Annotated in this window: 111 protein-coding genes and 1 pseudogene (2 of these 112 cut by a window edge); 75 read left to right on the top strand and 37 right to left on the bottom strand. The window is 58.1% G+C overall.

Going from position 1 to position 112,531, the window contains the following annotated elements:
* The 29 genes and pseudogenes from ACSBQS_RS05670 to ACSBQS_RS05810 all read left to right on the top strand — a co-directional run.
* Window positions 1–227 carry the final stretch of a phage capsid protein gene (locus ACSBQS_RS05670; protein ID WP_434989912.1) on the top strand. 706 nt of this gene lie to the left of the window's left edge, so the window shows 227 of its 933 coding nt (coding positions 707–933); its start codon lies off the left edge, out of view; it ends in the stop codon at window positions 225–227.
* A gap of 78 nt (window positions 228–305) precedes the next feature.
* Window positions 306–830: a gp436 family protein gene (locus ACSBQS_RS05675; RefSeq protein ID WP_060424472.1), complete on the top strand. Its 525-nt coding sequence runs from the start codon at window positions 306–308 to the stop codon at window positions 828–830.
* Window positions 827–1,273: a phage tail terminator protein gene (locus ACSBQS_RS05680; RefSeq protein WP_060424470.1), complete on the top strand. Its 447-nt coding sequence runs from the start codon at window positions 827–829 to the stop codon at window positions 1,271–1,273. Before ACSBQS_RS05675 ends, ACSBQS_RS05680 begins: the two co-directional genes overlap by 4 nt.
* Window positions 1,261–1,464: a DUF7210 family protein gene (locus tag ACSBQS_RS05685; RefSeq protein ID WP_060424468.1), complete on the top strand. Its 204-nt coding sequence runs from the start codon at window positions 1,261–1,263 to the stop codon at window positions 1,462–1,464. The genes ACSBQS_RS05680 and ACSBQS_RS05685 overlap by 13 nt, the downstream gene beginning before the upstream one ends.
* Window positions 1,448–2,203 (top strand): hypothetical protein, encoded by a 756-nt coding sequence (locus tag ACSBQS_RS05690; RefSeq protein WP_060424466.1) that lies wholly within the window; start codon window positions 1,448–1,450, stop codon window positions 2,201–2,203. Before ACSBQS_RS05685 ends, ACSBQS_RS05690 begins: the two co-directional genes overlap by 17 nt.
* On the top strand, window positions 2,200–2,694 hold the full coding sequence (locus ACSBQS_RS05695) for a DUF6631 family protein (RefSeq protein ID WP_434989914.1): 495 nt from the start codon (window positions 2,200–2,202) through the stop codon (window positions 2,692–2,694). The genes ACSBQS_RS05690 and ACSBQS_RS05695 overlap by 4 nt, the downstream gene beginning before the upstream one ends.
* Before the next feature lie 157 nt (window positions 2,695–2,851).
* Window positions 2,852–6,352 carry a phage tail length tape measure family protein gene (locus ACSBQS_RS05700; protein WP_434989916.1) on the top strand — a complete coding sequence of 1,167 codons (3,501 nt, stop codon included), beginning with the start codon at window positions 2,852–2,854 and terminating at the stop codon, window positions 6,350–6,352.
* A complete protein-coding gene (locus ACSBQS_RS05705) occupies window positions 6,349–7,533 on the top strand; it encodes a hypothetical protein (protein WP_434989918.1) in 1,185 nt (394 codons plus the stop codon). Before ACSBQS_RS05700 ends, ACSBQS_RS05705 begins: the two co-directional genes overlap by 4 nt.
* Window positions 7,520–8,335 carry a phage BR0599 family protein gene (locus ACSBQS_RS05710; RefSeq protein WP_434989920.1) on the top strand — a complete coding sequence of 272 codons (816 nt, stop codon included), beginning with the start codon at window positions 7,520–7,522 and terminating at the stop codon, window positions 8,333–8,335. Before ACSBQS_RS05705 ends, ACSBQS_RS05710 begins: the two co-directional genes overlap by 14 nt.
* A 9-nt stretch (window positions 8,336–8,344) precedes the next feature.
* Window positions 8,345–8,578, top strand: coding sequence for a hypothetical protein (locus ACSBQS_RS05715; RefSeq protein ID WP_041033394.1), 234 nt, complete (start codon window positions 8,345–8,347; stop codon window positions 8,576–8,578).
* Between the two features lie 9 nt (window positions 8,579–8,587).
* Window positions 8,588–8,785 carry a hypothetical protein gene (locus ACSBQS_RS05720; protein ID WP_434989922.1) on the top strand — a complete coding sequence of 66 codons (198 nt, stop codon included), beginning with the start codon at window positions 8,588–8,590 and terminating at the stop codon, window positions 8,783–8,785.
* Complete coding sequence (locus ACSBQS_RS05725; RefSeq protein ID WP_434989924.1) at window positions 8,786–11,509, top strand: hypothetical protein; 2,724 nt, start codon at window positions 8,786–8,788, stop codon at window positions 11,507–11,509.
* Window positions 11,506–12,309, top strand: a complete 804-nt coding sequence (locus ACSBQS_RS05730; protein WP_434989926.1) for a hypothetical protein — start codon at window positions 11,506–11,508, stop codon at window positions 12,307–12,309. Before ACSBQS_RS05725 ends, ACSBQS_RS05730 begins: the two co-directional genes overlap by 4 nt.
* Window position 12,310: 1 nt before the next feature.
* Window positions 12,311–14,461, top strand: coding sequence for a hypothetical protein (locus tag ACSBQS_RS05735; protein WP_434989927.1), 2,151 nt, complete (start codon window positions 12,311–12,313; stop codon window positions 14,459–14,461).
* 4 nt (window positions 14,462–14,465) lie between these two features.
* Window positions 14,466–15,215 carry a hypothetical protein gene (locus ACSBQS_RS05740; RefSeq protein ID WP_434989929.1) on the top strand — a complete coding sequence of 250 codons (750 nt, stop codon included), beginning with the start codon at window positions 14,466–14,468 and terminating at the stop codon, window positions 15,213–15,215.
* 121 nt (window positions 15,216–15,336) lie between these two features.
* Window positions 15,337–16,323, top strand: a pseudogene (locus tag ACSBQS_RS05745) (lytic transglycosylase domain-containing protein); the annotation flags it as partial.
* The gene (locus tag ACSBQS_RS05750) at window positions 16,323–16,928 is read left to right on the top strand and encodes a phage baseplate protein (protein ID WP_434989931.1); all 606 of its coding nucleotides are present in this window, start codon (window positions 16,323–16,325) and stop codon (window positions 16,926–16,928) included. The pseudogene ACSBQS_RS05745 and the gene ACSBQS_RS05750, both read left to right, overlap by 1 nt.
* On the top strand, window positions 16,925–17,230 hold the full coding sequence (locus tag ACSBQS_RS05755; protein WP_434989933.1) for a phage baseplate plug family protein: 306 nt from the start codon (window positions 16,925–16,927) through the stop codon (window positions 17,228–17,230). Before ACSBQS_RS05750 ends, ACSBQS_RS05755 begins: the two co-directional genes overlap by 4 nt.
* A gap of 3 nt (window positions 17,231–17,233) precedes the next feature.
* Window positions 17,234–18,301 carry a hypothetical protein gene (locus tag ACSBQS_RS05760; RefSeq protein ID WP_434989935.1) on the top strand — a complete coding sequence of 356 codons (1,068 nt, stop codon included), beginning with the start codon at window positions 17,234–17,236 and terminating at the stop codon, window positions 18,299–18,301.
* A gap of 102 nt (window positions 18,302–18,403) precedes the next feature.
* Window positions 18,404–19,180 carry a hypothetical protein gene (locus ACSBQS_RS05765; RefSeq protein ID WP_434989937.1) on the top strand — a complete coding sequence of 259 codons (777 nt, stop codon included), beginning with the start codon at window positions 18,404–18,406 and terminating at the stop codon, window positions 19,178–19,180.
* Between the two features lie 10 nt (window positions 19,181–19,190).
* Entirely contained in the window at window positions 19,191–19,526 is a 336-nt protein-coding gene (locus ACSBQS_RS05770; protein WP_434989938.1) for a hypothetical protein, read from the top strand.
* A 53-nt stretch (window positions 19,527–19,579) separates the two neighbouring features.
* Window positions 19,580–20,338 (top strand): phage baseplate assembly protein V, encoded by a 759-nt coding sequence (locus ACSBQS_RS05775; RefSeq protein WP_434989940.1) that lies wholly within the window; start codon window positions 19,580–19,582, stop codon window positions 20,336–20,338.
* A complete protein-coding gene (locus tag ACSBQS_RS05780; protein ID WP_434989942.1) occupies window positions 20,335–20,685 on the top strand; it encodes a hypothetical protein in 351 nt (116 codons plus the stop codon). The genes ACSBQS_RS05775 and ACSBQS_RS05780 overlap by 4 nt, the downstream gene beginning before the upstream one ends.
* Complete coding sequence (locus tag ACSBQS_RS05785) at window positions 20,678–21,868, top strand: baseplate J/gp47 family protein (RefSeq protein ID WP_434989943.1); 1,191 nt, start codon at window positions 20,678–20,680, stop codon at window positions 21,866–21,868. The genes ACSBQS_RS05780 and ACSBQS_RS05785 overlap by 8 nt, the downstream gene beginning before the upstream one ends.
* Window positions 21,865–22,443 (top strand): DUF2612 domain-containing protein, encoded by a 579-nt coding sequence (locus ACSBQS_RS05790; RefSeq protein ID WP_434989945.1) that lies wholly within the window; start codon window positions 21,865–21,867, stop codon window positions 22,441–22,443. The genes ACSBQS_RS05785 and ACSBQS_RS05790 overlap by 4 nt, the downstream gene beginning before the upstream one ends.
* On the top strand, window positions 22,444–23,355 hold the full coding sequence (locus ACSBQS_RS05795) for a gp53-like domain-containing protein (protein WP_434989947.1): 912 nt from the start codon (window positions 22,444–22,446) through the stop codon (window positions 23,353–23,355).
* Window positions 23,356–23,386: 31 nt separating this feature from the next.
* Window positions 23,387–25,420: an SGNH/GDSL hydrolase family protein gene (locus ACSBQS_RS05800; RefSeq protein WP_434989949.1), complete on the top strand. Its 2,034-nt coding sequence runs from the start codon at window positions 23,387–23,389 to the stop codon at window positions 25,418–25,420.
* 158 nt (window positions 25,421–25,578) lie between these two features.
* Window positions 25,579–25,977 (top strand): S24 family peptidase, encoded by a 399-nt coding sequence (locus ACSBQS_RS05805; RefSeq protein WP_084969811.1) that lies wholly within the window; start codon window positions 25,579–25,581, stop codon window positions 25,975–25,977.
* 449 nt (window positions 25,978–26,426) lie between these two features.
* Complete coding sequence (locus tag ACSBQS_RS05810) at window positions 26,427–26,831, top strand: hypothetical protein (RefSeq protein ID WP_342173903.1); 405 nt, start codon at window positions 26,427–26,429, stop codon at window positions 26,829–26,831.
* On the opposite strand, the gene ACSBQS_RS05815 is transcribed toward ACSBQS_RS05810, so the two are convergent.
* Window positions 26,828–27,046, bottom strand: coding sequence for a hypothetical protein (locus ACSBQS_RS05815; RefSeq protein ID WP_004940942.1), 219 nt, complete (start codon window positions 27,044–27,046; stop codon window positions 26,828–26,830). The two genes, ACSBQS_RS05810 and ACSBQS_RS05815, sit on opposite strands and share 4 nt — an antisense overlap.
* A gap of 74 nt (window positions 27,047–27,120) precedes the next feature.
* Window positions 27,121–27,465 carry a hypothetical protein gene (locus ACSBQS_RS05820; RefSeq protein ID WP_033642719.1) on the bottom strand — a complete coding sequence of 115 codons (345 nt, stop codon included), beginning with the start codon at window positions 27,463–27,465 and terminating at the stop codon, window positions 27,121–27,123.
* Between the two features lie 248 nt (window positions 27,466–27,713).
* Between ACSBQS_RS05820 and ACSBQS_RS05825 the strand changes: the two genes are divergently transcribed.
* Window positions 27,714–28,064, top strand: a complete 351-nt coding sequence (locus ACSBQS_RS05825; protein ID WP_043141612.1) for a DUF4377 domain-containing protein — start codon at window positions 27,714–27,716, stop codon at window positions 28,062–28,064.
* Between the two features lie 50 nt (window positions 28,065–28,114).
* Here ACSBQS_RS05825 and ACSBQS_RS05830 read toward each other — a convergent pair whose 3' ends face one another.
* Window positions 28,115–28,417, bottom strand: coding sequence for a hypothetical protein (locus tag ACSBQS_RS05830; protein WP_042784229.1), 303 nt, complete (start codon window positions 28,415–28,417; stop codon window positions 28,115–28,117).
* Entirely contained in the window at window positions 28,417–29,193 is a 777-nt protein-coding gene (locus ACSBQS_RS05835; protein ID WP_197666365.1) for a DUF4225 domain-containing protein, read from the bottom strand. The genes ACSBQS_RS05830 and ACSBQS_RS05835 overlap by 1 nt, the downstream gene beginning before the upstream one ends.
* A gap of 276 nt (window positions 29,194–29,469) precedes the next feature.
* Here ACSBQS_RS05835 and fabV point away from each other — a divergent pair, with 276 nt between their 5' ends.
* The 6 genes from fabV to ACSBQS_RS05865 all read left to right on the top strand — a co-directional run bounded on the left by fabV (window position 29,470) and on the right by ACSBQS_RS05865 (window position 33,406).
* Window positions 29,470–30,669, top strand: coding sequence for an enoyl-ACP reductase FabV (fabV, locus tag ACSBQS_RS05840; protein WP_033642722.1), 1,200 nt, complete (start codon window positions 29,470–29,472; stop codon window positions 30,667–30,669).
* 157 nt (window positions 30,670–30,826) lie between these two features.
* Window positions 30,827–31,390, top strand: a complete 564-nt coding sequence (locus tag ACSBQS_RS05845; protein ID WP_197749751.1) for a DUF2975 domain-containing protein — start codon at window positions 30,827–30,829, stop codon at window positions 31,388–31,390.
* 7 nt (window positions 31,391–31,397) lie between these two features.
* A complete protein-coding gene (locus ACSBQS_RS05850) occupies window positions 31,398–31,613 on the top strand; it encodes a helix-turn-helix domain-containing protein (protein WP_025302459.1) in 216 nt (71 codons plus the stop codon).
* 637 nt (window positions 31,614–32,250) lie between these two features.
* On the top strand, window positions 32,251–32,550 hold the full coding sequence (locus tag ACSBQS_RS05855) for a hypothetical protein (protein ID WP_033642724.1): 300 nt from the start codon (window positions 32,251–32,253) through the stop codon (window positions 32,548–32,550).
* A gap of 61 nt (window positions 32,551–32,611) precedes the next feature.
* The gene (locus ACSBQS_RS05860) at window positions 32,612–33,037 is read left to right on the top strand and encodes a hypothetical protein (RefSeq protein ID WP_089191557.1); all 426 of its coding nucleotides are present in this window, start codon (window positions 32,612–32,614) and stop codon (window positions 33,035–33,037) included.
* A gap of 33 nt (window positions 33,038–33,070) precedes the next feature.
* Window positions 33,071–33,406 carry a hypothetical protein gene (locus ACSBQS_RS05865; RefSeq protein ID WP_047026275.1) on the top strand — a complete coding sequence of 112 codons (336 nt, stop codon included), beginning with the start codon at window positions 33,071–33,073 and terminating at the stop codon, window positions 33,404–33,406.
* A gap of 37 nt (window positions 33,407–33,443) precedes the next feature.
* On the opposite strand, the gene dcuR is transcribed toward ACSBQS_RS05865, so the two are convergent.
* From dcuR to ACSBQS_RS05880, 3 genes are all read right to left on the bottom strand, one after another.
* Window positions 33,444–34,163 carry a two-component system response regulator DcuR gene (gene dcuR, locus ACSBQS_RS05870; RefSeq protein ID WP_033642727.1) on the bottom strand — a complete coding sequence of 240 codons (720 nt, stop codon included), beginning with the start codon at window positions 34,161–34,163 and terminating at the stop codon, window positions 33,444–33,446.
* Entirely contained in the window at window positions 34,156–35,769 is a 1,614-nt protein-coding gene (locus tag ACSBQS_RS05875; protein ID WP_342164952.1) for a sensor histidine kinase, read from the bottom strand. Before ACSBQS_RS05875 ends, dcuR begins: the two co-directional genes overlap by 8 nt.
* A 125-nt stretch (window positions 35,770–35,894) precedes the next feature.
* Window positions 35,895–36,737 carry a class I fructose-bisphosphate aldolase gene (locus ACSBQS_RS05880; RefSeq protein ID WP_197666363.1) on the bottom strand — a complete coding sequence of 281 codons (843 nt, stop codon included), beginning with the start codon at window positions 36,735–36,737 and terminating at the stop codon, window positions 35,895–35,897.
* A gap of 496 nt (window positions 36,738–37,233) precedes the next feature.
* Here ACSBQS_RS05880 and ACSBQS_RS05885 point away from each other — a divergent pair, with 496 nt between their 5' ends.
* The 5 genes from ACSBQS_RS05885 to ACSBQS_RS05905 all read left to right on the top strand — a co-directional run bounded on the left by ACSBQS_RS05885 (window position 37,234) and on the right by ACSBQS_RS05905 (window position 42,667).
* Entirely contained in the window at window positions 37,234–38,163 is a 930-nt protein-coding gene (locus ACSBQS_RS05885) for a sugar ABC transporter substrate-binding protein (RefSeq protein WP_033652022.1), read from the top strand.
* Window positions 38,164–38,238: 75 nt separating this feature from the next.
* Window positions 38,239–39,723: a sugar ABC transporter ATP-binding protein gene (locus ACSBQS_RS05890; RefSeq protein ID WP_033642731.1), complete on the top strand. Its 1,485-nt coding sequence runs from the start codon at window positions 38,239–38,241 to the stop codon at window positions 39,721–39,723.
* A 15-nt stretch (window positions 39,724–39,738) separates the two neighbouring features.
* The gene (locus ACSBQS_RS05895; RefSeq protein ID WP_033652114.1) at window positions 39,739–40,779 is read left to right on the top strand and encodes an ABC transporter permease; all 1,041 of its coding nucleotides are present in this window, start codon (window positions 39,739–39,741) and stop codon (window positions 40,777–40,779) included.
* Between the two features lie 65 nt (window positions 40,780–40,844).
* Window positions 40,845–41,765 (top strand): sugar ABC transporter substrate-binding protein, encoded by a 921-nt coding sequence (locus tag ACSBQS_RS05900; protein ID WP_434989957.1) that lies wholly within the window; start codon window positions 40,845–40,847, stop codon window positions 41,763–41,765.
* Window positions 41,766–41,902: 137 nt separating this feature from the next.
* Window positions 41,903–42,667, top strand: coding sequence for an SDR family oxidoreductase (locus tag ACSBQS_RS05905; protein WP_197666361.1), 765 nt, complete (start codon window positions 41,903–41,905; stop codon window positions 42,665–42,667).
* A 46-nt stretch (window positions 42,668–42,713) separates the two neighbouring features.
* Here the strand turns inward: ACSBQS_RS05905 and metQ are convergent, their stop codons facing one another.
* Window positions 42,714–43,529, bottom strand: coding sequence for a methionine ABC transporter substrate-binding lipoprotein MetQ (gene metQ, locus ACSBQS_RS05910; protein ID WP_015377546.1), 816 nt, complete (start codon window positions 43,527–43,529; stop codon window positions 42,714–42,716).
* Between the two features lie 236 nt (window positions 43,530–43,765).
* On the opposite strand from metQ, the gene ACSBQS_RS05915 reads away from it, so the two are divergent.
* The 5 genes from ACSBQS_RS05915 (at window position 43,766) to ACSBQS_RS05935 (ending at window position 46,247) form a co-directional block, all read left to right on the top strand.
* Window positions 43,766–44,284 (top strand): hypothetical protein, encoded by a 519-nt coding sequence (locus ACSBQS_RS05915; RefSeq protein ID WP_033652024.1) that lies wholly within the window; start codon window positions 43,766–43,768, stop codon window positions 44,282–44,284.
* A gap of 147 nt (window positions 44,285–44,431) precedes the next feature.
* Entirely contained in the window at window positions 44,432–44,857 is a 426-nt protein-coding gene (locus ACSBQS_RS05920; RefSeq protein WP_434989960.1) for a universal stress protein, read from the top strand.
* 110 nt (window positions 44,858–44,967) lie between these two features.
* Window positions 44,968–45,282, top strand: a complete 315-nt coding sequence (locus tag ACSBQS_RS05925) for an ArsR/SmtB family transcription factor (protein WP_033642736.1) — start codon at window positions 44,968–44,970, stop codon at window positions 45,280–45,282.
* The gene (locus ACSBQS_RS05930) at window positions 45,279–45,608 is read left to right on the top strand and encodes an SRPBCC family protein (RefSeq protein WP_240290409.1); all 330 of its coding nucleotides are present in this window, start codon (window positions 45,279–45,281) and stop codon (window positions 45,606–45,608) included. The genes ACSBQS_RS05925 and ACSBQS_RS05930 overlap by 4 nt, the downstream gene beginning before the upstream one ends.
* A gap of 45 nt (window positions 45,609–45,653) precedes the next feature.
* Window positions 45,654–46,247 carry an ATP-dependent Clp protease proteolytic subunit gene (locus ACSBQS_RS05935; RefSeq protein WP_033642740.1) on the top strand — a complete coding sequence of 198 codons (594 nt, stop codon included), beginning with the start codon at window positions 45,654–45,656 and terminating at the stop codon, window positions 46,245–46,247.
* Between the two features lie 43 nt (window positions 46,248–46,290).
* Here the strand turns inward: ACSBQS_RS05935 and ACSBQS_RS05940 are convergent, their stop codons facing one another.
* Window positions 46,291–46,707, bottom strand: a complete 417-nt coding sequence (locus ACSBQS_RS05940; RefSeq protein ID WP_046686881.1) for a hypothetical protein — start codon at window positions 46,705–46,707, stop codon at window positions 46,291–46,293.
* Window positions 46,708–47,328: 621 nt separating this feature from the next.
* Between ACSBQS_RS05940 and ACSBQS_RS05945 the strand changes: the two genes are divergently transcribed.
* The 7 genes from ACSBQS_RS05945 (at window position 47,329) to hutU (ending at window position 55,779) form a co-directional block, all read left to right on the top strand.
* A complete protein-coding gene (locus ACSBQS_RS05945) occupies window positions 47,329–48,405 on the top strand; it encodes an LLM class flavin-dependent oxidoreductase (RefSeq protein ID WP_353440337.1) in 1,077 nt (358 codons plus the stop codon).
* Window positions 48,406–48,450: 45 nt separating this feature from the next.
* On the top strand, window positions 48,451–49,065 hold the full coding sequence (locus ACSBQS_RS05950; RefSeq protein ID WP_046686883.1) for a cysteine hydrolase family protein: 615 nt from the start codon (window positions 48,451–48,453) through the stop codon (window positions 49,063–49,065).
* Window positions 49,062–50,150: an anthranilate phosphoribosyltransferase gene (gene trpD / locus ACSBQS_RS05955; protein WP_052752684.1), complete on the top strand. Its 1,089-nt coding sequence runs from the start codon at window positions 49,062–49,064 to the stop codon at window positions 50,148–50,150. The genes ACSBQS_RS05950 and trpD overlap by 4 nt, the downstream gene beginning before the upstream one ends.
* Complete coding sequence (locus ACSBQS_RS05960) at window positions 50,110–51,330, top strand: hypothetical protein (RefSeq protein WP_052764906.1); 1,221 nt, start codon at window positions 50,110–50,112, stop codon at window positions 51,328–51,330. Before trpD ends, ACSBQS_RS05960 begins: the two co-directional genes overlap by 41 nt.
* 17 nt (window positions 51,331–51,347) lie before the next feature.
* Window positions 51,348–52,580 (top strand): MFS transporter, encoded by a 1,233-nt coding sequence (locus ACSBQS_RS05965; RefSeq protein WP_353440338.1) that lies wholly within the window; start codon window positions 51,348–51,350, stop codon window positions 52,578–52,580.
* 12 nt (window positions 52,581–52,592) lie between these two features.
* A complete protein-coding gene (locus ACSBQS_RS05970; protein WP_052764905.1) occupies window positions 52,593–54,005 on the top strand; it encodes a UbiD family decarboxylase in 1,413 nt (470 codons plus the stop codon).
* 79 nt (window positions 54,006–54,084) lie between these two features.
* On the top strand, window positions 54,085–55,779 hold the full coding sequence (gene hutU / locus ACSBQS_RS05975; protein ID WP_047026273.1) for a urocanate hydratase: 1,695 nt from the start codon (window positions 54,085–54,087) through the stop codon (window positions 55,777–55,779).
* 140 nt (window positions 55,780–55,919) lie between these two features.
* On the opposite strand, the gene ACSBQS_RS05980 is transcribed toward hutU, so the two are convergent.
* The 6 genes from ACSBQS_RS05980 to ACSBQS_RS06005 all read right to left on the bottom strand — a co-directional run bounded on the left by ACSBQS_RS05980 (window position 55,920) and on the right by ACSBQS_RS06005 (window position 62,851).
* Window positions 55,920–56,792: a hypothetical protein gene (locus ACSBQS_RS05980; protein ID WP_047026272.1), complete on the bottom strand. Its 873-nt coding sequence runs from the start codon at window positions 56,790–56,792 to the stop codon at window positions 55,920–55,922.
* Window positions 56,793–56,836: 44 nt separating this feature from the next.
* Entirely contained in the window at window positions 56,837–57,589 is a 753-nt protein-coding gene (locus ACSBQS_RS05985) for a fimbrial biogenesis chaperone (RefSeq protein ID WP_232092575.1), read from the bottom strand.
* Window positions 57,586–58,926, bottom strand: a complete 1,341-nt coding sequence (locus ACSBQS_RS05990) for a fimbrial protein (protein WP_197666359.1) — start codon at window positions 58,924–58,926, stop codon at window positions 57,586–57,588. The genes ACSBQS_RS05985 and ACSBQS_RS05990 overlap by 4 nt, the downstream gene beginning before the upstream one ends.
* Before the next feature lie 27 nt (window positions 58,927–58,953).
* Window positions 58,954–61,485 (bottom strand): fimbria/pilus outer membrane usher protein, encoded by a 2,532-nt coding sequence (locus ACSBQS_RS05995; protein WP_072627781.1) that lies wholly within the window; start codon window positions 61,483–61,485, stop codon window positions 58,954–58,956.
* A 20-nt stretch (window positions 61,486–61,505) separates the two neighbouring features.
* The gene (locus ACSBQS_RS06000) at window positions 61,506–62,228 is read right to left on the bottom strand and encodes a fimbrial biogenesis chaperone (RefSeq protein ID WP_033642746.1); all 723 of its coding nucleotides are present in this window, start codon (window positions 62,226–62,228) and stop codon (window positions 61,506–61,508) included.
* Window positions 62,229–62,317: 89 nt separating this feature from the next.
* The gene (locus ACSBQS_RS06005) at window positions 62,318–62,851 is read right to left on the bottom strand and encodes a fimbrial protein (protein ID WP_042784243.1); all 534 of its coding nucleotides are present in this window, start codon (window positions 62,849–62,851) and stop codon (window positions 62,318–62,320) included.
* A 375-nt stretch (window positions 62,852–63,226) separates the two neighbouring features.
* Between ACSBQS_RS06005 and ACSBQS_RS06010 the strand changes: the two genes are divergently transcribed.
* Window positions 63,227–63,910, top strand: coding sequence for a helix-turn-helix transcriptional regulator (locus ACSBQS_RS06010; protein ID WP_232093919.1), 684 nt, complete (start codon window positions 63,227–63,229; stop codon window positions 63,908–63,910).
* Between the two features lies 1 nt (window position 63,911).
* On the opposite strand, the gene ACSBQS_RS06015 is transcribed toward ACSBQS_RS06010, so the two are convergent.
* Window positions 63,912–64,412 (bottom strand): winged helix-turn-helix transcriptional regulator, encoded by a 501-nt coding sequence (locus ACSBQS_RS06015; protein ID WP_033642749.1) that lies wholly within the window; start codon window positions 64,410–64,412, stop codon window positions 63,912–63,914.
* A 166-nt stretch (window positions 64,413–64,578) separates the two neighbouring features.
* Between ACSBQS_RS06015 and ACSBQS_RS06020 the strand changes: the two genes are divergently transcribed.
* The gene (locus ACSBQS_RS06020; RefSeq protein ID WP_342164934.1) at window positions 64,579–65,007 is read left to right on the top strand and encodes a tautomerase family protein; all 429 of its coding nucleotides are present in this window, start codon (window positions 64,579–64,581) and stop codon (window positions 65,005–65,007) included.
* Between the two features lie 54 nt (window positions 65,008–65,061).
* Here the strand turns inward: ACSBQS_RS06020 and ACSBQS_RS06025 are convergent, their stop codons facing one another.
* The 4 genes from ACSBQS_RS06025 to ychF all read right to left on the bottom strand — a co-directional run bounded on the left by ACSBQS_RS06025 (window position 65,062) and on the right by ychF (window position 72,457).
* Entirely contained in the window at window positions 65,062–68,388 is a 3,327-nt protein-coding gene (locus ACSBQS_RS06025) for an efflux RND transporter permease subunit (protein WP_103682115.1), read from the bottom strand.
* A 10-nt stretch (window positions 68,389–68,398) separates the two neighbouring features.
* Window positions 68,399–69,565, bottom strand: a complete 1,167-nt coding sequence (locus tag ACSBQS_RS06030; RefSeq protein WP_232094503.1) for an efflux RND transporter periplasmic adaptor subunit — start codon at window positions 69,563–69,565, stop codon at window positions 68,399–68,401.
* A 917-nt stretch (window positions 69,566–70,482) separates the two neighbouring features.
* On the bottom strand, window positions 70,483–71,067 hold the full coding sequence (locus ACSBQS_RS06035) for a TetR/AcrR family transcriptional regulator (protein ID WP_033642752.1): 585 nt from the start codon (window positions 71,065–71,067) through the stop codon (window positions 70,483–70,485).
* Window positions 71,068–71,365: 298 nt separating this feature from the next.
* On the bottom strand, window positions 71,366–72,457 hold the full coding sequence (gene ychF / locus ACSBQS_RS06040) for a redox-regulated ATPase YchF (RefSeq protein ID WP_025302489.1): 1,092 nt from the start codon (window positions 72,455–72,457) through the stop codon (window positions 71,366–71,368).
* A gap of 334 nt (window positions 72,458–72,791) precedes the next feature.
* Between ychF and ACSBQS_RS06045 the strand changes: the two genes are divergently transcribed.
* A complete protein-coding gene (locus ACSBQS_RS06045) occupies window positions 72,792–74,321 on the top strand; it encodes a SulP family inorganic anion transporter (RefSeq protein ID WP_434989969.1) in 1,530 nt (509 codons plus the stop codon).
* A gap of 37 nt (window positions 74,322–74,358) precedes the next feature.
* Here the strand turns inward: ACSBQS_RS06045 and pth are convergent, their stop codons facing one another.
* Window positions 74,359–74,949 (bottom strand): aminoacyl-tRNA hydrolase, encoded by a 591-nt coding sequence (gene pth, locus ACSBQS_RS06050; RefSeq protein WP_028128042.1) that lies wholly within the window; start codon window positions 74,947–74,949, stop codon window positions 74,359–74,361.
* 301 nt (window positions 74,950–75,250) lie between these two features.
* Between pth and ychH the strand changes: the two genes are divergently transcribed.
* Complete coding sequence (gene ychH / locus ACSBQS_RS06055; protein WP_033642754.1) at window positions 75,251–75,529, top strand: stress-induced protein YchH; 279 nt, start codon at window positions 75,251–75,253, stop codon at window positions 75,527–75,529.
* Between the two features lie 185 nt (window positions 75,530–75,714).
* Here ychH and prs read toward each other — a convergent pair whose 3' ends face one another.
* The 3 genes from prs to lolB all read right to left on the bottom strand — a co-directional run bounded on the left by prs (window position 75,715) and on the right by lolB (window position 78,323).
* Window positions 75,715–76,662 carry a ribose-phosphate diphosphokinase gene (gene prs / locus ACSBQS_RS06060; RefSeq protein WP_004941061.1) on the bottom strand — a complete coding sequence of 316 codons (948 nt, stop codon included), beginning with the start codon at window positions 76,660–76,662 and terminating at the stop codon, window positions 75,715–75,717.
* A gap of 174 nt (window positions 76,663–76,836) precedes the next feature.
* The gene (gene ispE, locus ACSBQS_RS06065; RefSeq protein WP_342164925.1) at window positions 76,837–77,703 is read right to left on the bottom strand and encodes a 4-(cytidine 5'-diphospho)-2-C-methyl-D-erythritol kinase; all 867 of its coding nucleotides are present in this window, start codon (window positions 77,701–77,703) and stop codon (window positions 76,837–76,839) included.
* Window positions 77,700–78,323 (bottom strand): lipoprotein insertase outer membrane protein LolB, encoded by a 624-nt coding sequence (lolB, locus tag ACSBQS_RS06070; protein WP_025302493.1) that lies wholly within the window; start codon window positions 78,321–78,323, stop codon window positions 77,700–77,702. The genes ispE and lolB overlap by 4 nt, the downstream gene beginning before the upstream one ends.
* A gap of 486 nt (window positions 78,324–78,809) precedes the next feature.
* On the opposite strand from lolB, the gene ACSBQS_RS06075 reads away from it, so the two are divergent.
* The 7 genes from ACSBQS_RS06075 to kdsA all read left to right on the top strand — a co-directional run bounded on the left by ACSBQS_RS06075 (window position 78,810) and on the right by kdsA (window position 85,684).
* Complete coding sequence (locus ACSBQS_RS06075) at window positions 78,810–79,982, top strand: acyltransferase family protein (protein WP_047026264.1); 1,173 nt, start codon at window positions 78,810–78,812, stop codon at window positions 79,980–79,982.
* Between the two features lie 327 nt (window positions 79,983–80,309).
* The gene (hemA, locus tag ACSBQS_RS06080; RefSeq protein ID WP_019454778.1) at window positions 80,310–81,572 is read left to right on the top strand and encodes a glutamyl-tRNA reductase; all 1,263 of its coding nucleotides are present in this window, start codon (window positions 80,310–80,312) and stop codon (window positions 81,570–81,572) included.
* A gap of 31 nt (window positions 81,573–81,603) precedes the next feature.
* Window positions 81,604–82,689 carry a peptide chain release factor 1 gene (gene prfA, locus ACSBQS_RS06085; protein WP_042784257.1) on the top strand — a complete coding sequence of 362 codons (1,086 nt, stop codon included), beginning with the start codon at window positions 81,604–81,606 and terminating at the stop codon, window positions 82,687–82,689.
* Window positions 82,689–83,522, top strand: coding sequence for a peptide chain release factor N(5)-glutamine methyltransferase (prmC, locus tag ACSBQS_RS06090; protein WP_147839161.1), 834 nt, complete (start codon window positions 82,689–82,691; stop codon window positions 83,520–83,522). Before prfA ends, prmC begins: the two co-directional genes overlap by 1 nt.
* Before the next feature lie 44 nt (window positions 83,523–83,566).
* The gene (locus ACSBQS_RS06095) at window positions 83,567–83,965 is read left to right on the top strand and encodes a SirB2 family protein (RefSeq protein ID WP_033642758.1); all 399 of its coding nucleotides are present in this window, start codon (window positions 83,567–83,569) and stop codon (window positions 83,963–83,965) included.
* The gene (gene sirB1, locus ACSBQS_RS06100) at window positions 83,962–84,771 is read left to right on the top strand and encodes an invasion regulator SirB1 (protein WP_033642759.1); all 810 of its coding nucleotides are present in this window, start codon (window positions 83,962–83,964) and stop codon (window positions 84,769–84,771) included. The genes ACSBQS_RS06095 and sirB1 overlap by 4 nt, the downstream gene beginning before the upstream one ends.
* 58 nt (window positions 84,772–84,829) lie before the next feature.
* Window positions 84,830–85,684 carry a 3-deoxy-8-phosphooctulonate synthase gene (gene kdsA, locus ACSBQS_RS06105; RefSeq protein WP_004941087.1) on the top strand — a complete coding sequence of 285 codons (855 nt, stop codon included), beginning with the start codon at window positions 84,830–84,832 and terminating at the stop codon, window positions 85,682–85,684.
* A gap of 46 nt (window positions 85,685–85,730) precedes the next feature.
* Here kdsA and dauA read toward each other — a convergent pair whose 3' ends face one another.
* Entirely contained in the window at window positions 85,731–87,419 is a 1,689-nt protein-coding gene (gene dauA / locus ACSBQS_RS06110) for a C4-dicarboxylic acid transporter DauA (protein ID WP_342164922.1), read from the bottom strand.
* Window positions 87,420–87,651: 232 nt separating this feature from the next.
* Window positions 87,652–88,137 (bottom strand): heme-degrading domain-containing protein, encoded by a 486-nt coding sequence (locus ACSBQS_RS06115; protein WP_042784262.1) that lies wholly within the window; start codon window positions 88,135–88,137, stop codon window positions 87,652–87,654.
* 200 nt (window positions 88,138–88,337) lie between these two features.
* Here ACSBQS_RS06115 and ACSBQS_RS06120 point away from each other — a divergent pair, with 200 nt between their 5' ends.
* Window positions 88,338–89,438 carry a GGDEF domain-containing protein gene (locus ACSBQS_RS06120; RefSeq protein ID WP_108680535.1) on the top strand — a complete coding sequence of 367 codons (1,101 nt, stop codon included), beginning with the start codon at window positions 88,338–88,340 and terminating at the stop codon, window positions 89,436–89,438.
* Between the two features lie 34 nt (window positions 89,439–89,472).
* On the opposite strand, the gene mfd is transcribed toward ACSBQS_RS06120, so the two are convergent.
* Window positions 89,473–92,946 (bottom strand): transcription-repair coupling factor, encoded by a 3,474-nt coding sequence (mfd, locus tag ACSBQS_RS06125; protein WP_094143686.1) that lies wholly within the window; start codon window positions 92,944–92,946, stop codon window positions 89,473–89,475.
* 10 nt (window positions 92,947–92,956) lie between these two features.
* A complete protein-coding gene (locus ACSBQS_RS06130; protein WP_197666353.1) occupies window positions 92,957–93,217 on the bottom strand; it encodes a hypothetical protein in 261 nt (86 codons plus the stop codon).
* Window positions 93,218–93,255: 38 nt separating this feature from the next.
* On the opposite strand from ACSBQS_RS06130, the gene lolC reads away from it, so the two are divergent.
* The 5 genes from lolC to cobB all read left to right on the top strand — a co-directional run bounded on the left by lolC (window position 93,256) and on the right by cobB (window position 98,301).
* Window positions 93,256–94,458, top strand: a complete 1,203-nt coding sequence (gene lolC, locus ACSBQS_RS06135) for a lipoprotein-releasing ABC transporter permease subunit LolC (protein ID WP_004941116.1) — start codon at window positions 93,256–93,258, stop codon at window positions 94,456–94,458.
* Window positions 94,451–95,155 (top strand): lipoprotein-releasing ABC transporter ATP-binding protein LolD, encoded by a 705-nt coding sequence (gene lolD / locus ACSBQS_RS06140; protein WP_197749759.1) that lies wholly within the window; start codon window positions 94,451–94,453, stop codon window positions 95,153–95,155. The genes lolC and lolD overlap by 8 nt, the downstream gene beginning before the upstream one ends.
* On the top strand, window positions 95,155–96,402 hold the full coding sequence (lolE, locus tag ACSBQS_RS06145; RefSeq protein ID WP_004941124.1) for a lipoprotein-releasing ABC transporter permease subunit LolE: 1,248 nt from the start codon (window positions 95,155–95,157) through the stop codon (window positions 96,400–96,402). The genes lolD and lolE overlap by 1 nt, the downstream gene beginning before the upstream one ends.
* A gap of 53 nt (window positions 96,403–96,455) precedes the next feature.
* Window positions 96,456–97,373 (top strand): N-acetylglucosamine kinase, encoded by a 918-nt coding sequence (gene nagK / locus ACSBQS_RS06150; RefSeq protein WP_434989976.1) that lies wholly within the window; start codon window positions 96,456–96,458, stop codon window positions 97,371–97,373.
* Window positions 97,374–97,464: 91 nt separating this feature from the next.
* A complete protein-coding gene (gene cobB / locus ACSBQS_RS06155) occupies window positions 97,465–98,301 on the top strand; it encodes a Sir2 family NAD+-dependent deacetylase (protein WP_047026258.1) in 837 nt (278 codons plus the stop codon).
* 44 nt (window positions 98,302–98,345) lie between these two features.
* Here cobB and potD read toward each other — a convergent pair whose 3' ends face one another.
* From potD to ACSBQS_RS06180, 5 genes are all read right to left on the bottom strand, one after another.
* Window positions 98,346–99,389 carry a spermidine/putrescine ABC transporter substrate-binding protein PotD gene (potD, locus tag ACSBQS_RS06160; RefSeq protein WP_089191573.1) on the bottom strand — a complete coding sequence of 348 codons (1,044 nt, stop codon included), beginning with the start codon at window positions 99,387–99,389 and terminating at the stop codon, window positions 98,346–98,348.
* 226 nt (window positions 99,390–99,615) lie between these two features.
* Window positions 99,616–100,398 carry a spermidine/putrescine ABC transporter permease PotC gene (gene potC, locus ACSBQS_RS06165; protein WP_033642769.1) on the bottom strand — a complete coding sequence of 261 codons (783 nt, stop codon included), beginning with the start codon at window positions 100,396–100,398 and terminating at the stop codon, window positions 99,616–99,618.
* On the bottom strand, window positions 100,395–101,255 hold the full coding sequence (gene potB / locus ACSBQS_RS06170) for a spermidine/putrescine ABC transporter permease PotB (RefSeq protein ID WP_033642771.1): 861 nt from the start codon (window positions 101,253–101,255) through the stop codon (window positions 100,395–100,397). Before potB ends, potC begins: the two co-directional genes overlap by 4 nt.
* Entirely contained in the window at window positions 101,239–102,354 is a 1,116-nt protein-coding gene (gene potA, locus ACSBQS_RS06175; RefSeq protein WP_033652054.1) for a spermidine/putrescine ABC transporter ATP-binding protein PotA, read from the bottom strand. Before potA ends, potB begins: the two co-directional genes overlap by 17 nt.
* Window positions 102,355–102,362: 8 nt before the next feature.
* On the bottom strand, window positions 102,363–102,653 hold the full coding sequence (locus ACSBQS_RS06180) for a hypothetical protein (RefSeq protein ID WP_197666349.1): 291 nt from the start codon (window positions 102,651–102,653) through the stop codon (window positions 102,363–102,365).
* Window positions 102,654–102,710: 57 nt separating this feature from the next.
* On the opposite strand from ACSBQS_RS06180, the gene pepT reads away from it, so the two are divergent.
* Together pepT and ACSBQS_RS06190 are read left to right on the top strand one after the other, a co-directional pair.
* Window positions 102,711–103,940, top strand: a complete 1,230-nt coding sequence (pepT, locus tag ACSBQS_RS06185) for a peptidase T (RefSeq protein ID WP_033642773.1) — start codon at window positions 102,711–102,713, stop codon at window positions 103,938–103,940.
* 91 nt (window positions 103,941–104,031) lie between these two features.
* A complete protein-coding gene (locus ACSBQS_RS06190; RefSeq protein WP_197666418.1) occupies window positions 104,032–105,120 on the top strand; it encodes a malate/lactate/ureidoglycolate dehydrogenase in 1,089 nt (362 codons plus the stop codon).
* A gap of 41 nt (window positions 105,121–105,161) precedes the next feature.
* On the opposite strand, the gene ACSBQS_RS06195 is transcribed toward ACSBQS_RS06190, so the two are convergent.
* The 3 genes from ACSBQS_RS06195 to phoP all read right to left on the bottom strand — a co-directional run bounded on the left by ACSBQS_RS06195 (window position 105,162) and on the right by phoP (window position 108,502).
* Complete coding sequence (locus ACSBQS_RS06195; RefSeq protein WP_434989981.1) at window positions 105,162–106,283, bottom strand: JmjC domain-containing protein; 1,122 nt, start codon at window positions 106,281–106,283, stop codon at window positions 105,162–105,164.
* Between the two features lie 84 nt (window positions 106,284–106,367).
* On the bottom strand, window positions 106,368–107,825 hold the full coding sequence (gene phoQ, locus ACSBQS_RS06200; RefSeq protein ID WP_033644257.1) for a two-component system sensor histidine kinase PhoQ: 1,458 nt from the start codon (window positions 107,823–107,825) through the stop codon (window positions 106,368–106,370).
* Window positions 107,826–107,830: 5 nt separating this feature from the next.
* On the bottom strand, window positions 107,831–108,502 hold the full coding sequence (phoP, locus tag ACSBQS_RS06205) for a two-component system response regulator PhoP (protein WP_004941169.1): 672 nt from the start codon (window positions 108,500–108,502) through the stop codon (window positions 107,831–107,833).
* 378 nt (window positions 108,503–108,880) lie between these two features.
* On the opposite strand from phoP, the gene ACSBQS_RS06210 reads away from it, so the two are divergent.
* Window positions 108,881–109,900, top strand: coding sequence for an ADP-ribosylglycohydrolase family protein (locus ACSBQS_RS06210; protein WP_046686902.1), 1,020 nt, complete (start codon window positions 108,881–108,883; stop codon window positions 109,898–109,900).
* 4 nt (window positions 109,901–109,904) lie between these two features.
* Here the strand turns inward: ACSBQS_RS06210 and ACSBQS_RS06215 are convergent, their stop codons facing one another.
* The gene (locus ACSBQS_RS06215; protein ID WP_047026255.1) at window positions 109,905–110,669 is read right to left on the bottom strand and encodes a GntR family transcriptional regulator; all 765 of its coding nucleotides are present in this window, start codon (window positions 110,667–110,669) and stop codon (window positions 109,905–109,907) included.
* Between the two features lie 139 nt (window positions 110,670–110,808).
* On the opposite strand from ACSBQS_RS06215, the gene ACSBQS_RS06220 reads away from it, so the two are divergent.
* Together ACSBQS_RS06220 and ACSBQS_RS06225 are read left to right on the top strand one after the other, a co-directional pair.
* Window positions 110,809–112,323 carry a PLP-dependent aminotransferase family protein gene (locus ACSBQS_RS06220; RefSeq protein WP_434989984.1) on the top strand — a complete coding sequence of 505 codons (1,515 nt, stop codon included), beginning with the start codon at window positions 110,809–110,811 and terminating at the stop codon, window positions 112,321–112,323.
* A 116-nt stretch (window positions 112,324–112,439) separates the two neighbouring features.
* Window positions 112,440–112,531, top strand: the start of a protein-coding gene (locus ACSBQS_RS06225; protein WP_342164909.1) for a GNAT family N-acetyltransferase. 361 nt of this gene lie beyond the right edge of the window; only the first 92 of its 453 coding nucleotides appear in the window; it begins with the start codon at window positions 112,440–112,442; its stop codon lies beyond the right edge, outside the window.

Here is a 112,531-nt window from a genome sequence, read left to right on the forward strand (position 1 = left end):
GGGCGAACCATGCCGCGTTCATCTACCGCAACAAGCTGGCGGATACCCAGGGTGGCGTCACCTTTGGCTTTACCGCGCAATTCGGCAACCGCGTATCTGGCTCTATTCCCGATCCGGATATGGGGTTGACCGGCGGACAGCGCGTGCGGGTGGGCGAACGTGTTCGCGAGCTGATTGTGGCGCCTGACTGCGGCTATTTCTTCCAGAACGCCGTCGCAGCTGCGTAAGCCCATTCGGTTTGCATCGATACGCATGGCCAGTTTGAACGCTGGCCATGCGGGAGAGTGGTTTTGAGGAAGAGAGTTATGGCTCTGACCTGGTACATCTCGCTGGCTGAATTAGCGGAGCGCCCCGGCGCGGTTGAGTTGTCTCAAACGTTCGCCGGGATGGGGAAACCCATGCCGCGCCCGGAAATATTGGATGCGCTGCTGCGCGGCGAGGAGACGTCGTCCTGGCCACCGGCCGAGGTGGAAGTCGCACTGGCTGCAGTAGCGAAGATCGGCGATGCCGTTGAGGAGACCCAGGGGCTGGTTGATGGCTACCTGCTAAAACGCGGTTATAAGCTGCCGCTCGCGAAGGTGCCGTCGATCCTGACCGGTTGGGCGCGCGCCATCACCCGGTACAAGCTGCATTCGCACCGCGTGTCCGAAGAGAAAACCGATCCGATTGTCCGTGACTACCGCGATGCGCTGAAGTTCCTGGAACAAGTGGCCGCCGGTAAGTTCAGCCTCGGGCTGGGGGATTCGCTGCCCGCTGCAGGTGGTACCCCGCAAATCACCGGACCGGGCCGCACCTTCAGCATGGATACATTACGGGACTACGGCAAATGAGCAGCGGACCGTTCGATATCAACCTGGTTGTCGCGCGACTGCAGGAGCTCGACCCACAGCCATTCAGCCAAATCGGCACCATCGTCGAGTACAGCAAAGTCACCGACCTGTCGGGGTTTGCGATGCCGGGTGCGTATGTGTTGATGGGGCCAGAGCGCGGCATTCCGGGTAACGGTGCCCGCGCTCAGATGGCCGAGGCAGTGATCGGGATTGCGATATCCGTGCGCAATTATGGAATGGGTGCGGAGGGACTGACCCATGAGGTTAATCCACTCATCGGGCAAGTTCGCGACCACCTGATTGGCTGGCGTCCGACGCCCGCCAGTGCCACGGGTATGCAGTGGTTGCGCGGTGATGTCCTGGATTTTGATGGCGGAATGCTGCTCTGGATGGACACGTTCCAGGTTCAACATGTGATCGGGGGGCGACGATGCCTGAAGTGAAACTCCTGCAGCCGCATACCCACGCGGGTAAAGCCGTTGCAGCCGGTGAAACCATCACCGTAACCGACGCCGAGGCCGACTGGCTCCGGGGTCAAAAAATTATCGAGGTGGCATTACCTGTCGTGAACAACGACAACCAGGGTGGTCGCCGTAACAACAAACTGGAGGCGGATAATGGCGCAGCAAGTTGAAACCTATTACTACGGCCAGGGCAAGGTATTCCTCGCTCGCCGTTTACCGAACGGCCGCCCGGGTGCCTGGCGCTGGATTGGCGACGTCTCCGCACTGGCGCTCGCGCTGACCGTGGAAAAATTGTCCCACAAGGAGTCCTACTCCGGTCAACGCACCACGGTGCGCAGCTTCCCAACCAGCAAAGACGGCACCGTGACCAGTACCTGGCATGAGCTGTCAGCGGAGAACCTGTCCATCGTGCTGTACGGCGATCGGGTAACTATTCCCGGCGGCACTGTCACGGCGGAACTGCTGCCCGCCGGTATCACTGCAGGTGAGCGTTATTCCCTGGCCCATCAGCGCATCAGTGATGTCGTGATCGGCACGTTGGTTGAAGGCACGGATTATGAGGTGGATTACACCTACGGTGCCATTTTGTTCCTGACCGACCAAACCACCGCGCCGTCGGTCAACTACAAGTACGCCAGCAGCGTTAACACCACGCTGTTTACCTCACAGCCGGAGAATCTCGCGTTGCGCTTTGAGGGTATCAACCTGGCTGAAGGCGGCGCGGCAAAAATCCTGGAGCTGTACAAGCTGTCGTTCGACCCGGTTTCAACGCTGGCATTGATCCAGGGCGACACTTCATTGGCCGGTCTGGAGACCACTGCCGGGGTGCTGTTCGATAACGCGCAACCGGCAGATCCAACGCTGGGTCGGTTTGGCCGTGTCATCGATGTCGGGGAGCCGGTTGCATGAAAAAGGTAGCACCCAAACCGGCTGCAGAGCCGGAAAACGACCTGGACGTGTTGCTGTCTACCCGCGATATCACTATCGCGGGCAAACCCATCACCGTCCGCGAGGTAACCCTGGTCGATTCGCTGGTGCTGCACGACTCACTGGCACCGATGGTAGCCAGCCTGGCCGACGTCATGCAGACCGAATACCCACGGTTTGAGCATGTACAGCAGGTGCTGGCGAAACATGCCACCGTGCTGCCGGTGCTGATCGCCCACTGTACTGACCAGCCGGTTGAGTGGGTTCAGACATTGCCGGGGAGTGAGGGGCTGGCGCTGATGGACTGGTGGTGGGCTGTGAATCGGCGTTTTTTTATGGGCGCTGCCACCCGCATCCTGCAGCTGCAGCTGGCCAGGGCGAAGACACTGTCGGATTCGGCTGCATCTTCGCAACCCTCATCCGGGCAGGCCACAACCCAGACCGCCTCGGACACTACACCGCCCGCCAGTTGACACTCTACTACCGGGAGGCGCTGCAGCTGCAAAAGCAAGACAGTATCCACCGGATATTGGATGTGATTGCCGGGCACGCCGGTGGCCAAGCGGCGACAACACGAATCAATGCCCTGAAATAATCGGGGCATCTCTCTTCTTTATATAGGGTGCTGTTATGGCTGCAGGAAACTCTACCCTCAATCTGGCGCTACGCATTACCGCCGATCTGAACGATGCCAAACAGGCGCTAGGAACTCTCACCAGCGATATCACCGCGACCGGTACCGCCGCTGACAACAGCAGCCGTAAATGGGCTGACCATGCCAATGCCGTGGAAGGCGCTGCAGCTGCAGCGCGTGAGCATGCCCAGGCAGAAAAAGGCGCAGCGGACTCCACGCGAGCGACCGGCGATGTCGCACAGCAAACTGCGGAAAGTTATCACGGCTATCAGCGCGCGCTGAACCAGACGCGCGAGGCGGCCAACGCCGCGCAAAACACCATCGAAGACCTGACGACTGACCTGGCAACCCAACAGGCGGCATTGGCCGCATTGGTCGGCCGCATTGATCCAGTGGTCGGTGCCTATGAGCGCCTGGATGCGATGGAGGAGCAGCTCAAGGGCTTTAATGCAGCTGGGTTGCTTCCGGGTGAAGAGCTCGACTTGTATGCCGCCAAAGTCGACGGCATGCGTCTGCAGGTGGAAAAAGCCGCCTATGCCGCAACGGAGGCTGGACGCCGTGAGATCCAGACCGCCCGCGAAACTGCCCAGGCCGAGGCACAGGCGGCGACGGCGAAAGAAGCCTTCATCACGCGGCTGCGTGAGCAGGCCGAAACGCTGAACATGACGACCACCGAGCTGCTGCAGTATAAGGCCGCTCAGCTCGGTATTACGGCTGAAGCCGCGCCATTTATTCAGCGCATCAATGAGCAAGCCACGGCAATGGGCCACGGCGGTATCAGTGCCGGGCAATATTCCCAGGCCATGCGCATCCTGCCAATGCAGATCACCGACGTCGTGACGTCGTTGGCCAGTGGTATGCCGGTTTGGCTTGTGGCCATTCAGCAAGGTGGCCAGATCAAGGACTCGTTCGGTGGTGTCGGCAACACGTTCCGTGCGCTGACCAGTCTGATCACTCCGGCCCGTTTGGCCATCGGCGGCATCGCGGGCGGTGTTGCTGCCGTGGGTATTGCGGCATTCAGCGCGGCTAATGATCAGGATGAATTCAACAATAGCATTCAGCAAACCGGCAACTTCGCCGGTGTCAGCGTTGGCCAGCTGCAGCGGCTGACGCAGGCCGGTGGCCAGATGAGCAGCAACTACAGCCAGGTGCGGGATATTCTCAACGGTCTTGTCAGCAGCGGCAAGTTTACCGGTGAGACGCTGGACAGCGTTTCCCAGGCAGCTTCTGCGATGGCCGAACTGACTGGCGACTCTGCTGATCAGGTTGTGGCTGAGTTCGTCAAGATGACCAACAGCGTATCGGATTGGGCAGTCAACAGCAGCGAGCAGTATCACTGGCTGGACTCCGAGACCTATCAACGCATTCGTGCGCTGGAAGACCAGGGGTTGAAAGAGGACGCCATTGAGGTGGCGTCTCAGGCATACAAAAAAGCCGCCGTCGAACGTCTGGGGGAAATCAAGACCCAACTGAACTGGGTAGCGCGTGGGTGGGATGATGTCAAAAATGCGGCTGCTGATGCCTGGCAAGAACTTAAAAACCGCACCAGCACTGCCCTCAACCTCGACACCCCAGATGAGGCGCGGGCTAAGGAAATTCAGGATATCAGAGCCCAATTAGCTAATGCTGGCGATGATATTGATATTGCCTCTCGCGGACAGGGATATTCCGAGTGGGCGCGAGATAAGAAAGCCCGTCTCGCGGTATTGGAGGCTGAAACTGCAGCTAAAGAAAAGGCTTTAGCTGCGGAATCTAAACGACAGCAAATTGAGCGGGACGGTGTAAAAGCCGCTGATACGCTAGGTGCAACTTGGAAAGCCAATGCGTCCGATGTGGACAAGGAGGCTTTAGCGGTTGAACAGCTCCGCAAAAATTATCAGCAAATGTGGGCCACCAAAGGCGGTCAGGATGCCTTGCGTGATCGGGGCGTAACTTCCACCGACGGTCAGAATTTCTCCGGTGGTCAATGGGACGTCGATACCAAAAAGCTAGATACTGCGTGGCAAAAAGCCGAGCAGTACAACAAACAGCTGCAACAGACGCTGAACCAGAAAAAGGCGATCACTCAGCTGGCACGCGTAGAAGCGGATATCACGAACGGGTCGCTGAAGGATGCCAGCAAAGTCGAACAGGATAAGGCCCGCGCTACGGCCAGGCAGATTGATGCTCAGGAAGCGGCCAACAAATCCGCCAAGGCTGGCGCATCGGCGGCCAAACAGTCTGCAGCGGAAAACCAACGCTTTGTCGACCAGCTCGAGAAGCAAGCCTCCAAGCGCGTCGAGGGGGCTGCCGCTACGCGCGCCCAGGAAATTGCGACACGCAACCTCACAGCCGAGCAGCGCCGCCAGGCCGAGGCAGCAAACGCGGCCATTACCGCCCAGGAATTCAAAGGTCAGAACCTGCAGTTGCAACTGCAGCTCATGCGCGATACCGGCAACACGGCCGGAGCCAGTCTGCTGGAGACCCAATCCAAATTTGCCGATATGCGCCGCGAGTTTGAAGCAAGCGGCAATACCGAGGGGCTCAGCCTGATTGACAAGCTGCTGCCGGTCGCTGAAACAAAAATTCGTGTCGATGACATGAAGAAACAGATTGAGGATCTGTTCACCTACCAGGTGCAGCAGGAAACCAGCATTCAGGCGCAGGTCCAGGGAGGGCTGCTGTCCGAAATTCAGGGGCGGCAGCGCCTGGTGGAACTGCATCAGGAAGTCGGTGACAAGGTCAAAGGCTACCTGCCGCAGCTCAAAGAGCTGGCCAACGCGCCTGGCGAAGCAGGAGACAAAATCAGGGACATGATCCGGCAGCTCGAAGAGCAGCTCGGCAAGCTGAATCAGGCTGGCAATGAACTGACAATCGCATTTCGTGATGGCCTGCAGGGCGGGATAGAAAGCTCACTCGTCGGCCTGGCAAAAGGCACGATGAACCTGAGCGATGCGGTGAAGAATCTGGCGCTCAGTATCGTCAACAGCATGGCGCAAATCGCCGCGCAGCAGCTGGCACAAATGGCGACTTCCAGCCTGGTCGGCAGCGGTGGCGGCATGGGCGGCCTGTTCGCCAGCGTATTCGCCGCCGACGGTGGCCACGTTCGTGGGCCTGGCACCACGACCAGCGATTCCATCCCCTCCATGCTTTCTGACTATGAATTCGTTACCCGTGCTGCCGTGGTTCAACAGCCTGGCGCGCTGGACTTCCTGCACAGCTTCAACCGGCATGGCATGGCCGCATTGAATGCCTGGCTGCCGCGCGCTCATCATGCGACAGGCGGCCTGGCTGGCATTCCTGCACCTGCCGCGCCGATGCCGCATACCGTGCCGGAAGCTACACCAGGCAGTTCAGAACCCGGTGCCGCTATGTTGCAGCCTCTGCAGCAGACGCTGGTATTTGATGCAGCAGACGCGTTCACCAAGGGGATCGGAACAGTCCAGGGCGAGCGTGGCGTCATGACAGTCCTGCGCGCTAATGTCCCAACCCTCAAGCAAATGCTGGGGGTGAAATGATGGCGCTCTTCCCTTGGCTAATGGAGCCCGACTGGACCGGCGGCATCACCGAGACGCTCGAGTGGAAAACCGACGTATTGCAGTCGCCGAGCGGTGCCGAGCAGCGCATTTCTCGCCGGTTGTCGCCACGCCGCCTGTTTGAATTCGGCATCCTCGCGGGTGACGTTGACCGGCAGTGGCTGGAGAACGCGGTGTGGCAGGCAGGCGGCAGCGCCTGGGCGATGCCAGTATTCCCGGATGTGACCGAGTTGCGGGCCTCGGTCACGGCCGGAGCCTCTCAACTGTTGGTCGATACGCGCGGCCGCGATTTTTCAGTGGGTGGAACGGTGTTGCTGAAAAATGCCGAGGCTATCGCGTCGCCTGCTGCGCTGGTGACCGTCAGCGCGATCGGAGCTGATTCGCTGACCCTGTCCCAACCACTGGCAGCGGGCTGGCGGGCGGGTACAGCGGTGTACCCTGTGCGCCCTGCAGTGCTGACTGACCCTCCGTCGTTCACCCGCATCACTGGCGGCTTAGCCAGCGCCCAGGTGCGTTTTCGTATCGCCGAACATAACCCATTCTCGGCAGCAACCCGTCTTGCGCTTTACCGTGGCCATCCGGTGCTTGAGCCGGAGGCAGACTGGTCTGAAAACCTGACCGGCGCATATCAGCGCCTGATGATCGAGCTGGATAACGGCAGCGGTATCCCGGCCTGGCTTGACACTGCGCGTCGCCCATTCTATCTGCAGCGCCACACCTGGTCGCTGATGGGCCGCAGCGAGCAACTCGCGCTGCGCCAGCTGATGTACTACCTGCGCGGCCGCCAGCGCGCGTTGTGGGTGCCGAGCCAGAATGACGATCTGACCCCGGCGAGTGCGTTGGCCGGGAACACACTGCCGGTGATCCGCTGCGGGCTCAGCGAGATGGGCGTCGTACCTGGGCGGCGTGATCTGCGCATCTTGCTGGCCGACGGCCGCACGCTGTACCGGCGACTGACTGGCGTGGCCATCAGCGGCCAGGCAGAACTGCTGGCGCTGGATGGCGAGTCGGTCACCGTCCCGCAGCGCCAAATCGCCAGCGTGTCGTTTATGACGTTCGCCAGGCAAAACAACGATTCGGTTGCCTGGCAGCACACCACCGACGCTGACGGTTTCGCCAGCGTCACCACCTCATTTATAGGAGTCCGGGATGAGCTGGAGTGAGTTCGAATATTCGGTAGCCAATGGCCAGCCGCTGACCCTGTACGAGTTTATTCGTGGCGGCGCGGTGCATTACCGCTACACCAACGCCGATCGCGACATTCATTTCGCCAATGTCGACTGGCAGGCAGTGGCCATCAGCGACAACGGACTCAGCGCCGGGAACGGCGACGGCATGGATATCACCGTTCCTGCCAATAACGCCGTCGCCATGCTGTTCCGTGGTGTTCCGCCCTCAAGCCCGGTGCGCATCCGCGTTTATCGGCTACATGCGGAAGATGCTGCAGCTGAGTTTCGCACGGTCTGGGTGGGTACGGTGACCGAGGCCAAGCGTGAGGCGATCGAACGCACCAAACTGATGACCTCCAGCCTGGCCAGCACGTTTTCCCGCGTCGGCCTACGCCTGACTTACGGCCGCGCCTGCCCATACGCGCTGTATGACCACAACTGCAAAGTTGATCCGCTGGCGTTCGGTGTTGGCGGTCTGGTCGTGACTGCGATGGATGGCGTCAGCATCACGGTCAATCTGCCCGAGGGCACGGCGGCGGACTGGTTCTCCGGCGGTTATGTCGAGTGGGCTGTGGATGGCATCACTGAGCTGCGCGGCCTGCGGGCGCAAAACGGCAATCAGATGAACCTGTTTGGCGGCTCGGCCGGTTTTGCCGTTGGCCAGGTGGTGACGCTGTATCCAGGCTGCAACCGCACGATTGCCCAGTGCGACAGCAAATTCCGCAATCACTTGAACTACGGGGGGATGCCGCACATGCCGGGTAAATCCCCGTATCAAATCATCAAGTTGTTCTAGGAGGTCATCGTGTGGTTCGCCATCGCTAAATATGTCGCGGTTATCGTCGCGTCATACCTGGTTAACCAGGCATTGGCCCCTCGGCCGAAAAACAACACGCCGGAAGCGGCGACGGAAGAAAGTTGGCAGTTACCCCAGCCGACCGAAGGCACGCCACAGTGTGTATTTTTCGGCGACTGCTGGACCGATGACTGGTTCGTGCTCGGTTACGGCAACTACCGCTATGACGCCATCAAAAAATAGGAGCGCATCATGAAAATCACGATGGAACATATCCGCGCCGGTGGCGGCTGTGCCTGGGGCCTGCGAACCTTCTTCGCACGCTACCAGCTGGACTTAGAGGCATTCCTCCTCGAGGGCGGCATCGACTCTGAAAAATTCCTGGCCACCGGGGATGCGCTCGCGATCAACATCGTCCGCCTGGCGGAAAAAAACGAGGAGCACCAATAAATGGGTGGCGGCGGTAAAGGGTCAAAAAAAGTCACGGTTGGCTATCGCTACTCCTGGGACATCCACTCTGGCCTCGGGCGTGGTCCGGTTAACGAGATCGTCGCAATCAGCGCCGATAAAAAGACCGTGTTCGCGGGCACTGAGGGGCAGCTCTCTGGAAATACCTCCATCTATATCGACCAGCCGAATTTGTTCGGCGGCGAGGATACCGGCGGCGAAGGTGGCATCCAGGGCACGCTCGACGTAATGATGGGCGGCCCGGACCAGGTACCGCCCCCGTCATTGCTCAAACTTCTGACCGGTCTGGTACCGGGCTTTCGCGGCGTGGTAACGACGTTTTTCTCTGGCCTGGTCAGTTGCTACAGCGCCAGCCCGAAGCCGTGGTCGTTTCGCGTGCGGCGCACGACTGCTGGTTGGGATAACAACGCGGTCTGGTATCCCGAGAAAATGCTGATTCTGCTGGAGAACACCGTCGGCCAGCTCGATGACGAGTCGAAGCTCTCCCCGGAGCAGGTCGCGAACCTGCGCCGTATTCACGCGATGAACCCGGCGCATATTTTGGTGGAATGCGCAACGAATCGCGATTGGGGACGCGGTTTGTCGCTGGCCGATGATCTGGACCTCGACAGTTATCGCATTGCTGCCGACCGTCTCTACGACGAGAAATTTGGTTTGTGCTTCCGTTATAACCGCCAGGACAGCCTGGATACGTTTGTACAGCAGGTGCTCGATCACATTGGCGCGGTGCAATATGGCGACCTCGAGACCGGCAAGATGGCGCTGAAGCTGTTGCGCTACGATTATGTGGTCGATGATCTGCCGCTGTTTACGTATGACAACGGCATCATCAGCGTCCAAGACGATGACAGCAGCAGCGCAGACACAGCACCGAATGAAGTGGTCGTAACCTATCACGATCCGGTCACCAACAGCGATGGCGAGGTCAAGGCCCAAAACCTGGGGTCGATCCAGGCCGTGGGGCTTATCAGCAGCACGGTCGAGTATCGCGCCATTCCGACTCATGACCTGGGTGCTCGCGTGGCACAGCGCGATCTGGAAATGGGGACATCCGGGCTGACGCGGCTCGTGATCAACTTCGACCGGCGCGGCGGCATTCTGAAGCCAGGCGGCGTATTCCGTGTGAGCCTGCCCGACCGAAACATCGCGAACATGGTGCTGCGTGTTGGCCAGATCAGCGAAGGCGACGATGGTTCCCTGAAAATCACTGTGGTGCAGGACGTTTTCGGGCTACCGTCGACGTCCTACAGCACCGGCGAACAGCCCGGCGGCTGGACGCCCCCCGACCAGACTGCGCGGCCGGTGACGGATATGCAGCTGATTGAGCTGCACTACGCGGTGCTGGCGGGCACGCTCTCAGAGTCTGAACTGGCCTACGTGAAACCGGAATCCGGTTATATCGGCATTATGGCCAGCGCGCCGACGTCGCTCTCCATCAACTATCAAATTCAAAGCCGCGCCGCCGGTGCCGGTTTTGTTGATCGTACCCAGGGTGACTGGACGCCGTCCGGTAGTTTACTGGCGGCCGTCGGGCCGCTGAATCGCACATTGCGCGTGGTGATGCCGTTCCCGCCTGCCGTAGGCGACGGCGCGATCGTGGGCAACGAGATAGTCCGAATTGACCAGGTGAATGTGTCTGCTGGCACCCTATCAGTGGGGCGCGCCTGTGCTGACACGCTGCCCGCTGAACATGCTGCAGGGACACCGATCCGATTCTACCGTGATGCCATCGAATCCGATGGCCAGGAGTACCTGGGCGGCGAGAACGTGGATGTGCGTCTGCTGACGCGGACCGGCACCGAGACGCTGGCCGCAAATTTAGCTCCTGTCGGCAACATCACTATGGCCCAGCGCCAATATCGCCCGTACCTGCCAGGCAACATCCGGGTAAACGGTGTTCCGTATCCTGCCGAAGTGGCTCCGGCAACAGGCTACACGCTGACGTTTGCCCATCGAGACCGCGTGCTGCAGGCGGACCGGCTGATTGATTGCACAGAGGCCAGTATCGGCCCAGAACCGGGGGCAAAGTACAGCGTGGCGCTGGTGCGCCAGGACACGTCCGAAACGGTCTGGACGCAGGTATCAGATGGCAACACGGTCAAGCTGCCGTACCACACCGATGGCGTGGATGCGGCTGTGCATATTCTGACGCTCAGTACCACACGCAACGGTACAGAATCGCTGTACCGCTACCAGGCCACGCTCCCGGCCGGGCGCTATATTCCGGTACCGCCGCCAGTTTCGGTGACTATCCCGGCGCTGGAGGTCATTACCGGAGCTGACTGGCAGGCCGCGACGCCAGCGGATACCACGACCGGCGCGGTACCGGAGTTTATTGCGTTGGGAGAGGCTGCGGGAGCTACCGACGGCGCAACTCCGGCGTTCGTGGCGCGCGGGCTGTCCATCCCGGCTGATGATATCGACTACCCGGCGGGGACCTGGCCCAATTCAGCATACAGCTTTGGCCAGCATCAGGTGCTGATGTTGGCCAGTTATCTCAAAAGCCCGTCGCTAACTGTGCTGGTGCTGGCCGGAGATGCCACTGCGTTTGCGATTGAGTCAGTCACGGGAACGGCTGCGCCGGTAGTTTGGTCAGCCGGAGTTTATCGTCCTGTTGATCGCATGACATTATTTACATCGTCCGGCGTTGTTTTGAACGAGGGCAAAATATCACTGACGCTGCGTGAACGGAGTACCGCCTCATGAATGAAACGTACTATTATGGCCAGGGTAAAGTTTATTTGGCACGGCGGGATGAAAATGGCCGACCCGGTGCATTTCGCTGGGTCGGCGACGTCTCGGAATTAGCTGTAACGCTGGCATTTGAGCAAAGGACGGCTAAGTCGTCGCGAGGCGGGAAACTGGTTAATATCCGACGTTACATAACGTCACAATCAGGTGCTGTGACTTCAATATGGCATAACTTCTCGGCTGAAAACCTGTCTCTTTTGTTGAATTCCGATGTGGTCCGTAATTACCCGAGAATTATAGAAAATGAATTTTTGCCGCCAAACATATCAGCGGGCGACCGAGTTGCCTTGTCTCATCAAAATGTGTGGGGCGTAGAGGTTAGCGGGTTGGCTGAGGGGCATGATTATAGAGTTGATGCCCCTTGGGGGATGATTGATTTTATAACGACGCCAGTTAACCAGCCGGTTCGTGTTGATTATGCAAGAGCAAACAGCACTACATCACCCATTTTTATCGGCAAAACTGACGAATTTGCGTTTCGTTATGAAAGTATCAATTTGGCTGAGTCAAACCAGCGAATGTTGGTTGAACTGTATCGACTGTCATTCGAGCCGCTGACAACGCTGCAGCTCATTAATAACGACGCGAAATTGGCCGCGATAGATACTGCAGCAGAAATTATGTATGACCTGACCCGCGTGGATGACCCGATTTTTGGCAAGTTTGGGCGAGTCACGATGATCGACACACTGAGCGGAATTACACACAACGGGGCCATTAATCACGATGGTCGCTATTTGCATGGTGGAAATTAATATGGCCAAGACATTACCTGAATCTCCGACCTGGGTTGATAAGATTTTTCAGTTGGAAACTGACACGCCGGTTTTGGGTGGGCCTAATGGTCCGGATAACTGGCAGGCGCAGCAGTTGGCCAATCGAACAACCTATTTAAAATCACTGGTAGACGGTATTACTACAGGTGAAACTCCATATTCCTCTATCGCCATCGCACAGCAGAGAATAGATGCAGGTGTTATCCCAAACGGTTCTAAGTTTTCTGTTCGTATTGAAGACAGTGATGTGTGGGTTGCTGAATACCAAAACGTAAACGGCGTTGCTACACCAACAGGAAAATCATTACCTGATGGTAAATTATTAAAAAAGGTCGTTGAGTATATTCACTTGACAGAAGAAATTAATGGTGTCCTCGTCGATATGGTTGATGATGACTATTTTTCAGTCTGGCGACTCTTTGGGAATGGTGCATTTGGCGCAATTAATTGCCTTTTATCACCTCAGGGAATGTTTTTGGATGATATGACAATCACCCATGCAGGTAATACTCCAGGTTTGCTCTATCAAGATGTTGATGATTTTACCGTTGATATTATCGGCAAAAATGGAGAATTGGCCCCCGGTGCATTAAAAGGCTACGGGATTTTTTCCACACTCCCTACAGACGGAGCCTGGTTACGTCTCGAAGATGCTGATGGTTTCTACCGAAACTATATCGATCTTTATGGTGAGCCGATTGGCGGGGGAACAGTTACCACCAAATTTGATCTTGTGGCTTACGATGCTCAGAACAAGGCGTATTCTCAATCCGTACGCGATCGTTATAACGCCGATATTCAGCGCCTCGTTTCGGCGCTAAATCACTTGGTTATGTACAGCCAAAGTCTTGGAACCCAGCAAGAAGGTTGGCCCGCACTTACCAGGGAACCGACTGAAGACTATGACAACCTGATGCTCGGCGATAGTGTTCGTCCGAAAAGCCGTACTGCAGCCGAGTTTATCCCGGTGGGAGGGGCTGAGCTGAAACCATTGAAAGCCGTGGTTCAGTCGGGTGATGGTGCAACCGTCCTTAACGATGCACAAGTCGCGTCGCTTCAACCTGGTGCGCCAAATGAAGGGGAAGGCGGTGCCGCACTGGTCAATTTTTTACGCAAGTTATGGCTGCAAAAGAACTGTATTGAGCGTGATCCTTCACGCCGCTTTGTGATGTCAAGTACAGGCGTAAACGGTCGCACAATTGAGGAACTTTCCAAAGGAGCTAGCCCCGAACTGTATCAACGTCCTGTCCAGGCAGTGAAGCAAGTCAAAGTCATCGCCGACCAGATAAATGTCAGCTATGCCATTGCCGCATTCATCTTCATCCAGGGCGAATGGAACTACAATGGCACGCGCGGTGGTGTACAAACCAAAGACGAATATAAAGAAAAGATGACTGCATTATTCGCGGATATGTTCAGCGATATGGCTAATGGGATTGCTGGGCAAAAATCACCTCCCGCGATATTTATGTATCAGACCGGCGCCACCTATACCGTTGATAAATATGAGCTGGGAATTGGTATGGCACAGTGGGAATTTTGTAAGGAAAATGCCAATGCTTATCTGGTTACGCCCGCTTATCCCTTCCCGGACAAAGGCGGCCATCTGACTAGCAACGGCTACCGTTGGATGGATATGCAATTTGCAAAAGTCATGCATAGGGTACTGAATGAGGGGCAAGGGTGGGAGCCTCTCGGCCCGATTCGCACAGTGCGCATAGGGCGCGAAATATTCGTGCTGTATCACGTTCCAAGCCCGCCATTACAATTCCGGCCAGCATATGTGGGTCGCACTCCGACAATGTATGCCGATAAAGGTTTCCGCGTGACTGATATTACTGGCACTACTATGCCGATTGAGTCGGTTGAGATTGTAGCCGATACAATCATTAAAATTACACTCGCAAGCGAACCGGTTGGTGATGCAAAGCTCTGGTATGGGGATAAAACCCTACACAACGGTAATGGCAACGTATTTGACAGCGATACATTCGCATCACTGGCTAATTACGAATATCAGGCAGGATCTGGCCAATACGCCGACGAAAATATTGCTGACCTGGTTGGCAAGCCCTACCCGCTAAACAACGCATCTGTGCAATTCTGCATGCAGATTGAAATTGGAGAATGATATTATGGTTATGGTGATTAAATCGAATGTCCCAGGCGCAACAATTGCAAATCCCGACGGCTGGAATCCTCCATTCAGTACACAGGGATTGAGGTACGCCAACATATTCGGGCGAGGTAACTTGTCTGCTAACCTTGCCCCCGGTGGCGTGGCAGCGGTGGTTCACGGAAACCCTTCTAAAGTTGGAGAAGCGTTCGAATTTTCAACAAACAATTACATCGATACACGCGTACCAACAAGTGAAACAGCAACGCTGATTTCAATCGCAGACATTAGCCACAAGCTGGGCGGCCGGAACTTTTTGATTACAAGTTTTAACGGTGGAAACGATGCAGGGAAGTCGCTGTTGATTGAAGGTGGATCTCCAGCAAAAATCGCAGTGTATGCGCACTATAAAGGAACGGATTCGAACGGTAACAAATTTGATGGTGCTTATACGTCATGGTTTAGCGAAAAAGACAACAGCAAATTGACGGCGTTTTTAGTCGCCCGAGACTTTGGGAACAAGTTGAAAGTTCAGGACTTGACTAACTCGATGCAGCAGGAGGTTAACTCGAGCGGAGACATTCGTTCATTTGCAAACCCTGCTCTCACGTATCTTATCGGCCAGAGTAGAAAGGAAGGGTCAACGAAGCACTTAAACTATGCATCGTTGATTTATGATCGGACTCTAGATGACGCTGAACTGAGAAGTATTTTCGAATACTTTATTGGATACTATATCCGCAGGGGCATTAACATCCAACCATCGTAAGTAGTACAGGATGACATGGACGTCACCTGACACTGTTTTTTGAAATTCCTTTTCGTATAATTAAACAACATCTGTCTCCATTTATCTCGCAAAACTATCCGCATTTATCGCGCGGCGCATCATCATCGATTGGGCGAAGTGGGAGCCGGCTATCACCCAGGCCAAGAACGCGATGATCTGGCTGCGTGACAAGCTACTCGAACTGAAAGACGCTGTCGGCGGTTGGAAAACTGCGCTGGAAATTTTGGCCGGTTTCGTGGCTGTTACCTGGGCGGCGAAAATGGTCAGTGCGATCGGCTCCGTGACTAAAAGCGTCGGTGGCCTGTCAAAAGCGATGGGCGGCTTGGGCAAAGTCGGTGTGATCGGCGGCTTGCTTGCGGTCGAAGAGGCTGTCGTTAAACCGCTCGAGGGGAAATACTCCTGGCTGACCAACAACCCCGTCGCTAATTTCCTGAATCAGCTCCCGGGCAGTGACACGGTCGACGAATGGGGGCGCAAACTGCTGCCGTGGCGCCGTGGTGAATCTACGCAATACGGCCAGTCGGTACGCAGGCCGCAGGCGACAAAAGCAGGGGCGGCGTTGCTGGGCTGGCTGCAGCCCAAGCTGACGCAACTCGAGGCAATGTATAACCTGCCGGCGGGCCTGCTTCGCAGCGTTGCACTAACCGAATCAGGCGGCAATCAGTTTGCTGTTTCCGGCGCCGGCGCGAAAGGCTTGTTCCAGTTCATGCCTGGCACCGCCCGGGACATGGGGCTGCGCGATGATGACGTCTTCGACCCGTCCAAGTCGGCGGCGGCCGCTGCTCGTTATCTGGGTATGCTGCTGCGCATGAACGGTGGCGATTTGGAAAAAACGCTGGCCTCCTATAACTGGGGGATCGGCAACGTTCAGAAGCATGGCATGGGGCTGATGCCGGCGGAGACGCGCAACTACATACCGAGAGTGCTCAGCAACATGCCAGGCGCCGGCGGGAACAGCCTGAATCAGCAGACGGTGATCAACATCCACGGCGTTAACGATCCCGCGCGCGCAGGGATGGAAGTCGCCGATCGTCAAACTGGCGTGAACTCTCGCCTGACCCAGCAACTCTATGCGAGGCCGCAATAATGGATATTCTCTCCGTCCTGTTTTCGCAGCAGACCCGGAAGATCGGCGGCATCATCCCGAGCGTGGCAATCTCGGAAAAACACAGCGACACGCTGGAGATCACCGAGCACCCGATCGAGGATGGCGCGCCTGTCAGCGACCACGCCTACAAGCGGCCGCCGGAGGTGACGATGGAGCTGGGTTTCTCCGGCGGCGGCTCGCTGCTGGATGGCGTCGACACAACCCAATTTATCGACATCAACAGTGGGCAGACGCTCAGCAGCGGCCCGCGGGAAGTCTATAAGCAGTTGCTCGCGCTGCAGGAAAGCCGCTTGCCGTTCGACGTCACCACCGGCAAGCGGCAGTACCAGAACATGCTGATCCGTTCGCTGGATGTCACGACCGATCGCACCAGTGAAAACGTGCTGATGTGTGTCCTGACGCTGCACAACGTCATCATTTCCCGCACGCAGAGCGTTTCGGTTGCGGACAAAGCCAACATGGCCGACGGCGTCAGCACGTCGGCGGTGCAGAACTCCGGCACGAAATCGGCCAAGCCGGTCAACGAAAGTTTGCTCTCCCAGGCGCAGCGCGGCGCGCTGGGAGTGCTGGGAGGTTTCGGGTGAACATTCAGGAAATCCCGCTGACGCCGGACAATCAGCAATTCGGGATCGCGCTGGGTGGCCAGCAGATGACTATTCGGCTGACCTGGCGCGATGAGGCCGGCTGGTTGCTCGACCTTATGGACAGCGCCGGCGGCGCGCTGGTGAATAGTGTGCCGCTGGTGCCTGGCGCCAACCTGCTGGCGCAGCATGCGCACATGGGGTTTACCGGTGCGCTGATCGTCATGATCGACAACAACGAACCAGAGCTACCGACGAAGACCAACCTCGGGATCGGCAGTCATCTTTATTTTGTACAGAGGTAGGGCATGAGTCAGAACTGGATGCGGCATTTTGAGCTGCAACTGCTGGACCAGCAGGGCAGCGGCATCAGCCTGTCAGATTTTAAAGTCACTTTCCGCATTGAGTGGGCCGATACGCGGTGGCCGCGCGTCGCCAACGTCAAAATTTACAACTTATCTCCGGATACCCAAAACCGGATTCTGGGCAGCGAGTTTTCCAAAATCCGCATGATTGCCGGCTATGATGGGATCGCCCCAGATGCAGACGCCAGTCAGGTTGGCGTAGCGCGGCCGGTGGACCCGGCGAAATCCGGTCAGCGGGATGGCCAGAACTTCGGGCTAATTTTTGAGGGGGATCTGCGCTTCACGATCACCGGCAAAGACAACCCGACCGATTCCTGGGTGCTGATTCAGGCCGTGGGTGATCATGAGGCGTTTCTCTATGCGACGGTGAACACCACGCTCGCCGCCGGCTATACCGTGGCTGACGTGTACAATACCGCTCTGAAAAGCTTCAACGCCTACGGCATCACCCAGGGGATCACCGGAACTTTTCCCGATACGGTTTTTCCTCGCGGGCTGGCGCTGTTCCAATCCTCGCGCGATGTCATGGACTCCGTTGCCGGCATGTGTAAGGCCACCTGGCAGCTGATCGACGGCAAGCTGCAGATGGTCAACGAGAACAAATACATTCACGAGGCTATCGTGCTGAACAGCGAAACAGGGCTGATCGGCATGCCTCAGCAGACGATGGGCGCCGGCGTTAACGTGCGCTGCCTCATCAACCCGAACATTCGCATTAATGGCCTGATCCAGCTCGACCAGGCATCAGTTTACCGCACAGCGCTATCCGACAGTGAGATTGCCCAATCCGGCGGCCGCATCAGCGAAACCGACCAAAACGGAAACCGAGTTGTTGCCGGTTCCCTGCAGCAGCCCGCCAGCATTGCGACGGACGGCGTGTATATCGTGAAAGCGATCGACTATACTGGCGACACACGAGGTCAGGCGTGGTACATGGATCTGATGTGCTTCGCGCGCGGCTCGGCAGACTTGATAAGTCAATCAACCCTATCTCGCTCTGGAGGGAGTTAAGTGAGAAAAAATAATTGGTGCTCCCGAGCCATTGTTTCACTGTCATGTTACGTTGTTCTCTCTGGCTGTACCTCCCTTGGCGCCAGTTCCGACACAGATGCCATGTATAAAAAACGCCCAGGATGGGCTCAGCTGAAAATTTTAGCCTCTGATGATTGCAACACATGGAAGAATGGAGGCAACTCATTGATAAATTGGAGTGGAGAGGATTGCTCTCCAAATGGGTTGATAAAATCCATCAATAAAAGCCCGGGAATCATTCCGGTGTTTTATGCGGCCTATCACGAATATGGACATGATGGCGTCAGAGCAATAGATGTGAGGGATACTTCAAAACTGAATTATTTAAATTTTGCTCATGACCTTTCAAAGCAAGTTTCATCGTCATCTGTTGTTTCCAGGATTTATGGCGATTACGTTATAGATAGAAAGGCGATGGGGTTGAGTGAAGTTTCTCAAGCGCATTTTGTTGAAAAACTAAACGAATTTTCTTTGAAGAAAGATGCCATATACCAAGAGATGAACAGGGTAGCCAAAGTTGATTTTGATAGGGGCAATGCATCCACCCGCGCAGAAAAACTCGGTGTAGACTATAAAACCGTTTGCGGTCCGTTCACGATAGATCTCTCTCCAGCTGATGGCTGGTCTCGCATCAATGGCGCAAAACCAGAGTCGCAAAAAATTAGGCGAATAGGCCCAGGTAAAGGTGTCGAAAATGTTAAAATGGAGTGGCGAGTGGCTACCAACCAGCCTGGAAAATGGCTTGGACTGGAGTACATCAAGCGTGATGGTAAAGCATTTTTAAATGCCCAATTACTTCAGGCCAGCATCGCCGCGCCGCGCCAGTATGCGACTTATGATTGTGTGAAAGTAAAATAGGAGAGGTTTAGTGTCTGATATTCAATATATAACATTTCACGATGTCCCCGAAGGGAATGTCCCATCTATACGACTAACTATTACTCGTGACAATGAATTGTATGGAGCAACAGCATCATCCATACAAAAAGGGGTTTTAGTGAGTATCGCTGGGTGCTCCTCCGTAGGGAAAGCGACTGCGATTGATGCGGTGGTTGATGTCCTTACCATACTGAAAAATAGTCAAACTCACATCCCAAATAATATAGCGTTACTGATCGTTCCAGATATGGTTACAGATGTTAGCTTGAAAGACCAATTAGTAAATTTAGACATCCCTTACAATCACGAATTCACAAATTTGTGATTAAGTTAGTTTTTATAAACCCGCTTCGGCGGGTTTTTTTATGGGAAAAATTCATGCCCGTATCCCTTACATCTCAAATCGGCGATAAGCAGCAGGCCGACCAGGCGCTGATCGACGCCATCAACGCAGGAATGCGCGTATCGATCCCCGGCATCATTCAATCCTTTGACGCGGACGCGGTGACCTGTGTTGTCCTGCCGGCCGTGAAAGGTTCCGAGCCGGAAAGCGCCGGCGGCGGAAATTCTGCCAGCTTGCCACTGTTGGTAGATGTGCCGGTCATTTTCCCTCGCGGCGGGGGCGTTACGCTCACGTTTCCGGTCAAGTCGGGTGACGAGTGCCTTCTTGTGTTTGCCGACCGTAGCATCGATTTCTGGTGGCAAAACGGCGGCGTGCAGGAGTCGGCCGCCGAACGCATGCACCACCTGTCTGATGCTTTCGCTATTGTCGGTCCGCAGTCTCAGGCCCAGAAAATCAGCGGTATCAGCACCAGCGCCGCGCAGCTGCGCACCGACGACGGCGCCGCATTTATAGAACTCGACCCCAGCAGCCACGCGGTGACTGTTACCACGCCGGGCAAGCTGACCGCCAGCGCGCAGGGCGGCACGGAGATCAGCTCCCCCGAGATTGTGCTCAACGGCAACGTGACCATCAACGGCAACCTGTCACAAGGCATGGGCGACGGAGGCGGCACGGCTACGATGCATGGGCCGGTGACCGTGAATAACGATGTCACTGCCGGCGGCATCAGCCTGCAGACGCACAAGCACGGTGGTGTAGAAACTGGCGGCGGCCAGACGGGAGGCCCGCAGTGAGATACCGTAAAGAAGACAAGAATGGCGATTACAGCTTCGGGCGCGGCGAGGGTGATTTCTTCATTAACACGCCCGAGGCTGTGGGCATGGCGGTGATCAGCCGCCTGCAGCTGCGAAAGGGCGAGTGGTTCCTCGATACCACCGCCGGCACCGACTGGACGCAGATACTCGGCAAATACACGTCGGGCCTCTATGACATCGTGATCCGCGAGCGCATCCTCGGCACGCCGAACGTGACCGAGATCGTCGAGTACCAGAGCCAGCGCGATGTTGATACGCGCGACCTCCTGATCACGGCCACGTTAAACACCGCCTTCGGTCAAACCTCGATAACAACCTATGTATGAAGACATTATCGATTCGATGCTGCCAAAAATAACGGCGGCAGGGATGAGCGCGCCTGAATTCCAGACCATCCTCACCGGGTGGCAGACGATTTTTCGCGGCATCTATGGCGATGACATCTACATCGAGCCAGACAGCAAAGACGGCGTGCTGTTGTCGCTGATCGCATACGCGATGCACGGCGGCAACAATGCGGCGATCGCCACCTGGAATGCGTTTAGCCCGGCGACCGGCACCGGTGCGGGGTTGGCGAGTAACGTCAAAATCAACGGTATCAGCCGAAAGGCGCCGTCAAATTCCACGGTTGACGTGAAGCTGATCGGTCAGGTTGGCATAGTCATCAGAAATGCCTCGGTACGCGACAGCGCCGGGAACCTCTGGGATTTGCCGGCAGAGGTGGAACTCGATATTCACGGCCAGGCGGTAGTAACTGCGACGGCGCAGAAGGCAGGCGCTATCACCGCGCTGTCCGGCGATGTTTCGCAAATCGCCACACCTACGCGCGGCTGGCAATCCGTCACGAACCCTGAAGCGGCCACCGCCGGCAAACCGGTGGAAACTGACGCCGAGCTGCGCCAGCGGCAGGCGCTCAGCGTCGCGCTACCGTCCCGAACTGTCATGGAAGGGCTGATAGGCGCCATTGCCAATATAACAGGCGTGACGCGCTACAAGGGCTACGACAACGACACATCCGAAACCGACATCAACGGCGTGCCAGCGCATTCGGTTTCGATGGTGGTAGACGGCGGCGATGCAGAAGAGATCGCCCGGATCATCGCGATAAAAAAATCACCTGGCGCGCCGACGTTCGGCACCACGATGGTGATCGTCAAGGACACCTACGGCACAGACAAGCCAATCCATTTCTTCCGGCCGACCAAAGTTCCGATTTGCGCCGCTATCAAAATTAAGGTGCTTCCTGGCTACACCAGCGACATCGGCGAAGACATAAAAAAAGCCGTGTCTGACTACATCAACACGCTTTACATCGGCGACACAGTCTATTTTTCGCGGCTCTACGTTCCCGCCGCGCTGGGCAACGCTGACAGCGGTAAAACCTATGACCTGATGACGGTAAGCATCGGCAAAGATGCGGTCGCGATGAATGAAGCCAATATCCCGATTCTGTTTAACGAGTCTGCGACCTGTTCGCCGGAGAATATCGCAATTATCACGGTGGCATGATGACCAACAAATACACCGCATTAATACCTGCCTATCATTGCCAATTCCCCAAATACTTCGCCACCGTCAATGCGGTTACTGAAGCGTTCGCGCGCCAACAGGACAGCACGCGCGGTATCGTGCCGGCCTTTGACCTCGACAACGCTATCGGCGCTCAGCTCGATGTTATCGGCCTGTGGGTGGGGCGCGGGCGCCGCATACGCGCGCCGGCAGTGAACCATTATTTTTCGTTCGATGATCCGAACCTAGGTTTCGACCTGGGAACGTGGAAGGGGCGTTATGACTCCGGTGATGAGTATATCGATCTGGATGACGACACCTATCGAACGGTGCTCCGCGCCAAAATCGGCGCCAACAATTGGGACGGCACAGTAGATACGCTGCCCGCCGTTCTGGCGGCCATTTATCCGGAAGGCGGTATCGCGATCACTTTTTCGGACAACTTGGATATGAGCATGACGATCACTGCTCGCGGTGCAGTAATACCCGCAATCACTAAAGAAATTATTCGGCAAGGTTATCTCTCGATTAAACCGATGGGGATCACCGTCAATTATGAAGTTGCGGAGGGATAAATGGCGAAGAATGAATTTAAACCGTTTGCCATCGGTGAATATGCAAACGTTTTGACCCAAACAGAATATGAAGCGCTTCCAGCCGTCGGAGCTGGGTATACGGCAGGTATAGCGAAAAGCGAGCAACTTAATAAAACATGGCGCCAGGCATCGGTAATGTCTGCCGTTTTAGGTGACTTTATTGCAGAGCAATCTGGTGATGATGTTCTCGATGATGGTGATTTAAATAAACTGAAACTATCACTTGAGAAAGCAATTCATCAATATTTGGCAGATAGCTCAGTCGATGGACGATATGTTTTAAAGACGCAGAAAGTTAACGGTAAATCGCTCTCCGGTGACATTGCACTATCCTCTGGTGACGTGGGCGCCCTGCCAATTACCGGGGGGACAATCACCGGGCCTATAAATACCCTTGGTGACGTTGGCACGCAAGGTGGAGTAGTGGTTTTTCGTCATGCAGATGGGCATCAAACTGGCGTAGTGGCAGCTTACGATGATGGTTCACTGGCTGTAAGCCGAAGTGATAGTGGTCGCGGTTTTGGCGTGGATGCCGCAGGGAATTTTTACACAACTAATGGAGTTCCAATTTTCGAGTCGGGCCAACGGGTTTACAGCCCAAACAATCGACCGGATGAACTGCATGTCGATGGCGATAATTGGTGGTCGCGTGATTCTGCAGGGAAAATCGTGCAGGGAGGAATAGTAAATCGTTCGGCCAACTCAAATCCCGTATCCTTTCCAATTCCATTCCCCAATAAATTACTATGCATCAAGTTGACATTAAGACAGGTTAGTGAAAGCGGTGGTTCCACTGACAATATAATTGCACAAGGGGCTAGTAATTCTGGGTTCAATGTGTGGATGAACGCTAACGAATTATCAGCATATTGGGAAGCAACAGGGTATTAACTGTTTCAACAATTAAACTGAGAATAAATTTATGTCGAATAACGATTTGCCAGTCACTGACGTGGTAGGGGTTTCTGTTACCCTTGGTCAGCGCCGCACTGCCGGCGCATCAGCAGGTGATGCATACGCCCAGGCGGCACAAGGTAGCGCAATTTCGGCGGCCAATTCTGCAGCGAAGGCTTCGCAGGCTGAACTTGGCGCAGTAGAAGCCGCCCACGGCGTGGCTGAGAATGCAGTCATCTCGACAGACGCCGCTACTAAGGCAGAGGCGGCCGCAGAAAACGCCCAGAACATCGCAGATGCCAATACCCACTACACATCACCAACAGACCCTGACGGTACGATTGCGGGTATTGCTAGCACGCCAGACGGGAAAATGTTCCGTGTTGCAATTCAAGATGGTGCAGGCGTTACCATTTCATTTAACTATTACAAGAACGAATCAGGGGTGGCTAAATTTATAAATTCCGACCCAAGCAAGAGGTTTGTTGAGCACGTAAATGATTCTGTTGTTAACTTAAATCAAAGAGTAGGGATTAAGTTGTACGACCAAACAATGAATGTGCGTAACTATTATGTAGTGGCGGGCGGTGTAGATGCTGGAAAAATTAAACCGACTGCTACTACCCCAACAATAGTAACTTACTACCCGGTTGAGCCTGGGCAAACATATAGGATAGAGTCGCCAGATTTTAGGACGGATTTTTTTGCTATGGCTCTTAAAGTCGATAGCAACGTAACAGGCGACACGCTTGGACTCTTAAAACTAAGTGGAACAGGTTCAGTTAGGGAGTTTACCGTTCCCGCCGACAGCCCCGCTAAATTCGCGTTCATGAATGTGATGATAACAAACGGTGGGTTTGATATTACGCAGAGCGTGGCTGTTCAGGTTGATGTAATAAAACAAGTTGATGGTATAGACATATATGATCAGTATGCGCGCGAGGATATGCTTGTAGACAGCATGTCTCTTATTGAAGACATGGGAGGTGAGTTATATAACTCATTAAACAATAAATCAAACTACTTTGTTCGTGCGCTTGGTGAAAATGCCGGAAATATCGAGTCATCAACAGGGACTGTTTTGAATGTCTTTCCTGTAACTGCTGGAAAAGAGTATACAGTTAGTGCCTCATCGTTCAATGCAAGTTACTTTGCCATTACTCTGAAGACGGATAATCTTGTCACAGGAGCTACGCTCGGACTTGTTACCCTGAGTGGATCTGGCACTACACGCTCGTTTACCGTTCCTGCCGACAGCTCCGCTAAATTTGCGTTCATGAACGTGTATCTACCGGGCCCAGCATGGGACATTCGGCCGACATTATCGATCATCGGGCCTGTGCAAAAAATGTCTGCACTAAAAGCCTACGGAATTGTGGATACCAGAGCACGACAATTAATCGCTGAAATTGAGGGGCAAAAAAACTCACCAATAAAGGGGAAATCGTGGGCCGCAATTGGGGATAGTATCACCGCAGAAAACTTTAGAACAAAGAAAAACTACCACGCTTATGTTAAAGAAAATGTAGGAGGAATGGATGTTTACAACTATGGTATCAGCGGAACAGGATATTATGGCCGCTCTGGGGTTGCAGATACAATTACCGAAAACCCAGATTATTTAACTGTATTTTTCGGCACAAACGATTGGGGACAGATCAGCAATTCGAAGCCGCTCGGTTCATTTCTTGACACAGGCACTGCGACGATTTCTGGTTGCATCAATACGTGTCTGCTCGGCCTGATCACAAAGTTCTACTCGAAGAAAATAGCCGTGTTCACTCCGCTGCCGCGGCTGGACAACTGGGGAAGCAACGCGGCACCTAATGCCGTCGGCTATACGCTTGAACAGCTTTCTGAGCTGATTAAGCGATATGCTGCGCACTACTCAATCCCGTGCCTTGATCTATACCATGTAGCGAATTTACCCGTGTATGTGCCTGCAGCCAACTCATACTATTTCACGTACCCGGGTGGTTCTGCGCCCGATGGTTTACACCCGAACGATGCCGGACACATCGTGATGGCCGCAAAAATACAGGCGTTTCTCGAGTCGATTTAACAGTACGTCACGCCGGGAGGGAACCCGGTCATTCATAGAAACTATCTTTCTTTATCGATCAGGCATCTGTCATTTTCGAGCTGAATCTATCTTCACATCGGTTTTTTCTTACGCTTATACTGTATTTGTATACAGTATTTGTTGTGAGGTAAAACACTATGGGAATGATGCCAAAATTTGCTAGCCCGGCAGCAGACTACGTTGAGCGCCGCTTGAGCCTTGACGAGATCTGCATTTCAAAGCCGAGCGCTACTTATCTGCTCCGCGCCGCCGGCCAGGCGATGGCGGTCGGTATCCACGCTGACGCGTTGCTTGTTGTCGATTCGTCGGCGACGCCGGTACACGGCAGCATTATCGTAGCTGCGGAGGAAGGCGCCCACGTGCTGCGCCGGCTTCGCCTTTACCCGAATCGAGCGCTCGAATTTCTGGACGGCTCGGGCCGGGAAACTGAACTCGGTAATGAAGATTCGGAAGAAGGGATCGAGGTGTTCGGCGTGGTGATGTACTGCGTGAACGACATGCGGAGTTGTGAATGGGATGACCTGCCGGTTATTTGATGACCGGTCATTAACGCAGCGATCACGGCCGAATTTATCCCGAACTGATCCGAGAACTTTGGTAAATGACTGAAATTAAAGAAAGGAAATGCAAGGTATAGCAAGGGACTGTGAAAGGGTTTTATGTTTTAACTATTTGTTTTTTATTGCTATTTTAATTACTTTGCGCATAAAGGAATCGTATTCGGTCTTTTTTTGTGTGTTTGATTTATAAGTAAATTTCACCTAAGACGCCAGCAACAATCCCCGTTTCTCTTTTCGCGTCACAGCCATCAGTCCGAGCTCCCGTCTCACCCCCCAACCGCACCTATCGCTAATTTGGCCGCACCAAAAGTCATTACGTCATCTATGGCGCTGATAAGCTTCGGCCATTGCTCCCATCAACGGTTTAACGAGAGTGTCATTATGGGAAATATCCCGGCATCAGGCGCTATAAAAGGTAACCCGCAGTGAACGAGCAACTGAGTCAATTAAAGATGATGTTGCCCGGCTATCTCAATGCGTGGCGTGAGGGGGCCTTACCCTCTGACTGGGAGCAGGTGGCTAATCCTGAAGTAGTCGCCGCCCTGCTGGCGGAGTGGGAGGCGCTCAGCGAGTTGGCCTCTCGGTTCGACACCGCCACTGAAACACGCGCCGATGCCACCGCGTTTTGGCGGGCGCGCGCCGAGCTGATGGCGCAGCGCAATCGTGATCTGATGGCCCAACTGGCGACGCCAATCCGTTTGCCCGGCGCGCGGGTGGCCTTTTTTGGCTATGTGAAAACGGCCGTGATGGACGCCAGGCAGGTTAAGGCGGCGATTCGCGATGCCGGTTTTATCGTTGCGGGCGGCGCTCCCAATAAGAACACGGCTTAACGCGGTTTCTTCTCAAATTTCTCGGCAAAAAAGAACCGCAGCAATTTATGGGTCCACAGCAGGATGGCGCCGACCACCACCAGCGAGACGACGAAATGCGACAGATTTTTAGGCGCGGCGTAGCCGTGGGTAAAGGAGACCCCCGCGCCGCTGAGCAGCAGAGTGGCGATCCAGAAGCCGAGCAGCAGGCATAAGGTACGAAACAGTTTAAACATGGTTATCACCAAAAATACGGAAAGCACCGACCGAACGGAGAGGTTCAGCCGGGGCTTTGATTAATTAAAACCGCTTAGCGCGAACAGGTATTGCCGCCTTTATTGCTATTGCAGTTGCTGCCGCTGTTTTTGTTGCCGCCTTTCCCCATACCGACGTTGCCGCCGCCTTTGCTGCCTTCCTTGAAGCAGCCGCCGTTGAGCGCGCCTACCGCCAGGCCGCCAAGGCCACCCAGAGAACCGGTGATCACGCCGTTAACGCAATCCGGCGAGGTGTGCTTGCCGTAGAATCCCTGATTGGATGACCCGCCCCCGTTCTTGTTGCCGCCGTTGTTGTTGACGCGGCCATTGCTGCCGCGGTTGTCGGCAAAGTTACCGGCGCCGGCGATCAGGTGAAAGTGTTTGGCATCGATCTCTTGCATAAAATTCCCTCTTTATCGATTCAGTTAAATTCAGTAAAGCTTGCGCAAGCCAGCTGTTTTTAACAGAAAAAATAGCGGGGGTAATTACCGGTTCGGATAAGAACAGGGGGTTTATTTTGCGATATTTTCTAGACTGATAGAGCACCGAGGAATGATATTTTGGGCGTGTGGATCCGTATCGCTATCCGTTCTCTTGAGCCGGTTAATTTGTTAGCATGGCGCCCCTGGATGACTATTGGTGCAGTACATTGAAAATTAAAGCGTTGTTATTTGTTGCGTTGGCCGCGCTGGCCGGCTGCAGCCAGGAAGGAACCTCGATGAATCAACCCGTAAACGCGAAAGAAGGCCAAACGGAAGTGTTGTTGGTCAACAGCGCGCTGGTGGACTGCGTGGGCGTCGGCCCGATGAAGTGCATGCAGGTGCGCCGCTCCGCGCAGCAGCCGTGGGAGTTGTTCTATACCGGCATCGAGGGTTTCACCTTCGAACCAGGCTATCAGTATCGGCTGAAAGTGCGCGTCACCCCGGTGGAGAACGTACCGGCCGACGCCTCATCGCTGCGTTACACGCTGATCGAGCAGTTGGAAAAGCACAAGGCGTAATGGATCTATCTCGTCACCACCAAATGGCGTTTCATTTGGTGGTGACGTTTTCAGGAAAGTTTGTCTTTTTTCTTTCTTTTGGAGGATTCGAAAGTGGCGAAGGCATGTGCAAGAGCAAACCCCAGCGCACAGTAGCGTAGAGGCCAATTTTCTTTGGCCCATGTTTCAGAGTCAGCAATAAACATCGTGTTGCCGTTGGCAAAAAGGGTAAATTGCCAGCAAAGGATTAAAAAGCATATCGTAACCAGAACGACATAACCCTTGGAACCCAGAGACGGTCTGAAGACGTATTTCACGGCCAGACAGGCCGCGGCAGCGAGAGTAGAAAAAATATAATATAAAGTCGGTTCCATCACTGTTCCTGGCTGCTTTTATAAATGGAATTAATGGTTGAGACATCTGCGCCACCTTCAAGCATCAAGCTGGCTCTTCCCATGTTCCTCCAACCGCGAATATAGTCTGTATTGATGTAACGAAATAATCGCCAGGCTTCGGGTTTCAGCGACAGTTTTAGTAAACCATAGCCTGATAACAGTAAGTCTACGCCACCTAACGCCATGTCTGCTGCTGAATGGGAATAGCCTAGCGTTGAAGCCGCAGAACGGTACATCATTCGGCCTGGACCAATAGTATTCTTGCCAAATAACAGCGTATAACCGTTTTCGTAGACATTATTGATGCCATTGATTAAAAGTAACGTTCCTGGAATGGCTCCGACGCCAGTCCAATCCAAGCCCACGCCGAGTAAAATTTGTGCTATTCCCGAGAGGAAGCCAACGCCGGCTAACACGTAGGTCACTACGGCGTCATGACTGACTTTCTTTCTCATTACGGCATAAGGTGTCACGGCGTCAGTTCGCAATAAGCGATCTTGCTCAGAAAGCGATTGATATTCTTGCTTCATTTCTCTCATTGCAACATTCGCCGCTTCACCTACTTGTTGGCATTTTTGCAATTTATCATTCACAAAGCAGTGCATCTCATGTCTGAAGGCATTACCGACTGTCCGATCTTTTAAAAAGTCCCTATTAACGCGCTCTGAGAGTTCTAAAAGCATACGTCCTTGTTGACGAGCCATCGTTTGCGAGTAGGTATTTAAACGTTCCTTTAGTAACAGTGGATTATCCATTTTTCTTTGTTCCTCCCTGGATTTCGACCGAAAAACAGCCACACCATAACGCAACGCCAGAAGCATGATCAACTTTTGCTGATTTTAAGAGGGAAGGCTTGAACGCGCTGAGGGTGCGAAGCGTGGCGCGTGGAGGCATCACGATGCGGAGTTGGGCAACCCTGATCCCTCGACTAAACTGGTCTGTTCACTGCGCTTGTTTTCGCACTTTCTTAAGTATATCGAGAAAATCAGGTATATTGTCCTTCGGTTTTTAGCTACCAAGAAAAAATTACTATGATTATCAAACCTAAAATTCGTGGTTTTATCTGCACCACCGCTCACCCGGCAGGCTGTGAAGCCAACGTCCGTGAGCAAATCGCCTACGTTAAGTCGCGCGGCGAACTGAAAAACGGGCCTAAAAAGGTGCTGGTCATTGGTGCATCCACCGGTTACGGTCTGGCCTCGCGCATCAATGCCGCTTTCGGCAGCGGTGCGGCCACCATCGGCGTATTTTTCGAGAAGCCTGGCAGCGAAGGCAAAACCGGTTCCGCCGGTTGGTACAACTCCGCCGGTTTCGACAAGGCAGCTAAAGAAGAAGGCCTGTACGCGAAAAGCATCAACGGCGACGCATTTTCCAACGAGTGCCGTCAGACCGTTATCGATCTGATCAAGAAAGACCTGGGTCAGGTTGACCTGGTGGTTTACTCGCTGGCTTCGCCGGTGCGTAAGATGCCGGAAACCGGCGAAGTGGTGCGTTCCGCACTGAAGCCGATCGGCGAGCCGTACAAATCCGTCGCGCTGGACACCAACAAAGACGTGCTGGTTGAGGCCGTGGTCGAGCCGGCCAACGAGCAAGAAATCGCCGACACCGTGAAGGTGATGGGCGGCCAGGACTGGCAGCTGTGGATGGACGCGCTGGACGAAGCGGGCGTGCTGGCGGATAACGCGCAGTCTGTCGCTTACTCCTACATCGGTACCGATCTGACCTGGCCAATCTATTGGCACGGTACGCTGGGCAAGGCGAAAGAAGATCTGGATCGCGCGGCGCACGCCATCAACCAGAAGCTGCAGGCCAAAGGCGGCGCGGCTTACGTTGCGGTGCTCAAGTCGGTGGTGACGCAGGCTTCTTCCGCCATTCCGGTGATGCCGCTGTATATCTCCATCGTGTTCAAGATCATGAAGGAGCAGGGCATTCACGAAGGCTGCATCGAGCAGATCCAGCGTCTGTTCGCCACCAAGCTTTACAGCGGTGCGGCGCCGGATACCGACGAGAAACACCGTCTGCGCCTGGATGACTGGGAACTGCGTGACGAAGTGCAGGAAACCTGCCGTGAAATCTGGAAGCAGCTGAACGACAGCAACATCAACGAACTGACGGATTACCAGGGCTACAAGGCGGAATTCCTGCGCCTGTTCGGCTTCGGTCTGCAGGGCGTTGATTACGATGCCGATCTGAGCGGCGAAGCCAACTTCGACGTGATCGAACTGGTCTAAGCGCGTCGAGCGGTCAAACAAGGTCGGGTTAGCCCGGCCTTTTTTATTGTGCGCGCGTTGGCGACCACCGCCTGACTCATCAGTCCACTTGATCATTGACAGCAATAAATTATCGTTTTACGATAATTTATTGCTGTTGATTAAGGGATAGAAAATTATGGGCGCTGCGCCAAGGATCCATCTGCCGCTGTATGTGCGTTGTCTGTGTTTGCTCATTATGGCGATGCTGATCGTCAGCACCTGCGTTGAGATGTTCATCATCGTGCGGGACTGGCTGCAGGGCGTAGCCTATCGCGATATCGTCGCCTCTTACCGGGAATATTACCCGGAGCTACTCGCCTACGCGATCCCGCAGCAACGCTGGGCGCTGTTCGCCACGCTGGTTATCGACATGCTCGGTTATTTGCCCTATTACAGCGCGCTGCTGTGCGGCGCCGGGCTGTTTTATCAATTCTTCCGCGGCAACGTGTGGCATCGCAACAATATGGTGCTGTTGCAGATCATTGGCATCTTGCTGATCGTCGATGTGTTGTTCCCGTCGTTAGCCGGTCTGCTGCAGGTGATGGTATTGACCGCCGATGAAAAAATGCTGTTTATCCTTTATTATGGCGTCAATAGCGAGTCGGTGCGCTCGCTGATCGTAGGCTGCGCAATCCTGGTATTTAGCCGGGTATTTCTGGAAGCGTTGCGGCTGAATGAAGAACAGCTTTCTTTCGTGTGAGAATAGAGTGGCAATAATCGTAAGTCTTGATGTCATGTTGGCCAAAAGGAAGATGCGTTCAAAGGAGCTGGCGGAGCAGGTGGGGATCACCGAGCAAAACCTGTCTCTGTTGAAAAACGGCAAGGTCAAGGGAGTCAGGCTGGAAACGCTGGACAAGATCTGCCGCATTCTCGACTGCCAGCCTGGCGATCTGCTGGCCTGGCAGCCGGACGGCGAAGAGTAAGATCCCAGCGCACTCGGAAGTGCGCTGAGCCTGCTGGCCCATTTCTGCGATTAGCGTTGTCTTATTGAACGATATTTGTTTGATTCAGGTTAATTAAAATAACGGGTGATTAACACTTGCGTATTCTTTTTGTCGCAGGCGATTGCATGCGGCGAAAGTTATTAAACTAAATAAACTCGTTTTTCATTTACCGTCACTACCAATAGCGTTATTTTAAGGGAAATAGTATGACATGGCGTAATTCTCTTCTGGCATTGTGTCTTGTATTAAACGGATGCAGTGCCATTCACCCCACTGTTTCATCCTCATCCTCCTCCACTCACTGGGGGAATTGGGGAACACCGCAGCCCGCAACGCGAGAACAGAAACAGCGCATTATCGCCGGCGAATCCGCCGCTGCCGTGCTGAATGAAGGCCGGGTCGGTATCGGCGGTACGCTGGACTGGTCGAAAATAGGGGGGCGCTAACCGCCGCTCTTTATTCGGCGGGGCGGCAGACGTTATCTCAAAGATATTGTGGAACGGTTTATTATTAATTCGCTACTCTGTTTTTCCGATGCATTATTTATCTTTAAACGATGAATCTCTGCTTGTTGAATATATATCAACATACCCAGACATCCTTACAGGAGTTTTCAATGGCAAAGCGTATTGTCGCCATGTTGATAATGTCGTTGTTGAGTCTGCAAGCAAATGCGGCCCGTTACGATCGGCAATGCGAGGGAATTTCTCCCGTGCTGTTTCAGAAGAAATTGAAAGAGCTGGCGCATGGCCTGCGACAAGAGATGGCTGAGCCGACCCCGCCCACGGAGAATGAGGCCGAAACCCTGGCGCGTCTGGCGGAATGCGATGCCGAAAACGCGAAAGCGCCGGCGACGGGAGGGCAACATGCGCCCGATCCCGCGGAGCCTCAGGTGTCTTCACTCAACGGCTGTTGAACGGTTCTCTGCGTCGTTTTTCGCGGCGCGCCCCAGTCGGCTTATTCATGGAGCTTGTGTATTGAAACTACCTTCGTTAATCGCTGCGGCGCTGGCGCTGCTGGCCTCATTTTGCAGTCAGGCGTTCATCGATCGCCATTCCTCGCCCGGCGCCTCGACGGAAAGTCCCTCTGCGGCGGGGTGTCCGGCGCGGCTGGATGGCTTGTTGCAGCATATTTGGTTGGCTGAACAGATTCAGGCGGAGCGCATGCAGCTGGCGCTGCTGCGTGCGGAGCGGGAAGCGTTGGAAATCCGGTTGCAAACGCAGGAAGCGGCGAGACCTTCCGCGCAGGGGCATCAGAGCGCCCGAACGGCCTGTGAGCAGGGTGCCGATATCGTCCGTTGCCTGTCGCTGCGTCTGCGGCGGACGTCTCTGACGGGGCCGCATCGGCCGTTTGTCGGCGTTTATTGCCGCGCCTGGCTGAATGGCCGGCCGCTGAATTGCTAAAGATGAGAACAGGGATTTGTCAGGAGTTTATCGATGAAGAGGCTAGTGTTGGCCGGCGTGGCCCTGTGTTGCGCCTGCTTTGCGCAGGCGCGGGTGGATTTGGAATACCACGCGGCGCCGCCGAAGGACAATAAAGTCCCCGAGGAGTACCAGAAAAAACGCAGCGCGCTGCGCCACAAGGTGTGGAATGTCGACAGCCTGACGCAGGCCAATGAGCAAGCGATCGCGCGTGAGCAGCAGCGCGAGGCCGCAGAAGCCGCCAAGCGGCAGCAGCGTCAGCTGGAGCAGCAGCAGAAAAAGCGGCGCTGCCTGCGGATACACTCGAAAGATCCTCACCGCGAGGCGAGGTGTTACATGTACAACTTCTAGCTTTCAACGTCCGGGCGCTTTCTGCGCCCGGCGTCGTTTATGCCGGGCGGCAATGCTCTTTCAGCATGGCGATCGCGTCCGGCTTCAGTTGATACAGATAGACCGGGCGGCCCGTCGCGCCGTACAGAATGCGGGTGCCGAGAATGCCGCTTTCCGCCAGGTAGATGAGGTACTTGCGGCAGGACACCCGCGAAATGCCGATGGCGTTGGCCAGGTTGTCGGTGGAGAATTCGCTGTCGTGCTGCTGTTCTATCCACTCGCAGACCGTGCTCAGGGTGATGCTGGTCAGGCCCTTCGGCAGCTTTTTGCTCTCCTGGCCGCCGGGCTGGCGGCGCAGCAGGCTGTCGACGTCGGCCTGCGAGAACTCGCGCTGCGCCAGCAGCTGCGACTGTTGCCGATAGTGGCTGAGCGCCTCCTTGAAGCGGCTGAACTGGAACGGTTTGATCAGGTAATCCACCACGCCGTAGTGCAGCGCCTTTTGCACTGTGTTCACATCGCTGGCGGAAGAGATGATGATCACATCGGTCTTCTCGCCGAGCTCGCGCAGGCCGGGCAGCAGATCCAGCCCGTTCTCCTGCTGCATGTAGATATCCAGCAGCACCAGATCGATGCTGACGCTGGCGTCGGCCAGCAGGGCGCGCGCCTGGCCCAGGGTGGCGACCGTCGCCTGGCAGTGAAAACCGCCGATCTGGCTCAGGTAATATTTGTTCAGCTCCGCCACCATCGGGTCGTCGTCGACAATCAGTACGTTAATCATGGGTTCCGCTCTTGGCCTGATAGGGAAGGTGCACGAAAAATTGGGTCAGCTCGCCCGGTTCGGACTCGAAATCGATGCCGCCGCCCAGTTTCTCCAGATGGCTGCGGATCAGCGCCAGGCCGATGCCGCGTCCCGTTCCCTTGGTGGAAAATCCGTGTTCAAAGATGTGCGCGGCGATCTCCGGATCGATGCCGGGGCCGTCGTCGCTGACGATACAGTGTAATTGATCGTCGTGGTGATGGAAGCTCAGGCCGATCTCGTGGCCTTCAACGCCATCGATGGCGTCGATGGCGTTTTCGATCAGGTTGCCGAGCACGCTGATCAGCACGTGCGTGGTTTCCGCGTCGTCGGTTTCCGGCAGCAGGCTGGTTTCCTCGATGGTCAGTTCGATGCCGGCTTCGTGGGCGCGGCTGATCTTGCCGATGAAGAAGCCCGCCACTTCCGGCGAGTGGATCTTGCGCAGCAGCGCGCCGATCTCTTCCTGGTAGTTGCTGGCGGTATTGATGATGTAGTTTTCCAACTGCTGATAAGCCTTCATGTGCAGCATGCCGAGTATCACGTGCAGCTTGTTCATAAATTCGTGCGACTGCACCCGCAGGGCATCGGCGTAGTGCGCCATGCCGCTCAGGCGCTGCAGCAGCCGGCTGACCTCGGTCTTGTCGCGGAAGGTGGCGATGGCGCCGGTCACCTGGCCGTTGACGATCACCGGCACGGTATTGGTCAGCAGTTCGCTGCCGTTGAAGCTGATCTGTCGATCGCGCAGCGGCTTGCCGCTGGCCAGCACTTCCGCCAGATGCAGCTGCGCCGGCCAATGCTTGCTGGCGGCGTCCAGCAGCAGGTTTTCCACCGGGCCGCTCTGGCGCAGCAGGCGCTTGGCCTCGTCGTTGACGATGGTGATGCGGGAATCATTATCGACCGCGATCACGCCTTCTTTAATCGACTGCAGCATGGCGTTGCGCTGCTCGAACAGGGTGGAGATTTCGTAAGGCTCGAAACCCAGCATGATGCGTTTGAGCGCGGAGACCAGGAAAAAAGTGCCCAAGCTGCCGACCAGCGCGGCGAAGGCGATGGTCCAATAGATGATCCAGCGGCTTTCCGCCACCACCCGCTGCACGGTGTCCAGCGCGATGCCGAGCGCCACCACGCCGATTTGCCGCCGCTGCTCGTCATACACCGGCACGAACACCCGCAGCGCCGGGGCCAGCGTGCCGCGGTTGATGGCGCTGTTGACGTTGCCCTGCAGCGCCGGCGCCAGATCTTCGCCGATGAAATGTTTGCCGATCAGCCAGGGTTTGGGATGCGAATAGCGGATGCCCTGCATATCCACCACCACCACGAACAGCAGCTCGTTTTGATGGCGCACCTGCTCGGCGAAGCGCTGCACGGCGCCGCTTTGATCGCGTCGCTGCAGGCCGTCTATCACGGTGCTCGAGAGCGCCAGCGTGTTGGCGATAGCGATGGCTTTTTGCTGCAGCTGCTCTTGCCCTTCGCGGCTCATCTGCACGAAAAACAGCGCGAACACCACCAGCAGCACCGAAGCGATGATGGCGGACACCATCAGCGTGATGGAGGTGCTCAGCTTGAGCGGCACCCGTTGTTTTGGCATGGCGGTTCTCCGAATGGCGATATCACGGCGTATTCTAGCGAGGAATGAGGCAAGCTGCAGTTACCGGCAGCAGGTTATAGCATGCTGCCGGGTCGCGAAGGGGTTATTTTAGTTACAAAAGCGGGTCACTGCTGGTGGTAGATCTCCAGCGCCTGTTGGCCGCTGGCGCCTTGATGGATGATCGCCATCAGGGCGCGCACCATCTGCGACGGATTGCTGTGTTGATACACGTTGCGGCCATAGACCATGCCGGACGCGCCCTGGGCCATCAGCGCCGCGGATTTCTCCAGCACCGGGCCCAGCTCCCCCTTGCCGCCGCCGCGCACCAGCGTCGGGCAGCGCGCCGCTTCCACCACGCGGTGGAAATCTTCCACCCGTTCGGTCGGGTCGGCCTTGATGATGTCGGCGCCCAGTTCGCGCGCCAGCCGCACCAGCGGCACGATCTTTTCCACGTCGCCGAGCGACCCGTAGGCGGCGCCCTGGCCGGCCGGGGCCATCACCAGCGGTTCGATCATCAGCGGCATGGCGTAGCGATCGCAGGCGTGGCGCAGGCGGCCGATGTTCTCTACGCACTGGCGGAAAATGCCGGGTTCATCCGGGATCATATACAGATTGACCACCACCGCGGCGGCGTCCATTTGCAGCGCGGCGAGGATCGGCGCTTCCGGGTTGTGCAACACCGCCCACATCTCACGGTGGCGTGCTGCGTTATAGGCGTTGCCGACGTCGGTGCGCATCACCAGCGCCGGCTTTTCGCGCTGCGGCGCGCGCTGCAGCAGCTCCGCCTGGCCGTAGTTGACCTGAATGGCGTCGGGGCGCGCGGCGATCAGGTTGCCCATCACCCGTTCGATATCTTCCAGACCGATTAAGAAATCCGGTTCGTTGGCGATGCCGTGATCGATCGCCACATCCAGGCACTTGCCGTTATTGAACAGGCGGTTCATCCGCACCTTACTGCTGAGCTGCATGTCAGGTCCTCCTGAGATAGGGATATGTCCATTATTGCCGAGTAAGGATGGTCGGGAAACGCGGAAACCGCAAACTGCGCGCCCGCTCGCAGTTTTTGCCGACGCCCGGCGTGGCGCACGCGCGGGGCGCGTTACCCGATGGCTTTCACTGCATTTGTTAGATCCGTGTCATGTTTTTGTTAATAAGCCATTCCAAAACGCATGTTTCGCTTGTTTGGGTTAAAAAGTTTCAATAACCTCAATTATGAAATAAACATTTAAAAAAGCGGCGAAGACGCGGCTTGCTCTGCCAGGGGTTTATTTCAATTGATTGTTTTTAATCTGTTTTGAGATATCGATCACCATTTTGTTCACGGCCTTAATACGGGGATAACGCGGTAATTTCGCCGTATCAAAGGGATAACACCGACCGTAATGTTGTTTGAATGTAAAAAATATCTTTCATTAGCTGTCAATCAACAGACCACTTCATTCTAACGATTAAAGGGTAACGAACATGAAGCTGAAGAAACTGATCGCCGCCTCCGTACTGATGTGCATGCTGCCGGCCAGCGTGTTGGCGAAAGACATCAAGATCGGCGTTTCCATGGCTTACTTCGATGACAACTTCCTCACCATTCTGCGCCAGTCGATGCAAAACAAAATGAAAGCCGACGGCAACGTCAGCGGCCAGTTCGAAGACGCCAAGGGCGACATCGCGCAGCAAATTCAACAAATCGAAAACTTCGTCAGCCAGGGCGTCGACGCCATCATCCTCAACCCGGTGGATACTCAGGGCGTCAAGCCGATGATCAAATTGGCCGAGAACGCCAAAATCCCGCTGGTGTTCGTCAACCGCAAGCCGGAAGTGACGCTCCCGGCCGGCATGGCCTACGTCGGCTCCGATTCCAAGCTGGCCGGCAAACTGCAGATGGAAGCGTTGGCCAAGCTGATGAACGGCAAGGGCAACGTGATGATCCTGATGGGGGAACTGTCGAATGAATCGACCCGCGACCGCACCCGCGGCGTGGAAGAGGTGGCGGCCAACTATCCCGGCATCAAGATTGTCGATAAGCAAACCGCCAAGTGGACGCGTAAAGATGCGGTGGATATCACCACTGACTGGGTGTTGACCGGCCAGCAGATCGACGCCATCGCCTCCAACAACGATGAAATGGCCATCGGCGCCATCCTGGCGCTCAAGCAGGCTAAAAAGTCCGGCGTGCGGGTGGCCGGCGTGGATGGCACGCCCGATGCGCTGGAATTCATCAGAAAAGGCGATCTGGCGCTGAGCGTGTTCCAGGACGCCAAAGGCCAGGGCGAAGGCGCGGTGCAAACCGCCGTTCAACTGGTGAAAGGCGAGAAGGTGGAGAGCAACGTGCTGATCCCTTATCAGTTGATCACCCAGGCCAATTACCAGCAATTCGCCGATAAAAACAAAAAATAAGCCTTGAAGCCTGCCGCGGGCGCTCCACCTGAGCGCCCGCGGCAGAAAACGTGGGTCAGTGCGGAGGTAAGCGGTATGTACCCTTATGTTCTTGAGGCCGAAGGCATCAGCAAGCAGTTCCCCGGCGTCAAAGCGCTGGATAAGGTCTCGATTAAAATCAAACCCGGCAGCGTGCATGCGCTGATGGGCGAAAACGGCGCGGGCAAGTCGACGCTGATGAAATGCCTGATCGGCATCTATCACCCGGATGAGGGCTCGATCAAAATCAAAGGCCGGCCGGTGACCTTCAGCGACACGCTGCAGGCGCTGCATTCGGGCATTTCCATGATTCACCAGGAGCTGAACCTGGTGCCCTACATGACGGTGGCGGAAAACATCTGGCTGGGGCGTGAGCCGGCGCGGCTGGGGTTCGTCAACCACGAACAGCTGAATGAACAAACCCGCGAGCTGCTGGCGCGGCTGAACATCAAACTGCGGCCGGAAACGCTGGTGGGCGAACTGAGCATAGCCAGCCAGCAGATGGTGGAGATCGCCAAGGCCGTATCCTACAACGCCGACGTGCTGATCATGGATGAGCCGACCTCGGCGCTGACCGAAGGTGAAGTGGTGCACCTGTTCGCCATCATTCGCGAGCTGCGCGAGCAGGGCAAGGGCATCATTTACATCAGCCACAAGATGGACGAAATCTTCGCCATCACCGACGAAGTGAGCATTTTCCGCGACGGCACCTTCATCGCCTGCGACAAAACCGAAAATCTGACCAAACAGTCGCTGATCACCATGATGGTGGGGCGCGAGCTGACGCAGATGTTCCCCAAATTCAACAACAACATCGGCGAGGAAGTGCTGCGGGTGGCCGGGTTGCGCCGCAGCGGCTGGTTCCACGACGTCTCGTTCAGCGTCAAACGCGGCGAGATCCTCGGCGTCGCCGGGTTGGTGGGCGCCGGACGCAGCGAAGTGATGGAAAGCCTGTTCGGCATGCACCCGGCGGACGGCGGCGAGATCTTTATCGAAGGCCAGGCGGTGAAGGTGGATTCCCCGGCGAAGGCGATCGAGAGCGGGCTGGCGTTTCTCACCGAAGATCGCAAGAAGTCCGGCCTGTTTCTGGTGCTGTCGGTGGTCGAAAACATGAGCATCGTCAACCTGTCGGAATACATCGGCAAGAACGGCTTCGTCAGCCATGTGCAGATGGCCAAAGACTGCATGGCGCAGATCAAGAAGCTCAACATCAAAACGCCGACCATGGATCAGATCATCAATAACCTCAGCGGCGGCAACCAGCAGAAGGTGCTGATCGCGCGTTGGCTGCTGGCGCAGCCGAAAATCCTGATACTCGACGAACCGACGCGCGGCATCGACGTGGGAGCCAAAGCGGAAATCTACCGCCTGATCAGCGAGCTGGCCAACCGCGGCGTCGCCATCATTCTGGTGTCTTCCGAGCTGCCGGAGATCCTCGGCATGAGCGATCGGGTGATGGTGATGCACGGCGGCCGCATCACCGGCATTTTGGACAAAGACGACGCGGACCAGGAAAAGATCCTGGCGCTGGCCTCAGAATAACGAAGGGTGAACATCATGAGTAACGTAAAGATTGAGAAGCCGCTCTCCGCCGATTCAACGGGCAAGGGATCGCTGTTCTCCGGGCTGAGCGGCAAAATGCCGAAAGACACCGGTATTTTCATCGTGATGCTCGGCATTGCGCTGATCTTCGAAATCCTCGGCTGGTACATGCGCGATCAGTCGTTCCTGCTTAACCCGAACCGCCTGCTGCTGATCGTGCTGCAGGTGGCGATCATCGGCATCATCGCGGTGGGCGTCACCCAGGTCATCATCACCACCGGCATCGATCTCTCATCCGGTTCGCTGATTGCGTTGACCGCGGTGGTGGCGGCCAGCCTGGCGCAGACCTCGGACAGCATTTCGCCGATGTATCCGGGGCTGCTCGATCTGCCGGCGGCGATCCCGATCGGCGCGGGGATCGGGGTGGGCATTGTCTGCGGCTTTATCAACGGCTTTCTGATCACCCGCACCGGCATTCCGCCGTTCATCGCCACGCTGGGGATGATGGTATCGGCGCGCGGTCTGGCGCAGTACTACACCAAGGGCAACCCGGTCAGCTTCCTGTCGGATGGCTTCACGGCGATCGGCCAGGGCGCGATGCCGGTGATCATCTTCCTGGTGATCGCGGTGATCTTCCACATCGCGCTGAAGCATACCCGCTACGGCAAATACATCTACGCCATCGGCGGCAACATGACCTCGGCGCGGGTTTCCGGCATCAACGTCAATAAGTACCTGGTGACGGTTTACACCATCGCCGGCGGGTTGGCGGGGCTGGCGGGCGTGGTGCTGGCGGCGCGCGTCAGCAGCGGCCAGTCGAGCATGGGCATGTCCTATGAGTTGGACGCCATCGCCGCGGCGGTGATCGGCGGCAGTAGCCTGATGGGCGGCGTCGGGCGCATTACCGGCACGCTGATCGGCGCGGTGATCCTCGGCCTTATCAAAAGCGGCTTCACCTTTATCGGCGTCGATTCTTACATTCAGGACATCATCAAAGGCGTGATTATCGTCGCCGCCGTGTCGATCGACATGCGTCGCAACCGCAAAAAACACTGATTGCCGTGAATTGCCGCCGGCGCCAAGGTTGGCCGGCGGCGTTTTTTTACCCGGGGGGACACATCATGAACTTTCTGAAAGGGCTGTGGCTGGCGGCGGCGCTGTGCGCTTCTGCGCCGGCATGGGCGCAAACCATCGGCGTATCGATGGCCTATTTCGACCAGAACTTCCTCACCATTATCCGCCAGGCGATCGACAAGGAGGCCAAAGCGCGCGGCATTACCGTGCAGTTCGAGGACGCGCGCGGCGACGTCGGCCGCCAGACCGATCAGGTGCAGAGCTTTATCAGCGCCGGGGTGGACGCGATTATCGTCGATCCGGTCAACTCGGCCAGCACGCCGGTGATGACCAAAATGGTGCAGGCCGCCGGCGTGCCGCTGGTGTACGTGAACCGCACGCCGGGCGACGCCAGGCTGCCGCAGGGAGTGGTGTTCGTCGGTTCCGACGAGCGGGAGTCCGGCACGTTGCAGATGGAAGAACTGGCGCGGCTGGCCAACTATCAGGGCAATGTGGCGGTGATGATCGGCAACCTGACCGACGCCGGCGCGCTGCAGCGCACCAAAGACGTGGAGCAGGTGGTGGCCAAATACCCGAAGATGAAGGTGGTGCAGAAACAGAGCGCCAACTATTCACGCAGTGAAGGTATGGACCTGATGATGAACTGGCTGACCAACGGCGAAACGATCGACATCGTCGCCGCCAACAATGACGAGATGGCGATCGGCGCGATCATGGCGCTGCAGCAGGCCGCCAAAGCGGACAAGAACGTGCTGATCGGCGGCATCGACGCCACGCCCGACGGCCTCAAGGCGCTGGCCTCCGGCAAGATGCAGATCACGGTGTTCCAGGATGCGGTCGGCCAGGGCAAGGCGTCGGTCGATGTGGCGCAGCGCATGATCAACGGCGAAAAGCTTGAGCCGTATTACTGGATCCCGTTCGAGTTGGTGACGCCGGCCAATCAGGAGAAATACGCGGCCAAACCGTGAGTTCGCCGTCGGATCCGCGTTGCCGGGGCGCTGCTTGCAGCGCCTTTTTCATGGCGCCAATTGCATGTCCGCTTGCGGCCAGCGCTGCGCCGGATGTTGCGTCACACTGAGGCTCTTTTACGGTGTGAGGATAAGAGATGAACGCATTGAACGGTAAGGTGGCGGTGATTGGCGGCGCCAGTTCGGGGATCGGGCGGGCGGCGGCGCTGTTGTTCGCCCGGCAGGGGGCGACGCTGGTGTTGGGCGCCCGGCGCGAGCGGCTGCTGGCTGAACTGGTGGAGGACATTCGGCGCGAGGGCGGCCGGGCGTTGGCGGTAGCCGGTGACGTGTGCGACGAAGCCTTCGCCGAACGGTTGACGGCGACGGCCGTCGATGAATTCGGCGGGCTGGATATCGCCTTCAACAACGCCGGCACGTTGGGGCCGCTGGGGCCGTCGCTGGCGCTCAGCGCGTCAGAATGGCGCGATGTGCTGGAAACCAACCTGTCCAGCGCTTACTACAGCGCCAAATATCAAATCCCCGCCATGCAGGCGCGCGGCGCGGGTTCGGTGATCTTCACCTCCACGTTCGTCGGCCACACCGCGGCGTTTCCCGGTACGGCGGCCTATGCGGCCAGCAAATCGGGGCTGATCGGCCTGACGCAGGCGCTGGCGGTGGAATTTGGCGGACACGGCATTCGGGTGAATGCGCTGCTGCCGGGGGGCACCGACACGGCGATGGGGCGGCAGATGAGCAATACCCCGGAAGCATTGGCGCAGGTGGCCCAGCTGCACGCGCTGAAGCGGTTGGCGATGCCGGAGGAGATCGCGCAGGCGGCGCTGTATTTGGCGTCTGACGCTTCCTCGTTCGTCACCGGCACCGCAATGCTGGTGGACGGCGGCGTTTCCATCCAGCGCGGCTGAGGCTGTCTTCGCCCGTGGCCAGGCGCCACGGGCCCTACGCGCGGCGTTACCAGCCTTTGACGGCGTCGCCCTTGTAGATTTCGGCGGCGCTGGCCGCCACTTCATCGGTCTGATAGGCCTTGACCAGATCCTTCACTTTCTCGCTGTCTTTGTTGTCGATGCGGCTGGCGAAGATGTTGACGTAAGGCGAGTTTTTGTCCTCGACAAACAGCCCGTCCTTCGCCGGCGACAGACCGATCTGGCTGGAATAGTTGGTGTTGATGATCGCCAGCGTCACCTGCTGGTCGTCCAGCGCGCGCGGCAGCTGCGGCGCTTCAATCTCGACGATTTTCAGCTTTTTCGGGTTGCTGACGATGTCCAGCGCGGTCGGCAGCAGGCCGACGCCGTCTTTCAGCGTAATCAGCCCCTGTTTTTGCAACAGCAGCAGCGAGCGGCCCAGGTTGGTCGGATCGTTCGGCACCGCCACCTGCGCGCCGTCCGGCAGTTGGCTGAGCGCGGTGATTTTCTTCGAATAGCCGGCGATCGGGTAGACGAAGGTGTTGCCTACCGCCGCCAGCTTGTAGCCGCGCTCCTGCATCTGTTTGTCCAGATACGGCTTGTGTTGGAAGGCGTTGACGTCCAGATCGCCGTTGTTCAGCGCTTCGTTCGGCAGCACGTAATCGTTGAAGGTCACCACCTCCACGTCCAGATCGTATTTCTGCTTGGCCACTTTCTGCACCACCGCCCACAGCGACTGATCGATGCCGGCGCTGATGCCGACCTTGATGTGGTGATCGTCCTGTGCGGTCGGGCCGCAGGCGGTCAGCAACAGCGTGCCGGCGGCGGCCAGCGCCAGCGTGAGGTTTTTCAGCGTAAATGTCATTTCCCCAGGGTCCTTGTCAACATTGCCTGCTAATTTAGGCGGGAAGAATAGTGGCAGTGACTGTAGGTAATCGCTGAGCTAAAACAAAATACTGATTCACTATGACTAATAGCGATTGGCTATGAGTAGCCGCCGCCCGGCGCGATGCGGATTGCTTTGACGGCGAATCGGCGGGCTTATTATGATAGCCGCTGGCCCGCGAGGGCAGACTGGGTACTGAAACGAAGGAAAAGACAATGCGATTGAACACTTGGAGCAAGGCGCTGCTGCCGCTGGTGGTGTTGGCCTGCGTCTCGGCGACTCAGGTTCGGGCGGCGGAGAGCGATACCGGGCCGATCCCTAAACAGCTGCTGGGCAACTGGCGCGTCAGCAAAATCGTGCCGACCCAAACCACCGGCTGCTGGGATCAGCAGCAGGCGCAGAGCCTGATCGGCGGCAAGATCAGCTATAAAGCGGATGCGTTCAGCTGGAACGGCACGGCGCTGAAAAGCGAGGGGGCTACCGTCAGCACCGTAGAGGCGCAGGAGTTTGTCGAGGACAACGCCGGCAGCAGTTCCTACATCGATTTCCCGATGCTGGGCATCAGCACGCCGTCGGTCGAGCGCGTGGCCATTCAGCATGCCGATACCGCCATCAAAGGCATCACCGATCAAGGCACCGAAGGGGTGCCCGGCGACAACGTGCTGGTGAAAGACGCCAACACGCTGATCCTGTCGTTGTGCAACGTCTGGTTTGAGGCGCAGCGCGAGAAGTAATTTCTGCTTTCAGCCCCGGCAACGGGGCTTTCCCACCGCATCACCTCCCGCCACGAGCGCCATTTCTGAACTAAAATTAACCATAACGATATGACCCCGGCGTGATATCGGAGCCTCGGCTCTACCGAGTCCATGACAGGAGGCGCTATGTGTTACCACCATATTGTCATCGCCACCGATCTGAGCGATGACGGCAAACGGCTGGTCGAAAAGGGGGTGCTGCTGGCGGAAGCGCTGAAGGCCAAACTCTCGCTGATCTATGTGGACGTTCACTACGACACCTACCACGCGGCGATCGGCTTTTCTGAGCGCAGCGACGACGGCGTGCCGTTCGAAGAGAAGATCCGCAAAGAGCTGGAACCCACCACGCAAAACGTCAATTACCCGATCGCGGAAGTGATTATCGGGCGCGGCGGCTTCGTTGACGAACTGCGCACGGCGATCGTGGATAAAGACATCGATCTGCTGGTGTTCGGCCATCACCACGATCTGTGGAGCAATCTGTTTTCTTCCACCCGCAACGCCATCAACCAGTTGAATATCGACGTGCTGGTGATCCCGATCCGTTCATAAGCGCGATCATGCCTCGTCCATTCACTCCGCGCTGCGGCGCGGAGTTTCTTTTGCAGCAAAAAATGCCTTGCTCGGTTGCATAATACATAAGTGAATACTAATGTGTTTGTATGAACGAAAATGACATCTTCAAGGCGTTGGCCGATCCGACCCGCCGCTGCATCTTCGACAAACTCGCCGCCGGCAGCATGAACGCCAGCGCGCTGCGCGAAGGGCTGACCATCAGCCAGTCGGCGATGTCGCAACACCTGGCGGTGCTGCGCAATGCCGGACTGGTGCGCGAGGCGAAACAGGGGCGCTTCGTCAATTACCAGGTCGACCCGGAGGGGCTGGCGCAGATCGCGCAGTGGCTGGCGAAGTACCGTGCTTACTGGCCGGCGCGCATCGACGCGCTGCAAACCTTGCTGAAGGACATGGATCAATGAACAAACAGGCCGAGCCGCCGCCGCAGGAACGGCTGGTGTTGGAATATTCGCTTGATGCGCCGCCGGAAAAAGTGTGGCGAGCGCTCAGCGTGCCCGAATTGCGCGAGCAGTGGCTGCCGACGGGAGATCTGGCGCAGGCAGAACCGTTGGCCGCCACGCCGGGCGAAGCGGTGAGCTATCGCCTGCGCGACGGCCAACCGCCGTTTCTCGAAAGCGTCGTCACCCTGCAGATAGTGCCGGACGCCGGCGGCGGCAGCCTGCTGCGGATTATCCACCAGCTCGACGCCGCCAACGATGGCCCGACGACGGTAATGCGCGCCGCCTGACGCGTTAAACACCTTTCTCTTTGTTGCCAACCCAGGAGTTCACCGATGCGTGAGAAGATGATGCTCGTCCCGATGGTGGTGGAGCAGACCAGCCGGGGAGAACGTTCCTTTGACATTTACTCGCGCCTGCTGCGCGATCGGATCGTGTTCCTCAACGGCGAAGTCAACGACGACGTGGCCGAAATGCTGTGCGCCCAGCTGCTGTTTCTGGAAGCGGAAAACCCGGAAAAACCGGTTCACCTGTACATCAACTCGCCGGGTGGGGCGATCACCAGCGGGCTGGCGATTTACGACACCATGCAGTATATCCGCGCCCCGGTGCATACGCTGTGCATGGGCACCGCGCGCTCGATGGGGTCGTTCCTGCTGATGGCCGGTGAACCGGGGCACCGCATGGCGCTGCCCAACGCCAGCCTGCATGTGCACCAACCGCTGGGCGGCTTTCAGGGGCAGGCGTCCGACATTCTGATCCAGGCAGAGGAAATGAAACGCACCAAAGACCGGGTGATCCGGCTGTATGCCCAACATTGCGGCCTGAACGAAGAGGAAGTGGAGCGGGTGTTGGATCGCGATCGCTTTATGACCGCCGACGAAGCGGCGGCCTGGGGATTGATCGATCGGGTATTGCGGGCCCGGTGAGTGTCGGCTCCGATAGCGGAATGAAGGGGGCAATATCACTCGATTATTGGTAGGTGAGCGCCGTTGAGGTGATCCAGCCACGCTGACCGGCACATTCGCCGGTAATGATGGAGATTTCTTTCCATTCCGCATTGCCGATGTCCATTGCAGCGCTTTTACCTGTCAATGCGACCTGTGTGCCGGCGATGAGCTGGCAAATATGTTTGGTGGGTTCCAACAAGTTACCCATATTGGGTTGAGCAATTAAAGGCATCGGCCGCTTCAGCACTAGCTGAGGCGCCTTTTCACCCGGTGTGTTAGTGATGGTGATATTTCCGCTATTACTACCAATCGTCGTATTCGCGCTGCCATTAACGAACTGACTGCGTGTTTCCGTTGAAGATGAAAAGGCAGAATAACCAGCGAAGAGGGTGCCGATAATGGTGGCTATGCCCGCGAGGATGGTGAGTTTATTTTGCAAGATATTTCTCCAGAGATATTTATTATATTGATGTTTGGTAAATATACCTTTCTCAATAAAATGGGTAAAGCGTAAATGAAACTATAATCCATCATATTTAAAAATGCATTTATGTTTAATTATTCACTTGGAATATAACTACAAATGCGTGTCATTCTAATTATTGTATTTGGTTGTTTCCTTATGTTAATAAACCAAGTTGGGAGAAATGTTTCATCTTTCTCACAATCATTCACGCGGGGATGTTTATTTTTTCTTTATTTAACAGTAAGGTTGGCCATTTTTTGTCTCACTTTTGCACACTTCACGTTGCCTCTTTTTTTGAACCAGTAATGTCTTTTTTTCTTCATGGCTAATTGTTATGAATTTGTTATTGATCACAAATTAAGCAATTTCGTGTTGCCATTGCCTTGTCTATACAACTATATACTTAAGGGGAAAGTAATGTTCAATAATCATCTTAACTTTTCGTGGTTAACTTTTTCAGGTGTTTAATTTTACGACTTAATAATGTCTAAGCATTAATTCATTTTTAATTTGAATGAAATTGATGGGTTGAATGTCAATTTGCCGTATATCACGTGCTAATCGGGATTTTACGCTTCAAGGAGATAATCGAACATGAAACTTGGCGCATTTTTAATGCCGGCACATCCGCGTTATCGCTCGTTGCACGATGGGCATTACCACGATCTTGATACCTTTAGGTTTTTGGACAAAATCGGTTTTGATGAGGCTTGGATTGGCGAGCATTATACGATGCCGGCTGAACCGTGCCCTTCTCCAGATTTGCTCATCGCTCAAGCCATTTTGCAGACTGAGCGCATAAAATTGGCGCCGGGCGCCTTTATGCTGCCGTTTCATCATCCAGCCGAGTTGGCTCATCGCATTTGTTGGCTGGATCATATATCGAAGGGGCGATTAATGGTGGGAATTGGCGCCAGCGGTACCACGTTGGATCTCGACATGTTCGACATAGATCATAAGTCGGGTGTGCATCGGGAGATGACGGCAGAATCGATAGCGATCATGATGCGATTTTGGAATAGCGATGGGCCATTCGAATTTAAAGGTAAGTATTGGACAGCGCGTCGGCCGGCGGATCAGTGGGATAAAACCTCCGGTTATCACCTCAAGCCCTATCAATCACCCCATCCGCCAGTAGGCGTGACCGGCCTTTCACCTTCATCCTCGACGTTAAAGATTGCCGGTCGTAATGGCTGGATCCCTATCAGCTTTTGTTTTACGCCGCAGTATCTCCATACCCATTGGCAAGTTGTTGAAGAGGGCGCCGCATTGAATGGAAGGGTTCCTCCGGCCAGGGATACATGGCGTGTCAGTCGTCCTATTCTGATCGCCGACACAGATGCGCAAGCATGGCGGCTTGCTGTCGAAGGCGAAATGGGACGTTACTTTCGTGAGGATTACTTGCCGATGATCGCCGGCAACAAGGCGCTTGGTTTGTTCAAACATCACCCGGATGTACCCGACAGTGAAGTCACCGTCGAGTATTGCGCCAAGCATTGCTGGCTCCTTGGATCGCCGGAGACGGTACGTGAACGCATAGAAGAAATGCAATCGCTGTCTGGCGGATTCGGTGTGTTGCATGTCATGGGGTTCGATCATTTGGATGAATTGAAACCCGTACGTGAAAGCCATCGCGCATTGCAAGAGCTCGTCACGACGTATTTCGCCTGACCCAGACCGAATATCGGCACCGTGCGGTCATTCATGGAGAGAAAGATGCAACGTCAAAAAGCAACTCAGCCCCCCAATCGGACACGTCGATTTGCCGTTTTGGTGATCGACATGCAATACGACTTTCTGGATGAAGATGGTCCTGTTCCTTGCGAAGGAGGGCGGGAGATTATCGCGTCGCTTCAAGTTTTGTTGAGCTTTGCGCGCGGTGCGGGCATCCCGGTGATCTATACCCAGGAAAGCCACCGCGTCAACCGTGTGGACTTCGGCCGGGAGCTTGACTACGGCGAGACACTTCATTGCCTCGAAGGGAGCCGTGGCGTTGAGATCATCGCAGACTTATCTCCACAGGTTGGCGATCAGGTATTAATCAAACGCCGTTACAGTGCGTTCTTCGCCACCGACCTGGATCTTCTGCTGCGTGGGATGGGAGTAGATACCGTCGTTCTGACCGGTGTTGCCACGGATGTTTGTGTTCGTGCGACTGCTCAGGACGCCATGCAATTAGATTATCGCGTCATAGTGCCGCGCGAGTGCGTCGCGGGGACGCGTCAAGTGCGACATGAGGCGGCGCTTGAGAACATCGGTTATGTATTTGGCAGTATTCAGAGTTTGACTGAGGTTATGAATCTCTTGCGGGTGGGATTGGAGGAAACATGAACGCAACGCTGTCGATAAAACCGCTGGAAGAGCGATTCAGAAACGTCTTGCAAATCTTGGTTGAAAAACGGCTTAGCTTGAGCCGGGAACAGACCCGAGATCTGGTCCAGGCCATGCTGGGACAGCAATTGGATGATATGCAGATCGGCGCGTTGCTCGTCGCTATGGCACAAAAGGGCGAGTCCGCTGATGAGATCGCCGGTGCGGTTGACGCAATAGCGGCACGTTGCCGGCCATTGGTAAGCGGTTTGCCGCTTACGTTGAATATCGGTGGTACTGGAGGAGACCGGAGCGGGACCTTCAATATTTCCACCACGGCAGCCTTGGTTGTGGCCGCAACTGGCGTGCCAGTGATCAAGCATGGCAATAGTCGCGTGACCAGCGTCAGCGGCAGCAGCGACATGATGTCGGCGTTGGGCATTGATGTTTCGCGCAAGGGTGATGAAGCGTGGCTGCGGCGATCGTTGGCAACGAGCAACTTCGCGTTTCTCTCTACTTCGTCTTGGTATGCGTTTCCTGAACGGCTGACTGCTGTACGGCGCGCTTTGGGTGTTCGTAGCCTGTTTAATCTGAGTGGGTCGTTGGTTCATCCTGCTAACGTGACGCACCAACTGATAGGCGTTGCGCATGCTTCGCTTTTGTATCCCATGGCTGAGGCGCTGGTGAGGTTGGGCAAGGTGACGGCTTTTATCGTACATGGTGCCGGAGATTTGGATGAAGTCAGTTGCCTGGGAGAAACCCAGGTCCTGTGTGTAAGTGATGGCTGTATAGGTCGGTTTTCCGTGCAGCCGGATGATTTTGAGGTCCCTGCCTGTGAATTACGGGCGCTGCGAGGGGGGTCTGCGGAGCGTAACGCGAAAATCTGCCTGGCAGTGCTTAACGGCGAGCGGGGGACCTATCGCAACGCGACTATAGTGAGCGCCGCGACGGCGCTGGTGTTGGCCGGCAAGACGCGCTCCTTTGGCGAGGCGGCGAAACTCGTGCGGCAAGTATTGGATAACGGGCGGGCGTATCAGGTTCTTAAACGATTCAAGGAGACGATGAATGAGAACGAGAGTGAAAGTCTGCGGCATCACGCACCTTGAGGATGCTCTGGCGGCATTAAACGCGGGGGCCAATGCATTGGGGTTCATTTTTTCACAAAGTCCACGTCAGGTTTCGCCCGACGAAGCCCGTTCGATCATTGAACGATTGCCGCCTTTTACTCAGGTGGTCGGCGTGTTTGTCAATGAACCCAGGGAATGGGTGCAAAACATTATATGTTATTGCGGCCTGACAGCGATTCAGCTTCAGGGTGACGAAACGAATGAGTATTGCCAGGCATTTGATGTCCCGGTCATTAAAAGTTTCCATCTCGAAAGCACTTTGGCTCTGGACAGGATAAACGACTATCAGGTTAGTGCATACCTATTGGACACACAGGTCGAGGGGCTGAGCGGCGGTTCTGGAAAGCCATTCGATTGGAGTTTGTTGAAAAACAAAACATTTGCGCGGCCGGTAATTGTTGCGGGTGGACTGCATGCCGGCAATGTCAGCCATCTGATTCAGCATTGTTTCCCCACGGCCATTGATGTCTGTTCTGGCGTCTCTCGGTCCGCGCGCCGTAAGGACCCTGTGCGACTCCAAACCTTTTTTGACGCTGTCGCCTATGCCGATCGCCTTCGCGTGCAGGCGCCGGCTGAGAGTGGGCAAGAGGACATCCTCAAGGCGTCTTTTGATCGGCAGCCTTTGGTGGAGATTCAGGGGCGGCGGTTTTTGTTGAATGCTCTGACGGAACAGATCCCGGCAACCCCGGCTGAACTCTTGCGTGAAGCAGCCAGGCGAGTCTGCGATGCGGCGCAATTTCCGCCGGGAACCAAGCTGGTGGGGGAGGAAGACAAAGGAGGCGGTTTATTGGCTGCCGTTTCGCTGCTTTCAGGCCTGTCATACGGCATTGCCCGCTGGTACCCATCCGGTCTTGAAGGACAGGTTAAGGTTGATTTCGATTGCGAATATACCGGCGGCAGCCTCTTTTTGAACGGCGTGGAGCCCGGCGATAACGTTTATATCGTGGACGATCTCATCAGCACTGGCGGAACATTGGTGGGGTTGGTTTGTGCAGTGCGGAAAGCAGGGGCTGATGTATCAGGCATCTTATGTGTGGTGGAAAAACGCAATTATGGTGGAGCCAGGCGCGTGTTCGAGGCGACGGGGATCTCGGTGCAATCGCTTATTGAAGTGGATGTGAGCGGCGAGCATTCGGTCGTTGTCGGCGTTAATTATTAAATAAAAAGGAGGCTGTGATGGTCAAGGAAAGAAAATTCCGCGGTTGGTACATGGTCGGTGCCGTTCATCTTTTACTGGCGGTTATTTTTGGCGCTGCTTACTCATTCGGGGCATTTTTTACTGCATTACAGACGAACTTTGACGCAGGGCGTTTTTCTACCGCCTCAATCTTCTCGCTGACGGCGTTAATTTACTATGCCGTTGGGGTATTTTCCGGTGCCTGGAGCGATCGTACTTCGGTAAGGACGGTAACCGGCATTGGTATTTTACTGCTTTCGCTGGGATTCTTCGGCAGTAGCCTGCTGGCGTCGTCACTGACGGCGTTTTTGCTCACGTTTTGCCTGTTGGTAGGGGTTGGCGTCGGATTGGTTTACGTGCCGGCTGTTTCAACCATTCAACGCTGGTTCGTCGTTCATCGCAGCTCGGCTTCCGGCCTGGCGCTGGCTGGCACCGGCTTGGGAACGCTGGTGGGGCCGATGGTGGCCGGTGGGCTGATGCGACATTTGTCCTGGCAAAGCACTCTGCAAGTGTATGCCGTCGCTATCGCCGTGTTGGGGTTGGCTGCCGCCTTCATTTTACGAGGCCGGCCAGAGGACGTGGGCGAATATCCCGATGGGCTTCGTTCCGTTGAGGTGACCTCAATGCAGCGTCCAGGCTTCAGCGGTAGCGTCACGCTGCGAGAGGCCGCTGGCCGAGCTCAATTTTGGTGGTTTTTTATCGCGATATTTTTCGGCTCTATCGGACTGTTCCTGGCGTTGGTTCATATCAATCCTTATGCGCAGCAACAGGGGCTGCATGTAACACAAGCCAATCTGCTCATCGGTTTGATCGGCGTGGGCAATATCGGCGGCCGTCTGGTTTTGGGACGAATAGGCGACCGTCTGGGCGCGCGGCGTTTTTTGGTTATCGTCACGTTGAGTTTGGCCCTGTTATGCGGTTTTTGGAGTGTGGCGCACAGCTTTACCGCGCTGGCGATTTTCGCGCTGTTGTTCGGCGCGGCCAACGGCGGCTGTATTGCGCTGTACCCGGCAGTGGCCAGTACATGGTTCGGCACCGCCAATCTGGGCGCCATTCTGGGGGCATTGTATATCGCCGTGGGGATCGCCGCCGTTGGCGGGGGCAGCGCCGCCGGTTGGCTGTATGATTTGTATCAGAGTTACACGTTGTCTATTGCGTTGGCCGGCATGGCGGCGCTGCTGTCTGCGTTGGGGATCGTCTTGGCTTCTCGCTGTACTTCCCGGATGGGATGAGGGAGGAGTCAAATGCTATTGCCTAATGACTTGCGCTCTGCCTTGGCGTTGTTGCGGCAAGCAGGGGATGAGATTACCCCGGTGGAGAGATCGATTTCTCCCGAGGTGGAGATGATTGAAGATTTTCTCGATGCCTATCGCCAGCCTGGCGGTTCCTGGTTTGCCGATGAGCAACCGTTACGGCTTTATCGACGACCAACGCGGGGCGAGTTTCCCGTTTTGATGGGGATGTTTGGTAATCGCCGTCGTTGCAGGCTGTTTTTGGATCCCTTCGGACGTTACTCCGCAGACATATCAAATGCTCAGTTGTTGTTGCAGGCGGCGAATAGGCCGATAGCGCCCAGATTACTGGGCGGGGAGGAACGCAACTTTCACAACGTGCGTAAGCCTGCTGAAATCCTGGCTTTGCTGCCGATCCTACGTTATCTGCAAGATGATCCTGGGCCGACGGTGACGTTGGGGTTGATCTATGCGCACGATAATCGAACCGGAGCCGCGAATTGTTCTTACCACCGAGTTACCTTCAAAGAGGATTCGGCGGTGGTGGCGATTGACTCTCGTGGTCACTTACAACACATGCTTTCGACACATCTGGCGCGCGGAGAGCTACTGCCGATTTCCGTCAATATCGGGCTTGATCCGGCCATTTATCTGGCTTCGACATTGACTCGGCCTTGTCTTTCTTACGGTAGCGACGAGTTAGGCGTTGCGGGGGCCCTGCGCGGCAATGCGGTGGAGATTGCGCCATGTCACGCCAATACGGGGCGATATATCGCCCATGCCGAGATCGTTATAGAAGGGATGTTGGGGGCGGAAAAAGAACCGGAGACAGCGGAGGTGGCCGGTTTTTCCTTACCTGAGTATCTCGGTTATCGCTCGCCATGTGGTATGGCCACAACACTGCAGGTTCAGGCGGTAAGCCACCGCGCCGGGGCGATATATCAGACGCTGTCGGGTCCTGGTGTGGAGCAATCCATTCTGCTTGGTTTAGGCCAAGAGTGTTCGCTGCTCGCCCGACTAAAAACAGAGGGGCTTGAGAGGCTGTTTTGTCGCGTCGCGGCTCTGCCTTCCGGCGGCGGTCACTTGCTTACCGTATTGCAAGTCGTTAAACGCGCTTGCAGTGATGACCTGCGCGTTATCGACGCAGCCAAGAGATTGCTCGGTGAGGTGCCGTCACTCAAAAATGTGTTACTGGTGGATGAGGATGTTGACCCTTATTCGGAGCGTGATGTCCTCTGGGCTATGAGTACGCGCGCCCGACTTGAACGCGATATTCATGTCAGCGCTTTGCTGCCCGGCACTTCCCTTGATCCCTCGCAATTGCCGCTCTATGGCGGGAGTGATGCGAATGGGCTCGTCAATAAATGCGTCGTTGATTGTACGGTTCCTTTTAGCTCTCGGCGGCGTTTTCAACGGGCGTTTTAATGTGAGCGGTACGCCTTTCTGTAGCCTGCCTGACCAGGCTGGCGAACCATGATGTCTGTCATGTTGAAGGAGACAAACCATGACGAATACTCTCGATCCTCGTTTCGATTCCACCCGGACTATTTGTGCTCCCAGGGGCAACGAATTGACCTGCAAAAATTGGCTGACCGAGGCGGCCTATCGCATGATTCAAAATAATCTGGATCCCGACGTCGCCGAAAACCCGCAAGGGTTGGTTGTGTATGGCGGTATCGGTCGCGCTGCGCGCAATTGGCAATGTTACGATCAGATTTTGGCCTCACTTAAAGCGCTCAATGAAGACGAAACTCTGTTGGTTCAATCCGGAAAACCGGTTGGTGTATTCCGCACCCATACCGATGCTCCCCGAGTGTTAATCGCCAATTCTAATTTGGTTCCACAGTGGGCCAATTGGGAACACTTCAGCGAGCTTGATCGCAAGGGATTGTTCATGTACGGGCAGATGACTGCCGGTAGTTGGATCTACATCGGCAGTCAGGGCATTGTGCAGGGTACGTTTGAAACATTTGCCGAAGCAGGCCGCCAGCACTATGGCGGGGATCTGACCGGACGCTGGATCCTCACCGCCGGGCTGGGGGGGATGGGCGGGGCGCAGCCGTTAGCGGCGACATTGGCCGGCGCGGTTTCGTTGAATATAGAGTGTCAGCAGAGTAGCCTGGATTTTCGTTTGCGTACGCGCTATCTCGATAAACAGGCAAAAGATCTGGATGAAGCTATCGCCTTGATCAAGGAGCACACGGCGGCCGGACAGGCGGTTTCTATAGGCCTGCTGGGCAATGCCGCAGAGGTGTTGCCTGAACTGGTTAAACGCGCGCATGCAGGCGGTATCCGACCCGATCTGGTTACCGATCAGACGTCTGCGCACGACCTGATCCACGGTTATTTGCCGGTGGGATGGAGCGTGGCGCAGTGGAAAGCAGCGCAACGCGATCCGGGGCAGCATGCCAGGTTGGCTGACGCCGCAGCCGCTAGCTGCGCCATTCATGTGCAGGCAATGCTTGATTTCGTTGACATGGGTGTGCCGGCTGTTGATTACGGTAACAATATTCGCCAGGTCGCACGCGATATGGGCGTGGAAAATGCTTTCGATTTTCCTGGCTTCGTGCCGGCTTATATTCGCCCCCTGTTTTGCGAGGGCAAAGGGCCGTTTCGCTGGGTGGCGTTATCAGGCGATCCGGAAGATATCTACAAAACGGACGCCAAGGTTAAAGCGCTGTTTCCTGAAAACCAGCATATCCATCGTTGGCTGGATATGGCGCGTGAGCGCATTGCTTTCCAGGGATTGCCGGCGCGTATCTGTTGGTTGGGGTTGGGCGAGCGTCATCTGGCAGGCCTGGCTTTCAACGAGATGGTGCGTAGAGGGGAGCTTAGCGCGCCGGTTGTTATCGGCCGAGATCATCTGGATACTGGCTCCGTCGCCAGCCCCAATCGTGAAACCGAAAGCATGAAGGATGGAACCGATGCCGTTTCCGATTGGCCGTTGCTGAATGCATTGCTCAATACTGCGGGCGGCGCTACCTGGGTGAGTTTGCATCATGGTGGCGGTGTGGGGATGGGATATTCGCAGCATTCGGGAATGGTGATCGTGTGCGATGGCAGTGATGAGGCTGACCGGCGGCTTGCTCGGGTGTTGGTCAACGACTGCGGTTCCGGCGTGATGCGCCATGCCGATGCTGGCTATGAGCAAGCCGTTGCTGCCGCGAAAAGGTTTGGATTGAAACTGCCGATGCTTTGAGAATAAGAGCATATTGAGGCTTTATAGCGGTTCTTATCGGGTAGAACCGCTATTTCTCTATAGGATGATTTTTACACCGTATTGCCTGTCTTGTGAGTATTTCACCTCTGGGCATGTGACGATTTAGTCTTGGCGTCAACTTACGGTTTTGCTGTCTGGCCTTCTTGCCAGTTTTGCCAAACGTGTTCAAGCCCGAATTCGACCATCGCGAAATAGAGACTGAAATAACGCTCCGCCATGATGAAAAACGAACTGTTGAGTTCGATCACCACATTATTGGTGGTGGTCAGCAGGCCGGATTTTTCCGCCGCCTGCAGAATGCGGTTCACGTGAGCGCGAGAGACGGAACACGACTTGGCGATTTTCGCCGAGGAGAGCAGCAGAAAGGGGGAGTCCTGTCGGATGCTTTCGATAAACAGCATCAACAACACCATGTGGCCGGCGTCTTTGCTGATAAACAGCCCGGACTGTTGCACCAGGTCGATCAGGTAGATCTCCTTGAGCATCAGTTGCCCGTAGGCGGCGAAAAAGGTGGGCAGAAAGTCGGGCGCCGCCAGCAGCGCCGCGATGGGCATCTGTGGCGCCAGCGCCTGATAAGGCCGCGCCATTGAGGCGATCAGCGCCTGGGTTTCCGCCAGCGCGTGCGGCGTAGGCTTATAGCGCAACTGGCGTTTGTCATGCTCGCAGGGTTTGACCTCCAGCCGGCGCCCGACCCGTAAAAAGAACAGAAAGGAATCCAGGGAGTTCTCGCTGATCATATTCTTCCCTTTGAAAAAGGCTTTGATGTCTTTCAGCGCGGCGGCGGGCTGGTGGTAATAAATGGACAGGATGGTGGAGCAGATGATGAACCGGCTGTTCCTGAAAATGATTTTGTAAAACAGCGGATGCTTCTTGTAGGTCTCCCTCAATAATTCCCCGTGTTTGACGATGGCGGTGTGAAACGCCGCTGATTGCCTGATGTTGTTGGCCTGTTTCTCCAGATGAAACTGTAGCTGGAATCTGCTTAGACTCATTTTCCCTATTTCCTGTACTTAAAAAAATGCGCTGCTTTTTATCGTTATGGGTTTGCTGTGTATGGCTTGACGATCTGCTGGCCCTGGTCGTTGATGAGGGTGGCCTGAACGGTGACCCGAGAGGGGAGCGCGGATGCCGAAACGCCGTCGAGGTGATAATCCCGCGAGCTGAATGGCGCGGTCATCATGTCGCTTTCTTGCCGCACCGGGTAATCGCGCCTGTCGGCGTGCACGGCGATGCGCGCGAACGAGAGATAAAACGCCGATCGGTTTTGACAGCGCAGCAGATAACCGTCCGGCGATTTTTGCAGCGTGAATGAGACGGCCTCGGCCGCGTTTTCGGCTTTTCCCTTCAGCGCCCTGGGCCGGTAGAAGATTTTCATCTGGGTGTTCATCGCCAGCGTCACGCGCGACGCCAGCGGCGGCGTGGTCGGCCGGGTGGGCGGGATCTCATACAGGTTAAGCCAGAACACCGACTCTTTGTCGGCGGGCAGGTTCGCGCCGGCAAACAGGATCCGCAGCCCTTTCAGCGCCGAAGGCTGCAGCGCGAATACGCTGGGCAGGGCGACAAACGGCGCGCGAGACAGTTCGGGGGCGGCGTTGACGTCACCGTTATCGACCCAGGTTTGCGCCACGATCGGGTAGCCGTTGGTGTTGAGCAGCATCAGGGTTTTTTCCGTCTCGCCCTCGTGAAAGATCACCCGCGTGGCGGAGGCGATGATGCCCGCCTGCGCGCCGATGGAGGTCAGCGCCAGCAGCAGGGCGCATCCCATAATCAGGTATTTCTTTCTCATCATTGCACCTTAACCCAGACGTAGGCCCTGGCATCCACCTTGCCGGCGGTGACGGTCTGGCCAGGCAGCCGGGCGAGCGTGGCGGTGAGCTGGGTGGTGTAGTGGGTAAACCCCGCTGCGGTGCTGCCGCCGCCGCTGGCGCCGTTGAGCACCGGATACCAGCCGGCGTCGCTACCCTGCGGGCATTGCCCGGCGCTGCAGCGCGCCCAGCCGACGAAGTTCATCGGCGCGCCGTTGCCGGCGTTGGCGAGCGCGATGCCCACCCCGGTGGCGACGCTGCTGTCGGTGCCGTAGCCGCTGGAGAGCAGGTAACTTACGCCGCCGTTGGCGCTGACCAACCCGAGCCGCTGCGCCGCGACATAGCTTTCATACGGCACCTGCAGGCCGAGGGCGGTATTGTTGCTGCTGACGCCGGACACGGCGGCGTTGTCGCATTCGATATTGAGGGTGAACTGCGCCTGCGAGGTTTGCCCGGCGGTCAGTTGGCTGACGGAGAGGGTCGGCAGGATCACCAGCGGCGTGACGTTGCGCGCCACGCAGGTGGCGGTATAGGTCAGCGAAGAGATCGGTGCGGTGCCCATGCCCATCGCGTTCCAGCGCCCGGTGCCCCAGGTGGCGTAGTTGGTGGCGGAGTCGCTGCCGATAGGATCCGAGGCGATGCCGGGCCCCTGAAAGGTGACATAGCCGTTCGGCTGCGTGCAGGTATAGTTCGAATTGCCGGTGGTCGACGCCATGCCCACCAGCGGGTTGCCGGCGCTGTAGCCGCAGTAGTTGCTGGCGCCCGCGCCCGGCAGCGAGCTGATGCGGATCAGATCGGCGCGGATGGCGCTGAAGTCTTTCACCCGGATCTGGATTTTGTTGCCGACGGTGGCGTAGCGGGTAATCGGCGCCGACTGCCAGTAACGGGTAAAAACCTTGCCGGAATCCAGATGGGTCAAACGAATGCCGACGTAAGGGAAGTAGGTGGCGTAGTAGTTGGGGTTGCCGTCCTGGGCCCCAAGATCGTAATAGCCGCCGACGCGATCGTCGCCGTTGGTGGCGAAGACTTCATAAATTTGCCCAACATCGCCGGCATCGCATTCATACAGCACCTTGTTTGGGTCGGGATAGCGGGTGCCGGAGGTCAGATCGAACACGCTGGTGCCCAGCGGCGTGCCGACGGGCTGCAGATAGGTGCTGGTCAGGTTGACCCGACCCAGCGCCGTGCCCACCCCGCAAGGATCGCAGCCAGAGTCGATCCAGGGGGCGACGCGCGTGCATTGCGCCAGCGCCGCGGGCGCGCCGAACAGCGACAGGGCGAACAGCGCCGGGGCGGCGACCAGATAAGAAATGCGTTTCATCGTCTCTCCTGAGATAAGTTAAACGGGTTAGCGGCACGGGGCGCTGAGCCGCTGAATCGGGCTGTCTTCCGCGGCGGGCAGGCGATAGTGCAGCGTGCACTGTTGGCCGGGCGCGTCGCCCCAGTTCAGCGTCAGCGTGCCGGCATTCCGGTCGCTGCGCAGATACACCTGATTGGCCTGGCCAACCATGCCTACGCTGTTGCCCGCGTTGTCCAACACGTTGGCGCCCATCGGGATCGGCGCGTTGTCGGGACGCTGTGCGGTAATCAGCAGCGCCTGGCCGCGCACGGTGTTGAAGCGCAGGCGCACCGTGGCGCCGGCGTACGGGGCGACGCGTTGCTGGCCGTCCTCCAGTTCCGCTTTATCATTCATGCCCTCGGGGTTCAGCGCGACGGTGTTGTAGTGATAGGGCACCAGCGCCGGCGCCAGCGCATAGCCGAAGCGATCGACGCGCGCGCCTTGGCCGCCCATCACCTGCGCGCCGTTGGCGCCGGGCGCCTCTATCAGGGCGAAGGTATCACCGACATACGGCCCTAATGTCACGCCGCCGCGGTGCGCCACCACCGCGCCCTGCAGCGACAGTGAGCCTTGTCGATACTGGCGCGCGGTGGAGAACGAGCCGGTGACGTTGGCGTAAGGCAGGCGGGTTTGCAGGTTGCCGCCCCAGATGCTTTGTTGGCGATCGTCGTCGGTGGTGAAGTTCAGGCCGTAGCTGACCGGCTGTTCGTCGCCGACGCTGCCCGACAGCGCAGCCTGATAGTTGCCGCCCTGACCCTGGCTGTGGTTGGCCAGCAGCGAGACGCTGGGGGCGGATGACGAACGCCCGAGCGGGAAGCTGAGCGACAGGGCAGTGACGGTTTGCGTGTTCTGCGCCAGCGGCGCGCTGTAGACGTTATCCAACGGCCCGTAGCCGCGATAGTCGCCGTTGCTGTAGCCCAGACTGCGGGTGCGGGTGACGGAGAGGTTAAGCGCCACGCCGTTGCCGAAGGTTTTCCCCCAGCCCAGCTGGAGCTGATTGTCGCGGCCGCGCTGATCGCGGTAGTCCTGGGTCGAGCCGGACATCGTCAAGCTGCCGAACGCGCCCATGCCCTGATTGACGGCCACCTCGAAACGCGAACGCTGGCGGTAGGAATCGGACTGCCAGCGTTGGCCGGTGACGGCGGCGCGCCGCACGCCGAGCACGTCGCTGAGATCGCGGAAGCCTTCGGTGGAGTAACGGTAGCCGGCGATGGATAAGGTGGTGTCCGTCGGGCTGAAGGTTCGGCTGTAAGAGAGATGCAGCATCCAGCCTGAGGCGCCGCCGTCCGGCAGGCTGGCGTGGGAATAGGTGGTGTCCATGCCGAAGGCGCCCAGTTCGCTGCTGTACACGCCGCCCAGCATCATCGCCTGATAGCCGTCCGCCAGCTGGTTGCCGACGTTGAAGGTCAGGGCGTTGGTCAGGCCGTGTTGCCAGGTCAGTTCGCTGAACAGATCGTTATCGCCGACGTAGCGGGAACGGCCGACGATGGCGGAGTAGCGCGACTGGCCGGGGCGGATGGATTCCGGCACCGCGGCGAACGGCACGGTGAAGGTGCTGACGCTGCCGTCGGCCTCGGTCACCACCACGGTCAGATCGCCGGCGTAGTTGGTGGCGTACAGATCGTTGATGGCGAACGGCCCCGGCGCCACGGTGGTTTCGTACAGCGTGCTTTTACCCTGCAGCACCGTCACGCGCGCGTTGCTTTTCGCCACGCCGCGCACCACCGGCGCATAGCCGCGCTGTGAATCCGGCAGCATGCGATCGTCCGAGCTGAGCTGAATGCCGCGAAAGCCCAGGCCGGAAAAGAAGTGCCCGTCGGTAAAGCCTTCGCCCAGCAGCATTTCACTGCGCCAGGGCAAGATCGCGCGCTGCACGTAGCGGCGGCTGGTGTCCAGGTGGCCGCCGAACTCCCGATCGTAGCGGTAGCTGGATTGCTGGCGGTAGCGCCAGAGCCCGAGGTTGAACCCGCCGTTCAGGTTGGCGTAGGTCGAGTCGAGGTCGCGGGTTTGCCCCTGTCGGTAGCTGACGTGGTACTGGTTGAGGTTGTAATTGACGAAGACCATCGATTCGCCGCCGTCCAGGCTGGCGGGATTGACGCTGCCGCGCGGCTGGCCGTTCAACAGCGCCTGCGGAATGCTCAGATCCAGGCGCAGCCGCGAGATATCGGCGTTCACCGTGATGTCCTTCAGATCCCGGCCGGGCAGCAGGCATGCCGTTTCGGCCGACGGCGGATTTTTCAGCCCGAAGCGCGTCAGCTGCGCGCGATCGAAACAGGGCAGTACCTGCTTGCCATCGCGCACGAAACGAATTTGATCGCGCTCGAGAAACTGGCCGTTGAGGTACAGATCGATCTGATAGCTGCCGGGGGCGACGGCGTCCTGTTGGTTGAATTGACTCAGGGCGCTGTTGCTCAGCACGCTGCCGCGCAGCAGCGCGGGATCGAAGGTGTAGCCATCGGCGGCGGCGCAGCCCAGCGGCAGCGCCAGCAGCGCGCAACACCAGCGTGCGGGAAGCGGCGTCGCCTTGCGAGCATCGAACATGAAAACCTCCCTGTCTGGTTTCAGCGCGCGACGTTCAGGGTGCGTGTGATTTCCACCCCATAGTCATTGATGACGCGCAGCGCGATCTGCCGCACCTCACCGTTCACCGGCCAGCTGGCCTGCGAAAACGGCGGGATCAGGTCCGCCTGCGGGATCGCGGTGCGTTTTGCGCCGCTGAGTATCGCGGCCTGGCTGACGTTGGCGTAGTAGCCGGTCGGGTTGTCGACGCGCAGCGCGTTGCCGACCTGGCGCAGGCTGAGCTTATCGATGACGTGATTGGCGTCGCCGGCCAGCCCGGCCGGGCGATAGAACACTTTCAGGCGATTGGTGACCACCAGCAGCAGTTTGTTCTTGTCGCTGTCCGTCTGACGCACGGCGGGCACCTGCAGGAAGTTGAGGTAGAACAGCGATTCGCGATCGCGCGGCAGCGGCTGGCCGACGAACGACAGCCGCACCATCTGCCCGCTGTGCGGATTCATGCGGAAGATTTGTGGCGAGGCGACAAAAGGCGCGTCGGCGTTTTCCGGCGTGGACTTGGGGTTATTGATATCGAGCCAGATCTGCATCAGCGCCGGGGCGCCGTCGTCATTGGTGAATTGCAGCGTTTTTTCCCGCGCCTCGGCGGGGTAGATCACGCGATTGCCGAGCAGCGTGACGCTGGCCGACGCGTAGCTGGCGGCAAAACTCATCAGGCAAAACGATAGGGCGGCCCAACGGCGGGCGTAACGGGTTATCTGCTGCATAAACGTGAACCGATAAAGGGAGCGAGTCATTCAGCGCCGTCCGCTAAGGAACGGCGCTGTCATCAACAGGTATGGCGCCTGACGCCGGCTTATCTGTAGGTAATGGCGAACTGGGCGGTGGCGATCACCGAACCGGCCGCTACGCCGGTATCTTCCGCGTAGTAGCGAGCCACCAGGTTCTGCGAGGTGGACGTGGCGTCTTTCGCCAGCGTCATCGCCGACGTGGTGACGGTAGAGCCGCTGGCGAATGACAACGGCGTAGTGGCGTCGCTGTCCAGCAGTTGAATGGAAACCTTGGCCGCATCGCCCGCGTTGCCCAGGTTGCCGTTAACTGTCGGGTTGTTGCCCGCCAGCACGGTTTTGATCGCCGTATCGCTGGTTGCCGCCGCACAGCCCGTGACGTTAACGGTAAAGGTGGTGTCGCCGGCGGTGGCGCCTTTGGTGGCGAGCTGGCTGGCGGCGACGGTCGGCAGCAGAACAACCGGGTTGGATTGGTTGCCGTTAATATTCACCGAACAGGTTTGCGTGCTGACTTCGCCTTTAAATTGCACCGTATTGGACGAGGCGGCCGCACAGGCGCCGGAGAGAGCCAGCATGGATAATGCGACTAATTTAACATTCATGTGAAATGCCCTTTAATTTACTTTAGAGAAAAGCTTTCCTGACAGTAATAATTTACTGACGTGCGGTTGTTGATTAATCATGTTGCGCAATTGTTTTTTAAACGCGTCGGCAAACATGGATTTTCATCCTAACAAACTAAGAATTTTCCCTATAGATATTTTGAATAAGGCAATAAGGCGATGGCTCCTGTTGTTACATTTGCTTTCATTTTCGCTTATATCATACAAAATAGAAAATAGATCTATATCATTGCGTTGCATTTTTATTGAATTGTCAGTTTTTGCGAATGAAATAATTTGAAACATTCATGCCTTTTTTGCGTATTAATCAAAGCGCTGGCTGTTGCGTGATTATTTGAAAAACATGTTATCAAGATGTTTTATATCGGTGTGCTTTGCAGGCGAATTACCCCAAAAAAGAGCAGCGACAAGCCGCCTGAGGTGTGGAAGCATACTTTTACGCTGATAAGGAGAATTAAAGTGAGAGTGATTTATATCGACGGTTCACCGCTGTGCCGTTTGGGGATGAAAACATTATTGGGAGAAGGAGTGATAACCTTATCCTCGCCTAATATTAATATTATTAAAAATATAAGCCCTGCGCCTGATTTAATTATCATGGATTTTCCCCATGAAATTTATCGGTTCGAAGCGTATTTGCGATTTATTCACGCCTCACGTGCTGAATATGAAGGCGTCCGGATACTGTTCTTCGTCGATAAGACTTCGCCGCTGATCCTGGCGTTTATCGCGGCGGCGCAGCCGGATGCGATTTTGCACAAACGGGAAGCGTTGCAGGTGGTGCGGGAGACCTGCGCGGCGCTGAGCCGCCGGGAAAAGGCGGGCGAACGGCGCGCGCTGAACAGGCATCAGGCGGCGGCGATCACGCCCGGTGAGGCGGCGGTGCTGTGTGAAACGGCCCGTACGGAAGATATCCGCCTGACCGCGCGGCGGCTGAATTTGCACCCGAAAACCGTTTATTCGCACCTCAACAATGCCGGCAAGAAGTTCGGCATCCGCAATCGGGTGGAATTGCTGAAGATGATTGCGCTGCTGTAGATCACAACGAACGGGCTTGGCCGACGGCCAGCCGCCATTGCGTCATTTCGTCGGCGCCCGGCCCGGCCGCCAGCGCCAGGTTTTGCGCCGGCAGCGATTCGCCGGTCACGGCATCCACCGCGCGCAGGGTGGCAGGGTGGCCGGTTACGCGGTCAACCACGCGCAGCGGCGGCCCGGGCAGCTCGGACAGATTCCATTTGTCGCCAATCTGAATCATCGCCATCACCAGCAGCCCGAGATCTTTTCCTTTCTCCGTCGGCAGATACTCATAACGAGCGGGGCGCGTTTGGTATTGCCGCTTTTCGATAAGGCCGTGGCTTTCCAGGGCCTTGAGCCGGTCGGCCAGCGTATTGTTGGTGATGCCGGTCGAGTGGCGCAGATCGTCATAGCGCGAGAGCCCCAGCAGCAGATCGCGCATGAGAATAGCGCCCCAGCGATCGCCCAATGCCGACAGCACGTGCGCCACCGAGCATGTCATGCCTTCAAACCCTTTTGCTTTCACGTTGCTTTACCTCCGCTTGCCGCCTGGTTGCCGAGAATGTTATCGCCTCGGCTTGATAACTTCAATAATTGGAGTTATTACTCTTATTATTGGAGTTTGTATTTAACAGCGGATGATGGCCTGAACGCCGGCCAGAAACCCGCGCCTTCACCGAGGAGAAAACGTTATGCCACTGTGGCAGATTTACCACCCTGAGCCGGCCTTCAGCGCCGCCGATAAACGCGCGATTGCGCAGAAGGTCACTGCCCTGTATCAGGACTTTTTGCCGCGCTTTTACGTCAACGTGTTCTTCCACGCGCTGCCGCCAGGTTCGGCCTATCTCGGCGGCGAACCGGCCGATGATTTCGTGCGGGTGACCATAGACCATATCGCGCGCGCCATGGACAACGACGCAGAGCAGCAGCAATTCCTGGCGGCCTGCACCCGCATCCTGCACCCCTACATCGCCGCCCGCGGGCTGCGCTGGGAATTGCACGTCGACGAAACGCCGTTCTCGCTGTGGACGATAGACGGATTGAAACCGCCGGCGCCCGGGACGGCGGCGGGGGAGAGGTGGCGCAAGAAGAACCGGCCTTCGGCGTGGGAGGGAAGTTGATGGGGGAGCGGCGGCGGCAAAACGCTATTCGCCACCGCGAACCGTTATCAGCGCTTAGCCTTTTCGCTTAAAGACCTTCTGCCGCAGCCAGTGTTTGATCTGGCCCCAATACTCTTTGCCCAGCAGGGCGATGGCAATGACAAACAAGGTTTCACCGACCACAACAAGCGTAGAGACAACGACAATCTTGTAGGGGATGTCGAGGAACGGAATGACAGGAAATGCCAGCCAATACAGCAGAACTACGATAAGCATGGCAAACCCGGCTTTCTTCCTCCCGCTCAGGTTCTTGCTGCGTGCCAGCAGGCTGGGCAACTTGCGCAGCCAGTTTTCAAGATCGTCAATCAGGGTATAAACGACAGGGATAACCAGCAGGCTCAGCACGGTGGAGGTGATCAATCCTCCGATGACGGCCACCGCCATCGGGCTGCGGAAGCTGGGGTCGGCACTGCCGAAACCCAGAGCCACGGGCAACATGCCCGCCCCCATCGCTAACGTCGTCATGATGACGGGGCGGGAACGTTTGTGGCAGGCATCAATCAGCGCCTCTGTCCGGCTCATGGGTTTATTCAGCACTTCGCCATTCGGGCCGTAATGGCCGCGCCGTGACTCGATCGCATAATCGACCAGCAGTATCGAGTTTTTGGTCGCAATCCCCATCAACATGATTAACCCGATCAGGGATGACATCGTGAACGACTGGCCCGCCAGCAGTAACCCAACGAATGCGCCGCCCAATGACAGCGGGAGCGCAGCCAGGATGGTGATCGGTTGGAAGAAGTCTTTGAACAGCAGAACCAGCACGACATAGATGGCCAGGATGCCGGCGACCATAGCCGTGCCGAAACCGGCAAACAGTTCCTTCATCATTTCGTCATCACCCTGCACAACCTGGTGCACGCCGACCGGCAGATTCTGGATTGACGGCAGCTTCGCCACCTGAGCGGCCAGATCCCCGAGTTGGGTGCCCGACAGTTCCACGTCAAGGGTCACGCTGCGTGTGCGATTGATGCGATTAATCTGCGCCGGCCCACTGCCTTGCTCAATATTGACGATCTGATTGAGCAGCACCGGGCCTCTGGCGCCGGGTACGGTCAAACGTTCAAGTAGCCCCATATCTTCACGGATGTCCTTTGACAGCTTGACGACGATCGGGATCTGGCGCTGCTCCACGTTGAATTTAGACAGAAACTGATCGTAGTCACCTACAGTTGCAATACGCAAAGTATCGGCAATCGCGACGCCCGAGACCCCCAGATCGGCCGCTTTGGCGAAATTGGGTTGCATGAGGATTTCGCTGCGCGCCAGCCCGGCACTGGAGGTAATGTTACCGAGGCCGGGGAGCTGCCGCAGGTCACTTAATACTGAATCGGCCGCCTTAGCCAGCAGCTGAGGATCATCACCGGCCAACACCAATTGGTATTTTTCACCTGAGCCGCCAAACCCCACTTTGCTGCGAACCCCCGGAAGTGCTGCCATTGCCGTGCGTATCTCGCCTTCGATGACCTGCTTCTTCGGGCGCGCTTGACGCGCATCCAACAACACCGTCAGCGTTGCCATGCGAACGTCGGTTTTCCCATCGGAAGCCATGACATCGCCGCCCGTTGCACCGCCACCGAGGGTGGTATAGATGTTACGGATATGCGGTATGGGCGCCAGGCGATGCCGAGCGAGTTCTGCCATGGCCTGGGTTTGTTCCAGCGTGCTCCCTGGCGGCAGCTCCAACGTCACCTGCGTCTGGGAGTTGTCATCTGCAGGGAAAAAGCCCTGGGGCAGCAGAGGGATAAGCATCAGAGAGCCAATAAAGAACCCGCCGGCCAGCGCCAGGGTGAGCCCGCGGTGCCGCAGCGTCCACCGGCAGGCGCGCAGGTAGATCGCCATCCAGAAAGGATCGCGCTGAGGGCGCGTATGCGGTTTCATCAGGTAGGCGGCCATCATCGGCGTCAGCAAGCGTGCCACAACCAGCGAGGCAAACACCGCCAGCGCCGCCGTCCATCCAAACTGCGTGAAGAATCTTCCGGCAACGCCGGACATGAAGGCCGTCGGCAGGAAAACGGCGATCAAGGCAAACGTCGTGGCGACGACGGCCAGGCCGATTTCCGATGCGGCATCCATCGCGGCCTGGTACGGCGGTTTACCCATGCCGATGTGGCGTTCGATGTTCTCCACTTCGACGATGGCGTCATCCACCAACAGGCCAATCACCAGCGACAGCGCCAGCAGCGTGACGATACTGAGCGAAAAGCCCATCATGTCCATACCGATGAAGGCCGGTAAAATCGACAGAGGCAACGCCGCCGCCGAGATCAACGTCGCCCGGATATCGCGCAGAAACATGAAGACCACCAGGATGGCGAGAATGGCGCCTTCATAGATCATGTGCATGGAAGCGTCGAACTCCTCCTGCACAGGCCGGACAAAGTCGAAGACCTGCGTGATGTGCAAATCAGGCCGCTCCGTGCGCAACTGCGCCAGAACTTTTTCAACCTTGTTGCCGACCTCGACTTCACCGGCGCCTTTGGCGCGCGTGATCTCAAAGCCAACTACCTTCTTGCCGTTGAGGAGCGCAAGTGCACTGCGTTCCGCAATGGTGTCTTTCAGCGTCGCCACGTCGTCCAGGCGAAAACGTTGCCCGCCGGGCAACGACAGTTCCACCGCGGCTAGTTCATCCACGTTCTTGACGCGGGCGACCAAACGCAGCGGCTGTTTTCCCCGCCCCAGATCGACTCGCCCGCCCGTCGCGTCCATCTGTACATCGCGCAACTGGCGGGAAACTTCGGCGGCGGTGGCGCCAATCGCCTCCAGTTTGACCGGATCGAGTTCGACTTGAACCTCGCGGTTCACGCCGCCCACACGGGTGACCGACCCTACGCCGGCGACGCCTCTCAGACGCCGCGACAGGGTATTGTCCACGAACCAGGACAGTTCATTCTCATCCATCTTGCTGGCGCTGATGGAAAAGGCCAGGATAGGTTTGCCCGTGATGTTGAGCTTGCGAACGATAGGATCACGTAAATCCGTCGGCAACTCGGTGCGAATGCTTTGCACGGCTGACCGGACTTCATCCACCGCTTCCTGAACGGGTTTTTCCAGACGAAACTCCGCTGAGATATCGACCAGCCCATCCTGGATCGTGGTGCGCAGGTTCTTCAACCCCTGTACCGAAGAGACGGTGTCCTCCAGCTTGCGCGCCACCTCCGTTTCGAGCTGGGGCGGCGCCGCGCCCGGAAGCGAAGCGGACACGGTGACCGTAGGCACATCCATGTCCGGGAAGCTCTGGATCTTCATCAATTTGAAAGAATAAAAGCCGGCAACGCTCAAGATGACAAAGAGCAAGATAGACGGAATGGGGTTGCGAATGGACCAGGTAGAGATATTCATGATGGGCCTCTTAGCGCGCTTCCGATGAGTGGGAAGCATCGGTGGTGTTGGCCAACTGGACTTTATCGCCCTCATTGAGGAATACGCCGCCGCTGGCGACGATGCGTTCCGCGCCTTGAAGACCGGACAGGATCTCCTGCTGGTCATTCACCAGACGGCCTATCGCGACTTTAAGCGGATGTGCACGCAGCTCGTCATCTACGGTGAACACCAGGTGAAAACCGTCGCGCGCCACGACGGCGGATTGCGGCACGGTCAGCCCTTGCCGATCGCCGACCGTAATCAGGCCGCTGGCATACGTGCCGGGCCGAATGGGAGAGGCGTTCTTCGCTGTCGATGGGAGGATGTCCACATAGGCAATCCCGCGGCGCGAGGTCGAATTGACCGTCGGTGCGGCCAGGCGCACGACGCCTTCCCAGGTGTTACCGCCAGGTGAGGCGATCTGCGCTTTTTGCCCCGGTTGGATTTGTTCCAGCTGCTGCGCTGACAATTCCGCTCGCCATTCAAATTTTCCCTGGCGGATCAGACGGAACATCTCGGTGCTTTGCATAGGAACTGAACCGATCGTGGCCGATCGCGCGGAGATGATGCCGTCATCGGGGGCGCGCAATATCGTCTGGTCCAGTCGCAACTGCTGGGCCGACATGCGTGCTTTCGCCGATTCCAGACGCGCCTGCGCCGTCTTTTCCTGGGTTAACAGTTTTTGGATATCCTGTTCACTCAGGCTGCCGACACCGCGCAGCAATCGCGCGCGTTTTCCATCCGCTTGCGCATTCAGAGTGACCGCTTTCGCTTCGTTGAGATCGGCTTTCGCCAGCAGCCAGTCATTCATCACGGAGTCGCGTGTAAATTCCGCCAGCGGTTGGCCCTGGCGCACCACATCCCCTTCCTGCACCAACAGTTTTTGCACGCGCAGCCCATTGGCTTCCGGGCTGATGATCGCCTCTTGCCAGGCCGCAACAGAGCCATTGGCCGTGACGGTGCGGGAAAGGGACTGTCTTGCCGGCGTTGTCAGGGTCACTGTCAGCGTCGGTTTATCTGCCGGTGGGGCAACCTTGTCCGCCGGCGTATCGCAGGCCGATAAGGCGGCGGCAATCGGCATCGCCAGCACGGCTGCATGCAGGCTCCGCAAAGACCAAAAGCGGGGACGCGTGTTTTTAGCTATCAGTTGTGTCATCGGGAGAACCCATAAGGTGAATGATTTGTCGAACCTGTCGCCAGCGGCGCGGCGATGTATTGCTCTGTATTGAATTTCAAACGAATACGGCGCTGTCCTGCAGCGGTTCAGCCTGGCGTTGAATCCTTGTTCGCTCTGACGCAGTGAACAGACGCCGTATCCACTTCCGCACTGTCGATCGCACGCGGCTATGATGCTCAGGCGGTTCAGCCTGCCAATCCGCCGCGCTTTCGCCGGGGTCGGTATCCACGCTCGATAGATCCAACGTCCAGGGAACAGAATGCTTGGTTGTGTGGCGGTTGATCCCGCTTCCATCGGCAGCGGTCTTGCCACGCTCGGCGACTTCCTTCTGAGCAGATTGAGACGCCCGGCGAGGGGGCGTTTGTATCGCCCGTTCGAAGGATTCAGGCAATGGCGCGCTTTGGGTAGAGAACGCGTGTTGTCGCCGGCAGGTACGCGATGCGTAATAGAGGGCCGCAGCCTCTGTCGCAACCAGTTTGCGGGCGTCATTCCATAACGCTTGAACGCACTCCAAATTTGCGCGCGCAACCGACGTTTGTGCTCCGCGCTCATTCTCCAAGTGACTGGGCTTGCCGGCCGGAGCGCGCAAGCGCCGGGCTCCGGATTCATTTCGGGCGGGGGGCCATGCATTCCACACAGACACGTGCGCCGAGCCAGGCAGGGAGGCCCGCCATTTTGTTGGAACATGCTGGGTCCCTGACAAACGGTCTGATGCAGGTGCGGTTGCGCAAGCGCAGAGGATCAAAGACACGCTGAGAATAAGAGAAACGAATATGAGTCGGCGGAGCCTTGGATAGGGCCGTGTTCGCAGCATTTTTAGTTTTGAAACGGGTGGCATGATTGTCGTGTCTTTTTAATGCGTGAGTACGCACTCATTATATAATTAAAAAAAGAAGCTAGATGGCTGTATGAGCGTCAGGAAGCTCAATGGCTCGCATCATGGCTTCATAACCTGCGCGTTTGTAAATATCCAGCAGGTGAGGTTTTTGAACGGCCATATCGATAACGCCATTGGCCATTACCGTGCAAATCATGCCCTGAAACTCGCTCGACTGCGGTAAATCCAGCCCCTGGACCAACGGAATACCCAGTTGGGAAATATCACCGAACCGTACGCTTCTTTCCCTCTGTGCGCTGGATAACTTGCCGGAGACCATCAATTTGTTTCCTGTCGCATACGCGGCGGGATTGGCGAGCGCCCAGTCAATGTAGGCATCCCAGGCGGCCTGCATGTTATCTTTACCAGGCGAAACGTCCTGCAAGCTTTGCGTCAGCAGGCACTCCATTTCATCAAGCAGGTAATCGCAGACTGCGCTCAGCAGTACGTCCTTATTTTCAAAGTAGCGGAACAGCGTACCCTCCGAGACGCCAGCCTTCCTGGCGATGGCCGATGTGGGCGCCGCTAATCCTTGTTCGGCAAAAATGTCGGTGGCGGCCTGCAAGAGCGCCTGCTGCTTTTCTTCACTGCGGGGACGGGCCACTTTGAGGCTCCTTTAATAAGTGAGTAAACACTCATTATAAGACTGCAACGGAAGATGACAAGCTTTTTCCTGTAGGACAAAGTATCAACACGAGAGCCATTTTTCGTGCAGCGATGCGGATAATGCCGTCATGAAGGGCGCAATAAAACGTACGGCGAAGATCGTTCAGTGGGAAAGAACCGGGAGGGTGAGACGGCGTCCTGGTTGCCAAAACGCAGGCCCTGGAGACAAAAAAATCCACGCCGAAGCGTGGATTTTTCCGTTTCCGGCAGCGGAGAAAAGCGCTGCGGAGAGAGGCTTAGACGTTGAACAAGAAGTTCATTACGTCGCCGTCTTTGACGATGTAGTCTTTACCTTCGGAGCGCATTTTGCCGGCTTCTTTGGCGCCTTGCTCACCTTTGTAGGTGATGAAGTCGTCATAGGAGATGGTTTGGGCGCGGATAAAGCCTTTCTCGAAGTCGGTGTGGATCTTGCCGGCCGCCTGCGGGGCGGTGGCGCCCACCGGGATGGTCCAGGCGCGCACTTCTTTCACGCCGGCGGTGAAGTAGGTTTGCAGGTTCAGCAGTTCATAACCGGCGCGGATCACGCGGTTCAGGCCCGGCTCTTCCAGGCCCAGTTCGGCCATGAACTCGTCACGCTCTTCGTCTTCCAGCTCGGCGATGTCGGATTCCACGGCGGCGCACACGGCGACCACCACGGAGCCTTCGGCGTCGGCGATTTTACGCACGGTGTCCAGGTACGGGTTGTTCTCGAAGCCGTCTTCGTTGACGTTGGCGATGTACATGGTCGGCTTCAGCGTCAGGAAGCTCAGGTATTTGATCGCCGCCTTGTCTTCATCGGTCAGATCCAGCGCGCGCAGCATGCCGGCGTTTTCCAGGTGCGGCAGGCATTTCTCCAGCGCCGCCAGCTCGGCTTTAGCGTCTTTGTCGCCGCCTTTGGCTTTCTTCTGCACGCGGTGGATGGCGCGCTCGCAGGTGTCCAGGTCGGACAGCGCCAGCTCGGTGTTGATCACGTCGATGTCTTCGGCCGGATCGACCTTGTTGTTGACGTGGATGATGTTGTCGTTTTCGAAGCAGCGCACTACGTGGCCGATGGCTTCGGTTTCGCGGATGTTGGTCAGGAACTGGTTGCCCAGGCCTTCACCTTTGGACGCGCCTTTCACCAGGCCGGCGATGTCGACGAATTCCATGGTGGTCGGCAGAATGCGCTGCGGCTTGACGATCTCGGCCAGCTTATCCAGACGCGGATCGGGCATCGGCACCACACCGGTGTTCGGTTCAATGGTGCAGAACGGGAAGTTGGCTGCTTCAATGCCCGCTTTGGTCAACGCGTTGAACAGGGTGGATTTGCCTACGTTAGGCAGGCCGACGATACCGCATTTGAATCCCATGTTGTAATCACCTTAAATATCTTAACTATCAGCTGGTTAGGTTTAACCGACTGCATAAATGGCAAAATAATGCCGCCATTATACACGTAATGGGCGTTTATCTCGATCAGACTTGCTTGGCGGGGGCGAGTGCCGTACGGGCGACCGGTTTTTGATTGAGATTTGGATCACATTTACCCATACTGGCCGTTCCGATTAACCGACAGGAAACGCGCCGGATGTATTTCTTGCCTACGCCACCCTGAGCTATGCCCGCCTGCAGTCTGCCGCGCCTTGCGGTACCCCATACCCGCTACGCGGGGAGATGATGTCATCTGTCATAAGTGAATAATGCATGTTTAACCTGAGTAACGTCAGGATCGCGGACGTTAAAAATGAAGTCCTGGCGGGCTTTGTGGTGGCGGTTTCGATGATCCCCGAGGCGGTCGGCTTTTCGCTGGTCGCCGGTCTTTCGCCGATCGTCGGTTTGCATACCGCGTTTATTATCGGCCTGGTCACGGCGCTGTTCGGCGGCAAGCCGGGCATGGTTTCCGGCGCCGCCGGCTCCATTGTGGTGGTGCTGATGAGCCTGGCGGCGCAGTACGGTATGGGTTACGTGCTGTGGGCCACGCTGTTTGCCGGGGGGATCCAAATCCTGATCGGCGCCTTCCGGCTGGGCAAGTTCATTCGTCTGGTGCCGCTGCCGGCGATCCACGGCTTCGTCAACGGCCTGGCGATCGTCATCATGCTGGCGCAGCTGAAGATGATCGCCGGGCAGGGGCCGCTGATGTACGGCCTGGTAGCGCTGGCGATTGCGGTGGTGGTGCTGTTCCCGCGCCTGACCAAAGCCATTCCGTCTTCGCTGGCGGCGCTGCTGGTGGTCTCGGCATTGGCGATCGGCCTCAACCTGCACACGCTGCGGGTGGGCAATCTGGCGGACATTTCCGGCGCGCTGCCGCACTTCAGTTTGCCGACGGCGCCGTTTACCCTGGAGATGGTGCGGGTGGTGTTGCCCTATGCGGTGGTGATTGCATTGGTCGGTTTGATCGAATCGCTGTTGACCATGACGGTGCTGGATGAAATGGGCGGCAAGAAGGGGAACGGTAACCGCGAAAGCATCGCGCAGGGCGCCGGTAACGCGGTGTGCGGCCTGTTCGGCTGTTTCGCCGGCTGCGCGATGATCGGCCAGTCGATCATCAACTTTACCTCGGGTGGGCGCGGGCGCATCTCCGGCACGGTGGGCGCCATCCTGCTGATTTTGTTCGTGGTCAGCCTGTCGCGCTATATCGGCCTGCTGCCGGTGGCGGCGCTGGCCGGGGTCATGCTGGTGGTGTGTTACAACACCTTCGAATGGAGTTCGCTGCGCCGTTTGCGCCGTATGCCGAAGGCAGACGCGCTGGTGATGGTCGCCGTCACGTTGATCACCATCTTTACCGATCTGGCGGTGGCGGTGATCAGCGGGGTGATTATCTCGGCGCTGGTGTTCGCCTGGCAGCAGGCGCGCATCCGCGTGCGCCAGCGTCAGGTGACGGGCGACGTGGCGGTGTATCAGCTCGATGGCCCGCTGTTCTTCGGCTCTGCCGCGGCTTTCGCCGAGCTGTTCGAGCCGCAAAGCGATCCGCAGAACGTGGTGCTGGATTTTGCCGGCACCCGGGTGATGGATTCCAGCGGCGTAGAGGCGATCGATAAGCTGACGGCGCGTTACCTGGCGGCGGGGAAAAGCATTCGGCTGCGCCACCTGAGCGGTGACTGCGTGCGCCTGCTCAAGCGCGCCGGGCCGTTTTGCAGCCATGAGCTGGACGATCCGCAGTATTACGTGGCGGAAGAGGGGGTCGCCGCCGATGACCGCCGCGTGAGCGAGGAGACCTTCCACCCGCGTGGCTAAAAGCCGGCAGCGGGCAGGGCGCCCGCTGCGGCAAGGTTCAGGCTTGCGCCTTGAAGCTGTGCAGGCGCTGAACGGTTTTTTCCAGCCCGTCCTTCATCAGCATCTCGGTGCAGCGCAGCGATTCGTCGATCGCTTCGTCGATCATCTTCTGCTCGCCGGCCGGCGGCTTGCCGAGCACGAAGCCCACCACCTTGTTCTTGTCGCCCGGATGGCCGATGCCGATGCGCAGGCGATAGAAGTTCGGGTTGTTGCCGAACTTGTTTTGGATGTCTTTCAGGCCGTTGTGGCCGCCGTTGCCGCCGCCGAGCTTGATTTTGGCTACGCCGGGCGGCAGATCCAGCTCGTCGTGCGCCACCAGGATCTCGTTGGGTTCGATGCGATAGAAGTTGGCCATCGCCAGCACCGCTTTGCCGCTCAGGTTCATGAAGGTGGTCGGCACCAGCAGGCGCACGTCGTTGCCCGCCAGGTTCAAACGGGCGGTATAACCGAAGAACTTGCTCTCTTCTTTCAGCTGCTGATTGTGGCGCTGGGCCAGCAGATCGACGTACCAGGCACCGGCGTTGTGGCGCGTCTGGGCGTATTCCGCGCCCGGGTTAGCCAGGCCGACTATCAATTTAATACTGCTCACTGAGTGATTCGCTATGATCAGGGTAATGGAAAGGGACTTAGTCTACCTGTCGGGGCGGCGAATGACAAAATCCGATCTCCGCCGTCGTCGCAGGTAACAAAGACGAATGATTCATTAGCTGAATAATTCAATTTGTCCGCTAATTTTCAGCCGTGTGTTAAGAAGTGTCAATAATTCTTTACCATTTGTGATCGCCTCCGCAATCCCCTTGCCGCAGCAAGGGCTATACTTAACTTATCAAAGTGGGTTAACAAGTTGCAGCGTTATCCCGGTTGGCACATGGCAATCATGGAGGTGGCATATGAAACGTAGAAACGCGGACAGAATGGGCAACTTTTTTATGGGGCTGGGCCTGGTCGTGATGATCGGCGGCGTCGGATACTCCATTCTTGCTGAAGTATCGCAGTTCAATTTACCGCAATTTTTCGCCCACGGCGCCATCATGAGCATCTTCGTCGGCGCGTTGTTGTGGCTGGTGGGCGCGCGTATCGGCGGCCGCGAGCAGGTGGCGGATCGCTACTGGTGGGTAAAACACTTTGATAAACGGTGCCGCAACGATCAACATCGTTCGTCGCATTGATTAAAAAAGCAGAAGGGAAGCAAGAGCAGGGCAAGGGAACATCTGCCGTGCATTAAGGTTTGAGGTCATGTCGGACTACAAGTAGAAAACCCGTTGTTGCTCGCGCACCAACGGGTTTTTCTTTTTCTGCTGTCGGGCTCGCTATCTTTCCGGCGCAGTGGGCGCCGCACCGGAAAGACGACGAATCAATGCTCGAACATCGCAGAGATCGACTCTTCGTTGCTGATGCGGCGGATGGCTTCAGCCAGCATGCCGGACAGGGTCAGAGTGCGAACGTTTTTCAGTGCCTTGATTTCCGGCGACAGCGGAATGGTGTCGCAGACGATCACTTCATCAATCACCGAGTTCTTGATGTTGTCCACGGCGTTGCCGGAGAAGATCGGGTGCGTCGCGTAGGCGAATACGCGCTTGGCACCGCGTTCTTTCAACGCTTCAGCCGCTTTACACAAGGTGCCGCCGGTGTCGATCATGTCGTCGACCAGCACGCAATCGCGGCCTGCCACGTCACCGATGATGTGCATCACCTGAGAAACGTTCGCGCGCGGGCGACGTTTGTCGATGATGGCCATATCGGTGTCGTTCAGCAGTTTGGCGATAGCGCGGGCACGCACCACGCCGCCGATATCCGGAGAAACCACGATCGGGTTTTCCAGATTTTGCTGCAGCATGTCTTCCAGCAGGATCGGGCTGCCGAACACGTTGTCTACCGGTACGTCGAAGAAGCCTTGAATCTGCTCAGCATGCAGATCCACCGTCAGAACGCGGTCAACCCCTACGCTGGAGAGGAAATCGGCGACAACCTTGGCGGTGATTGGCACACGCGCGGAACGCACGCGGCGATCCTGGCGGGCATAGCCGAAGTAAGGGATAACGGCGGTAATACGACCTGCGGAGGCGCGACGCAGGGCGTCGACCATCACAACCAGTTCCATCAGGTTGTCGTTGGTCGGGGCACAGGTGGACTGGATGATGAAAATATCACCGCCGCGTACATTTTCGTTGATTTGCACGCTCACTTCGCCGTCGCTAAAACGACCTACAGCGGCGTCACCAAGGCTGGTGTACAAACGGTTGGCAATACGTTGTGCTAGTTCCGGGGTGGCGTTACCAGCAAAAAGCTTCATATCAGGCACGAGAAGAACCTCAGGCTTGCGTCCAGAGAAGATATTGTCATGCGACATCGCCAAGGGGCAGTCGGCGACGCCGGCGCAATATACATACGGGTATGTAAAACTAAAATTGAGACCGCAGGCAGCGCAGGGATAACAGGGCCAGGTGTGCATGACCCTGCGCAGCGAAACGTTGAGCTACGACTCAAACCGCCCGGAACGGATGCGATGTAGTGGGGAGACGTTAACGCCGCGCGCTACAAAACCACACAACCACTCCGGGGCTTGATTTAACACCTGACGGGCGGCGATTTCTGTGTCGAATTCAGCAAACACACAAGCACCTGTGCCAGTCAGGCGTGACGGGGCGTATTCTAACAGCCATGAAAGAAGCTGTTCAACCTCGCGAAAACGTTTTCTTGCGATCGGTTCGCAATCATTTGCGTACGGCGCCTGCAACAGCTCACTTAAGGAGCGAACCGGGGTATCTCTTTTCAATTCGGCGTCGCCGAAGATAACCGGCGTCGGGATGCCGACGCCGGGATGCGCCACCAGATACCATTTTTCCTGCGGATCGGCCGGCTGCAGGCGCTCGCCGATGCCTTCGGCGAAGGCGGCGTGGCCGCGCACGAACACCGGCACGTCGGCGCCGAGGCTGAGCCCCAGCTCTGCCAGTTGGTCGTCGCCAAGACCGCAGCGCCACAATTCGTTCAGCGCCACCAGCACGGTGGCGGCGTTGGAGGAGCCGCCGCCCAAACCGCCGCCCATCGGCAGGCGTTTGTCGATGCTGATATCGGCGCCGCGCGGCGCGGTTTGCAGGCCGCGTTCATCGCAATAGCGTTGCAGCAGGCGGGCGGCGCGCACGATCAGGTTCTGCTCGTCCGGCACGCCCTCAACCGGCGTCAGCAGGTGAATGCGGTCGTCCTGGCGTGGGTCGATGGTCAGGGTGTCGCCGTAGTCCAAAAACTGGAACAGCGTCTGCAGCAGGTGATAGCCGTCTTCACGACGGCCGGTGATGTACAGAAACAGGTTGAGTTTCGCGGGGGAGGGCCACTGGCGGATCATTTGAGTGTCCAGTTATCCATCTTCAGCTTGATGCGCTGGTCGCCCTGCTGCAGCTCCAGACGGTTCGGCAGCGTCGGCTGCACCTCGTTGCTGTAGCCCTGGTAATCCACTTTCCAGGTCTGGCCGCCTTGCTGGTAGGTCAGTTTGCTCAGACGATATTGGTCATCCAGCGCAAAATCGCTGGCTTCGCCCGGCAGGCCGAGCATCCACTGGCGCAGGTTGTTCAGCGGGATCGCCATGCCGGTCAGCTTGCGGATCATCTCTTCCGGGTTGTCGCTGACATAGCGTTTGCCCTGGTTGTCGGTCAGCTGCACCACGTTTTTCTGCACGTTGAGATCCATTTCCGTGCTGCCCAGCGGGTTGGTCAGCAGCAGGCGGTAGCGCTCCGGCGAGAACTGCTGCCAGAAGAAGCGGGCGTAGACTTTTTTCTGATCAGACAAGTAGGCGAAGGAGCCGCGGGTCTGATAGGTGCTGAGCTGTTGCACCGCCTGCTCATGGGCGCGCCACTGCGGTGAGGTTGGGCTGGTGGCCGGGCCGGTCGGCTTGGTGGTGGTACAGGCGGCCAGCACCAGGCTGGCCAGCGGGATCAGACGGAGCAAACTAACTTTGCGTATTGGCATAACTTTCTCTTGTCCTTTTGTCCTTGCGGGCATGCGCGACGAAACCCGGATTCAGCGCTCACGCTAACGGGGCGGCGGCGACGCGTCAATGATAGCGTGTTATGAATATTGGCACAGCAATTGTCGTTCTCGCTAATTTTCGCCTTAAACATTCAGTATGCTGGACCATTTTTTGGTCGATTTAACCTACCGATGTACCATCGTGCAAACATGTGGGGGCCGTTCATCTCCTGAACTTAAAACCTGAGTTAATTCTGAAATGATAGGAATACTATTAGGAAATACCTCAGGCGCTCGAGTGCTGACTTGCGATTTTTTAAAATAAAAAATCAATGTTAGTTGATTGTTTTATTTTTGTTTTTTGTTTTTGCAAAATGTCAAGGTGACATTTTAATTAAATTTCATGCCAATTGTTCTTCATTTGATTGGATTGTCTTTTATGTAATTAGTACTAATATTCCTATATTTATTTATTGGGAATTGACTGTGGAAAATTCGGTTTCAAAAAAAGAGTCAAAGCTTAGGTGCCTTGACTCTATTCGGGGCGTTGCAAGTTTGGCGGTTGTGCTTTCCCATTTGTCCTTGATTTATTTTGTGCATCTGCATAATTTTTCTGGGGGAACGATTTCTGAGCGCTTTCCTGTTCAACAGTTTCTTCATCAATCCTTTTTCGGTTTTCTATACTCTGGAACATCCGCCGTTTTTGTTTTCTTTGTTATGAGCGGGATTGTTTTATCCCGGGGGATTGAGAAAAAAAGCGACGAATATTATTTTCTGACATCATTTACACGATATTTCAGGTTGGCCATTCCAGCTACCTTTTCTTGCTTGTTGATGCTTCTGGTCTTATTCTTTATTTCTGGTGGCGCGCGAGAGTTTCCTGGTGTTTCGGCATGGCTCGATCCTTTCCTTATCAGCGACCCCTCTTTGATTGGCGCATTTACCTATGGTGCCCTGGGATCTTTCGTAGGTGGTTCCGTTTGGGATGGATATATATATAACCCCGTACTTTGGACGATGAAAATTGAGTTAATCGGCTCATTGTTTATCTATATGGCCTGCATCGTTTATAAAAGAAGCAAGTGGCAATCATTGTCTCTGTTCCTGCTGGCGTCATTGGCTATCGTACCTTTTAGTATCCCCATTGCGTTAGGGATGATCTGTTTCTTCTTTGGATTTGTTTACTCGGCCTTTAATATTACCTATAAGAATAATTACGTTGGCCTTGTGCTCCTTATCATTGGATTGTATTTTGCCGGCGTTCACAATGATAGCGCAAGCTATACATGGGTAACCAAACTCCTCGGCTATCGTTCGTATATGTTCCTCAATTTCCTCTCCGGCATATTTATTGTCTACGGCGTGTTAACCAGCCATTCCCTCAGTCGGATGTTGGAAAATAAAGGGTTGGTTTATTTGGGCAAGCTCTCGTTCCCAGTTTATATCATCCACATTCCCGTGATCATTTTGACGATCTACTTGACCCAAGGTTTTGCGACGGCGTCCGTCGCCAGTATGCTGAGCGTTTCGGCTATCGCGATCGCCGCCACTTTGCTGCTCGCGAGGTTTGTCGTACCGGTCGATGATTTTTCCATCAGCTTCTCGAAGCGCGTGTATAACAAAATCACCGGGCTACGGATGATCAGGAGAACGGAGTAATTCATTGTGCACGTCGAGCCGCTGTGTCGGGGGCTCGACTTCCGTGCCCGGTCGACCGTATTTTTAATCCCGCACGGCGGAGTTTTTAGTTCATAATTTTGCTATGGCATGCCGTTCTGTCTGCGATTCGCGTGGCGTCACCAGCGAGCAGCGAAGGTAAAGCGTTCACTATTTTGACAACATTATGAATTTATTGATTTTCATCGATTGATGTCATCTATGACAGCGATTGAACGGAAGATGCGGTTGTTACTTTTATTGATCCCGCGCATCAAGTAGAATGCCGTTCAACGAGAACCCGTACCAAGATAAGTATTACTCGAAGCAATGACCCTGCTGGCGTTAGGTATAAATCACAAAACCGCTCCGGTTTCTCTGCGTGAAAGGGTGACCTTCTCGCCAGAGTCCATCGATGAGGCGCTAACCAGCTTGCTCCAACAACCGTTGGTGCAGGGCGGCGTCGTGTTGTCCACCTGCAACCGCACCGAGCTGTACCTCAGCGTAGAGCAACAGGAACACATGCACGAGCAGCTGGTCGCCTGGCTGTGCGCGTACCACAACCTGCGCCCGGAAGAGGTGAAGAAAAGCCTGTACTGGCATCAGGGCAACGACGCGGTCAGCCATCTGATGCGGGTGGCCAGCGGGTTGGACTCTCTGGTGCTGGGCGAACCGCAGATCCTCGGCCAGGTGAAAAAGGCCTTCGCCGAGTCGCAACGCGGCCAGTCGCTGTCCGGCGAGCTGGAGCGGCTGTTCCAGAAATCCTTCTCCGTTGCCAAGCGCGTGCGCACCGAAACCGAAATCGGCGCCAGCGCGGTCTCCGTGGCTTTCGCCGCCTGTACCCTGGCGCGGCAGATCTTCGAATCGCTGGCCGATCTCAACGTATTGCTGGTGGGCGCCGGTGAAACCATCGAGCTGGTGGCGCGCCACCTGCGCGAACACAAAGTGCGGCACATGATCATCGCCAACCGCACCCGCGAGCGCGCGCAGCTGCTGGCGGACGAGGTCGGCGCTGAGGTGATCACCCTGCCGGAGATCGACGAACGCCTGGCGGACGCCGACATCATCATCAGTTCCACCGCCAGCCCGCTGCCGATCATCGGCAAGGGGATGGTGGAGCGCGCGCTGAAGGCGCGCCGCAACCAGCCGATGCTGCTGGTGGATATCGCCGTACCGCGCGATATCGAGCCGGAGGTCGGCAAACTGGCCAACGCCTATCTGTACAGCGTGGACGATCTGCACGCCATCATTCAAAGCAACCTGGCGCAGCGCAAAGCGGCGGCGGTGCAGGCGGAGTCGATCGTGCAGCAGGAAAGCACCAACTTCATGGCCTGGCTGCGTTCGCAGGGCGCGGTGGAAACCATCCGCGACTACCGTTCGCAGGCCGACCAGATCCGCGCAGAAATGGAGGCCAAAGCGCTGGCCGCCATCGCGCAGGGCGCCAACGTGGAGCAGGTTATTCACGAGCTGGCCCATAAACTGACCAACCGTCTTATTCATGCCCCCACCAAATCCCTCCAGCAGGCCGCCGGCGACGGCGACGTGGAGCGGTTGCAGTTATTACGCGACAGCCTCGGGCTGGATCAGCATTAGTTTTCTCTATTAACAGGGTTTATTACCACGCATGAAGCCTTCTATTGTTGCCAAACTGGAAGCGTTACAAGAGCGCCATGAAGAAGTGCAGGCGCTGCTCGGCGATGCCGGCGTCATCGCCGACCAAGACCGGTTCCGCGCGCTGTCGCGAGAATACGCGCAGCTGACCGACGTCAGCCGCTGCTTCCTGGAATGGCGTCAGGTGCAGGAGGATCTGGAGACGGCGGAAACGATGCTGGACGATCCGGAGATGCGCGAGATGGCGCAGGAAGAGCTGAAACAGGCGCGGGCGAGCAGCGAAGAGCTGGAACAGCAGCTGCAGGTGTTGCTGCTGCCGAAAGATCCGGATGATGAGCGCAGCTGCTTCCTCGAAGTGCGCGCCGGCACCGGCGGCGATGAGGCGGCGATCTTCGCCGGCGATCTGTTCCGCATGTACAGCCGTTACGCCGAAGGCCGCCGCTGGCGCGTCGAGGTGATGAGCGCCAACGAAGGCGAGCACGGCGGCTTCAAAGAAGTGATCGCCAAAGTTTCCGGCGACGGCGTGTACGGCCAGCTGAAGTTTGAATCCGGCGGCCATCGCGTGCAGCGCGTGCCGGAAACCGAATCCCAGGGGCGCATCCACACCTCCGCCTGCACCGTGGCGGTGATGCCGGAAGTGCCGGAAGCCGAGCTGCCGGACATCAACCCGGGCGATCTGAAAATCGACACCTTCCGCTCTTCCGGCGCCGGCGGCCAGCACGTTAACACCACCGACTCGGCGATCCGCATTACCCACCTGCCGACCGGCATCGTGGTGGAGTGTCAGGACGAACGTTCACAGCACAAAAACAAAGCCAAGGCGATGTCGGTGCTGGGCGCGCGCATTCGCGCCGCCGAGATGGCCAAGCGCCAGCAGGCCGAGGCGTCCACTCGCCGCAACCTGCTGGGCAGCGGCGATCGTTCCGATCGCAACCGCACCTACAACTTCCCGCAGGGGCGGGTGACCGACCACCGCATCAACCTGACGCTTTACCGCCTGGACGAAGTGATGGAAGGCAAACTGGACATGCTGATCCAGCCGATCGTGCAGGAGTATCAGGCCGATCAGCTGGCTGCGCTGTCCGCCGAGCAAGAGTGATGGATTATCAACACTGGCTGAAAGCCGCCGCCGCGCGTTTGACCCACAGCGACAGCGCCCGGCGCGACGCGGAAATCCTGTTGGGTTTCGTGACCGGCAAGGCCAGAACCTTCCTGATGGCGTTCGGGGAAACCCTGCTGACGCCGCCGCAACAACAGCAGTTGGAGACGCTGCTGGCGCGCCGCGAACGCGGTGAGCCGGTGGCCTATCTGGTGGGCGAGCGCGAGTTTTGGTCGCTGCCGCTGTCGGTCTCGCCCGCGACGCTGATCCCGCGCCCGGATACCGAATGCCTGGTGGAACTGGCGCTGGCGCGCCTGCCGCCGCACCCCTGCCACTTCCTCGATCTCGGCACCGGCACCGGCGCCATCGCGCTGGCGCTGGCCAGCGAGCGCCCGGATTGTTCGGCAATCGGCGTCGATGTGCAGCCGGACGCGGTCGCGCTGGCGCAGCACAATGCGCACAAGCTGAAGATCGACAACGTTCGATTTTTACAGGGCAGCTGGTTTGCGCCCGTGGCCGGGCAACGCTTTGCGCTGATCGCCAGCAATCCGCCCTATATCGACGCCGCCGATCCGCATTTGTCGCAGGGCGACGTGCGCTTCGAGCCGGGCAGCGCGCTGGTGGCCGCCGAGCACGGGCTGGCCGATCTGGCCGCCATCGTGCGCCAGGCGCCGCACTATCTGCAGCCACAGGGCTGGCTGCTGTTGGAACATGGTTGGCAGCAGGGTGAGAGCGTGCGCGCGCTGCTGCAGGCCGCCGGATTTTCCGCTGTCGCCACCCACCGTGATTACGGCGACAACGATCGTGTGACGCTCGGCCAATGGCCGGGATAAGCGCCCCTCATAATAACGACGTCCGGGCCATCTAAGGGAGCATCATGACTGCATACACCGCGTTGAAACATTTCCATTTGCTGACGGTCGCCATCAGTATTACCTTGTTTGTGCTGCGTTTTTACTGGCAGTGGCGCCGCTCGCCGATCGTGGGGCGCCGCTGGGTCAAGATAGCGCCGCACCTGAACGATACGCTGCTGTTCGTCAGCGGCATCGCGCTGGTGGTGACGTTCGGGTTTTATCCGCTGCTGGGTATGGACTCATGGCTGACCGAGAAGCTGTTTGGCGTTATTATCTATATCCTGCTTGGCTACGTCGCATTGGGCAAGAAGACCAAAAGTCAGCGGCTGCGAACCGTGGCGTTCGTGCTGGCGTTGGGCTGTCTGTATCTGATAATTAAACTTGCCACGACGAAAATACCGTTTCTGATGGGATACCTATGAGTAGCATTGCTGATTTTGAATTTAACACCTCGCCGCTGAGCGAAGGGGTGATCCTGGTGTCGCAGTCGGTAAGGCGTGATTTCCCTGCCGCCGACGTGGAGCGCAAGCTGCAACAGCTGGTGGACGAAGCGCGCGCGGCGGTGCCGGCCGACATCACACAGGAGCAGCAACTGGATGCGCTCATCGAACTGTTCTACAAAACCTGGGGATTCGGCGGCGCCAGCGGCGTCTATCGCCTGTCGGACGCCATCTGGTTGGATAAGGTGCTGGAGGGGCGGCAGGGCACGCCGGTTTCGCTCGGCACCATCTTCCTGCATATCGCCAACGCGCTGGATTTGCCGCTGCTGCCGGTGATTTTCCCCACTCAGCTGATCCTGCGCGCCGATTGGCTGGATGAAGAGCTGTGGCTGATCAACCCGCTGAACGGCGAAACCCTGAGCGAACACCAGCTGGAAGTGTGGATCAAGGGCAACCTGGGACTGGGCGCCGAGCTGGAAGACGACGATCTCGACGAATCCGAGAACATCATGGTGGTGCGCAAGATGCTGGATACGCTGAAGGCCGCCCTGATGGAAGAAAAGCAGCTGGAAATGGCGCTGCGCACCAGCGAAACGGTGCTGTGCTTCGATCCGGAAGATCCGTACGAGATCCGCGATCGCGGGCTGATTTACGCCCAGCTGGAGTGCAACCATATCGCGATTTCCGATCTCAACTATTTTGTCGAGCAGTGTCCTGAAGACCCGGTCAGCGAAGTGATCAAAGTGCAGATCCATTCGATTGAGCCGAAACAGGTGACGCTGCATTAATTCAATGACTCCGTGCAGTTTGCAAGGCGACGGTTACAACCTTAACAAAGGCGAAAGCATGAAACAGAAAGTGGTTAGCATTGGCGACATCGACGTAGCAAACGACCTGCCGTTTGTGCTGTTTGGCGGTATGAACGTGCTGGAATCGCGCGATCTGGCGATGAGCATCTGCGAGCACTACGTCACCGTGACGCAAAAACTGGGCATTCCTTACGTTTTCAAAGCCTCTTTCGACAAAGCCAACCGTTCTTCCATCCACTCGTACCGCGGTCCGGGCCTGGAAGAAGGGATGAAGATCTTCGAAGAGCTGAAGAAAACCTTCGGCGTGAAAATCATCACCGACGTTCACGAAGCGGCGCAGGCGCAGCCGGTTTCCGAAGTGGTTGACGTGATCCAACTGCCGGCCTTCCTGGCGCGTCAGACCGATCTGGTGGAAGCGATGGCGAAAACCGGCGCGGTAATCAACGTCAAGAAGCCACAGTTCGTCAGCCCGGGGCAGATGGGCAACATCGTCGACAAATTCAAAGAAGGCGGCAACGACCAGGTGATCCTGTGCGATCGCGGCAGCAACTTTGGTTATGACAACCTGGTGGTCGACATGCTGGGCATTAACGTGATGAAGAACGTGACCGGCGGCCATCCGGTAATCTTCGACGTGACCCACGCGCTGCAGACCCGCGATCCGTTCGGCGCCGCGTCCGGCGGCCGTCGCGCTCAGGTGGCCGAGCTGGCGCGCGCCGGCATGGCGGTTGGCCTGGCAGGGCTGTTCCTCGAAGCGCACCCGGATCCGAACAACGCCAAGTGCGACGGCCCGTCCGCGCTGCCGCTGGACAAGCTGGAGCCGTTCCTGGCGCAGATGAAAGCCATCGACGACCTGGTGAAGAGCTTCCCGGAGCTGGATACCAGCAACTAAGCGCTCATCGCCAAAAAAAAGCCCGACGAGTCGGGCTTTTTTACGTTTAGGCGCCGGTGTCCGCCAGCGCTTCCGGCAGCGTCGGGTAGAACTGCAGCCGGCCCTCGATCGGCTGCACCCGCGCGCGCACCAGGGTTTTCAGCGGCTGGAACGGCACGTCGGTGATCACCAGCTTTTTATCCGCCGGCAGCACGTCGATAAAGCGACGCAGGGCGCTCAGGCCGCCGGCGTCGAGCACCGGCACCGCATCCCATTGCAGCACGATCGTCCGATAGCCCTCGCTGCGCGCCAACAGTTCGGTAAAGATGCGCTCGGCGGCTGCGAAGAACAGCGGGCCGTTCACTCGCAGCACCAGGCGGCCATCGTCGGCGCTCAGTTCGCTCAGCCGCGTCATGCGGGCGATACGGCGCATAAACAGCAGCGACGCCAGCACGATGCCCACGGTAATGGCGATCACCATGTCGAACAGCACCGTCAGCGACATGCACAGCAGCAGCACCAAAATATCGTCCTTCGGCGCCCGGCGCAGCAGGTAAACCACCTTGTGGGCCTCACTCATGTTCCAGGCGACCATCAACAGCAGCGCCGCCATCGCCGCCAGTGGCAGATAAGAGAGCCACGGCGCCAGGACCAGCAGCGCCAGCAGCACCAGCAGCGCGTGGATGATGGCGGATACCGGCGAGGTGGCGCCGGCGCGCACGTTGGCGGCCGAACGGGCAATCGCGGCGGTCGCGGTGATGCCGCCGAAGAACGGCGCGATGATGTTGCCCGCGCCCTGGCCGATCAGTTCGCTGTTCGAGTTATGCTTCTTGCCGGTCATGCCGTCGAGCACCACCGCGCACAGCAGCGATTCGATCGCCCCGAGCATCGCCATCGAAAACGCCGCCGGCAGCAGGGCGGAGACGGTTTGCCAACTGAGGCTGAACGGTTGCCCGCCGCCGCCCGGCAGATCCCAGGGCAGCAGCAGCTGCGGCAAGATAGGCGGGATGCCCTGGCCGCTGCTGCCGTCGGCCAGCAGGTAGCTGAAACGAGAGCCGATGGTCGCCACCGAGTGGTCAAACAGCGTCAGCAGCCCCATCAGCGCAGTGCCCGCCAGCAGCGCCGGCAGGTGGCCGGGCACGCGCAGGCCGAGTTTGGGCCAGAAGATCAGGATCAAGAGCGTCACCGCGCCGATCAGGGTATCGCCGAGATCCAACGTCGGCAGCGCCTGCAGCAGGGCGTACAGCTTGCCGACGTAGTTTTCCGGCGTGTGCGCCAGCTGCAAACCGAAAAAGTCCTTAATCTGCATGGTGGCGATGGTGATGGCGATACCGGAGGTAAAACCGAGCGTCACCGGCAGCGGAATGTACTCGATCAGCCGGCCAAAGCGCGCCAGCCCCATCAGCAGCAGAAATACCCCGGAGATCAGCGTGGCGACCAGCAGGCCGGCCAGGCCGAACTGCTGCGAGACCGGATAGAGGATCACCACGAAGGCGGCGGTGGGGCCGGAGACGCTGTAGCGCGAACCGCCGCTGACGGCGATGACGATGCCGGCGATGGCGGCGGTATACAGGCCATACTGCGGCGGCACGCCGCTGGCGATCGCCAGCGCCATCGCCAGCGGAATGGCGATAATGCCGACCGTCACCCCGGCGATGGCGTCTTTCAGCAACCGCGCCAGGCTATAAGGTTCCCGCCAGCAGGCGTCTATCAGCGCGCTGTAGGGGCGAATTTTGTTTATTTCATGGGTTTTCATCTACGGTGCGTACCAAATCTTCAAAAGTGAAAGGAATGGCGGGCCCGATGAGGTCCGTCTTGTCACGTGACAGATACCATACGCCTTTTGCTCAGCGGATTACCAGACCTGTATCAATTTGGCGCAGGAAATCAGAGAGTCGTCGTTTTATCCGGCGCTAAATGCCGCTGATGAGTAAGTCAGCCGCAGAATCTGCGGCTGAAAAGGAAGTGAACAATCAAGATTTTGACGGTTAACGCGGGGTGGGCAGGGATAAGCCGAGAAAATGGGCTAAAGTGCTCACCAGCAGCTGATGATCTTCTTTCTGCGGCGCGCCGGAAATGCTGATGCTGCCGACGCAGCCGAGGCCGGTCAGGGTGAGCGGGAAGGCGCCGCCGTGCACCGAATAGTCGCGTACGCTCAGCCCGTAACGCTCCTCCAGCGACGTTTGGCGCTGCTGCAGGCGCAGGCCGATAGCGTAAGAGCTTTTGTGAAAATGGTTCACCAGGTTGCGCTTGCGCCGCACCCAGTCGGCGATATCCGGCGTGGTGCCCGGCATGGCGTAATAAAACAGCGTTTGCCCGGCCAGCTGGATCTCGATGGCGATGCTCAGGCCGCGCCGCTCGGCGGCGGTTTTCAGCGCCGCACCCAGTTCCCAGGCGGTCGCGGCGTCAAAATGCGCAAACGCCAGCGTCGCTTCCTGTTCGCTGAGTGCGTGCAGTTCATCGTCGATATTCATGCGGTTCTCCCCAGATAACCCAAAGCACAGAGTAGCCTGAAGCGTTCGCCATGAGATAGACGGCTTAGCGATAAGATAGAACTGCTACTCTATTAATAGACCGTGTAAAATGGCCGCCGCCGAAGCGGAGACGACAGGGATGCGTTATTCAACGTCTGCATATTACCCCCTGGCGACACCGAGGAGCGCGCTGATTATTTATGACTTACATTGCGTCCATTTCTACCCTTTACAGCGACGCCTGCATCACTTACGCCACGCTGTCGATAAGCTATTTCCTGCTCAGCAAGAATGCCCCTTTTTCTTATCAATCCGCACGGTGGAAGCGCATCGTCTTCGGCCTGCTGGCCGGCGTGGCGGTGCTGTACTTAAGCCAGGACCGCCTGGAGCTGACCGATAAGGTTCACTACAGCTTTGCGATGATCCCGATGATTTTGGTGACGTTCTTCGGCGGCGGCGTCAGCGGGCTGGTAAGCTTTCTGTTCGCTATGGCACTGACCGGCGGCTTCACCGTCGATAACCTGTTCATCGCCTCGATCGTCGCGCCGCTGCTGCTGTCGCGGGTGTGGCTGAAGAAATCCCATCGGGTGTTTTACCTGACGATCGGCGTCATCGCGCTGTATCGCATCGTTGTGGTGTGGCTGTTGGTGGACCTGAGCGGGCTGTGGCCGGATGTGTTGCTGTACCAAGCGGCTTCGGCGCTCTGTCTGGCGATTTGCTATCATGCGCTGAATTTCAAAGAGCGTCACATGTACGCCTATTTCGCGATGCGCGCGCGCGCCACGACCGACAGCGTGACCCACATCAACAACCGCGCCAGCGTCGATTATCACCTGATGCTGCAGCGCGCCGAACGTCGCCCGTGCGGGCTGATGATCCTCGATTTGGATAACTTCAAAAACATCAACGACACTTACGGTCACCCGGCCGGCGACGTGCTGCTGGCGAGCGTGGGGCGGCTGTTGCAAAACAGCGTGCGCAATGAGGACTTTGTCGGGCGCTACGGCGGCGAAGAGTTTATGGTGATCACCGCTAGCTACGATCCGCAGGTGATCGGCGGGGTGGCCGAGCGCATTCGCAGCGCGGTGGAAAGCTCGACGTTCTTGCTGAATGCGCACGACGAAGCGCACATCACAATGTCCATCGGTGTGTCGCTGTATCTGCCTGGCATGATGCTGGACAAGGCGATCGCCATGACCGACGAAGCGTTGTATGAGGCGAAGCGCAGCGGCAAAAACCGGGTGGTGACCAGCCGCGTGATGCAGCTGGCGCCGCTGGGGGCCGGTTTTCCGCGCGAATAAGCCGCCTCCCGCCGTGCAGGCGGGAAGCGTTGGTTCAGGCCGCCAGCGTGTGTTCGCGGAACGCGTTCAGCAGCTCTTCGGTGAACGTCAGGCGTTTCTGGCGATCGGCCAGATCGAGCGTGAACTTCAGCTTGCTCGGGCCATCCAGGCGGTAAACCTGCGGATTGCCCTGCAACAGGCCGATCAGATAACCCGGGTCGACGCGGTTATTGTCGCCGAACTCGATAAAGCCGCCGCGCTCGTTGCTCTCGATGCGTTTGATCCCCAGCTTCTGCGCATGCAGCCGCAGCGCTGCGCACTGCAACAGGTTACGCGCCGCGTCCGGCAGCTGGCCGAAGCGGTCGATCAGCTCGACCTTCAGCTCATCCAACTCACCGTCGTTCTTCGCGCTGGCGATGCGCTTATACAGCGACAGGCGGGTATTGACGTCGGGAATGAAATCTTCCGGCAGCAGCGCCGGCATGCGCAGCTCCACCTCGGTCTGGCTGTTGGTGAGATCTTCCAGCGACGGTTCGCGGCCGTTTTTCAACGCGTCGACGGCGCTTTCCAGCAGCTCCATGTAGAGCGAGAAGCCGACGGTGGTCATCTGGCCGCTCTGGTCTTCGCCCAGCAGCTCACCGGCGCCGCGGATCTCCAGATCGTGGGTCGCCAGCGCAAAACCGGCGCCGAGGTCTTCCAGCGAGGCGATGGCCTCGAGCCGTTTATGGGCGTCGGTGCCCATGGCTTTCGGGTTTGGCGTCAGCAGATAGGCGTAAGCCTGGTGGTGCGAACGCCCGACGCGGCCGCGCAATTGATGCAGCTGCGCCAGGCCGAAGCGATCGGCCCGCTCGATGATGATGGTGTTGGCGCTGGGAATATCGATGCCGGTTTCAATGATGGTGGTGCACACCAGCACGTTGAAGCGCTGGTGGTGGAAATCGTTCATCACCCGTTCCAGATCGCGTTCGCGCATCTGGCCGTGGCCGATGGCGATGCGCGCTTCCGGCACCAGTTCAGCCAGACGCTGCGCCGCTTTCTCGATGTTTTCCACGTCGTTGTAAAGGTAGTAAACCTGGCCGCCACGCAGCACTTCGCGCAGGATCGCCTCGCGCACCACCAGGCTGTCGTATTCGCGCACGAAGGTCTTCACCGCCAGCCGGCGCGCCGGTGGGGTGGCGATGATCGACAGATCGCGCATGCCGCTCATCGCCATGTTCAGCGTACGCGGGATTGGCGTGGCGGTCAGCGTCAGGATATCGACGTCGGCGCGCATCGCCTTGATGCGCTCCTTGTGGCGCACGCCAAAGCGGTGCTCTTCATCGACGATCAGCAGCCCCAAATCCTTCCAGCGCAGATCGCTCTGCAGCAGTTTGTGGGTGCCGATGATGATGTCCACTTTGCCTTCGGCCGCGTCGTCCAGCACCTGTTGCTGCTCTTTGGCGCTGCGGAAGCGCGACATCATCTCGATGCGGATCGGCCAGGTGGCGAAGCGATCGCGGAAGTTGTCGAAGTGTTGCTGCGCCAGCAGCGTCGTCGGCACCAGCACCGCCACCTGCTTGCCGTTTTCCACCGCCAGGAAGGCGGCGCGCATCGCCACTTCGGTTTTGCCGAAGCCGACGTCGCCGCAGACCAGGCGGTCCATCGCCAGCGGCTGGCACATGTCGCTCAGCACCGCGTTGATCGCCTGTTCCTGATCCGGCGTGGTTTCGAACGGGAAGCTCTGGCAGAACAGCTGGTACTGCTCGCGGTTGTGTTTGAAGGCGAAACCGGCCTTGGCGGCGCGCTGGGCGTAGATATCCAGCAGCTCGGCCGCTACGTCGCGCACCCGCTCGGCCGCTTTCTGCCGCGCGCGCGTCCAGGCGTCGCCGCCCAGTTTGTGCAGCGGAGCGTTTTCGTCCGCGCCGCCGGCGTAGCGGCTGATCAGGTGCAGCGATGACACCGGCACGTACAGCTTGTCCTCACCGGCGTAGGAGAGGATCAGGTATTCGGCCTTGATGCCGCCGGCCTCCAGCGTGGTCAGGCCGACATAGCGGCCAACGCCGTGCTCCAGGTGCACCACCGGCTGGCCGGGATGCAGCTCCGCCAGGTTGCGGATCAGGGTATCGGTATTGATGGTGCGCCGGTTGTCCTGCCGGCGACGGCTGACGCGCTCGCCGAGCAGATCGCTTTCGCAGATCAGCGCCCGCCGGCGCAGGCCGTCGAGGAAGCCGTGTTCGGCGGCGCCGACCATCATGTAACGGCCCGCGGTTTCCGCCTGATCGAGTCGTTGGATCAAGGCAGGCGCCAGCTTGATGCGGCCGAGCAGATCCTGCAGCGTTTCACGCCGCCCCTCGCTCTCGACGGAGAAGATCACGCTGCCGTCAAAACTTTCAATAAAGCGGCGCAGATTATCCAGCGGGGATTTATGCTGCGCCTGCACCGCCAGATCGGGCAGGGCATGGTAGTCCAGATTGGTATTGCCCGCTTTGGCCGGCAGCTCATCGGTTTTCAGCGCGATGCGCGGCCAGGCTTTCAGCTCGCCGAACAGTGCGTCAACGCGCAGCCACAGCGTATCCGGCGCCAGCAGCGGGCGCATCGGATCGACGCGGCGGCTTTCGAAACGCTGGTTGACGTCCTGCCAAAAGCGCTCGGCGGCGCCCTCCAGATCGCCGGTGTTGACGATCAGCGTATTGGCCGGCAGGTAGCTGAACAGCGACGGCAGCGGCTGGCTGAAGAACAGCGGCTGCCAGTATTCGATGCCGGCGGGCCAGGCGCTTTTGCTGACCTGCTGATAGATGTGCTCGGCGTCGCGACGCACCTCAAACTGCTCGCGCCACTGGCTGCGGAACAGCTCGATGGCGTTTTTGTCGGTAGGGAACTCGTGGGCCGGCAACAGATTGATGGCCTCGACTTCGCTCAGCGTGCGCTGGGTGTCGACGTCGAAGATGCGCAGGCTGTCGATTTCGTCATCGAAGAAGTCGATGCGGTAAGGCTCATCGCTGCCCATTGGATACAGGTCGAGCAACGCGCCGCGGGTGGCGAATTCGCCGTGCTCCATCACCTGATCGACGCTGCGGTAACCGGCCTGTTCCAGCTGCGCGCGCAGCTTGTCGCGCGACAGGCGCTGGCCTTTTTTCATCACCAGCGCATGGCCGTGCAGGAACTCGTGCGGGCAGACGCGTTGCATCAGGGTATTGACCGGCAGAATGATCACGCCACGCGCCATGGTCGGCAGGTGATACAGGCTCGACAAACGATCGGAGATGATTTCCTGATGCGGCGAGAAGCTGTCGTACGGCAGGGTTTCCCAGTCGGACAGCGTGGTCACCATCTGGTCGGTGAACTGCTGGATCTCGTCGCGCAGCCGCAGAGCGTTTTGCATATCCGGCGCGATCAGCATCACCGGGCCAGGGTGGCGTTCGACGATCTCGGCGCACTCCACGGCACAGGCCGCGCCGGTCAGTTGCCCCAGTTGGCGCAGATCGCCCGCGCGATCGGGCAGAGAATAACGGGGGGATGAAGAACGGTTACGGCTATCGGAAGTGCTCATTCAGGTATCTTTAATCAATGTGTTGGATGGCGTCCCGGCACGGATAACCCAGCGCCTTTATGCTGTTTATAGTAGCCCAGCGGCCGGCAAACTGACACAGCAAAAAGCGCTGCCCATCAATTTTCTGCCGGTTATTTAACCGGTTAATGCCGTCTGTTTTTTGCGGCTGAAGATAAATAACGCGCGAAGCTGCCGCCGTCTCCCTCTTCGCTGCCACGCAATAAAAGGCCGTCGGGTGTTCCCTAAACGAGGGAGAGCCTTTATTATCCATGATCACTTTGCTTAAGCCACGGCTATCAAACGGATTTCATGTATCAACCTGTCGCGTTATTCATTGGCCTGCGCTACATGCGCGGGCGAGCCTCAGACCGCTTCGGGCGGTTTGTTTCCTGGCTTTCCACCATCGGCATTACGCTGGGGGTGATGGCGTTGGTCACCGTGCTGTCGGTGATGAACGGTTTCGAAAAGGATCTGGAGAACAACATCCTCGGCCTGATGCCGCAGGCGTTGGTCACCAGTCCGCAGGGATCGGTCAACCCGCAGCAGCTGCCGGCCTCCGAGGTGCAGAAGCTGCAGGGCGTCACGCGCGTTGCGCCGCTGACCACCGGTGACGTGGTGCTGCAAAGCGCCCGCAGCGTGGCGGTTGGGGTGATGCTCGGCGTCAATCCCGACGAGGCCGATCCGCTGACCCCCTATCTGGTCAACGTCAAGCAGCAACAGCTGCAGCCGGGCCAATACAACATCATCATCGGCGAACAGCTGGCGGGGCAACTGGGCGTCAAGCGCGGCGATTCGCTGCGCGTGATGGTGCCGAGCGCCAGCCAGTTCACGCCGATGGGCCGCATCCCCAGCCAGCGCCTGTTCACCCTCATCGGCACCTTCCATGCCAATAGCGAGGTGGACGGCTATCAGCTGTTGGTCAACCAACAGGACGCCTCGCGCCTGATGCGTTACCCGGCCGGCAACATCACCGGCTGGCGTCTGTTCCTGCAACAGCCGCTGACGGTCGATACCCTCAGCCAGCAGGCGCTGCCGGCGGGCACCGTCTGGAAAGACTGGCGCGATCGCAAGGGCGAGTTGTTCCAGGCGGTACGCATGGAGAAGAACATGATGGGGCTGCTGCTCAGCCTGATCGTGGCGGTGGCGGCGTTTAACATCATTACCTCACTCGGCCTGCTGGTGATGGAGAAGCAGGGCGAGGTCGCCATTCTGCAGACTCAAGGGCTGACTCGCCGCCAGATCATGTCGGTATTTATGGTGCAGGGCGCCAGCGCCGGCATCATCGGTTCGCTGCTCGGCACGCTGCTCGGCGTGCTGCTGGCCACCAACCTGAACAACCTGATGCCGATCCTCGGCGCATTGATCGACGGCGCTTCGCTGCCGGTGGCGGTCGATCCGCTGCAGGTGACGATCATCGCCGTGGTGGCGATGGCGGTTTCCCTGTTGTCCACGCTCTATCCTTCATGGCGCGCTGCCGCCGTACAACCCGCTGAGGCTTTACGTTATGAGTAACCATCTTTTGCTGCAGTGTGACAACCTGTGCAAGACCTATCAGGAAGGCAACCTGCACACCGACGTGCTGCGCAACGTCAGCTTTGCCATGCAGCAGGGCGAGATGATGGCGATCGTCGGCAGCTCGGGTTCCGGCAAGAGCACCCTGTTGCACCTGCTGGGCGGGCTGGACTCGCCGACCTCCGGCGAAGTGATCTTCAAGGGCGAATCGCTGAACGCCATGTCTTCGACGGTCAAGGCCGAGCTGCGCAACCGCCAGCTGGGCTTCATCTATCAGTTCCACCATCTGTTGCCGGACTTCACCGCGCTGGAAAACGCCGCCATGCCGCTCTTGATCGGCGGCGCCAAACCGGCGCAGGCGCAGGAGAAAGCGCGGGAGATGCTGGCGGCGGTCGGGCTGGAAAAGCGCAGCAAACACCGCCCGTCCGAGCTTTCCGGCGGCGAGCGTCAGCGCGTGGCGATCGCGCGCGCGCTGGTCAATAACCCGGCGCTGGTGCTGGCGGACGAACCGACCGGCAATCTCGACAAGCGCACCGCGGACAGCATCTTCGATCTGCTCGGCGAGCTGAACGTGCGTCAGGGCACCGCTTTCCTGGTGGTAACGCACGATCTGCAGCTGGCCAAGCGCCTGAGCCGCCAGTTGGAAATGGCCGACGGCCACCTGCAGGCGCAGCTGACCCTGATGGGGGCCGAGTAATGGCGGGAGCCTCACTGTCCTTCCTGACGGCCCTGCGTTTCAGCCGCGGCCGTAAACGCGGCGGCATGGTGTCGCTGATCTCGGTCATCTCCACCATTGGCATCGCGCTGGGGGTGGCGGTGCTGATCGTCGGTCTGAGCGCGATGAACGGCTTTGAGCGCGAGCTGAAGAACCGCATTCTGGCGGTGGTGCCGCACGGCGAGCTCGAGCCGGTCAATCAGCCGTTCAGCGGCTGGCCGTCGATTCTGCAGCGGGTGGAAAAGGTGCCGGGCATCTTGGCCGCCGCGCCGTACATCAACTTTACCGGCCTGATGGAAAACGGCGCGCAGCTGCGCGCGGTGGAAGTCAAAGGCGTGGATCCGCAGCAGGAGAGCCGACTGAGCGCGCTGCCGCAGTATGTGCAGGGCGACGCATGGGCCAACTTCAAGCCCGGCGAGCAGCAGGTGATCCTCGGCAAGGGCGTGGCCGACGCGCTGGGCGTCAAACAGGGCGCCTATGTCACGGTGATGATCCCCAACAGCGACCCTGAGATGAAGCTGCTGCAGCCGAAGCGTATTCGCCTGCACGTGACCGGCATTTTGCAGCTCAGCGGCCAGCTCGATCACAGCCTGGCGCTGGTGCCGCTGGCCGATGCGCAGCAGTATCTCGACATGGGTGACAGCGTCACGGGCATCGCTCTCAAGATGAACGACGTGTTCGCCGCCAACAAGCTGGTGCGCGACGCCGGCGAAGTGACCAACGCTTACATCTATATCAAGAGCTGGATCGGCAAGTACGGCTACATGTACCGCGACATCCAGATGATCCGCGCCATCATGTACCTGGCGATGGTGCTGGTGATCGGCGTGGCCTGCTTCAACATCGTCTCCACGCTGGTGATGGCGGTGAAAGACAAAAGCGCCGACATCGCGGTGCTGCGCACCCTGGGCGCCAAAGACGGCTTTATCCGCGCCATTTTCATCTGGTATGGGCTGCTGGCCGGGTTGCTGGGCAGCCTGAGCGGCGTGGTGATCGGGGTGATCGCCTCGCTGCAGCTGACCAACATCATCCGGGGCATCGAGAAACTGGTCGGTCACTCCTTCCTGTCGGGCGATATTTACTTCATCGACTTCCTGCCTTCCGAGCTGCACTGGCTGGACGTGCTGATCGTGCTGGCGACCGCTATCGTGCTGAGTCTGTTGGCCAGTTGGTATCCGGCGAGGCGCGCCAGCCGCATCGATCCAGCGCGGGTGCTGAGCGGACAATAAAACCCACGGGGAGGCAGCGATGCCGCCCCGTTTTTTTAGCCTGGGGATGGGTTATGTACTACGGTTTCGATATGGGCGGCACCAAGATTGAGCTGGGGGTGTTCGACGACAGCCTGCAGCGCATTTGGCAAAAGCGGGTGCCGACGCCGCGCGACGATTATCGGCAACTGCTGGCTACGCTGTGCGAGCTGACCCTCGAGGCGGATGCGTTTTGTGGCCGGCGCGGCAGCGTCGGCATCGGCATTCCGGGCCTGCCCAACGACGATGACGGCACGCTGTTTACCGCCAATGTGCCGGCGGCGATGGGGCGGCCGCTGCCGCGCGATCTGGCGGCGCTGATCGGGCGCGAGGTGCGGGTCGATAACGACGCCAACTGCTTTGCGCTGTCGGAGGCCTGGGACGACGAGTTCCGCCGCTACCCGACGGTGCTGGGCATCATCCTCGGCACCGGCGTAGGCGGCGGCCTGATCGTCGAGGGCAAGACGATGCCCGGGCGCAACTATATCGCCGGCGAGTTCGGCCATTTGCGCCTGCCGGTGGACGCGCTCGAGGTGCTGGGGCGTGATGTGCCTCGCGTCGCCTGCGGGTGCGGCCATCAGGGTTGCATTGAAAATTACATATCGGGCCGCGGTTTTGAATGGATGTACGCCCATTTTTATGGCCGACGCTTGCCCGCCACCGAGATCATTGCGCATTATCAGGCGGGTGAGCCGCAGGCCGTGGCGCATGTCGATCGCTTTATGGACGTGCTGGCGATCTGCCTGGGTAACCTGCTGACGGTGCTGGATCCGCACCTGGTGGTGATCGGCGGCGGGCTGTCGAACTTCGACGCCATTTACCAGGCGTTGCCGCAGCGGCTGCCGGCGCACCTGCTGCGGGGGGCTCGGCTGCCGCGCATCGAGAAGGCGCGCTATGGCGACGCCGGCGGCGTGCGCGGCGCAGCGTTCCTCAATTTGGCTCGCCCAACGTAATGGGCGTTGCGGCCAGGCGTGAATGTATACAGCCAACAACGCTGCAACGTCCAGTAAGAAGGGTAAACAGGGAAAAGTAAGGAGAGAGTTAATGCACACTCGCCATCGGCTGTGTCAGTTTCGCAAGAGTAAGCATGTGCTGCATCAGCGCTTTCGTTCACGCATTTTTCACCGTGACACCATGGCGGCGGCCGAGCTGAAAAAGCCGTTTGTGGTGGTGTTGACCGGGGCCGGCATTTCGGCCGAGTCGGGCATTCGCACCTTCCGCGCCGCGGATGGGCTGTGGGAAGAGCACCGGGTGGAAGACGTCGCCACGCCGGAAGGTTTTCAGCGCGATCCGGCGCTGGTGCAGGCGTTTTACAATGAACGTCGCCACCAGCTGCAGACCGAGGACATCGCCCCGAACGCCGCGCACCGCGCGCTTGCGGATCTGGAAGAGTGGCTGGGGGACAACTTCCTGCTGGTCACGCAAAACATCGATAACCTGCATGAGCGCGCCGGCAGCAAGCGGGTGCTGCACATGCACGGCGAATTGCTGAAGGTGCGCTGCACCCAGTCGGGCCAGGTGTTCGAGTGGCCCGGCGATCTCAGCGTCGACGAGCGTTGCCACTGCTGCCAGTTCCCGGCGCCGCTGCGGCCGCACGTGGTGTGGTTCGGCGAGATGCCGCTGGGCATGGACGACATCTACCAGGCGCTGAGCAAAGCCGATTTCTTCGTCGCCATCGGCACCTCCGGCCATGTCTATCCGGCGGCCGGGTTCGTGCATGAGGCGCGGCTGGGCGGCGCCTACGCGATGGAGCTGAACCTGGAGCCGAGTCAGGTGGAAAGCCAGTTCGACGAGAAACACTACGGCCTGGCCAGCGAAGTGGTGCCGCGTTTTGTGCACAAATTCCTGGTGGGCAAGGTGGCGCGGGCCGATAAGCCCTAAAGACATCAGGGCGCAATGCGCGCCCTGATGGGATGGCGGGCGTGTTAGCGCCCGGCTTTCAGCTTTTGGAAGTAGCTTTCGTACAGCGTGCTGGCGTCGCCGACGTCGTTTTGCCACTCGCCGTGCTCAATCACCGTTTTATCCGGGTAGAGAGACGGATCGTTGGCGATCTCCGGCGACAGCAGCTTCTTCGCCGCCAGGTTCGGCGTCGGGTAACCGATGGTTTCCGCCACCTGCACCGCGATTTCCGGCCGCAGCAGGAAGTCGATCAGCTTCAGCGCCCCTTCGACGTTGCGCGCGTTGGCCGGAATGGCCAGGCTGTCCATCCAGAAGATCCCGCCTTCCTTCGGCCAGACGATCTCCAGCGGCGTGCCGGCCTGGCGCGCCACGAAGGCCGAACCGTTCCACACCATGCCGACGTTGACTTCCCCTTCCATAAACGGGTTGCCCGGGTTGTCGGAGTTGAAGGCCAGCACGTTCGGCATCAATTTCTGCAGTTCGTTGTAGGCGGCTTCAATCTCTTTCGGGTCGGTGGTGTTGCCGGAATAGCCCAGCTTGAGCAGCGCCATCTGGAACACTTCGCGCGCGTCGTCGGTCAGCAGCAGGCGGCCTTTGTACTGCGGCTGCCACAGATCGGCCCAGGAGGTGACGGTGGACGGATCCTGCGCGTCGCTGTTAACGCCGATGGCGGTGGCGCCCCAGATGTAAGGGATGGAGTAGTCGTTGTTGGGATCGAACGGCTTGTTCAGCAGGGTAGGATCGAGATCCTTGAAGTGGCTGAGCTTGCTCTTGTCGATTTTTTGCAGCATGCCTTCCTTGCTCATCTTGGCGATGAAGTAAGTGGAAGGCACCACCAGATCGTACGCGCCGTCCTTGTAGGTCTTCAGCTTGGCGTACATGCTTTCGTTGGATTCATAGGTGGAATAAATCACCTTGATGCCGGTTTCCTTGGTGAACTGCTCCAGCAGCCCCGGCGGGACGTATTCAGTCCAGTTATAGAAATACAGCGTTTTGCCGTCAGAGGCGTTTGCAGAGCAGAAACTCAGCGCCATCATCCCGGCTGCGAGCAGATGTGACCACTTTTTCATGCAGCGTATCCTTCAGCAGTAGTGAGCCGAACCCGTATGAGCCGCCGTTTTCGGCCGCGCCATACCCCAGAAAGGGGCCATTATAGGGGCCGGGGCGGGGTGGGTAAAGGCGGTTATCCCAGCGGCAAATCAGCGGGTTAACCGAGTCAGGGCCATCACCAAAGGCCGCTTTCATATCATTGTGGTCAATGAAAGAGACGGGCGCCGCAGCGCCCGGCGGGAAGGATTACTCGGCCTTGGGCGAGCGATCGCGCATCACCCACTGGCTGGCGATCACCAGCGTCAGCGACAGCAGCAGCAAAATGGTGGCCAGCGCGTTAACCTCCGGCGAGACGCCGACTTTCACCATCGAATAGATCTTCAGCGGCAAAATCTCGTAGCTCGGCCCGGTGACGAAGGAGGAGACGACCACGTCGTCCATCGACAGGGTGAAGCTCAGCAGCCAACCGGCCGCCACCGCCGGCATCGCCAGCGGCAGAATGATTTTGCGCAGGATGGTGAACTCGCTTGCGCCGAGATCGCGCGCGGCTTCCAGCATCTTCACGTCGAAGCCTTTCAGGCGCGCGTAGACGGTCACGACCACGAACGGCAGGCAGAAAGTGATGTGCGAGAACAGCAGCGACCAGAAGCCGAGCGAAATGCCCAGCAACATGAACAGCACCAGCAGCGAGATGGCCATCACGATGTCCGGCGACATCATCACCACAAACAGCATGCCGCCGACGAACGGTTTGCCGCGGAAGCGGTAGCGGTACAGCGCCACCGCGGTCAGCGAGCCGATCAGCGTGGCGAAGGTGGCGGAGAGCACCGCCATGGTCAGCGAGTGGCCCGCCGCCTGCAACAGGCTGTCGTTGTTGAGCAGCGTGCTGTACCACTTGGTGGTGAACCCTTGCCAGTTGATGCCAAAGCGCGAGGCATTGAAGGAGTTGACGATCAGGATGACGATCGGGATATACAGATAGGCGTATACCAGCGTCATAAAGCCGCCGCGCAGCAGACGTCCGATCATGCCAGATCCTCTTTCTTGTTCAGCAGGCGGGCGGCCCGGTAATAGACCAGCAGCAACAGCCCCATCACCAGCGTCAGGCAGATGCTGGTGGCCGCGCCGAACGGCCAGTCGCGGATATTGAGGAACTGGCTTTTAATCACGTTGCCGATCAGCAGATTTTTGGCGCCGCCCATCAGATCGGCGACGAAGAACAGCCCCATCGCCGGCAGCACCACCAGCAGGCAGCCGGCGATAATGCCCGGCATGGTCAGCGGCACAATGATGCGGATAAAGGTTTGGAGCTTGCTGGCGCCGAGATCGCGCGCCGCCTCCAGGCAGGATTTATCGAGCTTTTCGATGCTGGAATAGAGCGGCATCACCATAAACGGCAGCAGGATATACACCAGGCCGAGGATCACCGCTTCCGAGGTGTACATGATGCGCAGCGGCTTGTCGATGACGCCGATCCACAGCAGCGCGTCGTTGAGATAGCCGCGGGTGCTGAGAAACAGCTTCAGGCCGTAGATGCGGATCAGCGAGTTGGTCCAGAAGGGCACGATCAGCAGAAACAGCAGCAGCGGCCGCACCTTCTGCGGCAAGCGCGCCAGAATAAAGGCGAACGGATAGCCGATCACCAGGCAGCACAGGGTGGCGATCAGCGCCATGTTCAGCGAGTGCAGCAGCACCTGGGCATACAGCGGATCGAACAAACGCCGGTAGTTATCCAGCGTGAACACCATCTGCACCAGGTTGGCGTCATCACGGGTCAGGAAGCTGGCGCCGATGATCATCAGGTTCGGCATGAACACGAACAGCAACAGCCAGGCGACGACGCCGACGATCACCACATTCTGGAAGACTTTACGCGATTTCTTCATCGGCCAGCACTACCTCCCAGCTTTCGACCCAGGTCACCGCCATCTTCTGATTGAGCGAGTGATCGACGTCCGGATCGTCTTCGTTGAAGAACTCGCTGACCATCACCGTTTTGCCGTTCTCCAGCTCGACCACCGATTCCAGCGTCATGCCTTTGTAGTTGCGCTCACGCACGTAACCGATCAGCCCGTCGTGCTGCGCGCTGTCGTTCACTTCTTCCACCCGCAGATCCTCCGGGCGCAGCAGCACCTTCAGCTTTTGGCCCGGTTCTACCGGCAGATCGGCATAGATGTCGCACTCGCGGCCTTCCACGTTGGCGCGCACCCGCTGCGGATCGAGGCGTTGCAGGACCACCGCGTCGAAAATGTTGATCTCGCCGATGAAGCTGGCGACGAACAGGTTTTTCGGCTCTTCATAGATCTCACGCGGCGTGCCGTCTTGCTCGATGCGGCCTTCGCGCATCACCACGATGCGATCCGACATGGTCAACGCTTCTTCCTGATCGTGGGTGACGAACACGAAGGTGATGCCCAGCTTGCGCTGCAGCGCTTTCAGTTCGTTCTGCATCTGCTTGCGCAGCTTGTAGTCCAGCGCCGACAGCGATTCGTCCAGCAGCAGCACTTTCGGCTTGTTGACCACCGCGCGGGCGATGGCCACACGCTGCTGTTGGCCACCGGAGAGCTGGCCCGGCCGCCGCTTGGCGAAGTCGTCCAACTGCACCATGCGCAGCGCCTCTTCGACGCGCGGCGTCAGTTCGGCCGCCGGCACCTTTTGCATGCGCAGGCCGAAGGCGACGTTGTCGAACACCGACATGTGCGGAAACAGGGCATAACTCTGAAACACGGTGTTGACGTGGCGATGCTCGGCCGCAATGGCGGTGATGTCCTGGCCGTCGAGCGCGATGCGGCCCCGATCGGCGTCTTCCAGACCGGCAATCAGGCGCAGCACCGTGGTTTTGCCACAGCCGGAGGGGCCAAGAATGGTGAGGAATTCGCCGTGATTAATCGTCAGGTCCAGATCGGCAATGATGGTTTTGCCATCGAACGCTTTGCTCAGGGCATGCAGTTCAACAAGGGGGGCTCGAGAGGATGTCTCAGTCATTTATCGTCTTACTCTATCCCGTGGGCTAATGCAGATAGAACCGCAACTGGAAAAGACTGCCGGAGCTTGCGGGCATGCCCGCGATTCAAAAGAAGCTCAAACCAGTTGCGCCAATGGAAATTTTTCGAGCGCGCATGATAGACGCTGAATGCCGGAATTGAAAGCCGATCCGGCCCAGATGCCGCGTTTTTCATCATGATATCGACAAATGACCCTGTGATGACAGCGTTATTTCCCTCTGAAATCATCACAAAGATTAATGATATTGGCGAATTCTGGTTAAAAATGACCTGACGCAATATTTGATCCTGATCGGTTCAGCATAATGAAACGCGATATTCTGAGGGGCCGCTACCATGGATAAATTACTTGACCGCTTTTTCAACTACGTCTCTTTCGACACCCAGTCCAAAGCGAACGTAAAGCATGTGCCGAGCACCGACGGGCAGTTGAAGCTGGCGCGTGCGTTGCAGCAGGAAATGATCGCGCTCGGCTTCGAGCGGGTGTCGCTCAGTGAGCACGGCTGCGTGATGGGCACCTGGCCGGGCAACGTCGCCTGGCCGGTGCCGGCGGTCGGTTTTATCGCCCATCTGGATACTTCGCCGGATTTCAGCGGCAAACACGTCAATCCGCAGATCGTCGAGAACTATCGCGGCGGCGACATTGCGCTTGGCATTGGCGATGAAGTGCTGTCGCCGGTGATGTTCCCGATCCTGCACCAGATGTTGGGGCAGACCCTGATCACCACCGACGGCAAAACGCTGCTGGGCGCCGACGACAAGGCCGGCATTGCCGAGATCCTCACCGCCATGGCGCGCCTGCGCGCGCGCAAAATCCCGCACGGCGACATCCGCGTGGCCTTCACCCCGGATGAAGAGGTGGGCAAGGGGGCACAGCTGTTCGACGTGGCGGCCTTCAATGCCGAATGGGCTTACACGGTGGACGGCGGCGGCGTCGGTGAGCTGGAGTGCGAAAACTTCAATGCCGCCTCGGTGACGATCAAAATCCTCGGCAACAGTGTGCACCCCGGCAGCGCCAAGGGCGTGATGGTCAACGCGCTGTCGCTGGCTACCCGCATTCATCAGGCGCTGCCGGCGGACGAAACGCCGGAGACCACCGAGGGTTACCAGGGCTTTTACCACCTCAGCAGCATCAAGGGCAGCGTGGAACGCGCCGAAATGCACTACATCCTGCGCGACTTCGAGCGCGAGGGATTCGAGGCGCGCAAACGCAAGATGGTGGAGATCGCCCGCGAGGTCGGCAAAGGCCTGCCGCGCGATTGTTATATTGAAGTCAGCATCGAAGACAGTTATTACAACATGCGCGAACAGGTGGCGGAGCATCCGCACGCGATCGCGCTGGCGCAGCAGGCGATGCGCGACTGCGACATTGAACCGGTGATGAAACCGATCCGCGGCGGCACCGACGGCGCGCAGCTGTCGTTCCGCGGCCTGCCGTGCCCGAACCTGTTCACCGGTGGCTACAACTACCACGGCAAGCACGAATTCGTGACGCTGGAAGGCATGGAGCAAGCGGTGGCGGTAATTATGCGCATCGCGGCGCTGGCCGCCGAGCGGGCGCGGTAAAACGGGACGCTTGCGATTATCATAATCGCTTGCCGCAACAAGGCGTTGCTCATAGTGTGGAAGTCCATTCCCCACGCATAAGGACCGCATGATGAGCACCGAATACCGCATTGCCGGCTCGCATTTGACGCAGTTCGTTCAGGCGATTTGGCGCCAGGCCGGCAGCACGGCGCGCGAAGCCGAGCTGGTGGCCGAACACCTGGTGCAGGCTAATCTGGCCGGGCACGATTCGCACGGCGTCGGCATGATCCCCAGTTACATGGCATCGTTGGCGCAGGGGCAATTGCAGCTTAATCAACATGCCGAGGTGGTGCGCGACGCCGGCGCGGTGCTGACGCTCGACGGCGCGCGCGGCTTCGGCCAGGTGGTAGCCAGCGAAGCGATGGCGCTGGGCATTGAGCGCGCCGGCAAACTGGGCCTGGCGGCGGTGGCGCTGCACAACGCGCACCATATCGGCCGCATCGGCCATTGGGCGGAACAGTGCGCCCGCGCCGGTTTTATCTCGATTCACTTCGTCAACGTGGTGGGCGATCCGATGGTGGCGCCGTTCGGCGGCAGCGATCGCCGCTTCGGCACCAACCCGTTCTGCGCCATTTTCCCGCGGCCGGGCCGCACGCCGCTGCTGTTGGATTTCGCCACCAGCGGCATCGCCTTCGGCAAGACTCGGGTGGCCTATAACAAAGGCTTGTCGGTGGCGCCGGGCTATCTGATCGACGAACACGGGCAACCCACCACCGAACCGAAGGTGATGCACGAAGCGCCGTTCGGGTCACTGTTGCCGTTCGGCTTGCACAAAGGCTATGCGCTGGCGGCGATGTGCGAGATCCTAGGCGGCGCGCTCTCCGGTGGCCGCACCACCCACGACGCCACGCTGAAAGCCGACAGCGACGCCATCTTCAACTGCATGACGACCCTGATCCTCGATCCTCAGGCCTTCGACGCCCCGCAAATGCAGGCCGAGGCCGAAGCGTTTATCGGCTGGGTGAAGGCGTCGCCGCCGAGCGGCGAACAACCGATCGCGGTGCCGGGAGAATGGGAAGAGGCCAACCGCGCGGCGCGGCTGGAGCAGGGCATACCGATAGACGCCAATACCTGGCGGCAGATTTGCACGGCGGCGGAGCAGGCGGGCATGGCGAATGAAGCGCTGGCCGGTTTTCGCGCGCAGGCGCGGCAGGCATAAAAAAAGCCACCCGATAGGGTGGCTTGTTCGCGTACTCGCAATCAGTCGTTAAAGTACCAATAGCCGCTGTTGACCAGCGCGGTCAGCAGCGCCAGGAATGACGGATCGTCCACCGCGTCGCCGAGCAGGGCAGCGTCGACGCTGAAGTGCTGGCACAGGGCGTCTGCGGCCTGCAGCTGGTCGGTGTCGATCAGTTCGCCGTTGACGAAGCAGAGATCGCCGACGCGCAGCACGCGCAACCCGCCCAGGCGCTGCAGCGCTTCACCCTGTTGCAGCAGTTCGTAGATTTCCCCGGCCTGATACGGCGGCTCCGGCGGCGCCAGATCCAGCTCGTGGCGCGATTGGGAGATAAACTCGCCGAACCAGTGCTGGAAGTGTTCCGGCTGTTGCACCAGATCCAGCATCATCTGCCGTAAGGCGTCCACTTCCTGCGGCAGGATCTCCGCCGGGTGTTCGCGCAGTTTAACGTCCGGATCGCCGTAGCGTTTGCTGCCCAGCTCGCGCGCCAGCACGTAATCGGCGAAGCCGCTCACCAGTTCGCGGCCGTTCGGCGCGCGGAAGCCCACCGAATAATTGAGCGCGTTTTCCAGCGCGTAGCCTTCATGCGGGAAGCCCGGCGGAATGTAGAGAATGTCGCCCGGCTCCATCTCTTCGTCGATGATGGCGTCGAACGGCTCTACCTGCAGCAGATCCGGATGCGGGCAGTGCTGTTTCAGCGGCGTTTTTTCCCCGACTCGCCAGCGGCGGCGGCCAGTGCCCTGAATGATGAACACGTCGTACTGATCGAGGTGCGGGCCGACGCCGCCGCCCGGCACCGAGAAGGAGATCATCAGGTCATCCATCCGCCAGTCCGGCAGTTGGCGGAACGGGCGCATCAGCGCTGCGGAAGGCTCATGCCAGTGGTCCACCGCCTGCACCAGCAGCGACCAGTTGTTTTCGCTCAGGTGATCGAAGCTCTCGAAGGGGCCGTGCGCGACCTGCCAACGGCCGTCCTGGTGGCTGACCAGGCGGCTGTCCACTTCGTTTTCCATCGCCAGCCCGGCCAGCTCATCCGGGGAGATCGGATCGATAAAGTTTTTGAAGCCGCGCTTCAGAATCACCGGACGTTTTTGCCAATAACGTTGCAAAAAATCGTTCCAGTCCAGGTCTAATTGATAATCCATGTTCTATTCCAGGAGAGAGGAGTGAGCCTGAGTGCGATTATAACGGAAGTTTGGCCCCGTGGATCGGGGCCGCAGAGGCATAATTTACTCGTTGTGGTGGGTGTCGTGCTGGCGGGCGAAGGTAACCTGCATGCGCGCGCCGCCGAGCGGGCTGTCGCTGATGACGATTTCGCCGTCGTATTGCTCGATGATCTCCGCCGCCACCGACAGGCCAAGGCCCTGGCCGGGACGCAGAGTATCCACCCGCTGGCCGCGCTGGAAGATCAGCTGGCGCTTGCTTTCCGGGATGCCCGGGCCGTCGTCGTCGATGACGAGGATGAGGTTTTTATCGGAATGCAGCGAGGTGATTTCCACGAACTCGAGGCAGTATTTGCAGGCGTTTTCCAACACGTTGCCCATCACTTCCATAAAGTCGTTCTTCTCGCCCATAAAGGTCACTTCCGGCGAGATGTCCAGCGTGATCACCACCCCTTTGCGCTGGTAAACCTTGTTCAGCGCCACCACCAGGCTGTCGAGCAGCGCCGGCACCGAGTGGATCTCGCGCGTCAGCACCGTCTGGCCGGAGTTGATGCTGGCCCGATGCAGGTAGTAACCGATCTGCTGAGAGATGCGCCCGATCTGATCCAGCATGATCGGCTCGGCTTCTTCGATGGTGGTCTGCTTGCCGCTGCGCAGCGAGCGCAGGGTGCTTTGCAGCACCGCCAGCGGCGTTTTCAGGCTGTGGGTCAGATCCGACAGGGTGGTGCGGTATTTGGTGTAGCGCTGGCGTTCGTTGCGCACCAGAATGTTCAAATTGCGCACCAGGCCGCGCAGTTCGCTGGGGGGGTTCTCATCCAGCTGATCGCGTTCGCCGTTCTCCAGCTCGCCCACCTGATTGACCAGCGCCTTGATCGGCCGCAGGCTCCAGTAAGCCGCCAGCCACAGCAGCGGCACCACCAGCAGCAGGTTGGCCAGCAGCACGTAGCTGAACCACTCCCACACCACGTCTGAGCGCTGCAGCTCCTGCGGAATGCTGTCGACCACCACGATGGTCAACGCCGGCAGCCGCGCCGTGGCGGCATAGGTATTGACCGCCACCGAGTGCGTCAGCGCGTTCTGATCGGTATCGTCATAATTCTTCAGCTGATCCTGCGCTTTGGGGTTGTCCCCCAGCACTTCGCTACTGATGCGGGTATCGGTGTCAATTTCGTAGAAGCCGGACTCCTCCAGCCATTCCTTGTTGATCAGCTTCTCCAGCTCCGGCACCTTGCGCTGGCTCCACAGCAGGTTGCCTTTATCGTCGTAGATAAACACCAGCGTGGGAAAATTGAGATCGATATCGGGAGGAATGGCGATGGTGAGCTTGTTGTCTTTCCACTGCGCCAGGCTGAAGAACAGGTTGCTTTCGCCGCGCAGCAGGCGGAAGGCGGTCTTGTCGAAGCTGACGATGTAGCCGACGACCGCCACCAAACCGTAAGAAAGCGACAGCGCCAGGATCACCCCGGCGGTCGCCATCAGGAAGCGGGCGCGCAGCGAAAACGGTTTTTTATTCTTGTTGAACATCATGTTCACTTCGCGTCAAAACGATAGCCCTGGCCACGTACCGTGGTGATCACTTCATGCGGGTATTCCGCCTGCACCTTCTTGCGCAAGCGGCCCATCAGCACGTCGATGGTGTGGCTTTCGCGCAGTTCGGCGTCCGGGTAAAGCTGCAGCATCAACGAATCCTTGCTCACCACCTTGCCGGCGTTGCGGATCAGGGTCTCGATGATGGTGTATTCAAAGGCGGTCAACTTGATCTGTTGATCGTTGACGCTCAGTTCGCGGCGCGACAGATCGATCTGGAACGGCGGCAGCACGATCACCTGCGATGCCAGGCCGCTGTTGCGGCGCATCAGCGCCTGCATGCGGGCGATCACTTCTTCCAGGTGGAACGGCTTGGTGACATAGTCGTCGGCGCCGGCTTCCAGCACCGCCACTTTGTCCTGCCAGCTTTCGCGGGCGGTCAGCACCAGGATCGGCAGCTTGGTCTGGTGCGCGCGCCAACGGCGGATCAGGCTCAGGCCGTCTTCGCCCGGCAGGCCGAGATCGACGATGGCGATATCCGGCGCATGCTCCTGCAGGAAATAATCGGCTTCCTTGGCGTCTTCAGCCGCATCGACCTGATGGCCCATCTCGCGCATCTGAACGGAAAGGTGGTGGCGCAGCAAACCATTATCTTCAACAACCAGTACTCGCATGGCGAACTCCTGTGACTGTGCGGGTGAATGTCCTGTCACCCACGCGATAAAAGGGAACACGCTCTGCGGCGTGTCAGGGGATAACGCGGCCACCTGAACCATTTTGGCAAAAAATGCTGAGGTTATGGTAGGTATAACCCGCCCGGCCCGCAAGAGAGCCGAAGCAATGTATTAAAATAAGCGTTATCAATTTGTTCGCCGACATTATCGACAAGCTCTGATAAACGTCGGATAAACAGCGGCGGGGCAACGTTAAACGCAACTTAAACGCGTCGGGCATTGCCGCGAAAGGAAAGTGTGAACCGGAGCGCTTGATAAGCTTTAAAGGTACTAATAAGGTATTATTGAGGTATCGGCATATTTTCTCAGGAGCGATGGATGAAGCAATTAACCCAGGCAGAACGCATAGCGGGCGCATTTTACGGACAGATGCTGGGCGACGCGCTCGGCATGCCTTCCGAGCTGTGGCCGCGCGAGCGGGTTAAGCGCCACTTCGGCTGGATAGACGGCTTCCTCGATGGGCCGGCGGAGAACTCGGCCGCCTGTTACTTCAAGGCCGGGCAATATACCGACGATACCTCGATGGCGTTGGCGCTGGCCGATGCGCTGCTGGAAGCGGAAGGCGAGGTGGTGCCAGAACTGATCGCCCGCAACGTGATCCGCTGGGTGGACAGTTTTGACGCCTTCAACAAGAACATTCTCGGCCCCAGTTCCAAACTGGCGTTGAGCGAGCAGAAAGCGGGCACGCCGATCGCCGCGTTGGAAAACAACGGCATCACCAACGGCGCGGCGATGCGCATTTCGCCTTTGGGTTGCGTGCTGCCGTCTGCGCCGCTGGAGGGGTTCTGTCAGCAGGTGTGGCTGGCCTCCAGCCCGACGCACAAATCCGACATCGCCGTCGCCGGTGCCGTGGCGATCGCCTGGGCGGTTTCGCGTGCGGTGGAGGGGGCGGACTGGGCCTCGATTCGTCTGGCGTTGCCGGGCGTAGCGGAGTATGCCCAGCGCCGTCAGGTGACGACGTTCAGCCCTTCGCTGGCGGCGCGCATCGAGTTGGCGTTTCAGGTGGTGGATGAGGCGGCCGATCCCGAACAGGCATCCGAGCGGATATATCAACTGATTGGCGCCGGGGTGAGCACCATCGAGTCGGTGCCGGCGGCGTTGGCGATGGTGCAGTTGGCGCAAACCGATCCTACCCGTTGCGCCGTGCTGTGCGCCAACCTGGGGGGCGATACCGACACCATCGGCGCGATGGCCACCGCTGTCTGCGGCGCGCTGCACGGCGCCGAAGCGATGGATCCTGCGCTGCTGGCGCAGTTGCAGCGGGTGAATCCACTGGACGTCGAGGCGTATGCCCAGGCGTTCGTGCGTTTTCGCCGCCGTCGGCAGGGCGAGGCGTAACGGATCAGCTTTCGCTGGTAAATTCGTACATGTCGCTGCGGCAGAAGCTTTCGCTGTATTCGATAGGCTTCTTGCGGTGGTCGAACAGCGTCTGGCGCACGATCAGCAGCGGCATCGGTTCTGATAATTGCAGCGCCCGGCGGATGTCGTCATCGGCCATGGCCGCGCTGACCTGGCTGCGCAGCGATCCCATCTCCACGTTACTTCGGCGGAAGTAGTCATAGAGCGAGATGCCAATCTCGTCGACGTTGGCAATCGCCGCCGCCACCACGTAGGACACCGCCACCGACATCGGCTGCCGATCGAGAAAGTGGATACGTTTGAGTTGATAGATCGGCGTTCCGGTCGCCAGCTGGAGCTTTTCCGCCAGTTCGGCGCTGGCCGGTACCCGTTCACGGCTGAGCCATTGCGTGTCCGGCCGGCGCCCTTGTTGCATCACCTCGCGCGAGAACCCTTTGACGTCCGCTAATGAATAGCGCAGCTTCGGCGCGGGCCGTTGCGCCTGGATGAAAGTGCCGTAACCGCGTGAACGGCCGATGATGCCGTCTTGCTCGAGACAGGCCAGCGCTTTGCGCACCGTGATGCGCGAGATGCCGAGCCGTTCGGTAAACAGACGCTCGCTGGGCAGGAAATCCCCCGCGTTCAGCAATCCTTGCTCGATGGCCTGGCGCACCGAGGCGTTAAAGCGCAGATACAGCGGCATCGCGCCCGCGCTGGCCAGATCCTGCAGCAGTTTTTCCAGCAGACGCTGGTTGGTCTCCTTGCTCATAGCCGACGGAAATCCTGTAGCCTCAATGCAATGGCTTATTTAAGGGGATTTCGCCGGGCAGCGCAACTGCCGCCGCCGAGGGGATGAAATAAGGTAGAGTAGTGTGCAATCGCCCCGAGTTTGGAGAAACAGACAGCCCATGAGTGACCACCCATCCTGCGCGGACGACGCGGCAATCCTGGCGGCCTTCACCCAGCAGCGTCAGCAGGGGCTGACCCGACGTTCGGCGCTGCATCAGGCCCTGTTGCGGCTCATCACCGCCGGGGAACTGCCGTGGCGGGCGAAGCTGCCGCCAAGCCGCGCATTGGCGCCCCGGCTGGGAGTGGCGCGCGATACGGTGGAGCAGACCTACGCGCGGCTGGAGGCGGAGGGATACATCAGCCGGGCGGTGGGGCGAGGCAGCTATGTTCGCTATCGCTGCGATACGTTGCTCGGCCGTGAACTGCTGGCGACGCAGGCGGGCCAGGAGGCGCGGCTGGCGGAACGCGAGCTAAGCGATCGCGGCCGAGCGTTGCTGGCGGTCAGCCATACGCCGCACACCAGCCGTCAGGCGTCGCTGACGCCCTCGCTGGCTGATCTGCGGGCGTTTCCCATCGATTCGTGGCTGCAGTGGGAAAAGCAGGCGCTGCGGCGGCACGGCGAGCGGCTGTTGGGGTATGCCGATCCGCAGGGCTTGCCGGAGCTGCGTGCGGAGATCGCGCACTATTTGCAGCGGGAGCGGGGCGTCAAGGCGACGGCGGAGCAGGTGATCGTGGTCACCAGCTCTCAGCAGGCGCTGGCGCTGTGCACGCAGGTGCTGTTCGATCCCGGCGATGCGGTATTCGTCGAAGAGCCGGGTTACCAGGGGGCGAAAAAACTGGTGCAGTCGGCGGGGCTGCAGGCGCGGCCGATCGGCATCGATGAGCAAGGGCTGGACGTCGGGCAACTGATGCAGGCTTCGGGCGGCGGGCGGGGCGTTTACATCACGCCGTCCCATCATTACCCGCTGGGATACTCGCTGAGCCTCGAGCGGCGCCTGGCGCTGTTGCAGTGGGCCCAGCGCCAGCGGGCCTGGATCATCGAAGACGATTACGACGCCGAGTTCAACTACGATCGACAAACCAAGGCGGCGCTACAGGGGCTGGACAGCGGCGGGCGCACGCTGTATATCGGCACCTTCAGCAAGACGCTGTTTCCGGGGCTGCGCATCGGTTTCATGATCGCGCCGCCGCAGCTGGTGCGGCCATTGGTCGCCGCCAGGCAGTTTCAGGACGGCTACACGTCAGCACTGGCGCAGATGACGCTGTTCCACTGCCTGCACGAGGGCGGCTACGCCGAGCATCTGCGCAATATGCGCACGCTGTACAAGGCGAGGCTGGACGTCCTGTACGACGCGGTACATCGCCATCTCGCGCCCTGGACGCGCCCGGCCTTGCCGCAGGGTGGCCTGCAGCTGGTTTGCCCGCTGGCGGATGCGGCGACGGAGCGGCGGCTGGTGACGGCGGCAGCCGAGCGGGGACTACGATTGTACGGCCTGGCGGATTTCTACACCGGCGCGCCGCAGCGCGGGGCGCTGGTGCTCGGTTTCTCGGCCTATGCGCCGGACGAGATCGTGCGCTTTATCGCCACGCTGGCGCAGGTGTTCAACGCGCTGCCGCGGGAAAACGGCGGTTAAAATTGGTCTGCTCGGCGTTTTGAATTGGTCCGTATTACACCGTCGCTGCGCGGTGTATCCTGCCGCTATTCGGTTATTTCCCTAATGGAAATAATATCTTAACCCCGTGAGGCGCTATGAACCCATCAAATCGTGAAGTGACTATCCGCAGAATCAATGGCGACGACAGAGCGCAATGGCTGGCGTTGTGGCAGGGCTATCTCGACTT

This window comes from Serratia sp. H402Y (assembly GCF_051172415.1).
GTDB lineage: Bacteria > Pseudomonadota > Gammaproteobacteria > Enterobacterales > Enterobacteriaceae > Serratia > Serratia ureilytica.

What these genes read in the sequence shown, in the direction of transcription:
- ACSBQS_RS05675 (WP_060424472.1), top strand. Translation starts at nt 306, where the DNA reads ATGGCTCTGACCTGGTACATCTCGCTGGCTGAATTAGCGGAGCGCCCC.
- ACSBQS_RS05680 (WP_060424470.1), top strand. Translation starts at nt 827, where the DNA reads ATGAGCAGCGGACCGTTCGATATCAACCTGGTTGTCGCGCGACTGCAG.
- ACSBQS_RS05685 (WP_060424468.1), top strand. Translation starts at nt 1,261, where the DNA reads ATGCCTGAAGTGAAACTCCTGCAGCCGCATACCCACGCGGGTAAAGCC.
- ACSBQS_RS05690 (WP_060424466.1), top strand. Translation starts at nt 1,448, where the DNA reads ATGGCGCAGCAAGTTGAAACCTATTACTACGGCCAGGGCAAGGTATTC.
- ACSBQS_RS05695 (WP_434989914.1), top strand. Translation starts at nt 2,200, where the DNA reads ATGAAAAAGGTAGCACCCAAACCGGCTGCAGAGCCGGAAAACGACCTG.
- ACSBQS_RS05700 (WP_434989916.1), top strand. Translation starts at nt 2,852, where the DNA reads ATGGCTGCAGGAAACTCTACCCTCAATCTGGCGCTACGCATTACCGCC.
- ACSBQS_RS05705 (WP_434989918.1), top strand. Translation starts at nt 6,349, where the DNA reads ATGATGGCGCTCTTCCCTTGGCTAATGGAGCCCGACTGGACCGGCGGC.
- ACSBQS_RS05710 (WP_434989920.1), top strand. Translation starts at nt 7,520, where the DNA reads ATGAGCTGGAGTGAGTTCGAATATTCGGTAGCCAATGGCCAGCCGCTG.
- ACSBQS_RS05720 (WP_434989922.1), top strand. Translation starts at nt 8,588, where the DNA reads ATGAAAATCACGATGGAACATATCCGCGCCGGTGGCGGCTGTGCCTGG.
- ACSBQS_RS05725 (WP_434989924.1), top strand. Translation starts at nt 8,786, where the DNA reads ATGGGTGGCGGCGGTAAAGGGTCAAAAAAAGTCACGGTTGGCTATCGC.
- ACSBQS_RS05730 (WP_434989926.1), top strand. Translation starts at nt 11,506, where the DNA reads ATGAATGAAACGTACTATTATGGCCAGGGTAAAGTTTATTTGGCACGG.
- ACSBQS_RS05735 (WP_434989927.1), top strand. Translation starts at nt 12,311, where the DNA reads ATGGCCAAGACATTACCTGAATCTCCGACCTGGGTTGATAAGATTTTT.
- ACSBQS_RS05740 (WP_434989929.1), top strand. Translation starts at nt 14,466, where the DNA reads ATGGTTATGGTGATTAAATCGAATGTCCCAGGCGCAACAATTGCAAAT.
- ACSBQS_RS05750 (WP_434989931.1), top strand. Translation starts at nt 16,323, where the DNA reads ATGGATATTCTCTCCGTCCTGTTTTCGCAGCAGACCCGGAAGATCGGC.
- ACSBQS_RS05760 (WP_434989935.1), top strand. Translation starts at nt 17,234, where the DNA reads ATGAGTCAGAACTGGATGCGGCATTTTGAGCTGCAACTGCTGGACCAG.
- ACSBQS_RS05765 (WP_434989937.1), top strand. Translation starts at nt 18,404, where the DNA reads ATGTATAAAAAACGCCCAGGATGGGCTCAGCTGAAAATTTTAGCCTCT.
- ACSBQS_RS05775 (WP_434989940.1), top strand. Translation starts at nt 19,580, where the DNA reads ATGCCCGTATCCCTTACATCTCAAATCGGCGATAAGCAGCAGGCCGAC.
- ACSBQS_RS05785 (WP_434989943.1), top strand. Translation starts at nt 20,678, where the DNA reads ATGTATGAAGACATTATCGATTCGATGCTGCCAAAAATAACGGCGGCA.
- ACSBQS_RS05790 (WP_434989945.1), top strand. Translation starts at nt 21,865, where the DNA reads ATGATGACCAACAAATACACCGCATTAATACCTGCCTATCATTGCCAA.
- ACSBQS_RS05795 (WP_434989947.1), top strand. Translation starts at nt 22,444, where the DNA reads ATGGCGAAGAATGAATTTAAACCGTTTGCCATCGGTGAATATGCAAAC.
- ACSBQS_RS05800 (WP_434989949.1), top strand. Translation starts at nt 23,387, where the DNA reads ATGTCGAATAACGATTTGCCAGTCACTGACGTGGTAGGGGTTTCTGTT.
- ACSBQS_RS05805 (WP_084969811.1), top strand. Translation starts at nt 25,579, where the DNA reads ATGGGAATGATGCCAAAATTTGCTAGCCCGGCAGCAGACTACGTTGAG.
- ACSBQS_RS05815 (WP_004940942.1), bottom strand. Translation starts at nt 27,046, where the DNA reads ATGTTTAAACTGTTTCGTACCTTATGCCTGCTGCTCGGCTTCTGGATC.
- ACSBQS_RS05820 (WP_033642719.1), bottom strand. Translation starts at nt 27,465, where the DNA reads ATGCAAGAGATCGATGCCAAACACTTTCACCTGATCGCCGGCGCCGGT.
- ACSBQS_RS05830 (WP_042784229.1), bottom strand. Translation starts at nt 28,417, where the DNA reads ATGGAACCGACTTTATATTATATTTTTTCTACTCTCGCTGCCGCGGCC.
- ACSBQS_RS05835 (WP_197666365.1), bottom strand. Translation starts at nt 29,193, where the DNA reads ATGGATAATCCACTGTTACTAAAGGAACGTTTAAATACCTACTCGCAA.
- fabV (WP_033642722.1), top strand. Translation starts at nt 29,470, where the DNA reads ATGATTATCAAACCTAAAATTCGTGGTTTTATCTGCACCACCGCTCAC.
- ACSBQS_RS05845 (WP_197749751.1), top strand. Translation starts at nt 30,827, where the DNA reads ATGGGCGCTGCGCCAAGGATCCATCTGCCGCTGTATGTGCGTTGTCTG.
- ACSBQS_RS05855 (WP_033642724.1), top strand. Translation starts at nt 32,251, where the DNA reads ATGGCAAAGCGTATTGTCGCCATGTTGATAATGTCGTTGTTGAGTCTG.
- ACSBQS_RS05865 (WP_047026275.1), top strand. Translation starts at nt 33,071, where the DNA reads ATGAAGAGGCTAGTGTTGGCCGGCGTGGCCCTGTGTTGCGCCTGCTTT.
- dcuR (WP_033642727.1), bottom strand. Translation starts at nt 34,163, where the DNA reads ATGATTAACGTACTGATTGTCGACGACGACCCGATGGTGGCGGAGCTG.
- ACSBQS_RS05875 (WP_342164952.1), bottom strand. Translation starts at nt 35,769, where the DNA reads ATGCCAAAACAACGGGTGCCGCTCAAGCTGAGCACCTCCATCACGCTG.
- ACSBQS_RS05880 (WP_197666363.1), bottom strand. Translation starts at nt 36,737, where the DNA reads ATGCAGCTCAGCAGTAAGGTGCGGATGAACCGCCTGTTCAATAACGGC.
- ACSBQS_RS05885 (WP_033652022.1), top strand. Translation starts at nt 37,234, where the DNA reads ATGAAGCTGAAGAAACTGATCGCCGCCTCCGTACTGATGTGCATGCTG.
- ACSBQS_RS05890 (WP_033642731.1), top strand. Translation starts at nt 38,239, where the DNA reads ATGTACCCTTATGTTCTTGAGGCCGAAGGCATCAGCAAGCAGTTCCCC.
- ACSBQS_RS05895 (WP_033652114.1), top strand. Translation starts at nt 39,739, where the DNA reads ATGAGTAACGTAAAGATTGAGAAGCCGCTCTCCGCCGATTCAACGGGC.
- ACSBQS_RS05900 (WP_434989957.1), top strand. Translation starts at nt 40,845, where the DNA reads ATGAACTTTCTGAAAGGGCTGTGGCTGGCGGCGGCGCTGTGCGCTTCT.
- ACSBQS_RS05905 (WP_197666361.1), top strand. Translation starts at nt 41,903, where the DNA reads ATGAACGCATTGAACGGTAAGGTGGCGGTGATTGGCGGCGCCAGTTCG.
- metQ (WP_015377546.1), bottom strand. Translation starts at nt 43,529, where the DNA reads ATGACATTTACGCTGAAAAACCTCACGCTGGCGCTGGCCGCCGCCGGC.
- ACSBQS_RS05915 (WP_033652024.1), top strand. Translation starts at nt 43,766, where the DNA reads ATGCGATTGAACACTTGGAGCAAGGCGCTGCTGCCGCTGGTGGTGTTG.
- ACSBQS_RS05920 (WP_434989960.1), top strand. Translation starts at nt 44,432, where the DNA reads ATGTGTTACCACCATATTGTCATCGCCACCGATCTGAGCGATGACGGC.
- ACSBQS_RS05925 (WP_033642736.1), top strand. Translation starts at nt 44,968, where the DNA reads ATGAACGAAAATGACATCTTCAAGGCGTTGGCCGATCCGACCCGCCGC.
- ACSBQS_RS05930 (WP_240290409.1), top strand. Translation starts at nt 45,279, where the DNA reads ATGAACAAACAGGCCGAGCCGCCGCCGCAGGAACGGCTGGTGTTGGAA.
- ACSBQS_RS05935 (WP_033642740.1), top strand. Translation starts at nt 45,654, where the DNA reads ATGCGTGAGAAGATGATGCTCGTCCCGATGGTGGTGGAGCAGACCAGC.
- ACSBQS_RS05945 (WP_353440337.1), top strand. Translation starts at nt 47,329, where the DNA reads ATGAAACTTGGCGCATTTTTAATGCCGGCACATCCGCGTTATCGCTCG.
- ACSBQS_RS05950 (WP_046686883.1), top strand. Translation starts at nt 48,451, where the DNA reads ATGCAACGTCAAAAAGCAACTCAGCCCCCCAATCGGACACGTCGATTT.
- trpD (WP_052752684.1), top strand. Translation starts at nt 49,062, where the DNA reads ATGAACGCAACGCTGTCGATAAAACCGCTGGAAGAGCGATTCAGAAAC.
- ACSBQS_RS05960 (WP_052764906.1), top strand. Translation starts at nt 50,110, where the DNA reads ATGAGAACGAGAGTGAAAGTCTGCGGCATCACGCACCTTGAGGATGCT.
- ACSBQS_RS05965 (WP_353440338.1), top strand. Translation starts at nt 51,348, where the DNA reads ATGGTCAAGGAAAGAAAATTCCGCGGTTGGTACATGGTCGGTGCCGTT.
- ACSBQS_RS05970 (WP_052764905.1), top strand. Translation starts at nt 52,593, where the DNA reads ATGCTATTGCCTAATGACTTGCGCTCTGCCTTGGCGTTGTTGCGGCAA.
- hutU (WP_047026273.1), top strand. Translation starts at nt 54,085, where the DNA reads ATGACGAATACTCTCGATCCTCGTTTCGATTCCACCCGGACTATTTGT.
- ACSBQS_RS05980 (WP_047026272.1), bottom strand. Translation starts at nt 56,792, where the DNA reads ATGAGTCTAAGCAGATTCCAGCTACAGTTTCATCTGGAGAAACAGGCC.
- ACSBQS_RS05985 (WP_232092575.1), bottom strand. Translation starts at nt 57,589, where the DNA reads ATGATGAGAAAGAAATACCTGATTATGGGATGCGCCCTGCTGCTGGCG.
- ACSBQS_RS05990 (WP_197666359.1), bottom strand. Translation starts at nt 58,926, where the DNA reads ATGAAACGCATTTCTTATCTGGTCGCCGCCCCGGCGCTGTTCGCCCTG.
- ACSBQS_RS05995 (WP_072627781.1), bottom strand. Translation starts at nt 61,485, where the DNA reads ATGTTCGATGCTCGCAAGGCGACGCCGCTTCCCGCACGCTGGTGTTGC.
- ACSBQS_RS06000 (WP_033642746.1), bottom strand. Translation starts at nt 62,228, where the DNA reads ATGCAGCAGATAACCCGTTACGCCCGCCGTTGGGCCGCCCTATCGTTT.
- ACSBQS_RS06005 (WP_042784243.1), bottom strand. Translation starts at nt 62,851, where the DNA reads ATGAATGTTAAATTAGTCGCATTATCCATGCTGGCTCTCTCCGGCGCC.
- ACSBQS_RS06010 (WP_232093919.1), top strand. Translation starts at nt 63,227, where the DNA reads ATGTTTTATATCGGTGTGCTTTGCAGGCGAATTACCCCAAAAAAGAGC.
- ACSBQS_RS06020 (WP_342164934.1), top strand. Translation starts at nt 64,579, where the DNA reads ATGCCACTGTGGCAGATTTACCACCCTGAGCCGGCCTTCAGCGCCGCC.
- ACSBQS_RS06025 (WP_103682115.1), bottom strand. Translation starts at nt 68,388, where the DNA reads ATGAATATCTCTACCTGGTCCATTCGCAACCCCATTCCGTCTATCTTG.
- ACSBQS_RS06030 (WP_232094503.1), bottom strand. Translation starts at nt 69,565, where the DNA reads ATGACACAACTGATAGCTAAAAACACGCGTCCCCGCTTTTGGTCTTTG.
- ychF (WP_025302489.1), bottom strand. Translation starts at nt 72,457, where the DNA reads ATGGGATTCAAATGCGGTATCGTCGGCCTGCCTAACGTAGGCAAATCC.
- ACSBQS_RS06045 (WP_434989969.1), top strand. Translation starts at nt 72,792, where the DNA reads ATGTTTAACCTGAGTAACGTCAGGATCGCGGACGTTAAAAATGAAGTC.
- ychH (WP_033642754.1), top strand. Translation starts at nt 75,251, where the DNA reads ATGAAACGTAGAAACGCGGACAGAATGGGCAACTTTTTTATGGGGCTG.
- ispE (WP_342164925.1), bottom strand. Translation starts at nt 77,703, where the DNA reads ATGATCCGCCAGTGGCCCTCCCCCGCGAAACTCAACCTGTTTCTGTAC.
- lolB (WP_025302493.1), bottom strand. Translation starts at nt 78,323, where the DNA reads ATGCCAATACGCAAAGTTAGTTTGCTCCGTCTGATCCCGCTGGCCAGC.
- hemA (WP_019454778.1), top strand. Translation starts at nt 80,310, where the DNA reads ATGACCCTGCTGGCGTTAGGTATAAATCACAAAACCGCTCCGGTTTCT.
- prfA (WP_042784257.1), top strand. Translation starts at nt 81,604, where the DNA reads ATGAAGCCTTCTATTGTTGCCAAACTGGAAGCGTTACAAGAGCGCCAT.
- prmC (WP_147839161.1), top strand. Translation starts at nt 82,689, where the DNA reads ATGGATTATCAACACTGGCTGAAAGCCGCCGCCGCGCGTTTGACCCAC.
- ACSBQS_RS06095 (WP_033642758.1), top strand. Translation starts at nt 83,567, where the DNA reads ATGACTGCATACACCGCGTTGAAACATTTCCATTTGCTGACGGTCGCC.
- sirB1 (WP_033642759.1), top strand. Translation starts at nt 83,962, where the DNA reads ATGAGTAGCATTGCTGATTTTGAATTTAACACCTCGCCGCTGAGCGAA.
- kdsA (WP_004941087.1), top strand. Translation starts at nt 84,830, where the DNA reads ATGAAACAGAAAGTGGTTAGCATTGGCGACATCGACGTAGCAAACGAC.
- dauA (WP_342164922.1), bottom strand. Translation starts at nt 87,419, where the DNA reads ATGAAAACCCATGAAATAAACAAAATTCGCCCCTACAGCGCGCTGATA.
- ACSBQS_RS06115 (WP_042784262.1), bottom strand. Translation starts at nt 88,137, where the DNA reads ATGAATATCGACGATGAACTGCACGCACTCAGCGAACAGGAAGCGACG.
- ACSBQS_RS06120 (WP_108680535.1), top strand. Translation starts at nt 88,338, where the DNA reads ATGACTTACATTGCGTCCATTTCTACCCTTTACAGCGACGCCTGCATC.
- mfd (WP_094143686.1), bottom strand. Translation starts at nt 92,946, where the DNA reads ATGAGCACTTCCGATAGCCGTAACCGTTCTTCATCCCCCCGTTATTCT.
- ACSBQS_RS06130 (WP_197666353.1), bottom strand. Translation starts at nt 93,217, where the DNA reads ATGGATAATAAAGGCTCTCCCTCGTTTAGGGAACACCCGACGGCCTTT.
- lolC (WP_004941116.1), top strand. Translation starts at nt 93,256, where the DNA reads ATGTATCAACCTGTCGCGTTATTCATTGGCCTGCGCTACATGCGCGGG.
- lolD (WP_197749759.1), top strand. Translation starts at nt 94,451, where the DNA reads ATGAGTAACCATCTTTTGCTGCAGTGTGACAACCTGTGCAAGACCTAT.
- lolE (WP_004941124.1), top strand. Translation starts at nt 95,155, where the DNA reads ATGGCGGGAGCCTCACTGTCCTTCCTGACGGCCCTGCGTTTCAGCCGC.
- nagK (WP_434989976.1), top strand. Translation starts at nt 96,456, where the DNA reads ATGTACTACGGTTTCGATATGGGCGGCACCAAGATTGAGCTGGGGGTG.
- cobB (WP_047026258.1), top strand. Translation starts at nt 97,465, where the DNA reads ATGCACACTCGCCATCGGCTGTGTCAGTTTCGCAAGAGTAAGCATGTG.
- potD (WP_089191573.1), bottom strand. Translation starts at nt 99,389, where the DNA reads ATGAAAAAGTGGTCACATCTGCTCGCAGCCGGGATGATGGCGCTGAGT.
- potC (WP_033642769.1), bottom strand. Translation starts at nt 100,398, where the DNA reads ATGATCGGACGTCTGCTGCGCGGCGGCTTTATGACGCTGGTATACGCC.
- potB (WP_033642771.1), bottom strand. Translation starts at nt 101,255, where the DNA reads ATGAAGAAATCGCGTAAAGTCTTCCAGAATGTGGTGATCGTCGGCGTC.
- potA (WP_033652054.1), bottom strand. Translation starts at nt 102,354, where the DNA reads ATGACTGAGACATCCTCTCGAGCCCCCCTTGTTGAACTGCATGCCCTG.
- pepT (WP_033642773.1), top strand. Translation starts at nt 102,711, where the DNA reads ATGGATAAATTACTTGACCGCTTTTTCAACTACGTCTCTTTCGACACC.
- ACSBQS_RS06190 (WP_197666418.1), top strand. Translation starts at nt 104,032, where the DNA reads ATGAGCACCGAATACCGCATTGCCGGCTCGCATTTGACGCAGTTCGTT.
- ACSBQS_RS06195 (WP_434989981.1), bottom strand. Translation starts at nt 106,283, where the DNA reads ATGGATTATCAATTAGACCTGGACTGGAACGATTTTTTGCAACGTTAT.
- phoQ (WP_033644257.1), bottom strand. Translation starts at nt 107,825, where the DNA reads ATGTTCAACAAGAATAAAAAACCGTTTTCGCTGCGCGCCCGCTTCCTG.
- phoP (WP_004941169.1), bottom strand. Translation starts at nt 108,502, where the DNA reads ATGCGAGTACTGGTTGTTGAAGATAATGGTTTGCTGCGCCACCACCTT.
- ACSBQS_RS06210 (WP_046686902.1), top strand. Translation starts at nt 108,881, where the DNA reads ATGAAGCAATTAACCCAGGCAGAACGCATAGCGGGCGCATTTTACGGA.
- ACSBQS_RS06215 (WP_047026255.1), bottom strand. Translation starts at nt 110,669, where the DNA reads ATGAGCAAGGAGACCAACCAGCGTCTGCTGGAAAAACTGCTGCAGGAT.
- ACSBQS_RS06220 (WP_434989984.1), top strand. Translation starts at nt 110,809, where the DNA reads ATGAGTGACCACCCATCCTGCGCGGACGACGCGGCAATCCTGGCGGCC.